We start from the raw sequence: 85865 nt of genomic DNA on the forward strand, positions 1-85865 counted from the left end.
AGTTTTCAAACAGCGGCGCATCAACAACGACAGATAAGCCCGCCGATCGCTCGGCGACAAGGCCTAACATGCTCATGAAGCGCAGTAGAGCGGCCCCGCCAGCGGCGGCGCCGTCTCGATGGCCGCGTTATAGGCCCCACCAACTCACCCTGTCAACGCCAAAACAAAACTTTTCCGACAGTTCCATGACAGCGCCGCATTTTTTCGCACGTCACCGCTGATGGCGCCAAAATAAAATCAATGATTGCAATATCTTGCGGAGTTATCCACCTCCCGGCACCCGCACCTGCACCGTTCCGAGGCGCGGGGCGCCGCCATCGGCGGCAGCGAAAGCGTTCGGCACACGCACCAACCTTGGCCCCCATCACGGACAGAGACTGGCCATTCCCGCGACACGCCCGAGGGGCTGCACTGCCGAACTGGACGCCGGACGCGGCGCTCTGCACAGTCCCAGGCCTGCCTCGTTCCGCTCGCGGCAGTCCAGGCCGCCGGCCGGTAACATGCCAGGGCGCTGTCGAGACGGGATCACGAGCGGGTTCACACTGTGCCGGAGAATACTATGCCTGAGATCATCGTGGTCGGCGCCGGAGTCCTCGGAACCTCCGTCGCCTATCGCCTCGCGCGCGCGGGCGCGCGCGTTACCGTGCTTGAGGCCACGCGGGTCGGCGGCGGCACGTCCGGCATCAGCTTCGCCTGGACCAACTCCTGCAACAAGGAGCCCCGCAGCTATCACGACCTGAACGTCGCCGGCATGAAGGCGCACGCGGCATTGGAGGAGGAGTTTGGCGCAACACCCTGGTGGCATGGCGGCGGTCGCGTCGAGTGGAAGGCGGAAGCCGAGCGCGACGCTCAGCGCGCCAAGGTCTCGCGCCTGCAGGGCTGGAGCTACGCGGCCGAATGGATCGACCGCAAGCAGTTGCTCGAACTCGAGCCGGATATCGATCCTGCCGCGATCGGTGACGCACCCATCGCCTGGTATCCGAACGATGGCTGGCTCGACCCGGTCGTCTACGCCCACGCCATGATGAGGGCGGCATGCCGGCTTGGTGTGAAGCTGAAGACGCAAACCCGGGTGAATGCCCTCCTCGTCGAAGGTGGCAAGGTCAAGGGCGTGCGCTGCGAAACCGGCGAGACTTTCCATGCAGACCTGGTGGTGAACTGCACCGGCCGCTGGTCCAATGACACGATCGGCGCCTCTGCCCCCAATGTCCCGCTGGAACCCACGGTCGGCTTCCTGGTCTTTACTCCGCCCGTGCCGGCCTCGATCCAGCGCGTGGTCTCCTCGCCGCTTTGCGATTTCCGGCCGGATGGCGCGGGAAGGCTGATGGTGCACTGGGGCGCGGCCGACGCGCAGGTGACGCCCGAGGTCAGCGAGCATCCCGGCATGGCGCAGGCTGCGCTCGTGATCGAGCGGTTGACCAGGATCCTTCCCGGCATTGCACCGGTCAAGCCCGAGGCCACCCGCGTCACCCAGCGCCCCATCCCCAAGGACGGTCTTTCGGCCATCGGACCCGTGCCCGGCCTCGACGGCTATTACCTGATGGTCACGCATAGCGGCGCGACGCTCTCGCCGGCGCTCGGGGCCATGGCCGCAGACGAGATCCTCCAGGGCATCGAACGGGAGGAACTCGCCGATTTCCGCCCCGCGCGCTTCTTCACATAGAATAGGAATCCGCGTCGGCACCTGGAAAGTCGTTCAGCCGAGTGCTTGCCGCGCCACATGATGGGAGGGCAAGCCGTGACGGAGACTCACGACCTTCAGCGCTTCATCGCGGCCCAGGAACCGATCTTCGAAACCGCGCTTGCCGAACTGCGAGCAGGCCGGAAGCGAACCCACTGGATGTGGTTCATTTTTCCGCAGCTGCGCGGCCTCGGCATTTCGCCGACAGCGGAACGCTACGGCCTGGCCTCGCTGGCGGAAGCGCATGCCTATCTCGCCCATCCCATCCTCGGCCCCCGCCTCGTCGCGTGCACCGCCGCCATCCTGGAGATCGAGGGCCACTCGGCCCATGCCATCTTCGGCTCGCCCGATGACATGAAGCTCCGCTCCTGCATGACCCTCTTTGCGCTGGCCGCGGGCAGCGGCGACAACATCTTCCGGCAGGGCCTGCAGCACTTTTTCGGCGGCAGCCCGGATCCGCGTACGCTCGACCTGATCGGCAGCACGTCCGGTGGAGCTGGCGCGTAGTTCGCAAACCGCGAGATCGCTCACTGCGCCCATCGAACCAGACTTAAGCGTATGGCCCCAAACGCAAAAAGCGCCGGGAAACCCGGCGCTTGCGGCAGTCTTGGTTGGGAAGAATGTCTGGAGCGGGCGAAGGGATTCGAACCCTCGACCCCAACCTTGGCAAGGTTGTGCTCTACCCCTGAGCTACACCCGCATCCGGACAGTGGCGCGCCAGCGGCGCGTGGCGGGCTTATTGCCCAAAGCGCCGAGAAGCGCAAGCGCCTGTTGCAAAGATTTTCGCCGAGGCCCTGACTTTCACCCTGTCGGAGCCATCGCGACGCGCTTGCGGTAATGCCGCCCGGCGCGCTAGGCAACGCCAAGAACTCTTTGTTTCCGACGAGTTACGATGACCGCACCGCTGACACCCGACGAGCTTTGCTCCCATCTGACCACGCAGAGCATTCCTTTCCACAGGCTCGATCACGAGGCGGTCTTTACCGTCGCCGAATCGAAGTCCCTGCGCGGCACAATCGATGGGCACCACACCAAGAACCTGTTTCTGAAGGACAAGAAGGGTCGGCTCTTCCTGGTCTCGGCTCTGGAGAGCACACGAATCGACCTGAAGCGGCTGCATCAGGCGCTCGGAGCCAGCGGCCGGCTTTCCTTCGGCTCGGCTGAGCTGCTGGAGGAGAAACTTGGCGTAACACCAGGCTCCGTCACCGCCTTTGCCGTGATCAATGATCGCGCCGGCGATGTGACGATGGTGCTCGACGCCAATCTGATGAGCGGCGAGGCGATGAATTTCCACCCACTGATCAACACCGCGACGCTACGCATCGCACGCGACGACATGCTGGGCTTCCTGCGCAGCACCGGACATGAGCCGCTGATCGTCGATTTGCCCGCTCCGGTCGATGGACAGAACGACTGAACCTCCCCATCTATGTGGCGCGCGGCCCGTGGTCATGCGCCCGTTTTCGTATGCCCGACCGAGATCGGCCAGTGTGGCCGCGGTCGACCCTGTTGACGAGATGAAGGAAGACCCATGCTGCTCAACAGCGATGCGGCCGAGCAACCCGGCCTGATCAAGGATACGACGACACAGGGCTTCCGGCAGGATGTCGTGGCCGAATCGATGAACCAGCCGGTTCTGGTCGATTTCTGGGCACCGTGGTGCGGCCCCTGCAAGCAGCTGACCCCGGTCATCGAGAAGGTGATCAAGGCTGCCGGAGGCAAGGTCAAGCTCGTCAAGATAAACATCGACGAGCACCCGCAGATTCCGGGCCAGCTCGGCATCCAGTCGATCCCGGCCGTCATCGCCTTCCAGCGCGGCCAGCCGATCGACGGCTTCATGGGCGCCCTGCCGGAAAGCCAGATCAAGGCCTTCATCGAGAAGCTCGTCGGGCCGATGGGCCCGGGCGCGACCGAGGAGCTGGTCGCCGCCGCGCAGGAAGCGCTCGAGGCCGGCGACGCGGCAGGCGCAAGCGAGCTCTACGCCAATGTGCTGGCGCTCGAGCCGGAGAATGTTGCAGCGCTCGCCGGACTCGCGCGCCTGCATCTCGATATGGGCGATATCGACGGCGCCAAGGGCATCCTGGCCGCGGTACCGGAAGCGAAGGCGTCCGATCCGGCGCTGGCCGCCGTGCGTGCCGCGATCGAGCTTGCGGAACAGGCCGCCTCGCTCGGCGACACAGCCGAACTCGAAGCGAAGGTCGCGGCCAACCCCGGGGATCATCAGGCCCGCTTCGATCTCGCGCTGGCGCTGAACGCCCATGACAAGCGCGAAGAAGCCGTCGACCAGCTGGTTGCCATCATCAAGGCAGACCGGACGTGGAACGACGACGGCGCACGCAAGCAGCTGCTGCAGTTCTTCGAGGCCTGGGGTCACATGGACGACGCCAGCGTTGCAGGCCGCCGCAAGCTCTCGACGCTGCTGTTTTCATAAGGTGCCGCGCGATGGAAGGGAGCGACACGCCCATGGGCATGAACGCCGTCTATAACGGAGCCCAGGACTGCCCGCGGGTGATCCCGGTCTTCCCGCTGGCCGGTGCGCTCCTCCTGCCGCGCGGGCAGATGCCCCTCAACATCTTCGAGCCGCGCTATATCGCCATGATCGACGATGCGCTGCGTGAGCACCGCACCATCGGCATGATCCAGCCCGAGCCGGAGAGCGGCCGCCCGTCCGCCACGCCCGGTCTGCTGCAGGTCGGCTGCCTCGGCCGGATCACGCAGTTCGCCGAGACCGGCGATGACCGCTATATCCTGACGCTCACTGGCATCGCGCGCTTCCGCATTGTCGAGGAACTCTCGGTGACGACAGCCTATCGCCAGTGCCGGGTCAGCTATGACGATTTCGCCATCGATTTCATCGCCCGGGCGGGCGAGGACGAGGTCGACCGCAACAGCCTGCTCAGGGCGCTCCGGTCCTTCGCCAAGGCCAATGACCTGAAGATCGACTGGAAGGGCATCAACGAAGCGCCGAACGAGGCGCTGGTCAACGCGCTCTCGATGATGTGCCCCTTCGGCCCGCGCGAGAAACAGGCACTGCTCGAGGCCTCCAGCCTGAAGAACCGCGCCGATGTGCTGGTCGCGATCACCGAGATCGAGCTGGCGCGCGGCGGCAGCGACCCAGAGACAACCCTGCAGTGAACCTTTCCCACGCGCCTGCGGCGGCGATCGCGCCCGTCACTTATCCGCCGCGCCGGGCCGTCACGGCCTGGCTGTTCTTCGACTGGGCGGCACAGCCGTTCTTCACGCTGGTCACCACCTTCGTCTTCGCGCCCTTCTTCGCCTCCGCCCTCGCGGCGGACGCGGCACAGGGACAGGCGCTCTGGGGCTATGCGACGGGTTTCGCGGGTCTCTGCATCGCCCTGCTCTCTCCCCTGCTCGGCGGCATCGCTGACCGCACTGGCCCGCGCAAACCCTGGATCGCGGCCTTCGGCGCGCTGCTCGTCGTCGGCTCGGCCCTGCTCTGGTTCGCAAGGCCCGGCTCGCCCGCCGCCGTTCCGATTGCGCTAGCCGGCTTCATCATCGCCACGATCGGCGCGGAATTCGCCACCATCTTCAATAATGCGATGATGACACGACTCGTGCCGCCGGAGCGGCTCGGCTGGCTCTCCGGCACGGGCTGGGCCATCGGCTATCTCGGCGGGCTGATCTCGCTTGCGATCACCTTGGCGCTGCTCGCCGCTGATCCGCTCACCGGCAAGACGCTGGCTGGCCTCGTGCCGATCCTTGGCCTCGACGCGGCAGCGCGCGAGGGTGACCGCGCCTCGGGGCCGCTCACCGCGCTCTGGTTCGTCATCTTCGTCACGCCGATGTTCCTGCTGACACCGGACTCCCCGGGAACCGGCATGCGCCTCAGGGAAGCGGCGCAGGGCGGCCTCTCGCGGCTGAAGGCGACCATCGCCGAACTGCCACGCCTGCCCTCGCTCGGGCGCTTCCTGCTCGCCAACATGATCTATCAGGACGGGCTCGTGGCGCTCTTCGCCTTCGGCGGCATCTACGCGGCCGGCGTCTTCGGCTGGCAGACGATCGAACTCGGCATCTTCGGGATCCTGCTCACCATCACCGGCACGCTCGGCGCCTGGTTCGGCGGCAAGCTCGATGACCGCATCGGTGGCAAGCCGGTGGTACTGGGCGCCATCGCCTGCCTGCTCTTCGCCTGCCTCGGCATCCTCTCGCTCGGGCCGGACCGCATCTTCTTCGTGCTGCCGGCCACGCCTCCGGCGGCAGGTGATGGGCTGTTCGCCTCGATGCCCGAGCGGATCTATCTCGGTCTTGGCCTGCTGATCGGCCTTGTCGCCGGCCCGCTCCAGGCCTCCTCGCGCAGCCTGATGGCCCGTCTCGCTCCGGCGGGCCGGCATGGCGAGTTTTTCGGCCTCTTCGCGCTATCGGGCAAGGTGACCTCGTTCATGGGCCCGACCTTCGTGGCGCTGGCGACCACCATCTTCGCCAGCCAGCAGGCCGGGCTGGCGGTGCTGATTGCGTTCTTCCTGACGGGCGGAGCGCTGCTCGCGGGCGTCAATGTGAAACAAGGACTGGCGAAATAGAGCGCGGGGGCGCCTCTGCCGCCGCACTTCACCGTCCAACGGCCAGCACCTCTCCCCTTCTCGTTACAAGAGGGCGATGCCGCGCCCTCGTCGCTTATGGCAACGCCTTCAGATAGCGAACCGGCCGGCCCGGCGCCGCAGCCTGCGCCGCATGCACGATCGCGTTCGCGTCGATGCCGAAGTGCCGATAAAGGTCGGCAACGGTGCCGGTCTGACCGAAATGCTCGACGCCAAGCGCCTTCTGCTTGTGGCCGTGCACGCTGCCGAGCCAGGCCAGAGTCGCGGGATGACCGTCAAGCACCGAGACGATACCGCAATCGCGTGAAAGTTCGCCGAGCAGCCGCTCGATATGACTGGTCGCGCCATGATTGCCGCGCTGTCGCGCCCGCTCGGCCGCCTGCCAGCCGGCATTGAGCCGATCGGCCGAGGTGATGGCGAGCAGCCCGACATCGCGCCGGTCTTCACCGAGCAAGCCCACAGCCTCGATCGCCTCCGGCGCAACCGCCCCGGTATAGGCGATGACGACAGAGGCGTTCGGGCCGGGCTTCCTGAGCCAATAGGCGCCATCGATGATGTCGCGCTCGAGATCGGGCGTCATCATCCGCTTCGGCTGCTCGACCTGCCGTGTCGAGAGCCTGAGATAGACCGAGCCACCGGTCTCGTCGCGCAACCAGGTGCGCTCGTCGGGATCGCCCTCGCCATCCTTCTGCAGGTATTCGAAGGACCAGCGCATCATGACGGCGAGCTCGTCGACGAAGGCCGGCTCGAAGGCGCAGAGCCCGTCCTGGCTCATGCCGATCAGCGGCGTCGCGATCGACTGATGCGCGCCGCCCTCGGGCGCCAGTGTCGCACCTGACGGCGTCGCGACCACCATGAAGCGCGCATCCTGGTAACAGGCATAGTTCAGCGCATCGAGCCCGCGCGAGATGAAGGGATCATAGAGCGTGCCGATCGGGATCAGCCGTTCGCCGAAGATCGAATGCGACAGGCCGAGCGCCGAGAGATTGATGAAGAGATTCATCTCGGCGATGCCGAGTTCGATATGCTGGCCCTTCGGCGAGAATTCCCATTTCTGCATCGAGGGAATGCGCTCGTCCTTGAAGGTATCGGCCATCGAGGCGCGGGCGAAAAGGCCGCGCCGGTTCACCCATGGCCCGAGATTGGTCGAGACGGTGACGTCCGGCGCGGTGGTGACGATGCGGTCGGCCAGCGGCCCGCCGAGCTTCGCCAGCTCGTCGAGCACCTTGCCGAAGCCCATTTGCGTCGACATCGTCGCCTGGATGCCGGCCTCGAGTTTCGCAGGCACAGGCAGCGACGGCGCCGAGAAGCGACGGCGCCCCTCGGAAAAGAACGGCACCGTGTCGAGATAGCTGCGGAGCGCGGCTTCGGGCAGCGACAGCCCCTCGAACAGGTCCCATTCATGGCCGGGGCGGACCGTGTTGGCTCGTTTGAAGCCTTCCATCTGCTCCTTGGTCATCAACCCGGCATGATTGTCCTTGTGCCCGGCAAGCGGCAGGCCAAATCCCTTGACGGTATAGGCGAGGAAACAGACCGGCCGGTCGTGATCGATGCCCTCGAAGGCTTCGAGCAGCGAAGGCAGATCATGCCCGCCGAGATTGCACATCAGCTTCGAGAGCTCGGCGTCGGAGCGGCTCTCGATCAGCGTCGAAACAGGCCCCTGATCGCCGAGATCATCCATCAGGCGCTTGCGCCAGGCCGCGCCGCCCTGGAAGGTCAGAGCCGAATAGAGCTGGTTCGGGCAGGAATCGATCCAGGCCTTCAGCCGCTCGCCCCCCTTCTCCTTGAACGCGGCTTGCTGCAGCGAGCCGTATTTCAGCGTCACGACATCCCAGCCGAAATTGCGGAACATCGTCTCAAAACGGTCGTAGAGCCCCTCGCGGATCACGGCATCGAGCGACTGGCGGTTATAGTCGATCACCCACCAGGTGTTGCGGACGCCGTGCTTCCAGCCCTCCATCAGGGCCTCGAAAATATTGCCCTCGTCGAGCTCGGCATCGCCGATCAGCGAAACCATGCGCCCGTCCGGCCGGCTTGTGCCCCAGCCATGGGCCTTCACATAATCCTGGGTCAGCGAGGAGAAGAGCGTCTGCGCGACGCCGAGGCCGACCGAGCCGGTCGAGAAATCGACATCGTCGATATCCTTGGTGCGGGAGGGATAGCTCTGAGCACCCTTGTACCCGCGAAAATTCTCAAGCTTCTCGCGTGTCTGCAGGCCCATCAGGTAGTTGATGGCATGGAAGATCGGCGAGGCGTGTGGCTTCACCGCGACCCGGTCCTGCGGCTTCAGAGCCGCCATGTAGAGCGCCGTCATGATCGTCGCCAGGGACGCGGACGAAGCCTGATGCCCGCCCACCTTCATGCCGTCGCCGTTATCGCGCAGGTGGTTGGCGTTATGGATCGTCCAGGAGGCGAGCCAGAGAATCTTCTTCTCGAGTTCAGCGAGAATCGGCAGACGGGGATCGGTCATTTGGCTTCTCTCGATGCGGCCAAGCCATCATGCACGCTTCCGGCAGCGATTTTTGCCAAAGATCGCCGGCGAGGCTTTCCATCTTAGCGCTTTCCGCTAATCCTGCGAGCGAAAGCGAGACAAGATGCCAGACTACAAACTCGACGATATCGACCGGCGTATCGTCCAGGCCCTCCAGGCCGACGGACGCATGAGCAATCAGGACCTGGCCGAAAAAGTCGGGCTTTCGCCCTCACCCTGCGCAAGGCGGGTTCGCCTGCTGGAGGAGGCCGGCATCATCGAGGGTTATGTCGCGGTCGTGAACCAGGACAAGCTCGGCCTCCCGGTCTCCGTCTTCGCCTCGATCAAGCTGGAGCGCCAGCGCGAGGAGGAGCTCGACCGCTTCGCGGCGGCGGTGACACGCTGGCCGGAAGTGGCCGACTGCTACCTGATGACCGGCCCGCGCGACTATCTGCTCCGCATCATCGTCAGTGACCTCGCCGCTTACGAACGTTTCCTGAAGGACAAGCTGACCCGGCTCGACAATGTCGCCTCGATCGAATCGAGCTTCGCGCTCGGGCAGGTCAAGCGCTCGTTCTCGGTGCCGGTGGAGCTGGGGCGGGGATAGGCAGGCCAGCTACCAGCCACGCTGGCGCTTGATCATGTCCTTCTGGAAATTTCTCCAGGCGCAGACCCGGTGGACATATTCGCGGTCCCTTTCGGCTTCGCCAAAGGGCGCAACCTGCCAGTCCCAGCGTTCATCCGGCGGCGGGAGGGGAACGCCGCGCGCCAAGTCCAGCCGGTCCGTCACCGTGCCGTCGCGGTCGTGCTCGAGCATCTCGACATCGCTGATCAGGCAGATGCGCCCCGCGAAACGCTCAAGGTCCTGGAGATGCCAGGCGATGCAGTGCGCCGGCAGATCTTTGGGGAAGGCGGCTGCACGGTCCCCGTTCCCCTCGAGCCAGTCCTCGATCGGCCAGGCGAGCTGCGACATCAGGTTGGCCGAGATCACCAGATCGACCTCCGTGTCCGCACTGAGATCGGCCAGCGGGTCGCTGCGCCCTTGGCCCTCCCCCGCAAGCCAGCTCATGACGCCGGTCAGATCGCGCGTCACAAGCTCGACATTGCGGCGCAGGGCCATGCGCAGCCTGACCTGAGGCAGATGCACCGCATCGATCAGAACGACACGTTGAAAGCGTGCACAGAGCAGATCGAGCGGCACGTCCCGCACCAGTCCCGAGCCGAGCACGACCACGATGCGGTGGCGCTCGAGCTCGCCGACGATTTGCGTGACGAGCGCCTGACAGCGCTGGTGATGCGGCGCCCAGCTCTCGCGCTGGCGCAGCCCCCGTGCCCAGAGAGCTGTGCTTTCCCGCAACAGGCCGAGCTGCCGCGTCATCCGGCCGGCCGGGGTCGCAAGCGTCAGCAGGAACTCAGCCAGCATCAGGGCATGAGTCCGAAAAATGGGAAGCGAGTTTCGGACACAGTCATGCGCAGTCCCGGTGTCTTCAGGTCAGAGCGCCGCGCCCCGCAACCGGCCAGAGCGTCTCGACATGCGCATCCGGACCGTGCAGCCCGCGCACGCCGACATACCAGTCGTGCAGGTTCACCGTCGGGTCGCAATGACCGGGAATGAGCAGGATACGGTCGCCGCGATGCGGCAGGGCGATCGGGTCGCCGGTGAGCACGCCATGCTCGTCAGAGGGTTTGGTATAAATCACGCCGTCGCGCTGGAACGGCATGGGCATGCCGGAATCGACCGCCGCCGCCTTGTGCCCGGCATCGACAATGGCGCGGTCCGGCACGGGCTTGCTCATCACCCCGGCAAGGACGAAAAGCGCGTGTTCGAAGGCCCTGAAGGGGGTACCGTCCGCCTGTCGATTGCGGGCGTAATCTGCATCCATGAAGATGTAGGAGCCTGCCTGGATCTCGTTCCAGATGCCGGACTGGCTTTCGAGCTCATAGGTACCGGTGCCGGCGCCGCTGACATACTCGCAGTTGAGGCCTGCCTGGGCGAGACGCTCCACCGCATTGCGGGCAAGCAGCCCGGCGCGCTCGATCGCCTCGCTCCGCTCGTCGATCGAGCGCATATGCTGGGCAGAACCGTGATAGGCCTGAATGCCCGAGAAGCGCAGCGAATTGCTGCGCGCGACCGCCTCGGCGATCCGGACTGCTTCGCCGACTGCGACGCCGCAGCGGCGCCCGCCGATATCGAGTTCGACCATGACGTCGAGCATCACGTCGTGCCGCGCAGCCGCCTCCGCCGCCTCGCGCACGCCCTCGGGATGATCGACGCAAAGGCCGATTCGTGCGTTGCGCGCCAGCTTGGCGAGCCGGTCGAGTTTAGCCGGGCCGACGATCTCGTTGGTGACCAGAACATCGCCGACGCCGCCTGCGACAAGAATTTCGGCTTCGGAGACCTTCTGGCAGCACTGGCCGACAGCGCCATGCGCGATCTGGAGCAGTGCGATGTCCGGGCTCTTATGCGTCTTGGCATGAGGGCGAAGACGTACGCCATGGGCCTGCGTATAGGCGGCCATGGCGACGAGATTCCGCTCGAAGGCGTCGAGATCGAGAACGAGCGCTGGCGTGTCGATCTCGGCGAAGCTCTGGCCGATCTGGGCCGGCGGGGGCGCGGGCATGGGTGTACGCTATCTCCTGAATCAGTTGCAGCACTGTGGCTATGGGACGCCAGCTTCGTGTCTGGAACAAGACCGGAGCACGAGGAGGCCCCCCGCCGCCATGCCAGTGGCATATCACGGTCGAGCATGTTAGGCCGCGCGCCATGAAGATCGGCCGCGTTACCGACGACACCTTTGCGCTCTTCGCCCGCGTCTGGCGCGAGCGTGTCAGCGCCTACCTGCCCCAGATGGCGATGATCCTGGCACTTGTGGTGGTGATCGCCGCAACGACCAGCTTCTACCCGCTGCTCATCAAGGCCGCTTTCGACGCCTTCGCCGACCCCTTGTCGGCGGAAGCGACGGGCTTCGTGCGCCGGATGGAGCGGCTCGTCTCGAAGTCGATCGGGATCGAGATCGGCGTGGTCAATGCCGTTGCCGTCGTGGTCGTCATCGTCACGGCGATCAAGGGCTTCTCGCTGCTCACGCAAACCGTCATGACCAACAGCGTGGTCAGCCGAATCGAAGCGGACATGCAGTCCGCGCTTTACGCGCATCTGATCGATGCCGACCTCGCACAGCTCCAGCGCGAGAATCCCGCCTCGCTGACCCAGCGCTTCACCACCGACTTCACCTATGTGAAGGAGGCATTGACCCGGATCATCAACATCGCGGTGCGCGATGTCATGACCTCCATCGCACTCGTCGGGGCCTTGCTCTGGATCGATTGGCAGATGACCCTTGTCGTCCTGCTGATCGCCCCGATCGTCGCGCGCCCGATCGGCCGGATCGGCAAGAAGCTGCGCCGCATGGCGATGTCGCAGCAGGAGCAGACGGGCATCATGGCAAGCCTCGTCACCGAGAGCCTGCAAGGTGCCCGCGTCGCCAAGACAGACTCGCTCGAGCCCTATCTCAAGGCGCGCGCCGCGCATGCCTTCGAGACGATCCGCAGCCTGAAGATGAAGGCCGCCAATGCCCGCGGCCGGCTCGACCCGCTGCTCGAGGTCGCCGGTGGTCTGGCGGTCGCCGGCGTTCTCGCGGCCATCGGCGTCAGGATCACCGCGGGCACCAGCACGATCGGCGATTTTACCGGCTATGTCTCGGCGCTGCTGCTCGCGGCACAGCCGATGCGTTCGCTCGGCAACCTCAACGCCATCCTGCAGGAGGCCGGCGCCTCGCTGAAACGCTACTACGCCCTGATCGACGAGAAGCCATTGGTCACCGAGCGCCCCGGTGCGCAGCCGCTCAAGGTCGGCGCCGGCGAGATCGCCTTCCGGCATGTGCGCTTCCGCTATCGCGATGATGCCCGCGCCCTGGAAGGCATCGATCTCGTCGCGCAGGGGGGCAAGATGACGGCGCTGGTCGGTCGCTCCGGCTCCGGCAAGTCGACGCTGCTCACCCTGGCGCCGCGCCTCTACGACCCGAGCGAAGGCCGTATCGAGATCGACGGGCAGGATCTGCGCGACGTCACGCTCGCCAGCCTGCGCGGCCAGATCGGCGTCGTCAGCCAGGATGTCATGCTCTTCGACGATACCGTGCGGGCCAACATCGCCTTTGGCCGGCCGGGAGCGACCGAGGCCGAGATCATGGCCGCCGCCAGGGATGCAGCGGCGCATGATTTCATCATGGCCATGCCCGATGGCTACGACACGCAGGTCGGCGAGCGCGGTTCGAAACTGTCAGGTGGCGAACGCCAGCGTGTCGCCATCGCGCGAGCCATCCTGAAGGATGCGCCGATCCTGCTGCTCGACGAGGCGACGAGCGCGCTCGACACCGAGTCCGAGCGGCTCGTCCAGCAGGCGTTGGCCCGGCTGATGAAGAACCGCACCACGCTGGTGATTGCGCATCGCCTCTCGACCGTGCGCGAGGCCGATCTCATCGTCGTGCTGGAGGAGGGCCGGATCGTCGAGACCGGCAGCCACGACGCGCTAATCGCGCATGACGGCACCTATGCCCGGCTGCACCGGCTGCAATTCACCGAGACCTGAAACGCGCCGATCTCAAGGCTCGCGGGCGAGCGCGTCCACGGCGGCCTGAAAGCCCTTGAACGAGAAGGGCAGCGCAACGGCGCGGTTGGCGCCATCCTGATAGCGAAGTTGGCCGGCTTCGCCATAGCCGCGCCAGCGCTTCAGCAGGTCATCGCTCACATTCACCTCGGCGAAGCAGCCGCCGGGAAGGCAGCGCTGGAAGTCGGCAAGCGTCCCCTCGTCCTTCTCTCCGAGCGCAAGGCGGATACCGGCCTTGGCGCCGAGGCTCACATTTGGCGGCACCTGCACCACCAGCTTGTAAGGCTCGTTGCGCACCGGCCGCCCGAGCGCGATCAGCGCCACCGGGCCGCGCTGCCCCTGCACCTCGAGTGTCTGCACGATCTCGCAGATCCGGGTACCGACGCCCTGCTGGCAGCGATGTGTCCAGTCGCCATAGGTCGCCGTCGTATTGTCCGGCTGCGAAACACCGCCAGGAGCGGCCGGAGCTTGTGCGCTCGCGGAGGGGCGCTGTGCCTGGGCAAGGGCTGCGCCGCTGAAGATCACGACGGAAACGAGCGCGAGAGGCCTAAGCTTGGAAATCACCTGACAAGTCCCCCTTTGACGGCAACCGCGAGTTAGACGGCGGCGCGTGTTTCCACGCAAGCCGTTTGCGGCTGCCTGGGAACGGTCGTCAACAACACCGTGGCAATTCACAGGTTATGGGCGCCAACCGGCCTCCAGCGCCGGCGCATCGGCCTTGGCCTCTTCCTGCCGTGCCTCCTCGACCACCGCGAACAGGGCACGCAAGGCATCGTCGACGCCCTGGCCAGACGCTGACGACAGCACGATCGGCATGCGCTTGGCGGCCCGCTTCAGCCGCGCGACCTGCTCCTTGAGCAGCTCGGGGCTCAGCGCGTCCACTTTCGAGAGCGCCACGATCTCAGGCTTCTCGGCCAGGCCCTCGCCATAGGCCTTGAGCTCCTCCCGAACGGTCTTGTAGGCCTTGCCGGCATGTTCGCTGGTGCCTTCGACCAGATGCAGCAACACCCGGCAGCGCTCGATATGGCCGAGAAAGCGATCGCCGAGCCCATGACCCTCATGCGCTCCCTCGATCAGGCCAGGAATATCGGCCAACACCATCTCGCGCCCGTCAACCCGTACGACGCCAAGGCCGGGATGCAGGGTGGTGAAGGGATAATCGGCGATCTTCGGCTTCGCAGCGGTGACGGTGGCGAGAAATGTCGACTTGCCTGCATTGGGGAGGCCCACAAGCCCGGCATCGGCAATCAACTTTAGGCGGAGCCAGACCCAGCGCTCCTCGCCCGGCAGGCCCGGATTGGCATGGCGCGGCGCCTGGTTGGTCGAGGTCTTGAAATAGGCGTTGCCGAAGCCGCCATTGCCGCCCTTGCACAGAACGAAACGCTGGCCGGGTTCGGTCAGGTCGGCGACCAGGGTCTCACCGTCCTCGTCGAAGACCTGCGTACCTGGCGGCACCTTGAGCACGATCGGCGGGCCATTGGCGCCATGCCGGTCCTTGCCCATGCCATGTTCGCCGATCTTGGCCTTGAAATGCTGCTGGAAGCGGAAGTCGATCAGCGTGTTGAGTCCCTGCACGCATTCGATCACGACATCGCCACCGCGTCCGCCGTCGCCGCCATTGGGGCCGCCGAACTCGATGAATTTTTCGCGCCGGAAGGAGACGCAGCCCGCGCCACCGTCACCGGCCTTCACATAGATCTTGGCTTGGTCGAGGAATTTCATTGCTTCTCAGTAGTGGGCCGCGGGCCGAAGGGCAATGCGGGCGCTCACGCGGCAAGCCGTGGCGCAGCCATTTCTTCGCGAAGCGCCTGTGCGAAGCGCCGGGCCGCGAGACTCGGGTTGGGTGCAACGATCAGACCGACCGAAAGCTCGAACAGCGGCGGCAGGCCCTCAGCCGCGCCAAGCCGCCGCAGGCTCGGCGGAACCGCACTTTCGGTGATCGCGGTGACGCAGAATCCGGCCTCGACGGCCGAGATCACGCCTGCCGTATGCGAGGAGGAGAAGACCAGCCGATGCGCCCGCCCTGCTCCGGTGAGCGCCGCCAGGACACGAGGGCGAGCCCGGCAGCCCTCCGAAAACAGGGCAAGCGGCAGAACCTCCTGCAATTCCGGGCGATGACCGCGCGCCGCGACCCAGACCAGCGGCTCGCGGCGCAGCGTTTCTCCCTTTGGCCGCACCGGATCCTGCGTGATCACGGCGATATCGAACTCACCAGCCGCAAGCGCGGGCTCGATCCGCTTCGAGAGATCGCAGCGCAGTTCCAGCTCGACGCGCGGATGCTCGGCCGCAAACCGTGCGATCAGCGGTCGCAGATAGGCGTCGACATAGTCGTCGGGCACACCGACCCGCAGGCGCCCCGTGGCTGCCTCGCCGCCCAGATCAGCCAGCGCTTCGCGCTCGACCGCGAGCAGGCGGCGGGCATGACCGATCAGCCGTTCGCCGGCATCGGTCGGCGTCACCCCACGGCGCGAGCGCTCAAGCAGCTTCTGGCCCAGCTGCGCCTCGAGATCCTGGATGCGGACAGAAACCGCCGATTGCGTGCGGCCAAGCCTGATGCTCGCTGCCGTGAAGCCGCCGGTCTCGGCGACCGTCACCAGCATATCCAGCGCCGCCAGATCGAAATGAGTCGCCATCGTTCCGCTCCATCGGAAATTCGAATGGAACGATGAGAATAATCCGTTTTTCCGATTGAAGGAAGCGCACTATATCGCCGGCACTGCCCGTTGCGGATGACTCAGATGACCACCCCGAGCCTTGCCCTGTCACGTCCGGCTGCACCCGGCCTCGCCATGTTCGTCGCCCTGATGACAGGCGCGACCTGCATCGGCTTTTCCGGCATCTTCGTGCGTTATGCCGATGTCGGCCCGGCCGCCGCCGGCTTCTGGCGCATGCTCTTTGCTCTGCCCGTGCTCGCAGCCTGGACCGCGTTCGAACAGCGCAAGACCACATCGGGTGCCACGCGCTCCCACGGATGGTGGCCAATCGCGCTGGCCGGGTTCGCCTTCGCCGTCGACGTGACGCTCTACAATGCCTCGCTTGGCTTCACGACGATCGCCAACGCCTCGCTGCTCGGCAATCTCTCGCCGGTCGTCGTTGTCCTGGCGGCCTGGCTCCTGCTCGGTGAGAAGCCGACCGGGCGCATCCTCGGCGCGTTGTTGCTGGCGATCGGCGGCGCGCTGATGCTGGTGCTGCCGAAATTCGCGTCCTCGACGGCCGCGGCCAGTCCGGGCAGCATTTTCGGCGACAGCCTGGCGGTCGGCGCAGCCTTCTCCTACGCCGTCTATATCATCGCCATTCGCCGGGCCCGGGATTTTGCCGATGCCGGCCGCATCGGCCTGATCTCCAGTGCACTCTGCGCCGTCTTCTGCATCGCGGTCGCAATCCTGCTTGGCGAAACCATCCTGCCGCAGAGCCTGCAGGGCTGGCTCGCGGTGATCGCGCTCGGCCTCGTCTCGCATGCGCTGGGCCAGGGACTGATCACGCTGGCGCTCGGCCAGTATGGCGCCAGCGCCGCCTCGCTGGTGATGGTCTGGCCGGCGCTGGTCAGTGTGCTCGCCGCCTGGGCGATCTTTGCCGAACAGCCCTCGCCCGCGCAGGCCTTTGGCGGCGTGGCGATTCTGGCAGCGGTTCTGCTGGTCCGGAAGGGCTGAGGTTCGTTACCTTTTCCCCGCCGCCCCTGAAGTGGCCTGAGATTGCTGCGCTCCTGCCGCTCAATCTCGGGGTGCCATCGACGGGACGACACCCCTCGAGTTCCAGCTTCCCGTCCGACCCCTATTCCGCCGCCAATCGCGGCGGCGGCAGCTTTCCGCTCATCGCCTTGGCGCTTGCTTCGCCGGGCGATTCCTCATCGCCCATCGGCTCCCAGGCCGATTCATCCTCAGGCTTGCTGAAGAAGCGGCCGAAGAGCCAGCTGAAGCCACGGCCGACATCGTCCATCACCGTGTAGAAGGACGGCACGAAGACGAGGCTGAGCACGGTCGAGACGATCAGGCCGCCGATCACCGCGATCGCCATCGGCGCGCGGAACTCGCCGCCATCGCCGACGCCATAGGCTGAGGGCAGCATGCCCGCCGCCATCGCGATCGTCGTCATCACGATCGGCCGGGCTCGCTTGCGCCCGGCTTCGAGCAGCGCCGTAATCCGGTCCTTGCCGCGGGCGACCTCCTCCACCGCGAAATCGACCAGCATGATCGCGTTCTTGGTGACGATGCCCATCAGCATCAGCAGGCCGATATAGACCGGCATCGAGACCGGGTTATTGGTCGCGAGCAGCGCGATCACCACGCCACCGAAGGAGAGCGGCAGCGAGAGCAGGATGGTCACCGGCTGGGCGACCGAGCCAAACAGCAGGATCAGCAGCGCGAAGACCAGCATCAGGCCGGTCGTCATCGCCGTGATGAAGCCCTGCACGACCTCGCCCTGGATCTCGGCATCGCCGGTGGCGGCGGTCGTGACACCCGCTGGCAACCCGACCTCCTTGACGATCTCGTGGAACTTCTCCTGCGCCGTGCCGAGCTCGAAACCGCGCTTCAGATCGGCACCGATCGCTGCCCGGCGGACCCGGTCATAGCGGTCGATTGAGCTTGGCCCCTCGCCGAAGCCGATATCGGCCACCGCCGTCAGCGGAATCGAGACGCCGTTCGTGTTGGTGACACGCAGCGCCGCAATGTTGCGCATATCGGTGCGGGCAGCCTCGTCGAGCTGGACGCGGATCGGCACCAGCCGGTCGCCGGCGTTGAATTTGGCGAGATTGGCACCCGCGTCGCCGATCGTCGCGATGCGCACCGCTTCCGAGATCGCCTCAGGCGTAACGCCAAGGTTCGCCGCCTGCTCGAGCTTGGGTGTGACGCGCAGTTCCGGCCGGCTGAGCGAGCCGGCAGTCGCGACATTGAGGTAGCCGTCGACCTGGCGCATGCGCGCCTCGATTCGGGCGACCGCCTCGTCGAGCGCATCGCCGTCCTTGGAGAGAATCGAGAACGCCATCTCGCGTTCGCCGCGCTCATTGACATACCAGGCCCGGGCGTCGGGGACGCTGGCGAGCTTCTCGGCGATGACGACCTTCAGATCCTTTTGCTTGATCGCACGCTCGCTCTTCGGCGTCAGCATGACCGTGACCGAAGCCCGCCGGACCTCGCGCTGTCCGGTCGGCGAAGCGCCACCGAGCACGAAGACATGCGTGACCTCGGGAATCGTCTTCAGCGCGTCGACGATCTGGTCGGTGGTGACGCGGGTTTCTTCCAGCGTTGCGCCGGGCGGCAACTCGACGCTGGCGACGACACGCGCGGTGTCCTCTTCCGGGAAGAAGCCCGTCGGCAGCAGGGCCGTCGCCTTGATCGAGCCGAACAGGAAGATGAAGCCGACCACCAGGGTCAGATAGGCCATGTTGAATGGCAGCTTGCGCCAGCGCCCCGTTCCATCGAAGCGCGGCAGCAGCGGCAGGCGGATGCGCGCGAGGGTGAGTCGCAGCAAGCCGACATAGCCGCGCATGAACGGGCCTGGCTTGTCATCCTCATGCTTCACCGGTCGCATCAGATAGGCCGCCATCATCGGCGTGATCAGCCGCGCCACCAGCAGCGAGAACAGCACCGCGATGGCAACCGTCAGGCCGAACTGGCGGAAATACTGCCCGGCGATACCGCCCATGAAGGAGACCGGCGCAAAGATCGCGACGATGGTCAGCGTGATCGCGATGACCGCGAGCCCGATTTCATCGGCCGCTTCCATCGCCGCGCGATAGGGCGATTTGCCCATCTTCATATGGCGCACGATGTTCTCGATCTCGACGATCGCGTCGTCGACCAGGATGCCGGTGACGAGCGTGATGCCGAGCAGGCTGACCAGATTGAGAGAGAAGCCCAGCATCTGCATCGCCCAGAAGGTGGGGATGGCCGAAAGCGGCAGGGCGATCGCGGTGATCAGCGTCGCGCGCCAGTTGCGCAGGAAGAGAAAGACGACGAGCACGGCCAGCGCCGCGCCCTCGAACAGCGTCTCCATCGCTGACTTGTAATTGCCGTGGGTATAGGCAACCGCGTCGTCGATCAGCTTCAGCTCGATCGACGGGTAGCGCTTGTTCAGCTCCTCGACGCGGGCCGCAACGACCTCCTTGACCGAAAGCTCGCTCGAGCCCTTGGAGCGGAACACGGCGAAGGTGACGACGGGTTGCTTGTCGAGCCGACTGAAGGAGCGCGGTTCGGAATTGGAATCCTCGACCCGGCCGAGTTCTTTCAGCCTCACTTCGCGGCCGCCGGTGAGCGAGATCTTGGTCTCGGCCAATTCGGCCACGGTGCGCGCGCCGGCCAGCGTGCGGATCGCCTGTTCCTGGCCGCCAACCTCGCCGCGCCCGCCGGCGAGGTCGACATTGGTCACCCGAATCTGCCGGTTGACTTCGCCAGCCGTCGTCCCGAGCGCCAGCAGGCGGTCGGGATCGAGGGAAATCCTGATCTCGCGATCGACACCACCGTAACGATCGACCCGGCCGACTCCCTTCAGCCCCTGCAGCTCGCGCGCAACGACATCGTCGACATGCCAGGAGAGCTGCTCGAGCGTCATGCCAGGCGACGATGCGCCATAGCTAAGGATCGACTGTCCTTCGACATCGATGCGCTGGACCACCGGCTCATCGATCGTGCGCGGCAGATCGGCCCTGACCTTGGCGATGGCGTCCTTGACGTCGTTGACCGCCCGGTCTGTGTTCACCTCCAGGCGGAACTCGATCAGGGTGAGCGACTGGCCGTCGGTCAGCGTCGACATCACATGCTTGACGCCGGTGATGTTGGCGACCGCATCCTCGATGCGCTTGCTGACCTGGCTTTCAAGCTCCGCCGGCGCTGCGCCGGCCTGGGTCACCGTGACCGAGACGAACGGCACATCGATATTCGGCATCCGCGTGACCGGCAGCGTCGAAAACGACATCAGGCCGAGTACGCAGAGCACCACGAAAAGCAGGATGGCCGGGACCGGTTTGCGGATCGACCAGGCAGAGAAATTGACGTTCATTCCGCCGACCCCGTCAATTCGTCGCGATCGGCGTAACGGCGTCGCCATCGCGCACGAAAGTGCCAGCGCGCGCGACCACGGTCTCACCTTCGGCGAGGCCGGAGGTGATCTCGATCCGGCCATTTCCGGTCAGTCCCAGCGTCACCTTCTTGGTGCTGACCTTGCCGTCCCTGACACTCTGCACCAGCGCTCCACTACGCGAATAGGTGATGGCGGAGAGCGGCAGGGTAATGCTCGTCTTGCGCCCGGTTTCGATTACGCCCCGCGCAAAGGAGCCAATCGCAACCGGCGGATTGTCCTTGAGCGCGATGCGCACGCGCCCGAGACGCGACGCCTTGTCGACCTCCGGTGCAATCAGCCTGATCTCGCCGACAAGCGGCTTCGCGGCGCCAGCCGGCGTGACGGCGACCCTCTGGCCGAGCCTGAGCGACGCAAGTTCGACCTCCGCGACATCGGCCTCGAGCTCGATTGCGCCATCCGCGATGATCCGGAAGAGCGGCTCGGTGGCGGCCAGGGGCGCCATGGCGCCGAGCTTGGCCCGGCGCTGGCTGACGATTCCGGCCGCGGGAGCCTTAATCTCGGTGCGCGCGATCTTCACGGCGATATCGCGCTCCTGCGCCTTGGCGAGTGCAAGATCGGCCGTCGCGATGGCAAGCGCATGCCGCGCCGAGTTGACCCGGGCGACCGTCGTCCGCGCCGCAGCGGAACGCAGGTCGAAGGTCTCGACGCTGGCATTGCCGGAATCGCGCAGGGCCTTGGTCCGCTCGAAAGCGTTCTCGGCCTGGACTCGATTGGCCTCCGCTTCGGTGACCTGCGCATTGGCCTGCGCGATCGCCGCTTCGGCGCGCGCGATCTGTGCCTCGTTCTGGGTGTGGAGAACATCAAGCGTCGTCCGCGAGAGACGCGCCAGCACCTGGCCCGCCGCCACGCTGTCCCCCTCCTCGGCCAGGATCTCGACGAGCGCGAAGCCATCGATCTCCGGCGAAACCAAAACCTCGTCGCGCGCGATCATCGAGCCGGAGACCACGACGCTCTGCACGATTTCCGCGGTCCTGGCGGGCGTGACCGTCACGGCCGGGCCATGGATCGGGCCGCTTGCCTGCGCGGCCGCGCTGGCCGGCGTCTGGGCCGAGGCCGAGACAGGCGGCAGCAGCGCCAGGGTAAGCAGGGACAGGGCAGCCAGGCGCGTCAGCGCGAGGGGAAGCGGCAACATGGGGATAACCTTCGAATCAGTCATGGCTGATTTATGTCTTGGGATTGCAGGCGCATTGCCTGAGCCAATCCTCGCATCGCGGTGAACAGCGTTTCGGCAGCAGCGTCGGTGTCGAAATTCGGATCCATGGCGCGCCGGCAGAAGAAGCCGTCGGCGAGCATCGACATCGCCTGGAGGAAGCGGACCTCGTCGAGATCGGCCGGCAGCTCGCCACCGTCCTTGGCCGCAGAGATGGCTGCCGCCAGACCTGCGATGACCGTGCCGTCGATATCGGCGCACATCGCCGCCATTTCCGGATTGCGTGCGGCTTCCGCCCAGATCTGCACCGCGATGATGGCCTTCTCGCGTGGCTCCTCGACGAGATGCCGCCGCCCGAGAGCCTCGAGCTGGTCGAGGAGATTGCCGGCGCGCGGATCGAGCGCCGAGAAGTCCGCGGCGATCGAGGCCCGATCGCGCTCGGCCATGCCGGCGATGATCGCGTCCTTGGAGGCGAAGTAGCGATAGAGATTGCCCGGGCTCATGCCGGCCTCGGCCGCGACGTCGTTCATCGTCGCGGCATGGAAGCCGGCGCGCGCGAAGACGCGCTCCGCCGCATCGAGGATGCGCGTATGGCGCTCCGTCAGGGCGCGGTCGGACGAGGCGTAGGCAAAGGGCGGTGGCAAATGAGAAATCCGCAATGAGAATGAACGTTCATTCTCATGACCTATCGTGAACCTGAAGTCAAGAAGCGCCCGCGCCCGCAAGAAGCGGCCGCGCCCGGCAGAATCTGGGCCCCGCCATGCAGAAATCTTCTGCGCGTCATGCGCTTCTGGCGCATGAATTGCTTTGCTCGGTCCCGCATGGAACCGCATTGTCAATGCATGGATGGACGTCGCGCCATTGGGCGCACCCTTGGCGCGTGAGCGACCCGAAGCCCGTGATGAACGATCAACCCTTTCGTCTCAGCGCTGCCCGCAAGCTCCGCTCCCCCGTCCCTCCCCGCCGGAACAAGCCGGCGCCGAAGCCGGTCCTGATCGTCCTGCACCAGGAGCATTCGACCTCCGGCCGGGTCGGCCGCCTTCTCGCGGCGCGAGGGCACGCGCTCGATATCCGCAAGCCGCGCTTCGGCGATCCGCTTCCGGAGACCATGCGCGATCATGCCGGCGCCGTGATCTTCGGCGGCCCGATGAGCGCCAACGACCCCGACGTTTTCGTCAAGGCCGAGATCGACTGGATCGGCACCTGTCTGAAGGAGCAGGCGCCCTTTCTCGGCATTTGCCTGGGCGCCCAGATGCTCACAAGGCATCTCGGCGGCTCCGTCTACACGCATCCTCAGGGCCGGGCCGAGATCGGCTATTACGACCTTGCGCTGACTGAAGCCGGCGATACGCATGCAAGTGAGGCCGGCTTCACCTGGCCATCGACCGTGTACCAATGGCACCGTGAAGGCTTCGACTGCCCAAACGGCGCCGAGTGCCTCGCAACCGGGGGCGATTTCCCGGTCCAGGCCATCCGCTCGGGCCCCAGGGCCTACGGCATCCAGTTTCATCCCGAAGTGACCCCGGCGATGATGTGCCGCTGGTCAGTGCGCGCGCATGAGCGCACCCTGATGCCCGGAGCCCAGCTGCGCCATCAGCATCTCGAAGGCTGGTATCGCTATGATCCCGCCGTCAGGGCCTGGCTCGACGGCTTCCTCGACCACTGGCTGTGCGTGCCGGCGGATGGAGAGACGTCCCTCGCATGACCCGTACCTCGCTTGTCCTCGGCGCTGGCATCGTCGGCGTTTCCTGTGCGCTCGCGCTGCAGAAGCGCGGCTTCATGGTCACCCTGATCGACCGGCGCGAGCCCGGCAGCGAGACTTCCTACGGCAATGCGGGCGTGGTCAGCCCGACCTCAGTCGTTCCGCTCAACAATCCCTCGCTCTGGAAAAGCCTGCCGAACTATCTCGGCAACCAGCACGCCGCCGTGCGCTATCGCTGGGGCCATCTGCTAGGGAATCCCGGTTGGGTCCTGCGCTTCCTCGCGGAAGCGCGCCCATCCCGTCTCGCGCCCCGCGTTGCGGCGCTCCAGGGCCTGACAGCTCAGGCCCTGACCTTGCACAAGGCGTGGATGGCGGAAGCCGGAATCAGCCACCGCCTGCGTGAAACCGGCACGCTGAAGCTCTGGCGCAGCGAGGCCGGTCAACAGGCTGCCCGCACCGAGCAGCAATGGCTCGAGGATCATGGCTTTCGCGCCGACTACCTCGACCGGCAGGCCCTTTCGGCAGTCGAGCCCGATCTCAACCCGATCTTTTCGGCGGGCCTGTGGTTGCGTGACAACGGCTCGGTCGACTGGCCGCAGGCCGTGGTCGCGGCCTATGCGGCACTCTTCGTGGCACGCGGCGGAACGATCATTCGCGCTGCTGCCTCAGGACTCTCCAGGACGCATCAGGGCTGGCGCGCCACAACCGATTCCGGCAGCTTCGATGCCGATCTCGCCGTGGTCGCGCTTGGCCCATGGAGCGCCGACCTGCTGCGCCCGCTCGGGCTGAGCGTCCCGCTCAATGTCGAGCGGGGGTATCATCGTCATTACAGGGCGAGCGACGGACGCAGCCTTTCGCGCCCGTTCTACGACGTCGAGTCCGCTTACTTCCTTGCTCCAATGGAGAAGGGCTACCGCCTGACCAGCGGCGTCGAGCTCGCTAACCGCGATGCACCTTCGAATTTCGCGCAGATCGACGCCGTCCTGCCACGAGCGAAGGAAGCCTTTGACCTGACCGAGGCGACCGAAGCCACGACCTGGCGCGGTGCCAGGCCAACGCTGCCCGATTCGCTGCCGATGATCGGGGAAGCGCCGCGAAACCCCGGACTCTGGCTCGCCTTCGGCAGCCAGCATATCGGCTTTGCAACCGGGCCAGTGACTGGGGAAATCCTGGCCGCGCTGATCTGCGGCGAGAGGCCGATCGCCGATCCGGAACCATTCGCGCCGGCGCGATATCTCTGATTCCGACGATCTGGTCGCGCGCTGAGGCGAGCGCGACATCGCCGTTGTGAGCCGGTTGGCGCAACAGGCGAGAGCCGAGGCGACTACCTTCAATGGCCCAGGAAGCGTAGGCCAGCGCAGGCCGTCACGTCAGACGGCCGCGCCGGTCGAATGGGCGGCGTTTCAGACCTGCCGCGCCACCATCATCTTCTTGATCTCGGCGATCGCCTTGGCCGGGTTCAGGCCCTTCGGGCAGGCATTGGCGCAGTTCATGATGGTGTGGCAGCGATAGAGCCGGAAGGGATCTTCCAGGTCATCAAGGCGCTCGCCGGTGGCCTCGTCGCGGGAATCGATCAGCCAGCGATAAGCCTGCAGCAGCACGGCCGGACCGAGATAGCGGTCGCCATTCCACCAGTAGCTCGGGCAGGACGTCGAGCAGCAGGCGCAGAGGATGCATTCATAGAGCCCGTCGAGCTTCTCGCGGTCCTCCTTGCCCTGTGCCCATTCCTTCTCCGGCGCCGGCGTCGTGGTCTTGAGCCAGGGCTCGATCGAGGCGTGCTGGGCGTAGAAGCGTGTGAGGTCCGGCACCAGGTCCTTGATCACCGGCATATGCGGCAGCGGATAGATCGCGACCTTGCCCTTCGCGCCGCACTCGTCGATGCCGGTGGTGCAGGCCAGGCCGTTCTTGCCATCCATGTTCATGGCGCAGGAACCGCAGATGCCCTCGCGGCAGGAGCGCCGGAAGGTCAGCGTCGGGTCGATCTTGTTCTTGATCCAGATCAGCGCGTCGAGGACCATCGGTCCGCAATCCTCGCGATCGACATAATAGGTGTCGGTGCGCGGATTCTCGCCGGTATCCGGGTTCCAGCGATAAACCTTGAACTCGGTCAGCTTCTTGGCGCCGGCCGGCTTCGGCCAGGCCTTGCCTTCGGTCAGTCGTGAGTTCGCGGGGAGATTGAATTCGGCCATCGGTCAGATCGTCCTCAATACACCCGCGCCTTGGGCTTGATGTACTCGATATCGTTCGAGAGCGTGTAGGTATGGACCGGGCGGTCGTCGAGCGTGACGGTCCGCTTCTCGTCGTCGATCCAGGACAGGGTGTGCTTCATCCAGTCCTTGTCGTCGCGCTCCGGATAGTCCTCACGGGCATGCGCGCCACGGCTTTCCGGACGATTCAGCGCCGAATCCATGGTGACGACGGCCTGGGTGATCAGGTTGTCGAACTCGAGTGTCTCGACCAGGTCCGAGTTCCAGATCAGCGAACGGTCGGTGGTCGCGATGTCGGAGGCCCCGGCCCAGACCTCGTGGATCAGCTTGTGGCCTTCCTGCAGCGTCTCGCCGGTGCGGTAGACGGCGCAGTTGTCCTGCATCGTCTTCTGCATGCGGTTGCGCAGCTCTGCCGTCGGCGTGCCGCCCGAGGCGTTGCGGAACTTGTCGAGGCGGGTCAACGCGAGATCGGCCGAGGACTTCGGCAGTTCGGGCTGCTTTTCGCCCGGCGTGACGATTTCGGCGCAGCGCAGGCCTGCGGCACGACCGAAGACGACGAGATCGATCAGCGAATTCGAGCCGAGGCGGTTGGCGCCATGCACCGAGACGCAAGCCGCCTCGCCGATCGCCATCAGGCCGGGCACCACGGTGTCCGGATTGCCGTCGACCTTGGTCAGCACCTCGCCATGATAGTTCGTCGGGATGCCACCCATGTTGTAGTGCACCGTCGGCAGGACCGGGATCGGCTCACGGGTGACATCGACGCCGGCGAAGATTTTTGCGCTCTCCGAGATGCCCGGCAGGCGCTCGTGCAGGATCTTCGGGTCGAGATGGTCGAGATGCAGGTAGATGTGGTCGCCGTTCTTGCCGACGCCGCGCCCACCACGGATCTCCATGGTCATCGAGCGCGAGACGACGTCGCGCGACGCCAGATCCTTGGCCGAGGGAGCGTAACGCTCCATGAAGCGCTCGCCCTCGGAATTGGTGAGATAACCGCCCTCGCCGCGGGCCCCCTCGGTGATGAGGCAGCCGGCGCCATAGATACCGGTCGGGTGGAACTGCACGAATTCCATGTCCTGCAGCGGCAGGCCGGCGCGCAGCACCATGCCGCCACCGTCACCGGTGCAGGTATGGGCCGAGGTCGCCGAGAAATAGGCGCGGCCATAGCCGCCGGTCGCCATGATCGCCATCTTCGAGCGGAAGCGATGCAGCGTGCCGTCATCGAGCTTGAGCGCGATCACGCCCCGGCACACGCCATCCTCGTCCATGATCAGGTCGATGGCGAAGTACTCGATGAAGAACTCTGTATTGTAGCGCAGCGCCTGGCCATAGAGCGTGTGCAGCATGGCATGGCCGGTGCGGTCGGCAGCGGCGCAGGTGCGCTGGGCCGGGGGACCGTTGCCGAAATCGGTGGTCATGCCGCCGAAGGGACGCTGATAGATCTTGCCGTCTTCGGTGCGCGAGAAGGGCACGCCCCAATGCTCGAGCTCATAGACCGCCGCCGGCGCGTTGCGCACCAGATACTCGATCGCATCCTGGTCGCCGAGCCAGTCCGACCCCTTGACGGTGTCGTACATGTGCCACTGCCAGGTGTCCTTGCCCATGTTGCCAAGCGAAGCGGCAACGCCGCCCTGCGCCGCGACAGTGTGCGAGCGGGTCGGGAACACCTTGGAGATGCAGGCAGTCCTCAGGCCCGCCTGCGAGCAGCCGACCGTCGCGCGCAAGCCCGCACCGCCGGCGCCGACGACCACGACGTCGAAGGTGTGATCGGTGATCGGGTAGGCCTGGCCGGTATAGGCCGGGACCGATTGGGCTCTGGTGATGGCCATCGGGTTCAGCCTCCGAAAGAGAGTTTCAGGATCGCGAAGACGCAAGCCGCGCCGATCGCGATCGCAAAGAAGGTGTTGGCCATCACAGCGAGGATCTTCAGCCCCTCGTGGTGGACGTAGTCCTCGATCACGACCTGCATGCCGAGGCGCATGTGGACCGCACCCGACAGGGTGAAGAGCAGCATCAGGATCGCGACCAGCGGATGCGACAGCGTCGCTACCGCAGCCGCATAGGGCTTGCCGAAGAGCGAGATCACAACGCCGAGGAAGATGATCGTCAGGAAGACGTTCGCCACGGCAGTGACGCGCTGCAGCCAGAAATGGCCAGTGCCGGACCTGGCCGAGCCGAGACCGCGGACGCGGCCGAGCGGGGTACGCATGGAAGAATTTGACGACATGGCGAAACTCCTCAGCGCATCGCGTAGGCGACGATCCAGAGCAGGATCGTCAGGCCAGCCGAGACGAAGACGCTGTACTTCGCCATGTTCGTGCGCGTCTCAAGGTCGTAGCCGTGCCCCAGATCCCAGACAAAATGGCGCAAGCCGCCAACCATGTGGTGCAGGAGCGCAAAGGAATAGCCGAACAGCACGAGGCGCCCCAGGAAGGAGCCGGCGATCGCCTGAGCCGTTTCATAAGCCGCCGGCCCCGAGGCGGCAGCGACGAGCCAGGCGGCGATAAGCACTGTGCCGGCATAGAGCGCCGAGCCGGTGGCACGATGCGCGATCGACATCGCCATGGTCCAGGACCAGCGGTAGATTTGCAGATGCGGCGAAAGCGGGCGCGCGATCGGTTTGGTTTCGGCCAAGGTGAACTCTCCGACTCTGCGGCCCGCCGGCGGGCCCGATCCATTTGGGAATGGTTCTAGAGTGATTGGCTCTCTATAGAAACCATTCCGGCGCTGCAATGCGAGGCAGCGAATCGCTGGTTACATAAATCTCAAACTGTAACTTTATGCTTACGCATCAGCGCGGCAGCAGCACCCAGTAATCCAGATCAAGGATGACGCCACCGGCATATTGATCGCCCAGCTTCAAGGGGTACTCGTTGCAGGGCAGGTTCTTGGTCGCGACGAGCCGCAGACGCAGGGCGCCGACATCGCTTCGGCCCGGCAACTCGGCCTTCTCCAGCACTTCGCTCCAGGCATAGACCGTGTCGCCCGCGAAAAGTGGCGCGACATGCCTCCCGCCGTTGATCGCAGCGATATGAAGGCAGTTGCCGAGGCCGTTGAACGAAAGGGCACGGGCCAGGCTGATGACATGGCCGCCATAGATCAGCCTTTTGCCGAAACGCGTCTCGCGCGCGCTGTAGGCGTCGAAATGTACTTTTGCGGTGTTCTGGTAGAGGCGGGTGGCGAGCTGATGCTCGGCCTCCTCCACCGTCATGCCGTCAACATGGTCGATGCTCTCGCCGACCGCATAATGGCCCCAGCGAAACGCCGAGCCTGCGAGCGCATCATCGTAAGCGGTGAGATCAAGCGCCGGGCAGCCCTCGCCGAGTTCTTCGGGAGCGACGGCCTTCGGCAATTCAGGCACCTGCTCGGCATGGGCCGGGGTTCCCGGCGCGCGTTTGCGCACCAGCACCCAGCGCGCATAGCTCAGCACGATTTCGCCATGCTGGTTGCGGCCGATCGAGCGGACATAGACGATACCGGCATCGCCCGCCGAGGTCTGCTTCAGGCCGATCACCTCCGAAGTGGTCGACAAGGTGTCGCCCGGATAGACCGGCCTGAGGAAGCGTCCATCCGCATAGCCAAGATTGGCAACGGCATTCAGCGAGACGTCCGGCACCGTCTTGCCGAAGACGATATGGAAGACCAGCAGATCATCGATCGGCGCCGCGGGATAACCGACCGCGCGTGCGAAGCTGTCCGAAGACTGCACGGCGAAGCGCGGCCCATAGAGCGCCGTATAGAGCGAGACATCGCCGCTGGTCACGGTACGTGGCGTCGCATGGACGATCGTCTCGCCCAGCCGGAAATCCTCGAAGAAGCGGCCGGGGCTGGTTTTGGAAGCAGTCAGCGTCGCGGTCTGGGACATCGGCGTCTCGCGTCTGGTCAGGCGGCCGGATTGTGCGCTGCCGTGAGAGCCTGCGTCCAGTCTCGCGCCGCTGCGACGATGGGGTAAGGCGCACGCCCGGAATGGTCGGACCAGAGCCGACCACCCTGCGAATGGACCTCGCGGCTCTCCGCTTCGCCGCGACAGGAAATGGCGCGAAGCCTACGCCACAATCGCCTGCAGCTTGGCGAGATCGACATTCGCGCCGCAGACCAGCACGCCGAGGCGCTCGCCCGCAGCAGGCTTGTAGGCTCCCGAGATCAGCGCGCCGAAGGCAGCCGCCCCACCGGGCTCCACGGCCAGGCGGAAATCGCGCCAGAGCCGCGCCTGCGCCTCGGTGATCGCGGCATCCGGCACCAGCGCAACGTGATCGACCGTGTCCTTGCAAGCGTCATAGACGAGCTGGCCGACATTTCGGGCGCCGAGCGAATCCGCTGCCACCGAAGCGACATCGACCGCCACCGGCCCCTTGGCCTCGAGCGCTGCCTGCAAGGCACGCGAGCCGGCGGGCTCGACGCCGACCACCTTGACCTTCGATCCCGCGAACCAGGAGGCGATTCCCGAGATCAGCCCGCCGCCGCCGACTGCGACAAGCACGGTATCGAGATCCGGCTCCTGCAGATCCCACTCGCGCCCGAGCGTGCCCTGGCCAGCAATGGTCTCGACCGCTGCGAAGGGGTGGATCTTGAGCGCCCCGGTTTCCGCGACGAACCGGTCGCAAGCAGCCTGCGCATCGTCATATTGCGCGCCACCGACCACGGCCTCAGCGCCGAAACGCCGGATCGCCTCGATTTTGGCCGCAGGCGAAATCTCCGGCACGAAGATCGTCGCCTTCACGCCGCGCTCGCGCGCCGCATAGGCCACCGCTGCGCCGTGGTTGCCGCCGGATGCCGCCGAAACCCCGGCAGCGGGCACCGGCAGGGACAGCAGGTTGTTGAAGGCCCCGCGCGTCTTGAAGGACCCAGCATGCTGCAGGCATTCGAGCTTGAGCGAGATGTCTCCCGCAGTTCCGAGCGCACCCTTGCCCAAGCGTATGACCGGCGTGACGCGAGCATGGCCAGCGATGCGCGCGGCAGCCGCCTCGATCATGGAACGGGACACCGGACGGTCGGACATGGCGCGATCCTGATAGGCTGGGCGATCCGGCGCGAAGGTCCAGATCGCGATGGGAAGCCCGTGGCTATCGCGTCCCGGCGGATCGGGGAAGGGCTTTCCACGCCCGCCCCGGATGTGCCTGGCGACGATCAGCGCCGCAAGAGCATCCAGCATATCGTCTGCCGCAGCCCCGCGCGGCGGCCATGCGTGAACGCTCTCGGCGGGCAAGCCTGCCGCAATCAGCAGCGCCCGTCGTTCGGCCATGCCCTCGGGATTGATCGCGCCCTTGACCTTCTTCGGGTTCAGAAGCGGAGCGCCGCGCATCGTCCGAAAGGCCAGTTCGGGATGGGTTTCATAGACGCGCTCGCGCCACACCGGCTGTTCCCGCAACAAGCCGTCGATCTGCCGAATTTTCGGGAACAGGAAGAAGCTCTGCTTCGAGACCTTGCGAGGCGGCTCGGAGGTCGCAACCGCCACGCCACAGGCCTCCAGATACTCTGCAGCCTGGACTGCCAAGCGCGACGGAATGGAGAACACAGAGGATTGCCGCTCGCCAAGCAGGCTGCGCACTGCCTGCTCGGGACCGCGTCCGGAGCCGACAATCCGATCAGGCAGGCCGATCGGCATATCGACCGCCACGAGATCAGGCGGCTCCGATCCCTCAAAGAGCTCGGAGAAATGCGAGATCACGCGCAACTGCGGACGCGCGAGCGCGGCGTCATCAAGGACGGCGACAACCCAGCCCGCCTTGCAGCCGTCGACACCGGCGATCCAGCCCATCCGTCCCCCTCTTCACCTTTCGATGAACTGTCGTTGCATTGCGGTCGCGTCTAGTGTGCATTGCAGCGAAATCCGATCAGCCGTCGTTAAGGAGTCTCCCATGACAGCGATCCGCCCACGCCGCAGCGTCCTCTATATGCCTGGTTCGAACGCGCGTGCGCTCGAAAAGGCTCGCGAGATTGCCGCCGACGCCCTGATTCTTGATCTGGAAGATGCCGTCGCCCCGGATTCCAAGGACATGGCGCGCGAGCAGGTCTGCGCCGCGGTGAAGGCCGGAGGTTATGGCCGGCGCGAACTGGTCATTCGCGTCAACGGCGTCGACACTCCCTGGTTCGAAGCGGATCTTGCCGCGGCAACCGAGGCCAAGCCCGATGCGATCCTGATCCCGAAAGTCTCGGCCCCTGAAACCCTGATCGAGATCGGCCACAAACTGACCGGCCTTTGGGCCGATCCAGCCATCCGGATCTGGGCGATGATCGAGACACCGCTCGCCGTCCTGGACGCCGCGCGCATTGCCGCGGCGGCGAAGGACCCCTCGACGCGGCTCGTCTGTTTCGTGATGGGCACGAACGATCTCGCCAAGGAAACCCGCGCCCGCTTCGTGCCTGGCCGTGCGCCGATGCTGCCTTGGCTGGTAACGGCCATCCTCGCCGCCCGTGCCCATGGCATCGACATCGTCGATGGCGTCTATAACGATCTCAAGAACGAGGATGGCTTTGCGGCCGAATGCGAGCAGGGCCGCGATCTCGGCTTCGATGGCAAGACGCTGATCCATCCTGCCCAGGTCGCTGCGGCCAATGCCACATTCGCACCGGACGATCATGAACTTGCCCGCGCCAAGGCGATCATCACCGCTTTCGAACAGCCGGAGAACGCCGACAAGGGCGCGATCCAGCTCGACGGCCGCATGGTCGAGCGGCTCCATGCCGAGATGGCCAGGCGCGTCGTGGCGCTGAGCGAGGCGATCGCAGCGTAACCCACGCGTGCCCGGCTTTGCGCCGGGGCCTGTCTTGATCCGGGTGACGGGACGCCATCATGGCCGGGACGGGCCCGGCCATGATGGAGAATACGGGCGTCTGGCCTCAGCCCTTGGCTTTCTTGGCCCGCTCCATCGCCTCGACGATGAGCTGCTTTGCCTTGGTGGCATCGCCCCAGCCGGTGAGCTTCACCCATTTGCCGGGCTCGAGATCCTTGTAGTGCTCGAAAAAGTGCTGGATCTGGTCGAGCGTGATCTTCGGCAGGTCGGTGTAGTTATGGACGTTCTCGTAGCGCTTGGTGAGCTTCGGCACCGGCACGGCGATGATCTTCTCGTCACCGCCGCCCTCGTCCTCCATCATCATCACGCCGATCGGGCGGACCGCGATATAGGAGCCTGGAATCAGGGGGCGCGTATTGGCGACCAGCACATCGCAGGGGTCGCCATCCTCGGACAGCGTATGCGGGATGAAACCGTAGTTCCCGGGATAACGCATCGGGGTGTAGAGGAAGCGATCGACGAAGAGCGTGCCGGCTTCCTTGTCCATCTCGTACTTGATCGGCTCTCCACCAATGGCCACCTCGATGACCACATTGACTTCGTCAGGCGGATTCTTGCCGATGGAGATGGCGTCTAGGCGCATGGGTGGTCTTACCTGTTGAGACAAAAAACTGGCGCGCCTTATGCGCGCTGTAGCGCAAAAGTCCAAGCCCGACCTTTAGGTCGACCGGGGTATCGGGGTTTGCGCAGGGCCGTGGCCACTGATATCGGGCTGCAGATGAACAAGGATGGAACTTTGTGGTGCTGAACCGGCTGCGCCCCGACGATCAGCGTTATGCGCGGCGAATGGCCCGCATCGCGCGCTGGGATCGGCCGATTTCCGGCCGGGCCGACCGGCTGCGCGCCTGGGCCAACATGCTGCTGGTCGATCATGGCATCTTCCGCTTGGCCTATCTTAATGCCCACAGGGTCACGCCGCGCCTCTGGCGCGCGGCCCAGCCTGCGCCCACCGACATCGCCTGGTTCGCGCGTCAGGGTGTCAAGACGATCGTCAACCTGCGCGGAGGCCGCGAGCACGGTGCCTGGCCGCTGCAGCGCGAAGCCTGCGAACGCCACGGCATCGCACTGGTCGAGTTCGTCCTGCGTTCGCGTGGCGCCCCTGATCGCGAGACGATCCTCGGCTCCAAGGCCTTCTTCGAAGGCCTGAAGGAACCGGCGCTGGTGCATTGCAAATCGGGCGCGGACCGGGCCGGGTTTTTCTCGGCGCTCTATTTGCTGGTGCATGAGAACCGTCCGCTCGACGAAGCCATGAAACAGCTTTCGTTGCGCTACGGACATTTCCGCTTCGCCAAGACCGGGATTCTCGACGCGTTCTTCGAAGCCTATGCCCGCGATGGCGAAGCCAAGGGCATCGCCTTCCTCGACTGGGTCGAGCGCAGCTACGATCCCGAGGCGCTCGAGAGAGACTTCAAAACCGGCTTTCTGTCGTCGCTGATCGCCGACCGGCTGATCCGGCGCGAATAAACCTGCTCAACGAGCAGCACGCGGCAATACCGGCGGAGTGCCCATCCGCGTCCAGGCAAACTGGATATGCGCCAGCATGCGCGCGAACGAAACGCACCCGATCGCGGTGAGCAGCGCCAGCGACAGCGTCCCGAACCACCACACCACCAGCACGGCGCCGGCAAGCGCAACCGCATTCGTCATCATTTGCCGACGCGGATGCAGCGACAATGAGCCGATCTCGTGCAGCGGTCCGACCAGTGTGCTGCAGCCATAGAACAGCGAGAGCAGCGCCATGATCTCGCCGACTCCTTCCCATTGCGTGCCCTCGAGCACGTAGTCGGCCCCGAGCGCGGCGATGGCGACTCCGGCGAAGAGCACGACGACAATCGCTACCATGCCCATGGTGATCCGGCGGGCCCAGCGCTGCCGGTCCGCTCCCTCGCGTTTGCGCAGATCATTCATCGCCAGCGGAGTAACCGCAGCGTTGAACAATTGCATCGGCATTTCCAGCAGGCGCATGGCGAGCGCGACATGCGCAGCCAAGAGAGCGTTCCCGGCGAAGGGCAATGCCAGCAGTGGCGCCACCATGAAACCGAAGGACAGCAGCGCCGAGGGCAGCAGGTAGGTCGGCGCCGTGCGCCAGCGTATCGCCGACTCGACCAGTTCTCCCTGTGACCAGCAACGCAGCCTCACAAAGCCGATCAGCGCCTTGCGACGGCGCCAGAACAAATAGCTCGCGGCCACCGCGTGGCCGAAGGCATCGGCGGCAAACAGCGCGAGCGCCGTCGGGCCGAGCGGCCAGATCAGCAGGATCATCATGGCCGGCTGAACGATCGCCTGAACGACATTGCTGTTGCCGATCGTCGCGAAATCACCTTCGGCGGTCGCCTCGGCGGTGATCAGCCTGATGGCCGCACGACTGGCCAGCGAAATCAGGAAGAGCGCACCAAAGCCGCGCAGCAGCCAGCCCGCGGACGCTGCGAGCAGGATTGCCGCAGTCATGCCGGCAAGGAAAACCGTCCCCACAGCGAGGGCCAGTCGAAACGCCCGGCCGAGACGCACCCTGTCATTGCTCTGAAAGAACACGGCCTCGAAGCGCAGCAGAACCGCGATCGAGACGAAATTGGCAAGCGCCGAGAAGATCGCGAAATCCGCGAAGACCTTGGGCGGACACAGGGCTGCCGCGAAGAGCAGGCCCCACACCGAAAGAATGCGCGCCTGGACGAAGCGCAGCGCCAGCATCAAGCCGTTGCGAAGACCTGTGCGCCTGACGGGAGAGCCATCGGCCGCGATCGCCTCGGCCGGAACGGGCGCCGAGGCGGCAGTGGCAAAGGCGCCCCTGTCCAGTGCGAGCTGCGCTGCCATATCCACGTCCCCGGTCGGGATGTCAGGCAGGGCGTCTTCGCTCGACCGGGGGCCGTGGCGCTCGCCTGCCGGAGCCCGCTCGCGATCAACCCCTTCGATCACGTCGCTTCACTCCGCAGACAGCACGCTGCGCCGGTATGGTTAACGTACGGTAAATTTGCAGCACTTTCGCTGGTCGCGCCGGGGAGGGTTCTCGCTACCACGCGGGTTGTGGCGGAAAAGTGGCAAAATCCGTCATTTATCAGCGTTCTAACTGAGCTCCATTGTCATCTGCGGACGTCCCGGTCAGTGTTTCCGCTGCAGGAGAGGCCGAGCCCATGACCCGTTCCCCCATCCACCTCGATTTCCTGAATGCGCTGGACGTCGAGGCACTTCGGTTGACCGACCCGGAGATCATCTCGGCGGTGGAGACCGGTCTGGCGGCCCAGGGCCGCGGGGAAACCGTGATCGAACCGCGCATGCACCTGATTCCAGGCGGCAGCAGCGGTCATTTCAACGTGCTGAGGGGCGCATTTCGTGCGCCGATCAACTTGGCAGGCGTCAAGGTCATCGGTGACTTCGTCGACAACTACAAGGAGGATCTGCCCTCGGAACTCGGCCTGCTCCTGTTGATGGACCCGTCCAATGGCGTGCCCAAAGCCATCATCGACGGGAGCCATCTCACCGATATGCGCACCGGCGCAGTCACCGCCATCGGCGCGAAATACCTCGCACGCAAAGGTGCCAAGGTGCTGGGGCATATCGGCGCACGCGGCACGGCCTACTGGAACGTACGTCTACTCGACTCCCTGTTCGACTTCGACGAGATCCGGGTGCATTCCCGCCGGCGGGAAAGCCGCGACGCATTCGGAGCACGGCTCTCAGCTGATCTCGGCAAGCCCGTCACGGTGACCGAGGACTGGCGTACCTGCGTCGAGGGCGCCGACATCGTCGTCGAGGCCTCGCGCCTCGACGCTCCCGAACCGCTGCTGAGGACGGACTGGATCAAGCCGGGCGCCTTCGTCGTGCCCTATGGCACGATGAGCGCCGTCGAGCTTTCGCTGACCGATATCATGAGCAAGCTCGTCGTCGACGACTGGGGCCAGTGCAGGTCGGGCCAGTTCGGCGCGCTGCGTGCCCATGTCGAGGCCGGCAGGCTCTCGGAGACGACCCTCCACGCCGAGATGGGTGAAATCGTCGCCGGGCTGAAACCCGGCCGCGAAAGCGACGACGAAACCATCCTGTTCTGGCATCGCGGGCTCTCGCTCTCCGACATCGCCCTCGGCCATTTCATGCTGGAGAAGGCCAAGGCCATGGGGCTCGGCCAGAGGCTGCGTTACGCGTGACGCAGCCTGCCTCCCCGCACCTGGTCGCCAATGCGCGGATGTATGCCGTCAACCCGGCGGTTCGTGCCGCCTGGGCCGATCTGTTCGCCTGGATCTCCAGCCGGTCGGGGGTGCCGCTGACCGTCGTCGACCATGCCGCGCCGGCTCCGTTGGAGGAACTCTGGCAACGCGGCGATCTCGGCCTCGCATTCATCTGCGGCTATCCCTTCGCGAGCGGCCGTTTTCCCGTGCAGCCGATCGCGGCTCCGATCCCGGCCTCGGCGCTGGCTGGCGGGCGGCCCTTCTATGCGACGCATCTCATCACCCGCGCCGAAAGCCCGATCGCCACGCTCGCCGGGAGCTTCGGCCAGCGCCTTGGCTGGACGGTCGAGCACTCCCAGTCCGGCTTCAACGCCTTGCGCAGCCACCTGCTCCCGCATTGGACGGCCGGGCCATTGTATCGACAAAGCATCGGTCCGCTCCTGACGCCGCGCCGGGTCATTGCCGCGCTCTTGAATGACGAAATCGATATTGGCCCGCTCGATTCGTATTTTCACGACCTGTTGCGCGCGTATGAGCCTGAAACGGCAGCAAGACTGCGGATCATCGAGACCACGCTCCCAAGGCCGATGCCGCTCCTGGTCGCCTCGGACACGATCGATGCGGTGCAGCTCTCGAACCTTCGAGATGCGCTGCTCGACGCCGCAGCCTTGTCCGAGGCGGAGCCTTTGCTGGCTCGCCTGCAGCTCTCCGGTTTCGCCGCCATTGAATGCGGCGTCTATGACGTGCTGCTCGAGGATGCGCGCAGGGCGGAGGCCGCCGGGTATGATCGGCCAGGCTAGGAACCCGCCGGGTGCCCGGCACTGCGCGCCCGGATCGCCGCAAGCGTGATCCGCCCCAGCGGCTTGCTGTCGCCATCGACGATAGTTGCCCCATCCCGACCTTCGGTCAGAAGCGCCGAGAGCACATTGCGCAGATTGGCCGATGCCGGCAGCCGCAGATCGGAATCCTGTGGCGCCCCATCCTCGACCGCATCCCCAGCGCTGATCAGCGAGAGCCGCCGCAACGCGGCATCGGCACCGACAAAATCGGCAACGAACGCGTCGGCCGGGGCCGCCAGCAAACGGTCGGGCGTGTCATACTGCACCAGGCAGCCGTCCTTCATGATGGCGACGACATCGCCCATGCGGATCGCTTCATCGATATCATGGGTGACGAAGATCACCGTCTTCTTCAGCCGGCGCAGGATCGCGACGAATTCCTCCTGCAGGCGTCCTCGCACCACGGGGTCGACCGCCCCGAACGGCTCGTCCATCAACATGACCGGCGGATCGGCAGCCAAGGCGCGCGCCACCCCGACACGCTGGCGCTGTCCGCCGGAGAGATGGCGTGGGTAGCGCGCCAGGAACTGCGCAGGTTCCAACCCGACCAGGGCCAGCATCTCCTCCGAGCGCGACTTGATCTTCTCGGCCGGCCAGCCAAGCAGTTTTGGCACGGTCGCAACATTTTCGGCGATGGTCATGTGCGGGAACAGGCCGACCTGCTGAATGACATAGCCGATGCGGCGGCGAAGCAGCACCGGATCGGCCTGGGTCACATCCTCACCCTCGACGATGATCCGGCCGGAGCTCGGTTCGATCAGCCGGTTCACCATCCGCATTGTCGTGGTCTTGCCGCAGCCGGAGGGGCCGATCAGCACGCAGGTCCGGCCTTCGGGCACCGAGAGATCGAGGCTGTCGACGGCGGGGCGCGCGATGCCCGGGAAGAGCTTGCTGACATTCTCGAGACGGATCATCGGGCCCCCATTCGCGCGGAACGCGTCATGGCCCGCTCGACGCTCGCAAAACCAATCTCGACCAACAGCGCGAGCAGCGCGACCGCGACCGCTCCGGCAATCAGCTGCGGAAAATTGAAATTCGCCATGCCGGCGGTGATCAGCTCGCCGAGCCCCCCGCCGCCGATGAAGGCCGCGAGGGTCGCCGCCGAAACAACCTGCACGGCAGCCGTGCGGATGCCGGCAAAAATCACCGGCAGCGCCAGCGGGATCTCGATCCGCTTCATCACTTGCGCATCTGAGAGTCCTTGCCCGCGCGCAGCCTCGACGATGTCGCGGTCGACCTCGCTCAAGCCCGTATAGGTGTTGAGCAGCAGAGCCGGCAGGCCATAGAGCGTCAGCGCCACCATTGACGGCAGGAAGCCGGTGCCGAGCAGGGGCAGCATGATGACGAGCAAGGCCAGGCTCGGCACGGTGCGCAGGACGTTGACGATCGCAATCGCCGAATTGGCGAGGCTGCGATGACGCGTCAGCGCAAGCCCGAGTGGCAGCGCGATCAATACCACCGCGAGCAGTGCGACGCCCGAAAGCCAGAGATGGTTCTGGACTGCTGTCCAGAAGATGCGGGGATTGGCGGAGATCCAGTCGAGCATCAGGCGCCCTCCGCCTGGGCCGCCCGCAGGCCGAGCTCGAGCCGGCGCAAGATCTCGTCGCAGGTGATGGCGAGGAGCGAGGTCATGATCGCGCCGACCACGACCTTCTCGCCGAAATCCTGCGTGATGCCCTGGAAGATGATGTCGCCGAGGCCGCCGGCATTGATGAAGGCCGCCACGGTCGCAACCGAGACCATCGTGACGACCGTGATGCGGATGCCGGCGATGATCACCGGCATCGCCAGCGGGAGTTCAATGGCAAAGAGCCGGCGCCAACGGCCATAGCCCATGCCGTCGGCAGCATCCAGAATGTCGGGCGCGATCTCGCGCAGGCCCGTTGCCGTATTCCGGATGATGATCAGCAGGGCATACATCACGAGTGCCACGATCGCCGGACCGAAGCCCAGCCCGAGGACGGGAATCAGCAATGCGAAGATCGCCAGCGCCGGTACCGTGTAGAGCGCGCCGGAAATCAGCAGCACGACGAGGTAGAAGGTCGGCCGCCGCGCCGAGACGATGCCGAGCGGCAGGCCGATGACGAGCGAAATCGCGAGACCGATGCCGACGAGCTGGATATGCTCCCAGAGCGCGATCAGCAGGCGGTCATAATTCTCCAGCGTCCAGGTCATGCCGGCAGGTCCGCAAGCGCAGCGGCAAGCTCTCCTGCCGCCAACCGTTCGGCAAGGGCCTCGAACTCGCGCCCCATCGGCCGGTCATCGTCGAGGCGGGCGACATGGGCTCGGACGAAGCGATGCGCGAGAGTGGTGCCGGCGCCGAGCCTGATGCCTTCGCGCTGGTCGGTGGCCTCGGCGGCCACGACCAGCTCGATCGCAGCAAGTCGCGACAGGTGCTCGGCAATCATGGCCGTCTTTGCGACGATGCGCGGCGTCATCGGCGCGTAGTCCTCGACACCATCGGCAACCGGCATGGTCATCGGGCCGAGCGGCACGGCGAGATGGCGGATCTCGGCTTCCAGGGCTGCAGCCGTCTTCTGCGTGGTCGCAAAACCGGCATGCGTGCCGCCATGGCGGGTCAGGAAGCGCGGCAGCTCACTGGCCGCAGGCGACATCAGCTTGGTGACGCGGAACGCCGAGATCGTCGCGGTATGGGCGGCCGCCAGTCCGAGCCCTTCGAGCGCGAGTGCAAGCGCCGTCGTGTCGAAATTGACGGTCGAACGCAGGATATCTTCGGTGATGAGCACCGCCGGGCTGTCGCCAGCCCCGTTCAGCTCGACTTCGACCAGCGCCCGCGCCGTCTCTAGCGCGGCGAATGCGGCTCCGTTCACGGGCGCCAGGCAGCGAAAGGAGAGCGGGTCCTGCACGCGCCTGGCAGCGCCCTCGCCAAGGAGATCGCTCCCGGCCAGGAGTTCGCGCAACTTCGCTGCGCCGGCGACATGGCTCGGCACCGGCCGGAGGGCGACCAGATTGCTCGCGATGGGCGAAAGATTGGCGCGGTAAGCCTCCAGCGAGAGTGCGCCTGCCACTGTCAGTGCTTCCAGCGCCCTTGCCATGGCGCGAAGCGCGAGCGCAGCCAGGCCGGCGCTCTCGGCATTGGCATTGAGCAATGCGAGCCCATCCTTCGGCCCAAAGGCCGGAAGCGCGATGCCGGCCAGGCGCATGGCCTCGGGACCGGTTCGAATCTGCCCGTCGAATTCAGCCTCGCCCTCTCCTGTCAGCGGCAGAAAAAGCTGGGCGAGCGAACTGAGATCAGCCTCCCCCAGCGAACCGATGCGTCGGACGACAGGGTGAACACCGGAATTGAGCATCGCAGCGAGCGTCCCGACAAGGCAAGGCGAGATGCCGGAGGCGCCCTGAGCAAGACCGGCAAGCCGCGCGAGCAGCATGGCCCGCACCTCGGCCCGCGACAGGCAACGCCCGACGCCGACGGCCCGCGCCCGAACGGCCCGCAGCTGGAAGGCGGCGATCTGATCCGCCGCCAGCCGCGTGTCGACAGCAGCTCCAAGGCCCGTCGTCAAACCGTAGACAGCCTCGCCGCGTTCAAGGCTGCGCTCCACCGCCGCGCGTGCCCCGCTCAGCCGCTCCAGCAGCGCGGGAGCAAGCATGATCCGCGCAGCACCATGCGCGACAGCATGGACCTCGTCGATCGAAAGCGGCCCCGCACCGATGACGACGGCGGGGACCGCCCTTTGCGCCAGCACCATCCGCGGGCCGCCCGCCTTAGCGGACAAGACCCTTGGCTTTCAGGAAGGCGGCGGCGACGGTACGCGGCTCCTTCTTGTCAACCTCGACCTGTCGGTTCAGCTCCTGCATCGTCGCATTGTCGAGCACCGCCCCAACCTTTTCGAGGATCTCGACGACCTTGGCGTTGCCAGCGATCTCCTGACGCACGACCGGGGCGAGGAAATAGGGTGGGAACAGTGACTTGTCGTCGTCCAGCGCCACGAATTTCTCCGCCGCGATCTGCCAGTCGGTGGAGAAGCCATTGGCGATGTCGACCTGCTTCTGGTTCAGCGCCTCGTAGCGCAGCCGTAGCGCAGCGAACTGCTTGAACTCGGCAAACTCGGCGCCATAGACCTCCTTGAGGCCCTTGATGCCATCACGACGATCGACGAACTCGGTGCCCGCGCCGAGCCGAAGCTTGGACGAGACTTTGCCGAGATCGGTCAGGGTCTTGAGGTTGTATTCCTTCGCCGTCTCGGGGCGCACCACGATGGCATAGCCGTTATTGATGCCGGACGGCTTCAGCCAGGTCAGGTTGAATTCCTTCTCGTAGAAGGCCTTGACCATGCCGCGCACCTTCTCCGGGTCGGTTTCGGTCACGCCCTGCACCTTCATCACGGCGTTGAGGCCGGTCCCGGTATATTCCGGATAGAGGTCGATCGCGCCGCTCTTCAGGGCCTCATGCGCCACCAGCGTGCCGCCGAGATTGATCTTGCGCTCGACCTTGAAGCCCGCGCCCTCCAGGGCCGCGGCATAGAGCTCGGCAACGATGAACTGCTCGGTGAAATTCTTGGAACCGATCTTGATCGTCTGGGCCGCTGCCGCCGACAGCCCCACCAGGATCATGGCGGCAACAGTACAGACGGTCTTCGCGAAGCGCGTGCTGATGAGTTTCATGGCCGCCTCCTGTGATGGCTCAAGGGGTTAGCTAACGAGGGATCGAACAGCGATGCAAGTTTCGGGCGCGCAAAGGAAAAAATGCCTTCGCGATTCCGTTCCGGAGAATGAACGCTCCGCGCAAACGCTCAACTGAGCGGATTTCGCTCGCCGGCATGGATCGCGGCGGGCAAGCGATTCTCGATGGGCGACAAAGGGCAGACCCAGGCCTCCGAATAGGCGCAGGACGGATAATAGGCGAAATTGAAGTCGAGGATCATTCGCCCCTCAGACGTCGCGCCGAGATCGGCGCTCTTGATCGTGTCGAGCAGGTAGCGGCCGCCGGCAAAGGTCTCCTCGCCATTGCTCGCATCGCCGAAGGGCAGGAAGGTCCCGCCGCCATAGCCCTCGATCCAGTAGAGCGTCAGTTCGCGACCGAGCGCGCCCTCCATCCCGTCGGTCAGCGCGTAAGGCCTGAGCATCATGGCGCCGTCCTTTCCGGCTTCGATCTGGATGGTCTCGCGCCCGACTGCTGGCTGGAGCCCGACCTCGAAGCGCAATTCCGGATCGTAGGGGAAATAGCGGATGCCACTGAAGCGCTGTCGTCGGGCGGCCGCAAGCGGCGACTGGCGATGCTCGCGAAACAGCCGGTCGCGCACATCGCGCCACTGCGCCCAGCCCACTTCCGCTGGCATCGCCCGGACCGCCGCGTAGAGATCCGCCACCTGCCGACGCCAATCCTGGAGCGAGGCCGTGTTCTCGAGCACCGCGCTCGCAGACAGGCGAGCTCCTGGCCTGGTGGATGCGGCCCCGGCAATGATCTGGTTCTTCATGGAGTGCAGCCTTCGGTTCGACTGAACGGGATCGCCTCGGCGCGAGAACCGCCGCCGCCGGTCAACGCACCGGCGACGCAGGCGTTCCCACATCGCGCATTGTGCCGATCATGCTGTCAGGCCGTGTCAGCGTTCCCAGCGATGCCGGCGAAAATCGTCGCGCCGCGGCACAAAGCCAAGACCAATGAAGAACGCCGCCGTCACGAGATCGCGACGACGGCGTTGAAGCGGTGGATCAGAGCCCGACCTGTCAGGAGAATTGCGCCTTCAGGCCTTCGAAAAACGCAACCTGCTCGGCAATCAACTCGCGCTTCTCATCGCGCCGCACGAAGACCTTGAACATCGCTTCGCCGGCAGCATTGAAGAACTGGACCGAGCAGGAGCGGCGGCCATGGAATTGCCGGTCGACCAGATAGATCGCCGTGCAGTTGCCAGCCTTGATATGTCCGCCGATCGGGCTGTCGCCGTGGATGTTGTAGTAGCCATGGCCGAAGGAGCCGACGGGCAGCGCGCCTTCGCATTCCAGCACGATATCGGCGGTGTGGACGATGAAGAGCACATCGCCCCAGGTCGAGAGCGCCCGCCACAGCGCCTCGAAGCGCTCGGCAGCAATGAAATGGCGCTGATCGGCTGGCGCTGCCTCCAGCACCGCGAGTGTCGGCACGCCGACCTCGCGGGCGATGGCCTCGATCACGCCATCGGGCTTGGCTGCCAGCGCCTGCCTGACGCGCTCCATCGGGTCTGCCGGTGACGGGTCCTGGACCGCCGCGGCGCTCGCCTGCGAGATCGACATGCCGTCCTCCCTCACTCTGCCGCCTGGCGGGGCAAATGCGGATTGGCCTCGCTTAGCACCGTCTCGAAGCCCTCGAATTCGGGATGTCCGAGATACATCGGCGTGGCCCGGGGCTGGCCGGCATTGCGATGCGATTCACGGAACTGGTCAGACTTCGTCCAGGCGGTGAAATCGTCCTTCGACGTCCAGGTCGTATGCGAGGAATAGAGGGTGTGATCCTCCTTCTCCGGCCCCTTGAGCAAATGGAAGGCGATGAAGCCCTTCATCTCGTCGAGGCGGGTCTTGCGCGAGGACCAGACCGTCTCAAAGGCAGCCTCCTCTCCCTTGACGACCTTGAAGCGATTCATGGCGATGAACATGGGCGTTATCCTCGGTTGGCTGGCTGATGGCTGGCTTGGTTGAACGGAAAGCGGGCAATGCCGTGCGGCATGGCGGTCCTCATGTGCCGAAGCGCGTCGAGAAACCGACCTTGCCGACAAAGCCCGGGCTGTTGTCGCCGTCGCGGTAGCGGCGATAGCGAACGTCGCCAACATTCTCGAGCGAGAGATAGGCGCGGGCATCCGGCGTGATCTTGTAGTCGGCGTAGAGATCGACCAGCGCATAGGCCTTGCTCGCAAGCACCTGCGATCCAGGCGGCAGGCGCTTTTGATCGTCAACCAGCGTCAGCCGGGCGCCGACCGTCAGCTTCTCCTCGAAGAAGCGCAAACCGCCGTTGAGGACCAGCTTGTCTGGATAGATCGACTGCAGCGGCTGGTTCAGCGTCCTGTTGTCGCCACGCGTGGTCGAGCCGGCAAGGGTCATGAACCAGCGTTTCGCGTCGTAGCCGAGTTCGGCCTCGAAGCCCGTGATGCGCGCCTTGGCGACGTTCTGGTATGTGAAGAAGGCATCGTTGCAGGCGCCCGGAATCGGCGCGCCGCACGGTGCGCCGGGATCGACGAAGATGCCGTCGATATAGTTCTTCACGTCGTTCTTGTAGACGGCGAGCTTGCCGCGGAAGCGGTCGCCCTCGCTCAGGATGTTATCGTATTTCAGGTTGACGCCGGCCTCGAGCGTCTTGCCGACTTCCGGCTTCAGGTTCGGGTTCGGCCGGAAGATGAAGCTGGCCGGAGCCGGATGCGGCCCATCGACCAGCGTCTCGGTCACCGACGGCGCGCGATAGCCCTCGGCATAGGTGCCGTAGACCTGCAGGCCCTGCAGTGGTGTGACGCCGAGCGTCAGCTTGGGCGAGATGCGGTTGCCGTCCGAAGAGGTCCGACCGCCGCTGAGCTCATAGGCGTCGTAGCGCAGCGCGCCGATCAGGTCGAAGATCGAGTATTTCACGTGGCTCTGCACGAAGCCGCCATAGACGCTGCGCTTGCCCGACGGCGTCGTCTCGTCGCCATTGCTGACGGGATCGCTGGTCCTGACGCGATCCTCGAACCAGTCCGCACCATAGGTCAGGTTCAGCGCCGCCGCGCCGAGATCGAACTTCGAGGTGTTGTAGATGTCGAACCCGGTCGTCTCGACCTTGAAATAGCGCTTCGCGCCAAGAGCCGCGCCCGCACCCGAGATCTGGGTCTGGTCCGTGTCTGTCGACGTTGAATAGGCGCTGACGTTCAGGTTCAGCCACGGGATGTCGGGTCGCGAGAAACTGTAGCGCGCCGTGTAGTTCTGCGTCGTGACCTCGTTGTCGCGACGCGGCGCCGTCGGCGTGCCGACCCCGTTGGAGAAGTCGTAGCGCTGGTACTGGCCGCCGAGCTTGAGCTCCTGGCCTTCGCCGGGCGTGATCACGATCTTGCCGAGACCTGAAACCAGGTCCTGCCCGCTATCGGCGATCCTCGTGCCGCCACCATCGCGATAGGGATTGAGCGAGCGGAAGGAAAGCCCGACCAGGCCCGCGACGACATCATTCGGTCGGAAGGCGCCGATGGCATTGCCGAAGGCACCGGTCTGGCGAGCGAACACGCCGGTGCCGCCGATCTCGATCGCTGCGCGCTCGCCCGGCCTGAGGATGTCCTTGGGATCGACCGTCTCGAAAGACACGACGCCACCGATCGCGCCCGAGCCGTAGATGTTGGCAACCGGGCCGCGCGTCACGTCGATGACGCGCACAAAGGCCGGATCGAGGAAGAAGGCGCCATTGGCATTATGGCCGGAACGCTGGAAATTCTGCCGCGCGCCATCGATCGTCACCGCGACGCGGCCGAAATCCTGCAGACCACGAATGTTGATCGCAGTCGCCGGATCGTTCGGGTTTTCCTGCGACGACACGCTGGGCATCTGGTTGAGGAGGGTGCCGAGCCTTTGCGGCTGCTGCGAACGGATCTCGTTGCGCGTCATCACCGAGACCGAGGCGAGCGCATCGATCGCGCGCTCTTCCTGCTTGCTCGCCGTCACGGTGATCTCGTCCAGCGCGATCGGCGCCCCGGCGGAGGCCGGGGCCGGCTGGGATTGAGCATGAGCGCCAAGCGACCACAGCGCGATGGCAGCCACGGAAACGGAAGCGCGCAACAGCGCGGCGTGAGAATTCATGCGTCCAGCCCCGAACCTGAAGATTTGCAGCGACTGGCTGGCTGGACGCGGGCTGCGTGTGGCTGGCTGGCGCGGGCGGTCGCACCGTCCCGGCGCGCCGCTCTTGACCCTATGTAGTAAAGCTGAATATCACCGTCAACAACGCTTAAGCTTTATCCTTTCTTAGAATAATTAAAAACTGACAACTGCTTTAGATCACCTTCAGATGACGAGATGTCGCGCACTCTTGGGTAGACGAGATCGATTCCGATCCCATCTTCCATCGAGGTGCAACCCGGGAAGCGGAGAGACAACCATGCCAAGCCCCCTGGCGCCTGCGAGGCCGCTCGGCGCACGGCCACATCGACGCGAGCTGAGTGCCGCGATCGGACTGACCTTTCTGGCCGCCGCCGGCCTCTTTGCGCCATCCATGCTCCCCGGCGCGGCCCAGGCACAGACACCGGATCGCATCGTCGCCGTCGGCGGCGTGATCACCGAGGTGCTCTATGCTCTCGGCCTGCAGGACCGGATCGTCGGTGTCGACACCACCAGCCAGTTCCCGCCCGAGGCCCTGCGCGACAAAGCCAGCGTCGGCTATGTCCGCGCGCTTTCGGCCGAAGGCGTGCTCTCCCTCAAGCCCTCGCTGGTCATTGCCCTCGAGGGCGCAGGCCCTCCCGGGGCGGTCTCGCTGCTCAACGAAGCCGGGCTGCGCCTCGCCAGCATCCCGGAAGACAATTCGCCGGATGGCGTCGTCACCAAGATCCAGGCGATTGGCGCGGTCGCAGGTGCGGCTGAACCTGCTGCGCGTCTTGCCCAGCAGACGAAGACACGTTTCGACGAACTTCAGACACTGCGCTCCGGCCTTCCGGCCAAGAAGCGCGTGCTCTTCGTCCTGTCGCTCCAGAACGGGCGCGTGCTGGTCGGCGGCCGCAACAGTTCGGCCGATGCGATCATCCAGATGGCCGGCGGCGTCAACGCCGCGACCGCCGTGGAGGGCTTCAAGCCGCTCAATGACGAGGCCATCATCGCGGCGGCACCCGACGTGATCCTGATGATGCGCAACAGCAGCAGTCATAATGCATCGCCGGAAGAGGTGTTCGGCATGCCGACCTTCTCGCAGACACCGGCCGCGGCAAAAATGGCGCTCATCACGATGGATGCCCTCTACCTGCTCGGCTTCGGCCCGCGCACGCCGGCAGCAGCCCGCGACCTGATGGCAGCGCTCTATCCCGAAGCCGCGATCCCGCCGCTCAAGAACGCCGCCGCGCCATGACGCTCGCGGTCCGCCCTGCCGGCGCGATGACCACGACCGCGCTCGCGAGCTTCGCAGCCGGACAAAGGCGGCAGGCCGCCCTGGTCATTGCCGGCCTTGTCCTGCTCTGCTGCCTGCTGATGCTCGTGGCCGTCGGGCAAGGCGCCTTCTCGATTCCGCCTGGCCGGGTCGCCGAGATCCTCTGGGCAAGGCTGACTGGCGAGACCGCCCTGCTGGACGGGCGCGACGCGCTCGTCGTCCTCAATATCCGCTTGCCGCGCGTGCTGCTCGGGGCGCTTGTCGGTGCCGCACTCGCGATTTCCGGAGCCCTGATGCAGGGGCTCTTCCGCAATCCGCTCGCCGATCCCGGCCTCGTCGGCGTCTCGGCAGGCTCGGGCCTGGCAGCAGCTGCGACGATCGTCCTTGGTGACCGGCTCCTCGCCGGCCTGACGATGAAGCTGCCCTTTGCAGCGCTCCCCTTCGGCGCCTTCTGCGGCGGCCTGATCTCGACACTGACCCTTTATCTCATTGCCACCCGCCAAGGCCGCACCTCGGTCGCGACCATGCTGCTCGCCGGTGTCGCGCTCGGTGCGCTTGCCGGTGCGCTCACCGGCGTCCTCGCCTTCATTTCGGATGATCGACAGCTGCGCGACCTGACCTTCTGGTCGCTGGGCAGCCTTGGCGGCGCGAGCTGGACCAAGCTCGTGGTCATCGCGCCCATCGTCCTGCCGCTTCTGCTGGCCGTGCCGCTGCTGGCGCGCGGGTTGAACGCCTTGATGCTCGGAGAGGCGGAAGCCTACCATCTCGGCATTCCGGTCCAGCGCATCAAGGCGCTGGCGATCCTGCTGGTGGCCCTGGCCGTCGGCGCCAGCGTCGCCTCGGCCGGCGTGATTGGCTTCGTCGGCATCGTCGTGCCGCATCTGATCCGCCTCGCCCTCGGCCCCGACCACCGGCTGCTGCTGCCGCTCTCGGCGCTGGGCGGGGCAACGCTGCTGGTCGCCGCCGACATCGTCGCACGCATGATTGTCGCTCCGGCCGAGTTGCCGATCGGCATCGTCACTGCGGCACTCGGCGCGCCCTTCTTCCTGTGGCTCCTGCTGCGTCGCGCGGATGGTCTCGATGTCTGAGCCAATCAATGGCGAGCCGATCCTGTCGGGCCGGTCACTGAGCTTCATGGCCAGCGGACGGGCGCTGGTCAGCGAGGCTTCGCTCGATCTCAAACCCGGCAAGACCACGATCCTGATCGGCCCCAATGGCGCCGGCAAATCGACCCTGCTCAAGTTGGTCACCGGCGAGCTGAAGCCCGCCAGCGGCGAGGTCCTGCTCGACGGTGAGCGTCTCTCTGCCATCCCGTCCTGGCGCCTGGCCTGCCAGCGTGCCGTGATGGCGCAGCACACGCGGCTCGCCTTTCCCTTCAGCGTCTTTGAGGTCGCGCGCCTCGGCGTGGACGGTGTCGGCCGCGCCTTGTCGCGTCAGCGCCGCGAAGCCCTCGTCGGCGAATGCCTGGCCTCGGCCGGCGTCGCAGAGCTCGCTGCACGCCGCTATCAGACCTTGTCCGGCGGCGAGCAGCAGCGCGTGCAGTTCGCCCGTGTGCTCTGCCAGCTCGAGGCCGGCCGCAGCGTCGCGACACGGCAGACACTCTTCCTCGACGAGCCGATCGCCAGTCTCGATCTCTGCCATCAGCTCGCCCTGCTCGACATGGCACGTGCGATTGCGGCCCGCGGTGTGGCCGTGTTGATCGTGCTCCACGATATCAATCTCGCCGTGACTTATGCGGACCACCTCGTCGTGATGGACCGCGGTCGCATCGTCGCCCAGGGAGCACCCGCGGCGACGCTGGATGACGCCTTGCTGCGCAATGTCTTCAAGGTCGATCTCAGCTTCAGCCGCGCGCCCGCCGCCGGCCTGCCCTTCCTCCTGCCCCAGCAGCATCGCCCCAGCACAGCCACCGCTTGATCCCCCGGAGCAGTTATTTTAAACTTGAAATAACTGCTCCGAACCGGGGTCCGCGATCATGGCCGCTTCACCACGCAGGTTGTCCTACGGAAGCTATCTGCAGGTCGACGATCTGCTGGCCTGCCAGACCCTGGAGAGCGTGAAGGCCGGCACTCCGGCCCATGACGAGATGCTCTTCATCATCGTCCATCAGGCCTATGAGCTCTGGTTCAAGCAGATCCTGCATGAGCTCGACCGCATCCAGCTCGATTTCTCGGCGAGCCCCGTCGCCGACGAGAACCTTGGTCGCATCGTCGCGGGTCTCGGCCGCATTCATGAGATCCTGAAGCTTCTGGTCGGCCAGCTCGACGTGCTGGAGACGATGACGCCCGCCGGCTTCCTCGAATTCCGCGACCTGCTGACCCCGGCCTCGGGCTTCCAGTCCGTGCAGTTCCGGCTGATCGAGAGCCGTCTCGGTCTCGCCGATACGCTCCGCCTCCGGATCGACGATCAGAGCATGCGCGAACGCCTGGCGCCCGAGGACCGCGCCAGGCTCGACGCCGAGCATAGCCCGTCCCTGCTGTCCCAGCTTGACGCCTGGCTCGCGCGCACGCCCTTCGTCGCACTTGGCGACTACAATTTCCGCGAAAGCTATCGTGCCGCAGTGATCGCGGCGCTGCAGCGCGATGTGCGCAGCATCGGCACCGACCCATCCTTGCCGGAAGCGCAGCGTCAGGCCGACGCCGCCGCGATCGAGAAGGCGCTCGCCCGCTTCCAGGCCCTGTTCGAGCCGGACGCCGCCGGCACGACCTGGCACATGTCGGCGCGCGCGATCGAAGCGGCCCTGTTCATCGCGCTCTATCGCGACATGCCGGTGCTGCAGCTGCCCTTCCGGCTCCTGCAAAACCTGATGGACATCGACGAAAGCCTGACGCTCTGGCGCCTGCGTCATGCGCTGATGGTCGAGCGCATGATCGGCGTCCGGCCCGGCACCGGCGGCTCCTCGGGCTCGGGCTATTTGCGTGCCACGGCCGAGAAGCACCGCATCTTCATCGACCTCTTCCACCTTTCCAGCTACCTGCTCGCGGCCCGGGACCTGCCGGACCTGCCCGAAGAGGTGCGCCGGCGCATGGGTTTCAGCTACGGAGCGGCCTGATGCGCGGCGACTGGACAGCTCATTTCAGCCGTTTCCGCAGCGCGGCACCGGAGCGGATCAACCTCGCGGCGCATAGTCATCACGACTGGCCCGATGTCAGTTTCGCGGCGCAGGAGCTGGCCTGGACCGATGCCGCCCACCTCGCAGGCCACAAATGGAGCCTCGTCTTCGGCGAGCTGATTCCGGCGGTTCAGGCCGGCATCGCGCGGGAGCTCCGGCTTCCCGATCCGTCGAGCATCGCCTTTGCCCCGAACACCCACGAATTCCTGCGTCGCCTGCTCTCCTGCCTGCCAACCGACCGCACCCCTCGCATACTGACGACGAGCGCCGAATTCCACACGGCACGGCGGCAGCTCGCGCGTCTGGCAGAAGAGGGGCTGATCCAGCTCGACGAAATCGCCGCCGAGCCCTTCGCAACCTTTCACGAACGTCTCCGGACGGCGATCATCGCCGGTGGCCACGACCTGATCTATGTCAGCCAGGTCCTGTTCAATTCGGGCGCGACCTCCGGCGATCTCGCAGCACTCGCCGGCGCGGTGCCGTCCGAGGCAACCCTGGTCGCGATCGACGGCTATCACGGCTACCTCGCCCTGCCGACCGATCTTTCGGCGATTGCGGACCGCGTCTTCTACATCGCCGGCGGCTATAAATACGCGATGGCCGGCGAGGGCTGCTGCTTCATGCACTGCCCGCCAGGGTATGGCCCGCGGCCGCGCGACACCGGCTGGTTTGCAGCCTTCGGCGCGCTCGCGGCCCCGCCCGGCAGCAGTATCGGCTATTCCGCCGATGGCGGCCGTTTCCTCGGCGCGACCTTCGATCCCTGCGGGCTCTATCGCATGCGAGCCGTGCTGGCATGGCTGCAAGCCAATGGCCTCGATGCGCGTCATGTCCACGAGCACGCCATCTGCCTGATGCGGCAATTCCTCTCGGGCCTCGATGCGCTGACAATTCCCTGGCTATCCCCGGCGCAACTGATCACGCCTTTTGGCCCCCCCTCAGCACATGGCAATTTCCTCGCCTTCCACACCGAAGGAGCCGGAGCGCTGGAGGCCGCACTGGCGAAGCACGGCATCGCCACGGACCATCGCGGCGACGTGCTGCGTTTTGGCTTTGGCCTGGCGCTGTCGGAAGGAGATGTGGCCGAGGCTCTTGGTCGGATGAAGGCTCTGAACGCCTGATCGAGATCATCGGAATGATCGATTTTACGCTGGATTCATCGTGAATCCAGGCTTCACCATATCGCTCAACCGCCGATTCACGGTCGCAGCGCCACATCTCCCGCAGAATCCGAAGCGGGAGATGAACCGTGACCAGACGCCTCGCCCCCATCGACTTGCTGCTTGCAGGCGCGATATCCCTGCTGGCCCTTGCCTTCGCCGGCCGCCCCGCGCTCGCCCGCGAGCTCATCCAGTTCCAGGACCAGCGCTACCATCCCGGCACGATCGTGATCCGCACCGGCCAGCGCAGCCTCTATTTCGTCACGGCCCCCGGCGAGGCGATCCGCTACCAGATCGCCGTCGGCAAGGCCGGCAAGCAATGGCGTGGCGTCAAATTTGTCGAGGAGCTCGCCGTCGAACCGGCCTGGAGCCCCCCGGCCGAGGTCAAGCGCGCCCAGCCGAACCTGCCCAACGTCATCGCCGGCGGCTCGCCGCGCAATCCGATGGGCGCCCGCGTCATCGGTCTCGGGCCGGGCGGAGAATACGCCATACACGGCACCAACGCGCCGGGCACGATCGGAACCGCAGCCTCCTTTGGCTGCTTCCGGATGCATAACCCCGACGTGATCGATCTCTATGCCCGCGTCCGCATGGGCACACCCGTCGTGGTCCTGCCCTGAAGCATCGGCCCGAAAAGTGGATTGCGGTTTTCGGGACAAAGCCGATGCAAACACAAAAGGTTAGATCATCGGACCGGATACGATATCCGGTCCGATGATCTAGAGGGCGACCGGCGACAACAGTGGCTTTCCAGCGAAGAAGGCCGCGAGATTGCTGATGAGCAACTCCTGCTGGGCATGCTGCGCCGTTAGCGCGTTGGCGCCGATATGGGGCGTCAGCACCGCATTCTCGCAGGCCCGCAACCGCTCTGAGACATGCGGCTCGTTCTCGTAGACATCGAGCGCCGCGCCCGCGATCACGCCCGTCTCGAGCGCGTCACAGAGCGCCGACTCATTCACGGCGATGCCGCGCGAGATATTGACGAGATGCCCTTGCGGGCCGAGCGCCTTCAGCACCTCCGCGTTGATCGCGTAGCGGTTTTCGGCACTGGCACGGACGGCAACGACCAGCAGGTCCGCCCAGTGGGCCAGCCCAAGCAGGCTGTCGTGATAGAGATAGGGCAGGTCAGGGCGCCGCGAACGATTATGGTAGCCGATCGTCATGTCGAAGGCCGCAGCGCGGCTGGCGATGCGGGCACCGATGGCGCCAAGTCCGTAAATGCCCAGCTTGCGATCGGCCAGGCCTGGCACATGCGCCATCCGCTCGACCGCATTCCCCTGCCACCGTCCGGCACGCAGGAACCGGTCCCCGCCATTGATCTGCCGCGCGCTGGCCAGGAGCAGGCCCATCGCAAACTCTGCCACGCTTGTCGCATTGCTGTCGGCGGCATTGCTGAGCAGGATGCCTCGCTCCTTGGCGCGCACCCGGTCGACCCCTTCGAAACCCGTGCCGTAACAGGCGATCAACCGCAGCTTTGGCAGGGCATCGATCAATGCCGCATCCGTCCTGTGGCTTCCGATGGTCAGGAGGGCCTGAACCTCCTCGGACCCTGCTGGCAAGGCATCCGGAGCTGAGCGCGCCATCGGGCCAAGCACGGTGTAGCTTTCGTTCAGACGCGCGACGAGCCGATCTGGCAAGCGCGGCACCATCAGGATGGTCGGCTTCATCTGGAATCGGGCTCCATCGCGGTGTTGCATCGCAACATCCAAAGGCAGCTCGCTCAACCCGTTTCGGAGCGGGGACCGCCATCTCGCCGACGCAATGCAACCGCTCTGGTCACCTCGCCGAAAAAGGCAACATCGCCTAGCGTAACCTCTCGCCTGCGACAAAGAAGCACGTTAACGTTTGCGTGCACGACTTCAATCGCGCTCGGGCCTGAAGCACCGAGCCCAACAGGGGCTATCGATGGATCATCTCGCCGACGTCAAGAAACACGCCAGGAAGGCCGTCAACGAAGCTGCCTTTGCCGGCATGGCCAAATCCTATGCGCTCGTCATGGGCAAGCCTGACACCCGCTTCGTCGCCTGCGCGGACGCGGCCGAACTGGAGCGTGTCCGCGAGAACTTCCTGAAGAAGAAGCTCGGCCTCAAGAGCGCCGATCTCGACGCAACCATCAAGGCGATCTGCGAGCACATGAAGGACGACAAGACCAAGTCGCGCCTGACCTTCTATTACCTGCTCGCCGAACATTACGGGAAGCTCGATCTCTTCGTGAAGAAGTAAGACGCGCCCTGCGCGCATGCCCGGGCTCGACCCGGGCATCCCTGGATCACAATGTCATTCCGGGACGAGATGGTCGGCTCCAGGCCGACCACGGCGGCTGCTTGCCCGCCTTCGCAGGCTCAGCGATAGAGGTCCACGCGCGTCAGCGGCAGACCGGATGGCCCTTTGCGCCGCTTCGAGACCAGCGTCTGGTTGATCAGCGCGCCGCCGCGCTCGAAGGCAAGCGAACAACCCGCGAGATAGAGCAGCCACATCCGCGTCCGCTCGGGACCGATCTCCGCCTCGGCCTCGGCCTTGTGTGCATTCAGCCGCTCGAACCATAGCCGCGTCGTGCGCTGGTAATGCTCGCGCCACCCCTCGACGTCATGCACCTCGAAGCCATGGCGCTCGAGATTGGCGATCGACATGCCGAGATGGTCGAGCTCACCGCCCGGGAAGATATAGCGCACCAGCGCCCGGTACTCGGCCGGCATCTTGTTGAAGGCGCGCTCGGTCTTCTTGGCCCGCCGCGAGATCGTATGGTGCAGGTAGAGGCCGCGAGGCTTGAGCAGCCGGTTCACCGCCTGGAAATAGGCCGGGTGATTGCGGATGCCGACATGCTCGAACATGCCGATCGAGGAGATCTTGTCGAAGACCCCCTCCATCTCAGTGAAATCCTTGAGATGCAGCATGACCTTGTCCTGAAGACCGAGCCGCCCGACCTTCTCGCGAGCCAGCGCGAGCTGCTCCTCCGCAAGCGTCACGCCATGCGCCTCGACGCCATAATGCTGCGCGGCATGGCAGATCAGCGCGCCCCAACCGCAGCCGATATCAAGCAGCTTCTCGCCGGGTTGCAGGCGCAGTTTGCGGCAGATCATGTCGAGCTTGTCGCGCTGCGCCCGCTCGAGATCGGCATGATCCTCGGTGAAATAGGCACAGGTGTAGACCATCTCCTCATCGAGGAAGAGCCGATAGAATGCGTTCGAGACGTCGTAGTGATAGGCGATGTTGGCCTTGTTGGTGGCGGGCGCGCCATCGCGGGCGACCTTGTCGCCCATCAGGTGCTCGACGGCCTGCGGCGCGGCACCGGGCGCGAACAGGAAACGCCGCACGACATCGAAAACCGCCGATTTCGGGATACCGCGCGCCAGCCGGCCGACCTTGCCCTCGGGGCGCGCCGCCGCGAGATCGAAGATCGTGCCGTTCACGATCGCGATCCGGTCGGTGACATGCAGGTTAAGCAGCGTGTCGAGCTTTGGCTTGCGGAGCAGCGCCGCGATGGCACCGGAGTCGCGGATCGCGATCGCAAGGCCGTCTTGGGGCCACGCGGAGGGGATGCGGCTCCCGTCCCACAGTGCGAAGCCGAGCTTCAATCCAAGTTTCTGATGCGCCTCGGTCAGAAGTCGCCGCAAGGCGGCGAGGCGTTTGGTGTCGCGATCCATGCGTGGCCGATCCGTCCCCGTCCCGACCTGTTTGACGGCAGGCGCGGAGCTTGGCAACCACCCCTCAGAAATCGCTCGCGATTCCCTTCACTTCCCAGTCGTCATAGCGCACCGGATCGAGACCGCCGCGGCCGTTGAGCTCCTTGTCGCGCTTTACCGCCGCCGCTTTGGCGTCGATCTCGGCGCGCCGCGCCTGGGCTTCGGCCAATGCGCGCTGCGCCGCCGGCGAAAGGCTCCTGGTCTGATCGGTCTCGCTCGTCGGGACCGCAGCTTGATCCTTGGCCGAGGCTTGGCCCTTGGCCAAGGCTTGATCCTTGGCAATGTCGTTTGGCATCGGCGCAGCGCTCTCTTGCGGGATCGGCATGGTCTTCACCACATAAGGCCGAATTCTGCATTCGGGGAGAGCGCATTCGCCATCCCGGACTGCGCAACCGACAAAGGGGACCCCGATGAACTACGTCCGCACCGGCATCCTGATGGCCGGCCTCACCGCGCTCTTCGCCGTGGTCGGCTATCTGCTCGGCGGCGCGGGCGGCATGCTGATCGCGCTCGGCATCGCCGCCGCGACCAATCTCTACAGCTACTGGAATTCGGATCGGCTCGCGCTCGCCTCCCACAATGCCCATGAGGTCGACGAGCGTAGCGCACCCGAACTCTATGGCATGGTGCGCGACCTTGCCGCGCGCGCCAATATGCCGATGCCGAGGGTCTACCTGATCGACGAGGAGCAGCCCAACGCCTTCGCCACCGGGCGGAACCCGCAGAACGCCGCTGTCGCCGCGACCACCGGCATCCTGCGCACGCTGAGCTATGACGAACTCGCCGGCGTGATGGCCCACGAGCTTGCCCACATCAAAAATCACGACACGCTGACGATGACCATCACCGCGACCATGGCCGGCGCAATCTCCTCACTCACCACCTTTGGCATGTTCTTCGGCTCGCGCGAGAACCGGCCAGGGTTGCTGATGCAGATCCTGATTTCGGTGCTCGCGCCGATGGCCGCGATGGTGATTCAGATGGCGATCTCGCGTTCGCGCGAATACGAGGCGGACAGGCTCGGCGGCGAGATCTGCGGCAATCCGGTCGCGCTCGCCGACGCGCTTGCCAAGATCGCCGGAGGCGTCGCGCATATTCCGAACGAGACGGCGGAGGCCAAGCCTGCTACGGCCCACATGTTCATCATCAATCCCCTGAGCGGACGCGGCATGGATTCTCTGTTTTCGACCCACCCCGACACCGGCAACCGCATCGCCGCCCTGATGGAGCAGGCGCGCGCCATGGGCATCGGCCGGGGTCGCAATGCCGGCGGTTTCACCAGCCCGGCCGCACAGAGCCCATGGAACGGCTCCCACAAGCCCGGACCGTGGGGCTGAGATGACCGAACAGGACAATTCGCGCCGGAAACCAGCGCCTGCTCCCGCGCGGCAGGCCGATGATGCACCGGGTCTGCCGGCGCGCCGCCTTGCGGCAAACCTGATCGACGAGGTGCTGCGGGCCGGCACCGCGCTCGACGAAACCTATGAACGCATGAGCCCGGCCTTCGGGCTCGATGCAGCCGACGCAGCCCTGGCGCGCGCCATCACCATCACCGCCTTCCGCCGGCTCGGCACGATCCAGCACGCCATCAATGCGCGGCTCGAACGCGGCAGCCCGAAGAATTCAGGCCCCTTCGAGCCGATTCTGGTCGCAGCCGCGGCCCAGATCCTCTTCCTCGACGTGCCGGATCACGCCGCAGTCGACCTCGCAATCCGCCATCTCCACGAGGATGCCCGTTCGGCCCGCTATGTCGCGCTGGGCAATGCGCTGCTGCGCCGGCTTGCCCGCGAGCGCGACGCGATCCTGAACGGAAGCGCCGCACCCTTTGCCGACACCCCACCCTGGCTCGCTGAGAGCTGGCGCAACGCCTATGGCGATGAAACGGCCGCCGCCATCGCTGCAAGCCATGCCGACGAGCCGCCGCTCGATCTGAGCGTGAAGGATGACGCGGCCGGCTGGGCCGAGAAACTCGGCGGCATCGTGCTGCCAACCGGATCGGTGCGTCTGCGCGAGCGCGCCCCGGTGCCGAGCCTGCCCGGCTTTGCGGAAGGCGAGTGGTGGGTGCAGGACGCGGCTGCGGCACTGCCGGCGCTGCTGCTGGCGCCCAGGCCGGGCGAACGCATCGCCGATCTTTGCGCCGCCCCGGGCGGCAAGACGGCACAGCTCGCTGCAGCCGGAGCCTCCGTGACCGCAGTCGATCGTTCAGCGCCGCGGCTGCGCCGCCTGCGCGCCAATCTGGAACGGCTCGGGCTCACGGCCGAGATCCTGGCGGCCGATGCCGCAACCTGGCAGGCCGAGCCTTTCGACGCGGTGCTGCTCGATGCCCCCTGCAGCGCCACGGGCACGATTCGCCGCCATCCCGATGTCGCCTGGACGAAGACACCCGAGGATCGCGACAAGCTGGCCGTACTCCAGGCCCGGTTGCTCGACGCCGCCGCACGCCTGACGCGGCCCGGCGGTCGCCTGGTCTACTGCACCTGTTCGCTCGAACCGGAAGAAGGCGAACACCAGATCGACGCCTTCCTCGCCGCGAACCCGGGCTTTGCGCGTGTGCCGATCAAGCCCGAGGAAATCGGCGGGCTCCCCGACGCGATCAACGCCGCCGGCGACCTTCGCACGCTGCCGCACCAGCTGCGCGGCGAAACCCCGCGGCTCTCCGGATGGACAGGATTTTACGCAAGCCGTCTGATCAGGCTATGACGAAGCTGGGATTCGCAGGGCGCGACCACGTCCTCCGGGACGATTCGCACCGGGACGGGGTGAGCGGGGGCATTGAACGGCTGGACTGAGCGTAGGGGGCTTGCCCAGGCGGCGATCGGTCGGGCTGCGCGGCGTACGCGTGGCCAGCTCGTCGGCGCCGCACGGAAGCTCTGGCCTTTCGGCCATGTCCAGGCGACTCGGCTGCTCTTCGCCCCGCATGATTTGCGCACGGCCGATCCGACCACGGCCGGCGACATTTATTCCGGGTACTATGCCTTCGCCGGGCGCACGCTGAGAACCCATGGCGAATCGCCCTTCGACTGCCTACCGCCGAGCGAGGGCTGGTCCGAGGCGCTGTACGGCTTCTCATGGCTGCGGCATATGCGCGCCGCCGATACCGCGATCGCCCGCGCCAATGCGCGCGCGCTGGTCGATGAGTTCATCACCAGGCGGCACGACCGCAGTGAGATCGCCAGGCAGCCGGCGGTCGCCGCGCGCCGTCTGATTTCCTTCCTGTCGCATTCGCCACTCCTGCTCGAGGGCGCAGACCACGCGTTCTACGAGCGCTTCATCCGCCATGTCGCGGGGCTGACGGAACGGCTGACGCTGGCGCTTTCCGGCGCGGTCGATGGCGTGGCGCGGCTGCAATGCCTGATCGCCGTGACCTTCGCCGCGATCAGCCTCGACGGCCAGGAGCGACGGCTGAGGCGCGCCGAGGCGGCCCTTTCCGATGAGCTCGACGTCCAGATCCTGCCCGATGGCGGTCATCTCAGCCGCAATCCCCGGCTGATCATCGAACTGCTGCTCGATCTCCTGCCCCTGCGCGAGACATTCGTCGCGCGCGGACTCGAGCCGCCGCGCAGCGTGCTCATGGCGATCGAGCGGATGATGCCGCATCTGCGGCTGTTCAGGCATGGCGACGGCTCGCTCGCCCTCTTCAACGGCATGGGCATTACCCCGCCCGATCTGATGGCGACGCTCGCGGCCTATGACGATGCCCGTGCCCGCCCCATCGAACATGCCGCCTATTCCGGCTACGACCGGCTCGGCGCCGGCCGCAGCACCGTGGTGGTCGATGCCGGCGCACCGCCGCGAGGCGCCAACTCGGTCGAAGCCCATGCGGGCTGCCTGTCCTTCGAGTTCTCCAGCGGCAGCCAGCGCATCATCGTCAATTGCGGCGCCAGCCGTTTCGGACCGCCCGAGCTCCGGCTGGCCGCGCGCAGCACCGCAGCCCATTCCACGGTGATCCTGGCGGAGCGTTCCAGTGCCTCCTTCGGCCTTGTGCTCGGCGAGCACCGCATCGTCGCCGGCCCGTCCGACGTGCGGGTCGCGCGGCAGGACAGCGAGACAGGTCATGAATGGGTCGCGAGCCATGACGGCTATCGCCGCAATCTCGGCGCGCTGCACACCCGCCGGTTGCTGCTCAGCCGCGACGGCGCGACGCTGACCGGTGAAGACGAGATTGCCCTGCCCACGGAAACGGAAGCACTGCCGGCCGTGGCGCGCTTCCACCTGCACCCCGGTATCCGTCCGAGCCTGATCCGCGAGGGCGAAGGCGCCCTGCTCGCGCTGCCCTCGGGCGAGGTCTGGGAGTTTGAGGCCTCCGGCCTGGTGGTCACGATCGAGGAAAGCATCTTCCTTGCCGCGGCCGACGGAAAGCGGCGAACCGAACAGCTGGCGATCAGCTTCGACGCTGCCGAGACGCCGCAGGTCACCTGGCGCTTGACCCGCGTTGGCACGGCGCCGCGAGCAACGCGGCCGCATGAACGGGGCGGACCCGAGGCACAACTGCCGCTTTGACGGCGGGACAGGGCTTCGGGCACCGCACTTTGCATCCGGGGCCCGGCATGATAGGGCCCCGCCAAGCCGCCTTCATTGCACTGCACACCGGATTGTCCCGATGCCGACTGAGCTTCGCCGCGTCGAACGCGCTCTTCTTTCCGTCTCCGACAAGACGGGGCTGATCGAATTCGCGCGCGCCCTTCACCGCCTCGGCATCGCGCTGATCTCGACGGGGGGCACCGCCAAGGCAATCGCCGAGGCCGGCCTGCCTGTCACCGATGTCTCCGATCTCACCGGCTTCCCGGAAATGATGGACGGTCGCGTCAAGACGCTGCACCCCAAGGTGCATGGCGGCCTTCTCGCCGTCCGCTCGCATCCGGAGCATCAGGCCTCGATGCTCGGCCATGGTATCGCGCCGATCGACCTGCTCGTCGTCAATCTCTATCCGTTCGAGGCGACCGTCGCCGCCGGCCGCTCCTATGACGACTGCATCGAGAACATCGATATCGGCGGGCCGGCGATGATCCGGGCCGCCGCCAAGAACCATACCGACGTTGCCGTCGTGGTGGACGCAGCGGACTACGCCGCCGTGCTCGGAGAACTCGAGAGCCAGAAGGGCGCGACCACGCTGACGCTGCGCCGCAAGCTCGCCCAGAAGGCCTATGCCCGCACCGCCGCCTACGACTCGGCGATCTCGAACTGGTTCGCCAACGAACTCGCCGAGACGTCTCCTGTCTACCGCGCCCTTGGCGGCAGCCTCGCCGAGACACTGCGCTATGGCGAGAACCCGCATCAATGGGCTGCGTTCTACCGCACTCCCGAGCAACGTCCCGGGGTCGCGACCGCCCGCCAGGTCCAGGGCAAGCAGCTATCCTACAACAACATCAACGACACTGACGCCGCCTTCGAATGCGTCGCCGAGTTCGACCCTGCCGCCTCGGCCGCCTGCGTCATCGTCAAGCACGCCAATCCCTGCGGCGTCGCCAGCGGCAGCTCGCTGCTCGAGGCCTATGAGAAGGCGCTGGCCTGCGACCCGGTTTCGGCCTTCGGCGGCATCGTCGCGCTCAACCGCAAGCTCGATGCCCAGGCCGCGAGGAAGATCGTCGAGGTCTTCACCGAAGTGATCATCGCGCCCGAGGCGGATGACGAGGCGATCGCGATGATCGCCGCCAAGAAGAACCTGCGGCTGCTGCTGACCGGCGGCCTGCCCGATCCGCGCGGCGGCGGGCTGGCGCTGCGCACCGTTTCCGGCGGCTTCCTCGCTCAGGCTCGTGACAATGCCGTCGTTGACGACATGGAGCTCAGAGTCGTGACCAAGCGCGCGCCGAGCGAGGCCGAGCTCGCCGATCTTCGCTTCGCCTTCCGCGTTGCCAAGCACGTCAAGTCGAACGCCATCGTCTATGTGAGGGGGCAGGCGACCGTAGGCATCGGCGCGGGCCAGATGAGCCGTGTCGATTCCTCGCGCATCGCCGCCTGGAAGGCGAGCGAGGCCGCAAAGGCAGCTGGCGTTGCCGAGAGCCTGGCCAAGGGCTCAGTCGTGGCCTCCGACGCCTTCTTCCCCTTTGCCGACGGCCTCCTCGCCGCGGCCGAGGCTGGGGCCACGGCAGTGATCCAGCCCGGCGGCTCGATGCGCGACGACGAGGTGATCAAGGCGGCCGACGAGGCCGGCCTCGCCATGGTCTTCACCGGCCATCGCCACTTCCGCCACTGAGGCGCGGGCGGCCGGCAGGGCCGCTCTCGACCATGGGCGCGGCTTGGCCCTATTCTGCCGGCGTCGCGAGCGAGGCCGGCATGACGCAGACCCATCAGCGGCGCACGCCCCTGCGGACGCGCGTAGCTCACGAACACGCCAAGGTCAGCTTCGTCGAGCTGTTCTTCGACCTCGTCTTCGTCTTTGCGATCACGCAGATCTCGCACGCCTTGCTGGAGCATTTCTCGCTGCTTGGGCTCGCGCAGGCCGCCTTGCTGCTCGGCGCAGTCTGGTGGGCCTGGGTCTGCACGAGCTGGGTGACCAACTGGCTCGACCCCGACTCGACGCCGGTACGCCTGATGCTGTTCGTGCTGATGTTCGTCGGCCTGGTGCTCACGACCTCGCTGCCGGGCGCATTCGAGGGTCTCGGCCTGATCTTCGCCTGCGCCTATGTCGCGATGCAGCTCGGCCGCAGCGTCTTCACGCTGATCAGCCTGAGGGGCCGCAGCCCCGCCAATTACCGGAACTTCCAACGCATATGCCTCTGGTTCGCGCTGTCCGGCGTGTTCTGGATCATCGGCGGATTGGCCGATGGCAGTCTCCGCTTCGGGTTCTGGGCGCTCGCACTTGCGCTTGAATATGGCTCGCCCTGGATCGGTTTCAGGGTGCCGGGCCTCGGCCGTTCCAGTACCGCCGAATGGGATATCGAAGGCGCGCATCTTGCCGAACGATGCGCGCTTTTCATCATCATCGCGCTCGGTGAATCCGTGCTCGTGACAGGCGCCACCGCATCGAAGCTGGCAGCGACGCTGCCCAACTCGCTTGCCTTCGGCAATGCCTTTCTCAGCTCCGTCGCGATGTGGTGGCTGTATTTTCATGTCGGCGCCGAGCGCGGCAGCCAGCGCATCTCCACGGCTGACGATCCGGGCTCGCTGGCCCGCAGCGCCTATACCCTTATCCCGCTGCCTCTTGTCGCCGGGATCATCCTGGTCGCCGTCGGTGACGAGTTCGTGCTGGCGCACCCGACCGGCCATACCGAGCTCAAGGTGGCGATCGCCGTCATCGCGGGGCCGATCTTCTACGTGATCGGAAATCTGCTCTTCAAGAAGGTCACGGCAGGGTGGTATCCGCTGTCGCACCTCGTCGGACTCGGGCTGCTTGCACTCTGGGCTCCGACGGCCGCGATCCTGCCGCCGCTCGCGCTGAGTATCGGTGCAACGCTCATCCTGGTCCTGGTCGCGGCCTGGGAAACCCTCTCGCTTCGGCCGAAGGAGGCCTGACGCATGCATACGATGAAGATGCTCTCAGCCGGCTTTGCGCTGCTCGGCCTCCTGCTGTTCCTGGCGCCGCGGCTGAACCGCAGCAGCGCACACCCCATCGCCTATGCGGTCAAACTGTTCATCCCGCTCTGGCTCGCGGTCTCGCTGATCAATCTCGTCGTCGGCGTAACCCGCGCCGGCTACACGGTTCTCGAGGAGGCTCCGATCCTGCTCATCGTCTTCGGCATCCCGATGGCGATCGCGCTGCTGCTACGCTGGTTTTTTGGAAAGGCCTCGGCATGAGTCTCGAATCGGTTCGCTCGTTCTTCGCGGAGCATGCGCCGGACATTGCCATCATCGAGACTGCAGCGAGCAGCGCGACGGTCTCGCTGGCCGCAGCGGCTCATGGCGTCGAACCGGCGCAGATCGCCAAGACGCTCTCGCTCCGGATCGGCGAGCGGGTCGTGCTTGTCGTCGCGCGCGGCGATGCACGGCTGGACAACCGCAAGGCCAAGGCCGCCTTTGGCGGCAAGCCACGCATGCTCGATGCCGGCGAGGTCACCGAGATCACCGGCCATCCGGTTGGAGGCGTCTGCCCATTCGGACTTGTCTCCCCGCTGCCGATCTATTGCGACATTACGCTGAAGGCCTTCGACGAAGTGGTGCCGGCCGCTGGATCCACGCAGAGCGCGCTCCGCATCAGCCCGCAACGCATGGTCGAGCTGACCAAGGCCGAATGGGTCGATGTCTGCCAGGAGCCGGCCTGACGGGCCTTAGCCCTTGCCGCCGACCCGCTCGATCAAGGCCATTGCGGCAGCCGGATTGCGGATCTTGTCGCCGCTGATGACATACAGAAAGACATCGCGCCCGCCCTGCCCTCCCGCGGACGTCGCGACCGTGTCGAGATCCTTTGGCACCTCGCCTGCCGCCCAAAGGCGGGCGCGCTCGGCCCAGGCGTCGAGATCTCGGGCCGAATAGCCGTTCGGTTCGGCCTCCTGCGTGCCCATGATGCGGCTATAGACGAAGGGCGCCGTCGCATCGGCAATCTGCGTGTATTTGGAATCCGCTGCGGTGACGACCGCAACGCCGTATTCGCGCAGCAGCGCGACGAAGTCCGGCGAGCGAAAACTGTCATGGCGAACCTCGACGGCGTGGCGGATCGCGCGGCCATCGACGGATTTCGGCAGCAGCTTCAGGAAAGCCTCGAAATCCGCCGGGTCGAAGGCCTTGGTCGGCATGAACTGCCAGTTGATCGGGCCGAGCTTCTCCTTGAGCTCAAGCACGCCGCCCGTGATGAATTTCTCGATCGAGGGGCCCGCTTCCGCAAGCACGCGGCGGTTGGTGATGTAGCGTGACCCCTTCAACGAGAAGACGAAGCCGTCCGGCGTCTCCTCGCGCCATTTGGCGAAGCTCTCCGGCTTCTGCGAGCCGTAATAGGTGCCGTTGATCTCGATGGAGGTCAGCTTGCTGCTGGCATATTCGAGCTCGCGCTTCTGGGAGAGACCGTCCGGGTAGAAGCTGCCGCGCCAGGGCTCGAAAACCCAGCCTCCGATGCCGATCCTGATGGCGCCTTTTGCTGCTGCGGACATGACGGCTCCTCGTTCAAGCTGGCTGGCGGCATTCTTGTCGCAAACAGGCATTCAGACCACCCGATTTCGGACAGGACTTAACCCTGCATCGCGTTATCGTGGGCACACTGCTTGTCAGCGCCTGTCAGCAGCGGCCAGTTTCCGCCTCAACCGTCGCGCAATCGTCGATGCAGGCCAGCAGCGTCAAGGGTACCCAGGTTCAGCACGGGCAGGAGATCGTTCTCCGCTCTGAAATCCCGCGCGCAGACTGCATTGAACAGCGCGATGCCGGCCTGATGCAGCGGCACCGCCACGCCCGTGACCGCGCCGAGCAGTTCGAGCGGGACGAGCCCGAAAGGTACGTCCTCGGTGATGAAGCGGGTATCGAGCGTCTTCGGCCCCATCAGCTCCGGACGCATCGCATAGACCGCGGCAGCCATCTCGCCGACCGGGCCGGGCGCGACGCCGAAGGACAGGGCGTAATGATCCTGCACACTGCGCACCGAGAGTCCGAAGGCGGCCGCAAGCGTGAGCCGCTCCTCGTCCATCGCATCGATGATGCGGCCGACGCCCTGCGTCGTGCTCCCGTAATTCGGCCAATCCTCGCCCTTTTCCGCGCGGGTCAGGTTGCACAGCATGCTCGCCATATGCCCAGGCGGGTTGAGGTTGCTCAGCATGATGGCGAGCAGGTCCTCGCGCGGCTCGAAACGATCGCCGAACAATGCCTGGCAGACCAAGAGCCCTTCCGCTGCGAAGCGCCGCGGCAAGGTCGCGACATCGAGCCGGGCGCGGATGCCGGAGATGTTGACGCTGCGCGGCCCGGTCTTGCGCGCGGTCAGCGCAGTCGTCGCCCAGGCGGCAATCGGCAGCGCGATGCCGCGCTTCGCCAACAGGTCGTGCAAATGGAGGGCGGCAAAGGAGCTATGCGCGCTGATGACCACGCTCTGGCCCGCCTGCAGATGCTCCGAGAGCGTCTCCAGCACGTTTCGAAAGCCATTGGCCGGGACCGCCACGATGACGGTCTCGGCTCCAGCCACGGCTTCCGCGCAGCTCGCCGCGACCGCGATGGGCAGCGATGCGACGATCTTCCCGGTTACCGTCAGGTCCGCTCGCCCGGCGAAATCCGCGACCGCCGCCCCACTCGGTGACCACAACACCGGCTGATGCCCCTGCTGCGTCAGATAGGCGGCGTAGCCGCGGCCGATCCCGCCGGAACCGATGATGGCGACATGCATGTTCGACGGGCCCTTGCTGCGCGGACGGCTCAGTCGCGAACCGGTTCGCCGAGCGTATGCATCAGCCGGTTGGCCCAGCCGAAGATCGAGGCGGAGAGGATCAGGTCGAGGATCTCGAGCTTCGACAGCCCGAGATCGCGCAATGCGGCAATATCCGCCGGTGTCGCCTCGGAGGGCGTCTTCGAGAGCCTGACCGCGAAATCGAAGATCGCCTGCTGGTGTTCCTCGAGCTCGGCATCGACGCCGTCGGCGAAGATCGCTTCGATCACATCCGTCCGCTTCGTCAATTGATTGAAGCGCGAAGCATGCACCGCCGCGCAATAGACGCAGCGATTGACGATCGAGGCGCCGACCGCGCCAAGCTCCCGTTCGGCCGAGGACAACCCGCCCTTGCCATACATGATCGCGTTGAAGAGCGGCGAGCGCACCTTCAGCGATTCGGGATCATGCGCGAGCGTCAGGACATAGGCCGAGACCTTCTTGTTCGACGGTGTGATCTGCAGCGCATCGAGCTGCTCCGGCGTCGCGTCCTCGAGCGTGACCGGCGTGATATAGGGCGACCAGCGCGGCACCTCTGCCGTGAAATCGTGGACCGGGACGCTCACAGAACCTCCTCCAGCAGCCGCAGGCCGGCAATGACGCGGACCTGGTAATTGACGAAGGCAGCAAGCTCGGCGAGCCGGACGATGTCGGGCTCCGCGATGCCTGCCGCCTTGAGCGCCGCGATATCCGCCCGCGTTGCGTCCTTGACGGTCTTCGTCAGGATGTCGACATGACGCGTGATGGCGATCAGCCGCGCATCCGCGCCGAGCTGCTCGAGGGCTGCACCCGATGCGATCGCCGCCAGCACGGATGTCTCGCCGGCCTGGCCGAGCAGTTCCCGGTAGTGAGCGGCCAGCCCGGAATCTCCGTTCCATCGGGCCATTCTCACTGCCAGCGCGGCACGTTCGGCATGGCTCAGGCCGCCGGGCTCGCGCGGCAGCAGGACTGCGTCATGGCTGGCCTGGCTCATCTCCATGATTCCGGATCGCTCGGATACGGCGTCCGCAAACTGGGAGCCGGCCTTCAGCCCCGCCAGGCTCTCGATCAGATTCGTCCCGCTCAATCCCATCTCCCCTCGCTGCGACGAGCGATGTTTAGGGTCGGCGAGGGCCAAGGTCCACCCGCCGACCTATGCGGGTCGGATTGCCGGCTATATGACAGATTCATGATCCGACGCGCGGGACGTCTCTGCCTTGCCCTTGCGGCCTTCGCCTGGCTTGCCGCCGGCCCGGCAGAGGCTCGCCGCGTCCAGATCGTCACCTCGTTCCCGCCCTCCTTCTTCGAGCCCTTCCGGGCCGCCTTTCGCAATCGACACCCGGACATCACGGTCGAGGTCGTGCAGCGCAAGACCACCGCGGCCGTCGCGGACATTCGGACGCAACAGCGCCAGGAGACCGACCTGTTCTGGGCCTCGGCCCCCGACGCCTTCGAGTTGCTGAAACGGGCCAGGCTGCTGGCGCCGCTGCGGGCCCGCCCGACCGGCGCGCCCGAGACCATCGCGGGTTACCCCGTCAACGATCCAGATGGGCATTATCTCGGCTTTGCCGTCTCGGGCTACGGGCTGGTCTACAACCCATCCTATCTCGCGGTGCGCGGCCTGCCGGTGCCGCGCACCTGGGCCGACCTTGCCGCCCCCGCCTATGCCGGCCATATCGGCCTGACCTCGCCGGCCCGTTCCGGCACGACGCACCTGATGGTCGAAGCCCTCCTGCAATCGCTCGGCTGGGAGCGTGGCTGGGCGCTCTGGTCCGAGATCGGTGGCAATCTGGCCACCATCACGGCGCGCAGTTTTGGCGTGACGGCCGGTGTCGCGCGTGGCCGCTTCGGCATCGGCATCTCGATTGATTTCCTGGCGGAAACCGCTGGCGCGGAGGGCGAGACCAGCCGCTTCCTGCTGCCGGAGGAAACACTGTTCGCGCCCGCGAGCATCGCACGGCTGGCGACCTCTCCCAATCCGAAGGAAGCCGAACTCTTCATCGACTTCGTGCTCTCGCCCGAGGGCCAGAAACTGCTGCGCGAACCGCGGATCGGCCGGCTTGCGGTCTCACCGGCGGCCTATGGTCCCGACGAAGCGCCGCCGCATCTGTCGGACATGTCCGGCCTCTTCAACCGGACACGTTTCGATGCCGGGCTGTCAGCCGGTCGCTACGAACTGGTCAACATCATCTTCGACGAGTGGATCACCTTCCGTCGCGCGGAGCATGCGCGGCTCTGGCGCAGCCTGCAGGGGATGGAAACCGCGCTTCGTGCCTATCCCGACCAGCAGGCGGCCCGCCTGCTGACTGAAACACGCAGGGCCCTGATACGCCCGCCCGTCCCCGCCTCGGAACTCGGCCAGCCCGAACGCTTTCGCGATCTTGTGCGTGTACCCCGTGGACTGGCCGTTCCCGAGGCGCAGTCGCGTATCGAAGCCGAGATCCGCAGCGCGATCGCGGCCCAGGCCGCGGACGCCGCCGTCAGGTTGCGGCAGGTTGCCGAACGGCTCGCCGCCGCAGGGTGGAGCAGCGCGGATGACGGGCTGGCCGGAGGGCTGCCATGAGGCGCCTGTGGCGAGGCCGCCGTTTCGGCATCGGTGAGCGCCTGATCGCCGCCTTCCTCGGCGTCGGTCTGTTCGCTGTCGGCGCCGGCATCGTCGGCGTCATCTCCTATGAGCGTCTGAGCACGGAACTGGCGGCCATCGCCCGCGATCATCTGCCGGGCCTTGCTTCATCGGCGAGGCTTGCCGAAGCCAGCGCGCGCGTCATCGCCAGCATGCCCGAGCTCGCCAATGCCGAGCGGCGCGACAGCTATGAGCGCAGCCGGCGGCTTGTCGGGGAACGGCTGGATGAGCTCGACCGGGTCCTTGCCGAGCGGGCCGAGGGAGGGCTCGCCTCGCCCGCCCTGGCCGCGGTAGCGACCGAGATCCGCAGCAATCTCAAAGCCATCGACGCTGTCTCGGAGCGGCGCTTTCCGCTTGGCGAGCGCAATCGCGCCATCGGCGAGGAACTGCGCTGGCTCCAGGCCGATCTCCTCGACGAAATCGAGCCGCTCACCGACGATGCCCGCTTCAATATCGAGACCGCGCTCGGCCAAGCCGGAACCGAAGCATCAAGCGCGTCCAAGCCAAATGCCATTCGCGAGGAGACCCGCAAGAGCGCGGCGTTGATGACGCTGAATGCCCAGGCGAACCTGATCGTCGGCCTCTACGGGCGGCTCGGCGTGGTCCGCACCCGCGAGGATATGGAGCAGACCGGCCATGTCATTGGCGAGGCGGTCGACCAGCTCGAAATCGAAGCCAGGGCACTGAACGGCTGGCCCGATACGATAACCGTCAGGCAGATCGCCCAGCGATTGATCGGACTTGCCGATGCCGGCACCGGACTGCTCGCCATCAAGCGTTCCGAGCTGGCGGCCCAGGCCGACGCTCAACGCCTGATCACGGAAAGCCGGCGGCTGGTCAGCGAGCTCGGCACCCTGGTCTCCCAGGAGGTTCAGAGAACGGAAGCAACCGCGAAGGCCGCCGCCGAGCGTTCCGCCGCAGCGATCAGGCTCGGCCGCAACCTGCTCCTGGCGATCGCCGCCGCCTCACTGATCGGAGCCCTCCTGATCGGCTGGTTCTATGTCCGGCGCCATCTCGTCGCGCGGCTCCGCGTGCTCACCGAAGCCGCAACCAGCATCGCCAGCGGGCAATCCTCGGCTGTTCTGCCCCACGCCGGCAATGACGAGCTCGGCGATCTAGCCCGGGCGCTCGCCGTCTTCCGGCAGACCCGCGACGACCTGATCCAGGCAGCCAAGCTCGCCGCACTCGGCCAGATGGCAGCCGGCCTCAGCCACGAACTCAACCAGCCGCTGGCAGCCATTCGCTCCCATGCCCATAACGGCGTGCTGCTGCTGGAGCGCGAGCGACCAGACGAAGCTCGGCATGCCATCATGCGCATCCAGGCGCTGACAACCCGCGCCGCCGAATTGATCGCCCATCTCCGGCGTTTCGCCCGCAAGCCGGGCGTCACGCTCTCTCCCGTCGAGGTCGGCGATGTGGTCGAGACGGCGCTGTCGCTCTTCGGTCCGCGCCTCGATGCGGGACAGGTGACGCTGAAGCAGGACATGCCAGGCGAAAGGCTCTATGTCCGTGCCGAGGAAATCCGGTTGGAGCAGGTCCTGGTCAATCTCGTCGCCAATGCCCTCGATGCCATCGCAGGCCGGCCCGATCCGACGCTCGCGATCGGCGCATCCCACCATGGCAAGACGGTCGAGATCTGGGTCGAGGATAACGGGCCCGGCATCGACCGCGCGCATCTCGAGCGAATCTTCGACCCGTTCTTCACGACCAAGCCGGTCGGTTCGGGGCTCGGCCTCGGCCTCTCGCTCTCCTACAACATCATCAAGGATCTCGGCGGAACGCTCGCCGTCGCCAGTTCCGGTCCGGCCGGCACACGCTTTCTGATTAGGCTCGAAGCCCTGCCGAACCGTGCAATGGCTGCCATGGAAATTGACGCATGAATGCGCCGAGAATTGTTCTCGTCGATGACGACGCCGAGGTTCTCGAAGCCTGCCGGCTGACCTTGGAGCTCGAAGGCTTCGAGGTCGCGGCAAAGCGCTCGGCCGACGCAGCGCTGCCCTTGCTGACCCGCGACAGCCCGGTCGTTCTGGTCAGCGATGTCCGGATGCCCGGCCGCGACGGCTTTGGCCTGCTTGCGGCGGTCCGGGCGATTGATCCCGAAATTCCGGTCGTACTCGTCACCGGCCATGCCGAAATCCCCATGGCGGTGAAGGCGATCCGCGACGGCGCCTGGGATTTCGTCGAGAAGCCGGCCGATCCCGTGCTGCTCGCCGAGACCGTGCGCCGGGCGAGCGATTATCGCCGGCTGATCATCGAGAACCGGTTGCTGCGTGCCGGAGCCACACCCGAGGACCCATGGGTCGCACGGCTTGTCGGCGTCTCGCCGGCGATCGTCCGTTTGCGGCAGCGGCTCACCCTCATGGCCGATGCCGATACCGACGTGCTGCTGTTCGGCGAAACGGGGACTGGCAAGGAGGTCGCGGCCCGCGCGCTACACGATCTCGGCAAGCGCCGCAGCGGTCGCTTCGTCGCAGTGAACTGCGGGGCCATTCCCGAAACGATGATCGAGAGCGAGCTTTTCGGCCATGAGGCAGGCGCCTTCACGGGCGCGCGCGAACGGCGCATCGGCAAGATCGAGCATGCCAGCGGAGGCACCCTCTTCCTCGACGAGATCGAGTCGATGCCGATGGCCGCGCAGGTCCGGTTGCTGCGCGCCCTCCAGGAGCGCCGCATCGAACGCCTCGGCTCAAACCGCGAGATCGCGGTCGATATTCGCATCGTCGCGGCGACAAAGGCGGACCTCGCGGCATTGGCCAAGGCCGGCGGATTTCGCGAGGACCTGGTCTATCGCCTCAATGTCGTGACGCTTCGCCTGCCGCCCTTGCGCGATCGGCGCGAGGACATTCCGCTGCTGTTCCAGCATTTTCTCGGGCTCGCCGCCGCCCGCATCGGACGTTCCGCCCCGCCGCTCGGCCGCGATCTGCTGCAGCGTCTGTCACGTCAGGATTGGCCCGGCAATGTCCGCGAACTGCGCAACGCCGCCGAACGCAGCCTGCTCGGGATGGACGAGGATTTCGATGATGCCGAGACAGCCACCGGACCAACGAGCACTGAACGGACGCTGGAAGAACAGATCGCGCTCGCCGAAGCCGAGGTGATCGGTGCAGCGCTGAAACGCCATGGCGGGCGAATCGGCGTCACAGCGGCCGCCCTCGGCATCACCCGCAAGACCCTTTACCTCAAGATGCGCCGCTACGAATTGAGTGGCGCAGCAAGGCTCCCCGACTGACGCCGCGATGTTACCGTCCTGACCCATCCAGGCCATGCGGCGGTTACCGCAACGACCCGCAGGGAACGCGAACTGGGCGCTGAATCCGAGGTTTCCTCAACAAAATCAACACGACGCCGGTTGGCATCGTCGTTGCTGACAGATGTGCATCGGCCTCGACGCCGGGTGAGCAGAAACTGTCTTGGAGGAAATCATGGTCAATCGCAGGGTCGCACTCGCGGCCGCCCTCGGCCTGTCGCTCAGCACGTCATTCGCAACCATCGTCCTCGCCCAGGCTCCGGCCGGCAAGGTCACCGTCGTCACCTCCTTCTCCAAGGACGTGACAGACCCGATCAAGAAGGCCTTCGAGAAGGCCGTTCCGGGCGTCACGCTCGAGGTTCAGAACCGCAACACCAATGCCGGTGTGAAATATGTCGAGGAGACCAAGGCCAACAACCAGGTCGATCTGTTCTGGGCATCGGCTCCTGACGCCTTCGAAGTCCTGAAGGGCAAGAAGCTGCTGACGCCCTACAAGCCCAAGGCGACCGGCATCCCCGAGAAGATCGGCTCCTACCCGATCAATGATCCGCAGGGCTTCTATGTCGGCTTCGCGGCATCGGGCTACGGCATCATGTGGAATGATCGCTACGCCAAGGCCAACAAACTGCCGGAGCCGAAGGACTGGCAGGATCTCGCCAAGCTGGCCTTCTACGACCATGTCTCGATCGCCTCGCCGGCCCGCTCCGGCACGACGCACCTGACCGTCGAGACCATCCTTCAGGGCGAAGGCTGGGAGAAGGGCTGGCGCACGATCAAGGAGATGTCGGGCAATTTCCGCTCGATCACGGAGCGTTCCTTCGGTGTGCCCGAGGCGGTGAACTCCGGACAGGTCGGCGTCGGCATCGTCATCGACTTCTTCGCCTTCTCGGCCCAGGCTTCCGGCTTCCCGGTCAAGTTCGTCTATCCGACCGTGACCACCGTCGTGCCTGCCAATGTCGGCATCATCGCGAACCCGCCGAACAAGGCGGCGGCCGAGGCCTTTGTCGAGTTCCTGCTCTCGCCGGCCGGCCAGGAGGTCCTGCTCGATCCCGGCATCCGCCGCCTGCCGGTCAACCCGGCCGTCTATGCCAAGGCCGGCGCCGACTACCCCAACCCCTTCACCGATCCGCGCTTCCAGAAGATGATCGGCTTCGACGTCGACAAGTCCGAAGCCCGGACCGCTGTCGTCGACACCCTGTTCGACCAGCTGATCTCCTTCCAGCTCGATGCGCTGAAGGGCGTCACCAAGTCGCTGCACGAAGTCGACGCCACGCTGGCGAAGAAGCCCAACGCCCAGGCCAAGGCTGCGGCCGATGAGGCGCGCAACCTGATCGCGGCCATGCCGGTCACGGAAGCGCAGGCTGCGAGCGCGGAACTCCGCGGCGCCTTCACCGGCGGCAAGGAGAAGGGCGCGAGGCAGGCGGAGCTCGAAAGCCAGTGGGCCAATGCTGCCCGCGAGAACTACGCCAAGGCCAAGACCAAGGCCGAGGAAGCCCTCAAGCTCACGCGCTGAGCCGTCGCCGCTGCCGTCACCCCGGCCACAGCGGAGCGAGAAGCCGGGCTCCATGCCGACCTCTCAGCGGAGGCTCGAGCATGGATCCCGGGTCTCCCTGCGGTCGCCTGGGATGATGGTGCTGGCTTCATCGATCGAGCCGCTTTCGGGAACTCCCCATGACCGCCGTCCCCGCGCTCTCGCGCCCCAAACGCATGTCGGCGACGCCTGGCCAGATCGCGCTCGCGCTGGCCATTGCAGCCTTCCTGCTGTTCTTCCTCGTGCTGCCGGTGGCAACGGTGATCTATGTCGCCTTCACCGAGAAGGGCACGAACAGCTTCACGCTGATCAATTTCTACGACTTCTTCCGCACCGAGCTGTTCATCCGCTCGTTCTGGAACTCGGTCTATGTCTCGGCCATGTCGGTGGTCTGGGCGTCGGTCTTCGCGCTGCCGCTGGCCTATCTGACGACGCGCTTCGTCTTCCGCGGCGCCGCGATCGTCCAGACACTCGGCTTCCTGCCCTTGATCATGCCGCCCTTCGTCGGAGCGGTCGCGATGCAGCTCTTCTTCGGCCGCAACGGCTCGATCAACCTGCTGCTGGATGACTGGTTCGGCTTCAAGATCGGCTTCATGGAAGGGCTGAACGGCGTCATCTTCGTCCAGTCGGTCCATTATTTCCCGTTCATCCTGATCAATCTCTCGGCGGCGCTGCGCAATATCGACCGGGCCATGGAAGAGGCCGCGCAGAATCTCGGCTCCTCCGGCTTCCGCCTCTTCCGCCGCATCGTCTTCCCGCTCGCCATGCCGGGCTATCTCGCCGGCGCCTCGCTGGTCTTCGTCAAGGTTTTCGATGATCTGGCGACGCCGCTCCTGCTCAACGTCAAGGACATGCTGGCGCCGCAGGCCTATTTGCGCGTGACCTCGATCGGGATTGCCGACCCGATGGGCTACGTCATCTCGGTCGTACTGATCATCGCCTCCGTCGTTGCCATGTGGCTGTCGGCGCTGGCGCTGAAGGGCCGCGACTACGCCACGACCCAACGCGGCGGGGGCGGGCTCGCCAAGCGCGTGATGACGCCGACGGAGGCCATCTTCGGCTATGGCGTCGTCATCCTGATCCTGGCGCTGGTCCTGGCGCCGCATCTGGGACTGCTGCTGCTCTCCTTTGCGACGATCTGGTCCTACTCACCGCTGCCGGACGCCTTCACCGTGGCTCATTACGCCCGCGTTTTCGGTGAGAGTTCCGTCTACATCAAGAACACGCTGATCTATGCCAGCCTCGCGGGCGGGATCGATATCGTGCTCGGTGTCGCCATTGCCTATCTCGTACTGCGCACGAAGCTGGTCGGCCGCGAATGGCTCGACTGGACAGCATCAGCGGCGCTGGCGATCCCGGGCGTCGTGCTGGGCATCGGCTATCTCCGGACCTTCTACGGCATCACCCTTCCGGACGGCACACCGCTCGCCTCGCTCTGGATCACCATCGTGCTGGCGCTCGCGATCCGGCGCCTGCCCTATGCGCTGCGCGCCTGCCACGCGGCCCTGCAGCAGATCTCGGTCTCGCTCGAGGAGGCGGCGGAGAATCTCGGCGCCACCAAATCCCGGACAGTGCGCCGCGTCCTCGTCCCGCTGATGGCGGGTGGCATTCTCGCCGGCTTCGTCACCAGCTTCTCGACCGCGGCGGTCGAGCTCTCGGCCACGCTGATGCTGGTGCAGTCCAACTCCGACGCGCCGCTGGCCTATGGGCTCTATGTCTTCATGCAGTCCGCCGCGGGACGCGGGCCTGGTGCGGCACTCGGCGTCGTCGCGGTCATCCTCGTCGCGGCCTGCACCTTCCTCTCCCATCTCATCATCGAACGCAGCCAGAAGGCCAAGGGAATGGGCCACTGATCATGAACGCCATCGCACCGCTCGCTACCAAAGCCGTCGCCGTCGATATCGAGGGCATCAATCTCTCCTACGGCACCAACCACGTGCTGAAGAACGTCAACCTCGCGATCCGTCCCGGGGAATTCTTCGCCTTTCTCGGGCCGTCGGGCTGCGGCAAGACCACGCTGCTCCGGCTCATCGCCGGCTTCAACCAGGCCGATACCGGCCAGGTCCGGATCGGCGGCCAGGACATTTCCACCCTGCCGCCCTGGAAGCGCGATGTCGGCATGGTCTTCCAGTCCTATGCGCTCTGGCCGCATATGACGGTCCGCAAGAACGTCGCCTTCGGTCTCGAGGAGCGCGGAGTCGCCCGCGCCGAGATCGAGCGGCGCGTCGGGGTCGCCCTCGATCTGGTCGGGCTCGGCCATCTCGGCGACAGGCGCCCGTCCCAGCTCTCCGGCGGCCAGCAGCAGCGCGTCGCAGTCGCGCGCACTGTCGCGGTCGAACCGAAAGTCTTGCTGCTCGATGAGCCGCTTTCCAATCTCGACGCCAAGCTGCGTGTGCAGGTGCGCCGCGAGCTGCGTGACCTGCAGCAGCGCCTCGGCCTGACGACGATCTTTGTCACCCATGACCAGGAGGAGGCCAACACGATCTGCGACCGCATCGCGGTGATGAACGAGGGCATCGTCCAGCAGGTTGGCACACCGATGGAACTCTACGAGCGTCCAGCCAATCTCTTCGTCGCGAATTTCCTTGGTACGGCCAATATCCTCGAAGGCAAGGTCATCGGCAGCGGCACCGAACGCGCCTTCGAGGTCAAGGGCGGCGCGAAGCTGCCGATCCCGGGCGATGTTGCCGTCCCCACCGGCGCCAAGCTGGTCTTTCGTCCCCAGCACGCGACTCTCGGCGCGGCCGGCGCCGCGCATGCCGGGCAAGTCGCCTTACCGGGCAAGATTGCGCATCGCGAGTTCCTGGGTTCAAGCATGCGCTACGGCGTCACGATCGGCGAAACCGAGGTCTCGGTCGACTTGCCGTTCCAGTCGGGTGGTGACCTGCATGAGGTCGCGGCCCCGGTCAGCCTGTCGCTATCACCCAGAACGGCACTCTGGCTGGAACGCTAAAGCATCGGCCCGAAAAGCGGTTTGCGGCTTTCGGGAAAGCCAGTAGGCCGGATCATCGGGCGGGATGCGATATCCGGTCCGATGATCCAGGTCCGGCGGAAACCATGACCAATGCACGGCGCCGGGCAAGGCCATGACGAATATCCATTTGCCAGCACGGTGCCGCGCCACTCAGAGTTGGTGCATCCTGTGATGTCGTGACGGCTATTCGCCTGCGCACGACATCGCTCACCGAGCTTGCGCAAGAGACCTTCGCCATGAGCCCGCCTGCCACCGCCCGCATCGACATCGAACGCTTCTGGACGACAATCGAACGATCGGGCGAGATCGGCACCGGCCGGCCGGGCGGCCTCTCCCGGCTCGCCCTGTCGGACGCCGACAAGCAGGTCCGCGACGAGTTCGTGGGGTGGTGCCGGCAGGCAGGCCTGAGCGTCCGCATCGACGGAATCGGCAATATCTTCGCCCGGCGCCAGGGAAGCGACGACACGCTGCCTCCCGTCGTGATGGGAAGCCATCTCGACACGCAGGTGAATGGCGGCCGCTTCGACGGCATCGCCGGCGTGCTCGGCGCACTTGAGGTCTGCCGCACGCTCGATGCGCTTGGCCACCGCACGCGTCGCCCGCTGGAGATCGTGAACTGGACCAATGAGGAGGGCGGCCGCTTCTCCCCGCCCATGGTCGGCTCCGGCTGCTTCACCGGCACCTACACGCTGGACTGGGCCCGCGGCCGCACCGACGATGACGGTGTCGCCCTCGGCCAGGAGCTGCAGCGCATCGGCTATCTCGGCGAGATGGAGCCAAGCCCGCACACCTTCGACGCCTATTTCGAGTTCCATATAGAACAGGGTCCGATCCTCGACCGCGACGGCATGCAGGTCGGCGTCGTCACCGGCGGCTACCCCAGCTGTGGCATGCTCGTCGAGTTCCGCGGCGAGACCGCCCATACCGGCCCCTGGCCGATGGAACGTCGCAAGAATGCGCTGGTAGCCGGCGCGCGCCTGCTCACTGCGGTCGACGATATCGGCTGGGACTACGCCGGCACAGGCGGCAAGGCGACGGGTTCGCGGCTCGTCGCCTGGCCGAACAAGCCCGGCATCCTGTCGGACTGGGCGCAGGCCGTTTGCGACGTCCGCCATCCCGACGCCGAGACCACCCTGGTCATGGCCGAGCGTGTGCGCCGCGCCATTGGCGAGGCGGCTGCACGCGGCGGCTGCACAGCCGAAATCCTCGACACCTGGAACTGGGGCGGACGGATATTCTCGGGCGAGCTGATCGAGGGTATCCGCGCCGTCTCGCTCGGGCTCGGCTACCGGACGCAGGACATCCTGAGCCAGGCCGGGCACGACGCCTATTTCGTCGCCCGTCATGCCTCGGCGGCGATGATCTTCGCGCCGTGCAAAAACGGCATCACCCACAACAACCTGGAACTCTGCACGCGCGAGGACCTGGAGCCCGGACTGAACGTCCTGTTCCGATCCGTGGTCGCGCGCGCCGATCGCTAGAGCATCGGACCGAAAAGTGGAATCCGGTCTTCGGAAAAATCCGATGCTCAAACAAAAAGATAGATCGCCCATCTTGCGTCCAAACGGACGCACGGCGATCTAGGGGCTCCGTCGCCCCGAGGCATCTTGATGCCTAGGACGGGTGGCTGAAGCGGGCGACCCGCGCATCCTTCATCAGGTTGCAAAAGTCAGGCCCGCTGACACGCACCAGCGTCCTGTGGTCGCCACCCTCGAAATAGACGTCCCTGGCGTCGTGAAGGCTTTCATCGAGGATCACCGGCACGTCATAGGCCGATCCGATCGGCGGGACCGCGCCCAGGTCGCAATCGGCGAACAGCGAACTCACCTCATCCTCCGAGGCGAGCCCGAGTCTTTGGTGAATCACATCCTGCAAAGTGGAGAGTTCGATCCGGTGTGTGCTCGGAACCACTGCCAGGACATACCCGGTCTCATGGTGAACCACCACGGATTTAGCCAGTCTGCTGCCTGGGACATGCGCGGCCTGCGCCGACTGGCTGCTGGTCGCGGTACGGTGATGCGCGACGGTGTCGTAGGCGATGCCCTCGCCGTCGATATAGGCTTGGAGTTTCTTTGCGATTGTCATCGGAGGCGCCCCTTTGTTGCCTGGCGACGCGTCAGGACAACATCCTCCTCTCCTCAGCCGCGAAGTCAACGGCGAATGGGCAGCCAAGGTTGAGCGCGCAGGCTGCGCCCATGCGAACCCTCTGGGCCTTTGATGTGCGACTGGGGATCCGGGTTCCGGGGCCGGACTTTCCGATCGTCCCGGAACCGCTTGATCTTCTGTCCGCAGGCGGACTCAGTTCAGGCTTGAGCGCTTCATAAAGGCGCCGCCCTTCATGATCAGCGGCATGTGCCGCCCCTGACGGGTCAGCAACGCCAGGTCCTTCAGTGGATCGCCGTCGACAACGATCAGGTCGGCATGGGCGCCTGGCGCGACCGTGCCGATCTTGCCTTCGAGCCCGAGCAGCTTTGCCGCGACATGGGTGGCTGCACCGATTACCTCATGCGCCGGCAGGGCACGGCCGCGAATGACGAACTCCTCGGACTGGTGGCGATGCATCTCGCCGAGCAGATCGCTGCCATAGGCCATGGCCAGGCCAGCCTTCTTCATGATGGCGAGCGAGTCCATGCCGGCGACGCGGACATTCTCGACCTTCGCGACTGAATCCGGCGGGAAGCCGAGCTTGGCGCCTTCGCTGGCGAGCTTGTCATAGGTCACCAGGGTCGGCACGGCGACGGCGCCCTTCGATGCGGCAAGCTTGGCTGTTTCCGCCTTGATCAGGTTGCAATGTTCGAGCGAGTGGACGCCTGCCTCGACGCAGCGGCGGATCGCCTCATCGGTATAGACATGGGCCGAGACATAAGTGCCGGCCATCCGGGCTTCCTCGACGATCGCTTCGATCTCGCTCACGGAGTAGCCGAGGAAATGGATCGGATCGGTCGGAGAGGCGCAGCCGCCATTGGCCATGATCTTGATGAAATCGGCTCCGCCCTTGAGCTCCTCGCGGGCAGCACGGCGCACCTGATCGAGACCGTCGCAGATGCGGCCGAGCGCGCCGAGCCGATGGCGGGTCGTCACCGCCTCGCGATCGTCATAGCGGCCGCGGAAATCGGCATGGCCGCCGGTCTGGCTCAGCGCCTTGCCGGAGATGACGAGGCGCGGTGTCGGAAAATGCCCTTCCTCGGTCGCGACCTTCAGCCCGAAATCGGCACCGCCGACGTCACGCACCGTGGTGAAGCCGCGCAGCAGCATCTCGCGCATGATCACCAGCGAGCGCACCATCACGAGGGAATCCGGCAGCGCCGCATTGCGTCCGAGATCGGCGACGCCGGCGATGACATGCACATGCGCGTCGATCAGCCCGGGCATCAAGCTACGGCCCGCCAGATCGATCACCTTCGCCTTGCCGGCGGAAACCGTCTTGCCGACCTCGCGGATCGTCCCGCCCTCGACCAGGACTGAGACGGGCGCACCGCGCTCCGGCGCGGTACCGTCGACGATGCGGGCATTGGTGAAGAGGGTGGAAGCCACGGCGTTTCTCCAGTCGGATGGGTGCGGTCAGGCGGCGCGCGCGGCTGCGCGAGCGGCGAGGAATGCGGGAACCAGCAGGGGCGCGAGCCGCTCGACGGGCGCCACATGCTCCTCCCGATAGAAGCCTTCCGGTGCGAGCAGATTGATCGTGCCGACGACCTTGCCGTCATAGAGCGCCGGAACATTGATGACCGAGCCGAGGCCCATGCTCTCGATCAGCTCGTGATCGAAGAAGGCCCAGCGAATTCCGGCCTTGTCGCGCCCGAGATAGGGCTTGCGCCCTTTCAGCACATGGTCGCCCCAGAGCGTTGGCCCCATCGTCTTGCGGCCCGAGACGGGATATTCGGTCGGGCGGTTCGAATAGATCCGCGCGACCTCCTCGCCATCGACATAGAGCAGGGTGAAGAGCTCATGCCCGACGAGCCGCTTCGTCGCAGCCTCGAAGGCCTTGAACAGCGTGTCCGGCTGGCCGGGCTCTGCGAGCAGGCGCGACAGGGCGGCAAGATCGTCGGACATCGTGAGCTCCGGGCTTCAAGCTTTGGAAGGGATGGGTTTGGGCGCCCGTGGAATGCGTTCGGGCAGGAGCCCCTGCGGGCGCAGGTGCAGGACGAGGATCAGCGCGAGCCCGACCAGGATCTCGCGCAGGGCCGCGACCTGGACCGGCTGCAGACCCGGCACCCATTCGGTGGCAAAGCGCGTCGCCTCAAGGAAGATCACGACGAGATAGGCGCCCACAACCGCGCCGCTCGGACGACCGACGCCGCCGGCCGTCACGGCCAGGAAGATGTAGATCGTGATCAGCGGCTGGAAATGGTCAGGCGAAACATAGGACTGGAAATGCGCATAGAGCGCGCCGGCCAGCGCCGCGATGGCGGCAGAGAGCGCGAAGGCCTGGAGCTTGAAACGCAGCACTGTCTTGCCGGCGAAGGCCGCGAGCTGCTGATCCTCACGGATCGCCTTCATCGCCCGGCCGTAGGGCGAGCCGTCGAGCCGGCGCAGCAGCAGCCAGATGCCGGCCACGATCAGCGTGACCAGGCCGAGATAGAACAGGTTGAAGCCCATGAGGCCGAGCTCGGCCTTGAGAGGCGCCTTGATCCCGGAAATGCCGTCGGATCCCTTGGTGAGCCAGCGCTCGTTCAATGCGACGAGCCGTATCACCTCGGCAAAGCCGAGCGTGACGATGGCGAGATAGTCGTCGCGCAGGCGCAAGGTCGCGAAAGTGACCACAAGCCCGACCACGGCGCCGACCGCAAGCGCCGCGGTCCAGCCGAACAGCACCGGCGCCCCTGCCCCGGTCGCCAGCGCAGAGGCATAGGCTCCGACCGCGAAGAAACCGGCGAGCCCGAGATTGACCAGACCGACACCGCCCCAGATCAGGTTCAGGCTGAGCGCGAGCAGCGCGTAGATGCCGCAAAGGGTCAGGGTGAAGATGACATAGGACAACATCAGACTGCCCTCTCGCCCAGGATGCCACGTGGGCGGAAGGTCAGCATGATCAGGATCGCGATGAAGCCGACGGCCGTGCGATAGGTTGCGGGCACGGCGATCAGCGCCAGTTCCTCGGCGATGCCGAGCGCGAGCGCGCCGACCACGGCGCCAGGGATCGAGCCGAGCCCGCCGAGCACCGCTGCGGCGAAGACGGACAGCAACACGCGATAGCCGGTGAGTGGGTCGATCGACGTATCGAGGCCGATCAGTACGCCACCGACGCCGGTGAGCCCCGCGCCCAGGAAGACCGTGACGATCGCGATCCGGGCCGGATCGATGCCCTTCAGCCTGGCGAGATCGGGATTGTCGGCGACGGCGCGCATGGCCTTGCCGAAGCGCGTATAGCGCAGGAAGGCAAACATCGCGGCCATGATCACGACCGCAAGCGCGAGGCTCTGCAACTGCTGCGGGCCAATCCGCAGCTCGCCGAAACGCATGTCGCGCATCAGCGGGAGATCGTAGCCGCGCATGTCGTTGCCGAAGAAGAACCGCACGATGTTCTCGAGCACGAGATTGAGCGCGATCGAGGCGATGGCGACGATGAGCGCCCCGTTTCCGCGCAGGCGGCTGAGCGCGCTCTCCTCCGCGATCACGCCGACGGCTCCGGCGATTGCAAACGCAATCACGAGAGCCGGAATGATCGGCAGTCCCAGCACCGCATTCGCCCACCACGCGGCAAAGGCACCAATGGTGGCATAGGACGCGATGGCGAAGTTGGGATAGCGCAGCACGGCGAAGATGGCCGAGAAGCCGACGGCCGGGACGGCAATCAGCGCCCCGGTCATCAGCCCATTGATGAGCGCCTGCAGGAAAGGGGTCACGCGCGGTCTTTCGGGATCAGGCGATCTTGGCGAGGACGATCTTCCCGCCCTGGACCTGCTCGTAGCGGAACTTCGAGTCGCTGATGTCGCCGGTCTCGGTGAAATCGCACGGCCCGCTGGCGCCGTCATAGTCGACAGGCTGCTTGGCTGCGATCGCCTTCAGACCGTCAACGGCATTGTCGATCTTGGCACCACCCGGCGCCTGGCTGACCTTGCGGATCGAGTCCTTGATCGCCGTACCGGAGGCATCGCCGGCAAGCGCGATCGCCATCAGAATCAGGTTGATCTGGTCATAGATCTGCGTGGTGTAGGGATCGGGCGAAGGCACGCCGATCAGCTTGACCAGGCGCTCATAGGCCTTCGAGCCTTCCGCCGACGAGGGCGAGATGGTGTAGGTCTTGTCGACGACATCGGCTGGAACGCTGTCGACCAGCTTCTGGTTCACCGAATAGCCGAAGGCGACCTTGAGGCCGCCGAAGCCGGCGCGGAACAGGTCCTTCAGCATCACGGCGGTGTCGGGCGTATAGCCGCCAAACACGACCGCGTCGGGCTTGAAGCGGAGCACCTCGTCGATCTCGGTGCGGTAGGCCGGCTTCTTGTCGTCATAGATCAGGGATGCCGTCTCGCCGCCACCCTTCTTCACCGCCTCGGTGATATTGTCGAACTGGCTCTTGGCGAAGGGCGTCTGCGGCGACAGGAAGAAGACGCGCTTGGCCTTCTCGGCGATGACGAACTCTCCGAATTTGCGGCCCTGCAGCGTGGTGGTGGGCTGCGTGCGGATCAGATAGCCCTGATGCGGCAACTGCGTGATCGAATCCGCGCCGGAGACGGTCGCGAGGAAGGTCTTCGATTCCCAGCAAAGCGGTGCGACCGCCGTCGTGACCGAGGAGGCCCAGGTGCCAAGAATGGCCGAGACCTTGTCGACGTCGATCAGCTTGCGCGCCGCACGGACGCCGGCTTCCGGATTGGTCTGGTCGTCCTCCGAGATCAGCTCGATCTTGCGCCCGAGCACGCCACCTGCCGCATTCACCTCATCGATGACGGCCTTGACCGCCTTGACCATCACCGGGCCATAGGGGCCGCCCGAACCGGTCAACGGCGTCAGGGTGCCAATCCTGATCGGCGCACCCTGGGCGAGCGCGAGCTTCGGTAGCGCACCGATGCCGGCAAGCGCGGCGGCGCCCGCCAGAAGCGTCCGGCGGTTCGTCATGAAATCGGCCATGGTGATCCCCTTGTCTTGTGTTTCTTGAACTGCGTCGGCGTCGGCTTCAGCCGCCCAGGAAGAGGCGGCGGATATCGGGGTCGGCGGCGAGGGCAGGCCCCGCCCCCTCCCGGCTGTTGCGGCCGGAAACGAGCACATAGCCTCGCGTCGAGATTTCGAGTGCCTCGAGCGCATGCTGTTCGACCATCAGGATCGGCAGGCCGCCCCTGTTCAGGGCGACGATCGCCTCGAACAGTTCATCGGCCGCCTTGGGCGAGAGCCCGGCTGTCGGCTCATCGAGCAGCAGCAGGCTCGGCGCATTCATCAGCCCCATCGCCATCGCCAGGATCTGGCGCTGTCCACCCGACAGCGTCCGCGCCAACGCACGCCGCTTCTCGGCCAACATCGGATAGCGCTGATACATCTCCTCGCTGCGTGTCCTGACCCCGCCTGGATCCTGGAAGCCGCTGATCTCCAGATTCTCGGCGACCGTCATCGCACCAAAGACATTGCGTTCCTGCGGGACGAAGCCGATGCCGGCCCGCGCCCGGCCAAGCGCGTTCGCAGCCGTGACGTCCGCGCCGTTCAGGCTGATCTGGCCCTTGCGTGCCGCAACCAGCCCCGCGATGGTCTTGAGCAAGGTCGATTTACCCGCTCCGTTCGGCCCGATGATCGAAACGATCTCGCTGGGCGCGACCGTGAGCGACGTGCCCTTGAGAATTTCTTCGGCGGCGCCATAGCCGGCGACAACACCTTCGACCGAGAGCAGGGCGGTGCCCCGCGCAACGCTCAATGCCGCCTCCCGAGATAGGCTTCCTGCACCCGGATATCGGAGGCAACCTCCTCGAACGAGCCCTGGGTCAGGGTCTTGCCCTCGGCCATCACGACGACCGGTTGGCAGAGGCGCTTGATCAGCGCCATGTCATGCTCGATCAGGCAAATCGTCAGGCCTTCGCGGTTGAGCCCGACGAGATGTTCGGCGATTTCGTCGGCCAGGCTCGGATTGACGCCGGCCATCGGCTCGTCGAGCAGCAGGATCTTGGGCCTGGCCATCAGGGCCCGCCCGATCTCGACCAGTTTCTTCTGGCCGCCGGACAGAGCCGTGACCGGATTATCCAGCACGTGGTCGAGCTTCAGCCGACGGGCAATCTCGAAGGCGCGCCCGGCCAGTTCGGCTTCGCGGCGGCGTGCGGCGGCGGAGCCGAACAACCCCGCGAGCAGATTTTCGCCGGGCTGATCCGCGCCATAGAGCATCAGATGCTGGAAGACGCTGAGCTTGGGAAATCCCCGCGCCAGCTGAAAGGTCCGCACCAGGCCCGCGGCAACGAGTTCTTCCGGAGGCAGACCCGTGGCATCCTTCGACCCCAGCGCGACGCTGCCACCCTTGGGGCGGTAAAGGCCCGAAACGGAATTGAACAAGGTCGACTTGCCGGCGCCATTTGGACCGATCAAGCCGGTAAAGCTTCCGGCCGGCACGGCGAGATCGACGCCGCGAAGCACATGCACGCCGTAGAAGTCGAGCTTCAGGTCGGTGACCGTGAGGAGCGGCGTCATGTAACCTGTGCCCCTGCAACGGCCTGCCGCGAAAGCGGGGACTGGGTCGGAAAGTGCTGGCGGACCTGGAGCTTCCAGAAGTCCAGCATCTCGGCGAAGTAGGCGGGGTCCTTCCGCAGCACGGTCTGGGCGATCATGCCGCGCACGAGGCACATGGTGGCGTTCATCACGACGCGGGTATGGTCCGGATCGACCTTGGTGCGGGCCGCAAGTGCAGTCCAGACCGCGTCCAGGCCAGCATGGAATTCGCGCACCACGGGTACGAGATCAGCCCGGAACTCGTCATTGTGACGTGCCTCCGGCAGGAACTCCATGGTCACATAGAACAGCCGGTCCGACATCATTTGCCAGATGTAGTCGACGATCTCGTCGCTGGAGCCGCCCCGCTCGGCAAACGCTTCGGCGAAACGATGCAGGTTTCGCGATGAACGCCCGAGCAGATCGGCGACAGACGCCGTGATGATCGCCTCGCGCCCGGCAAAGTGATGAGTGAGTGCGCCCCGCGACACGCCGGCAGCCCGGGCAATTTCGGGTGTGGTCGTGCGAGCGAGCCCGCGGTCATGCATCAAGTCGATCGTCGCATGCATCAGCCGCGCCGAGGTTTCCGCGCTGCGTTCCTTCTGCGATCGCCTCCGGCCGGTTACGGTCAAGCCGCGCTCCTCCACTCTGAGCCGGGCGCGAGCCTGTGACCGCATTTACAAACAGTCAAGACTGTTTCTACGGGAGTCAGGTTGCCTGCATTGCAGCGAAGCGGCATGACAACCTGAGGACCTGGTCGGAGGTACGGCCAGCCTGTCCGCGGATCCTGCAGGGAGCCATGGCATGTCGTTCAGCTGGGATGAGGCCGTCGCTTATGCGCTGACACTTCCGGACACGGAGATTTCGACGAGCTACGGTATGCCTGCGATCAAGGTGAACGGCCGCACCTTTCTGTCGCCTGGGCACGAGGCCGGTTCGTTCTGCATCTCGATCGATCGCGACACAGTCGCGATGCTGATGGAGTTTGCGCCTGCCACATACTGGCAAACTGCGCATTATGTCGGGTGGCCGGCGGTCCTGGTCCGCGAGAATGGCCCGGATCCCGAGCATGTCCGCGCGTTGATCAATCGCGCGCGGGACTGGAACGCGGCGCGCCCGCGCTTGCGGGTGAAGCGGTAGCGGGTCATGGCGCGACGCCGGTGTGGTCCATTGGGGCCATGTCCAGGCCGATCGGCTGGATCATGGCGATCCCGCGCGTCGGGCCCGGCGCTCAGGCGCTTCTGGTTCTGGAACGGGCGCACCCCGCGTCCTGGGGAGGCGGGGTTTGAGATCGTCTTGGGAGGTTTGGTTGCGGGGGCCAGATTTGAACTGACGACCTTCAGGTTATGAGCCTGACGAGCTACCGGGCTGCTCCACCCCGCGGTAAGTGGGAACGCGGCGCCGAGGGGTGAGCCTCGGGCGCCG

At 65.8% G+C, this 85865-nt stretch carries 78 protein-coding genes, 2 tRNA genes and 1 pseudogene; 37 read left to right on the forward strand and 44 right to left on the reverse strand.

The genetic code is table 11. The annotated features are described in order from the left end of the window. Positions 1–559: 559 nt before the first annotated feature. Positions 560–1663 (forward strand): FAD-binding oxidoreductase, encoded by a 1104-nt coding sequence (locus FG93_RS29185; protein ID WP_043242070.1) that lies wholly within the window; start codon positions 560–562, stop codon positions 1661–1663. A gap of 75 nt (positions 1664–1738) precedes the next feature. Beyond that, positions 1739–2188: a DUF1810 domain-containing protein gene (locus FG93_RS29190; protein ID WP_200878182.1), complete on the forward strand. Its 450-nt coding sequence runs from the start codon at positions 1739–1741 to the stop codon at positions 2186–2188. 118 nt (positions 2189–2306) lie between these two features. On the opposite strand, the gene FG93_RS29195 is transcribed toward FG93_RS29190, so the two are convergent. Then, positions 2307–2381 (reverse strand) — tRNA-Gly (locus FG93_RS29195). Between the two features lie 192 nt (positions 2382–2573). Between FG93_RS29195 and FG93_RS29200 the strand changes: the two genes are divergently transcribed. The 4 genes from FG93_RS29200 (at position 2574) to FG93_RS29215 (ending at position 6219) form a co-directional block, all read left to right on the forward strand. Beyond that, positions 2574–3098: a prolyl-tRNA synthetase associated domain-containing protein gene (locus FG93_RS29200; RefSeq protein ID WP_043242072.1), complete on the forward strand. Its 525-nt coding sequence runs from the start codon at positions 2574–2576 to the stop codon at positions 3096–3098. 114 nt (positions 3099–3212) lie between these two features. Beyond that, positions 3213–4112 (forward strand): thioredoxin, encoded by a 900-nt coding sequence (gene trxA, locus FG93_RS29205; RefSeq protein ID WP_043242074.1) that lies wholly within the window; start codon positions 3213–3215, stop codon positions 4110–4112. A 32-nt stretch (positions 4113–4144) separates the two neighbouring features. Then, positions 4145–4816 (forward strand): LON peptidase substrate-binding domain-containing protein, encoded by a 672-nt coding sequence (locus FG93_RS29210; RefSeq protein ID WP_043242076.1) that lies wholly within the window; start codon positions 4145–4147, stop codon positions 4814–4816. Further along, positions 4813–6219 (forward strand): MFS transporter, encoded by a 1407-nt coding sequence (locus FG93_RS29215; RefSeq protein ID WP_043242078.1) that lies wholly within the window; start codon positions 4813–4815, stop codon positions 6217–6219. The genes FG93_RS29210 and FG93_RS29215 overlap by 4 nt, the downstream gene beginning before the upstream one ends. 94 nt (positions 6220–6313) lie before the next feature. On the opposite strand, the gene FG93_RS29220 is transcribed toward FG93_RS29215, so the two are convergent. After that, complete coding sequence (locus FG93_RS29220; RefSeq protein ID WP_043242080.1) at positions 6314–8707, reverse strand: hypothetical protein; 2394 nt, start codon at positions 8705–8707, stop codon at positions 6314–6316. A gap of 124 nt (positions 8708–8831) precedes the next feature. Here FG93_RS29220 and FG93_RS29225 point away from each other — a divergent pair, with 124 nt between their 5' ends. Further along, a complete protein-coding gene (locus tag FG93_RS29225) occupies positions 8832–9314 on the forward strand; it encodes an Lrp/AsnC family transcriptional regulator (protein ID WP_043242082.1) in 483 nt (160 codons plus the stop codon). Between the two features lie 9 nt (positions 9315–9323). On the opposite strand, the gene FG93_RS29230 is transcribed toward FG93_RS29225, so the two are convergent. After that, positions 9324–10130: a hypothetical protein gene (locus FG93_RS29230; RefSeq protein WP_052514357.1), complete on the reverse strand. Its 807-nt coding sequence runs from the start codon at positions 10128–10130 to the stop codon at positions 9324–9326. A gap of 64 nt (positions 10131–10194) precedes the next feature. Beyond that, on the reverse strand, positions 10195–11328 hold the full coding sequence (locus FG93_RS29235) for a DSD1 family PLP-dependent enzyme (RefSeq protein WP_043242084.1): 1134 nt from the start codon (positions 11326–11328) through the stop codon (positions 10195–10197). A 143-nt stretch (positions 11329–11471) separates the two neighbouring features. Between FG93_RS29235 and FG93_RS29240 the strand changes: the two genes are divergently transcribed. Next, positions 11472–13292: an ABC transporter ATP-binding protein gene (locus FG93_RS29240; protein WP_043242086.1), complete on the forward strand. Its 1821-nt coding sequence runs from the start codon at positions 11472–11474 to the stop codon at positions 13290–13292. Between the two features lie 12 nt (positions 13293–13304). Here the strand turns inward: FG93_RS29240 and FG93_RS29245 are convergent, their stop codons facing one another. The 3 genes from FG93_RS29245 to FG93_RS29255 form a co-directional block, all read right to left on the reverse strand. Continuing rightward, entirely contained in the window at positions 13305–13874 is a 570-nt protein-coding gene (locus tag FG93_RS29245) for an invasion-associated locus B family protein (protein WP_043242088.1), read from the reverse strand. A 114-nt stretch (positions 13875–13988) separates the two neighbouring features. Continuing rightward, positions 13989–15032 carry a GTPase ObgE gene (gene obgE / locus FG93_RS29250; RefSeq protein ID WP_043242090.1) on the reverse strand — a complete coding sequence of 348 codons (1044 nt, stop codon included), beginning with the start codon at positions 15030–15032 and terminating at the stop codon, positions 13989–13991. A 44-nt stretch (positions 15033–15076) separates the two neighbouring features. Beyond that, the gene (locus FG93_RS29255) at positions 15077–15943 is read right to left on the reverse strand and encodes a LysR family transcriptional regulator (RefSeq protein ID WP_043242091.1); all 867 of its coding nucleotides are present in this window, start codon (positions 15941–15943) and stop codon (positions 15077–15079) included. A gap of 105 nt (positions 15944–16048) precedes the next feature. On the opposite strand from FG93_RS29255, the gene FG93_RS29260 reads away from it, so the two are divergent. Beyond that, positions 16049–16960, forward strand: coding sequence for a DMT family transporter (locus tag FG93_RS29260; protein ID WP_161783910.1), 912 nt, complete (start codon positions 16049–16051; stop codon positions 16958–16960). A 121-nt stretch (positions 16961–17081) separates the two neighbouring features. Here the strand turns inward: FG93_RS29260 and FG93_RS29265 are convergent, their stop codons facing one another. The 3 genes from FG93_RS29265 to FG93_RS29275 are packed head-to-tail and all read right to left on the reverse strand — an operon-like array spanning position 17082 to position 22181. After that, positions 17082–20306 (reverse strand): efflux RND transporter permease subunit, encoded by a 3225-nt coding sequence (locus FG93_RS29265; protein WP_043242093.1) that lies wholly within the window; start codon positions 20304–20306, stop codon positions 17082–17084. A 13-nt stretch (positions 20307–20319) separates the two neighbouring features. Further along, a complete protein-coding gene (locus tag FG93_RS29270) occupies positions 20320–21519 on the reverse strand; it encodes an efflux RND transporter periplasmic adaptor subunit (protein WP_043242095.1) in 1200 nt (399 codons plus the stop codon). Positions 21520–21539: 20 nt separating this feature from the next. Then, the gene (locus tag FG93_RS29275) at positions 21540–22181 is read right to left on the reverse strand and encodes a TetR/AcrR family transcriptional regulator (RefSeq protein WP_052514361.1); all 642 of its coding nucleotides are present in this window, start codon (positions 22179–22181) and stop codon (positions 21540–21542) included. A gap of 257 nt (positions 22182–22438) precedes the next feature. Between FG93_RS29275 and FG93_RS29280 the strand changes: the two genes are divergently transcribed. Both FG93_RS29280 and FG93_RS29285 read left to right on the forward strand, forming a co-directional pair. Further along, positions 22439–23242: a glutamine amidotransferase gene (locus FG93_RS29280; protein ID WP_081882001.1), complete on the forward strand. Its 804-nt coding sequence runs from the start codon at positions 22439–22441 to the stop codon at positions 23240–23242. Beyond that, positions 23239–24480 (forward strand): FAD-binding oxidoreductase, encoded by a 1242-nt coding sequence (locus tag FG93_RS29285; RefSeq protein WP_043242097.1) that lies wholly within the window; start codon positions 23239–23241, stop codon positions 24478–24480. The genes FG93_RS29280 and FG93_RS29285 overlap by 4 nt, the downstream gene beginning before the upstream one ends. A 162-nt stretch (positions 24481–24642) precedes the next feature. Here the strand turns inward: FG93_RS29285 and FG93_RS29290 are convergent, their stop codons facing one another. The 6 genes from FG93_RS29290 to FG93_RS33985 form a co-directional block, all read right to left on the reverse strand. Next, positions 24643–25428 carry a succinate dehydrogenase iron-sulfur subunit gene (locus FG93_RS29290; RefSeq protein ID WP_043242099.1) on the reverse strand — a complete coding sequence of 262 codons (786 nt, stop codon included), beginning with the start codon at positions 25426–25428 and terminating at the stop codon, positions 24643–24645. A 14-nt stretch (positions 25429–25442) separates the two neighbouring features. Then, entirely contained in the window at positions 25443–27275 is a 1833-nt protein-coding gene (gene sdhA / locus FG93_RS29295; RefSeq protein ID WP_043242101.1) for a succinate dehydrogenase flavoprotein subunit, read from the reverse strand. 5 nt (positions 27276–27280) lie between these two features. After that, a complete protein-coding gene (sdhD, locus tag FG93_RS29300; protein ID WP_043242103.1) occupies positions 27281–27673 on the reverse strand; it encodes a succinate dehydrogenase, hydrophobic membrane anchor protein in 393 nt (130 codons plus the stop codon). 11 nt (positions 27674–27684) lie between these two features. Beyond that, positions 27685–28080: a succinate dehydrogenase, cytochrome b556 subunit gene (gene sdhC, locus FG93_RS29305; protein WP_043242105.1), complete on the reverse strand. Its 396-nt coding sequence runs from the start codon at positions 28078–28080 to the stop codon at positions 27685–27687. Between the two features lie 157 nt (positions 28081–28237). Then, complete coding sequence (locus FG93_RS29310; protein ID WP_043242107.1) at positions 28238–29311, reverse strand: MaoC family dehydratase; 1074 nt, start codon at positions 29309–29311, stop codon at positions 28238–28240. Between the two features lie 180 nt (positions 29312–29491). Next, on the reverse strand, positions 29492–31204 hold the full coding sequence (locus FG93_RS33985) for a serine/threonine dehydratase (RefSeq protein WP_081881996.1): 1713 nt from the start codon (positions 31202–31204) through the stop codon (positions 29492–29494). A gap of 100 nt (positions 31205–31304) precedes the next feature. Between FG93_RS33985 and FG93_RS29320 the strand changes: the two genes are divergently transcribed. Further along, positions 31305–32180, forward strand: a complete 876-nt coding sequence (locus FG93_RS29320; protein ID WP_043242109.1) for a CoA ester lyase — start codon at positions 31305–31307, stop codon at positions 32178–32180. Between the two features lie 106 nt (positions 32181–32286). On the opposite strand, the gene ppa is transcribed toward FG93_RS29320, so the two are convergent. Next, positions 32287–32823, reverse strand: a complete 537-nt coding sequence (ppa, locus tag FG93_RS29325) for an inorganic diphosphatase (RefSeq protein WP_043242111.1) — start codon at positions 32821–32823, stop codon at positions 32287–32289. 158 nt (positions 32824–32981) lie between these two features. Between ppa and FG93_RS29330 the strand changes: the two genes are divergently transcribed. Further along, complete coding sequence (locus tag FG93_RS29330) at positions 32982–33704, forward strand: sulfur transferase domain-containing protein (protein ID WP_043242198.1); 723 nt, start codon at positions 32982–32984, stop codon at positions 33702–33704. A gap of 6 nt (positions 33705–33710) precedes the next feature. Here FG93_RS29330 and FG93_RS29335 read toward each other — a convergent pair whose 3' ends face one another. Beyond that, complete coding sequence (locus tag FG93_RS29335; RefSeq protein ID WP_152579697.1) at positions 33711–35153, reverse strand: lipopolysaccharide biosynthesis protein; 1443 nt, start codon at positions 35151–35153, stop codon at positions 33711–33713. A gap of 215 nt (positions 35154–35368) precedes the next feature. Here FG93_RS29335 and FG93_RS29340 point away from each other — a divergent pair, with 215 nt between their 5' ends. Both FG93_RS29340 and FG93_RS29345 read left to right on the forward strand, forming a co-directional pair. Continuing rightward, positions 35369–36376 (forward strand): ornithine cyclodeaminase family protein, encoded by a 1008-nt coding sequence (locus tag FG93_RS29340; RefSeq protein WP_043242115.1) that lies wholly within the window; start codon positions 35369–35371, stop codon positions 36374–36376. Further along, complete coding sequence (locus tag FG93_RS29345; RefSeq protein ID WP_081881998.1) at positions 36373–37197, forward strand: phosphate/phosphite/phosphonate ABC transporter substrate-binding protein; 825 nt, start codon at positions 36373–36375, stop codon at positions 37195–37197. The genes FG93_RS29340 and FG93_RS29345 overlap by 4 nt, the downstream gene beginning before the upstream one ends. Here FG93_RS29345 and FG93_RS29350 read toward each other — a convergent pair. The 9 genes from FG93_RS29350 to FG93_RS29390 all read right to left on the reverse strand — a co-directional run bounded on the left by FG93_RS29350 (position 37194) and on the right by FG93_RS29390 (position 45975). Beyond that, positions 37194–38150: an ABC transporter ATP-binding protein gene (locus tag FG93_RS29350; RefSeq protein WP_043242117.1), complete on the reverse strand. Its 957-nt coding sequence runs from the start codon at positions 38148–38150 to the stop codon at positions 37194–37196. The two genes, FG93_RS29345 and FG93_RS29350, sit on opposite strands and share 4 nt — an antisense overlap. After that, complete coding sequence (locus FG93_RS29355) at positions 38147–38782, reverse strand: ABC transporter permease (RefSeq protein WP_043242119.1); 636 nt, start codon at positions 38780–38782, stop codon at positions 38147–38149. Before FG93_RS29355 ends, FG93_RS29350 begins: the two co-directional genes overlap by 4 nt. Next, a complete protein-coding gene (locus FG93_RS29360; RefSeq protein WP_043242121.1) occupies positions 38782–39411 on the reverse strand; it encodes an ABC transporter permease in 630 nt (209 codons plus the stop codon). Before FG93_RS29360 ends, FG93_RS29355 begins: the two co-directional genes overlap by 1 nt. Then, complete coding sequence (gene hutH, locus FG93_RS29365; protein ID WP_200878183.1) at positions 39408–40970, reverse strand: histidine ammonia-lyase; 1563 nt, start codon at positions 40968–40970, stop codon at positions 39408–39410. Before hutH ends, FG93_RS29360 begins: the two co-directional genes overlap by 4 nt. Next, on the reverse strand, positions 40960–41808 hold the full coding sequence (locus FG93_RS29370) for a glycine betaine ABC transporter substrate-binding protein (RefSeq protein WP_052514367.1): 849 nt from the start codon (positions 41806–41808) through the stop codon (positions 40960–40962). The genes hutH and FG93_RS29370 overlap by 11 nt, the downstream gene beginning before the upstream one ends. 179 nt (positions 41809–41987) lie before the next feature. Beyond that, entirely contained in the window at positions 41988–42671 is a 684-nt protein-coding gene (locus tag FG93_RS29375) for a DUF1684 domain-containing protein (protein WP_081881999.1), read from the reverse strand. Between the two features lie 250 nt (positions 42672–42921). Beyond that, entirely contained in the window at positions 42922–43407 is a 486-nt protein-coding gene (gene hutX / locus FG93_RS29380; protein ID WP_043242205.1) for a heme utilization cystosolic carrier protein HutX, read from the reverse strand. 68 nt (positions 43408–43475) lie between these two features. Next, on the reverse strand, positions 43476–43823 hold the full coding sequence (locus FG93_RS29385; protein WP_043242126.1) for an antibiotic biosynthesis monooxygenase: 348 nt from the start codon (positions 43821–43823) through the stop codon (positions 43476–43478). A gap of 79 nt (positions 43824–43902) precedes the next feature. Beyond that, on the reverse strand, positions 43903–45975 hold the full coding sequence (locus tag FG93_RS29390; protein WP_043242128.1) for a TonB-dependent hemoglobin/transferrin/lactoferrin family receptor: 2073 nt from the start codon (positions 45973–45975) through the stop codon (positions 43903–43905). 295 nt (positions 45976–46270) lie between these two features. Between FG93_RS29390 and FG93_RS29395 the strand changes: the two genes are divergently transcribed. The 6 genes from FG93_RS29395 (at position 46271) to FG93_RS29420 (ending at position 52134) form a co-directional block, all read left to right on the forward strand. Further along, complete coding sequence (locus FG93_RS29395) at positions 46271–47227, forward strand: hemin ABC transporter substrate-binding protein (RefSeq protein ID WP_081882000.1); 957 nt, start codon at positions 46271–46273, stop codon at positions 47225–47227. Between the two features lie 119 nt (positions 47228–47346). Then, positions 47347–48333: an iron ABC transporter permease gene (locus tag FG93_RS29400; RefSeq protein WP_244448775.1), complete on the forward strand. Its 987-nt coding sequence runs from the start codon at positions 47347–47349 to the stop codon at positions 48331–48333. Continuing rightward, positions 48326–49162, forward strand: coding sequence for a heme ABC transporter ATP-binding protein (locus tag FG93_RS29405; RefSeq protein ID WP_043242209.1), 837 nt, complete (start codon positions 48326–48328; stop codon positions 49160–49162). Before FG93_RS29400 ends, FG93_RS29405 begins: the two co-directional genes overlap by 8 nt. 58 nt (positions 49163–49220) lie before the next feature. Continuing rightward, the gene (locus tag FG93_RS29410; protein ID WP_043242133.1) at positions 49221–50297 is read left to right on the forward strand and encodes a tryptophan 2,3-dioxygenase family protein; all 1077 of its coding nucleotides are present in this window, start codon (positions 49221–49223) and stop codon (positions 50295–50297) included. Further along, the gene (locus FG93_RS29415; protein ID WP_043242135.1) at positions 50297–51475 is read left to right on the forward strand and encodes an aminotransferase class V-fold PLP-dependent enzyme; all 1179 of its coding nucleotides are present in this window, start codon (positions 50297–50299) and stop codon (positions 51473–51475) included. Before FG93_RS29410 ends, FG93_RS29415 begins: the two co-directional genes overlap by 1 nt. A gap of 128 nt (positions 51476–51603) precedes the next feature. Continuing rightward, positions 51604–52134: a L,D-transpeptidase gene (locus FG93_RS29420; RefSeq protein WP_043242137.1), complete on the forward strand. Its 531-nt coding sequence runs from the start codon at positions 51604–51606 to the stop codon at positions 52132–52134. A 99-nt stretch (positions 52135–52233) separates the two neighbouring features. On the opposite strand, the gene FG93_RS29425 is transcribed toward FG93_RS29420, so the two are convergent. Further along, complete coding sequence (locus tag FG93_RS29425) at positions 52234–53181, reverse strand: 2-hydroxyacid dehydrogenase (RefSeq protein ID WP_043242139.1); 948 nt, start codon at positions 53179–53181, stop codon at positions 52234–52236. A gap of 238 nt (positions 53182–53419) precedes the next feature. Between FG93_RS29425 and FG93_RS29430 the strand changes: the two genes are divergently transcribed. Continuing rightward, the gene (locus FG93_RS29430; RefSeq protein WP_043242140.1) at positions 53420–53737 is read left to right on the forward strand and encodes a DUF2853 family protein; all 318 of its coding nucleotides are present in this window, start codon (positions 53420–53422) and stop codon (positions 53735–53737) included. Between the two features lie 119 nt (positions 53738–53856). Here FG93_RS29430 and FG93_RS29435 read toward each other — a convergent pair whose 3' ends face one another. Further along, positions 53857–55158 carry a class I SAM-dependent methyltransferase gene (locus FG93_RS29435; RefSeq protein WP_043242148.1) on the reverse strand — a complete coding sequence of 434 codons (1302 nt, stop codon included), beginning with the start codon at positions 55156–55158 and terminating at the stop codon, positions 53857–53859. A 64-nt stretch (positions 55159–55222) separates the two neighbouring features. Continuing rightward, positions 55223–55396: pseudogene (locus FG93_RS33990) on the reverse strand (DUF1674 domain-containing protein); the annotation flags it as partial. A gap of 211 nt (positions 55397–55607) precedes the next feature. Between FG93_RS33990 and htpX the strand changes: the two are divergent. The 7 genes from htpX (at position 55608) to FG93_RS29475 (ending at position 63395) form a co-directional block, all read left to right on the forward strand. Further along, the gene (htpX, locus tag FG93_RS29445; protein WP_043242149.1) at positions 55608–56534 is read left to right on the forward strand and encodes a zinc metalloprotease HtpX; all 927 of its coding nucleotides are present in this window, start codon (positions 55608–55610) and stop codon (positions 56532–56534) included. Between the two features lies 1 nt (position 56535). Then, the gene (locus FG93_RS29450; protein ID WP_052514364.1) at positions 56536–57897 is read left to right on the forward strand and encodes an RsmB/NOP family class I SAM-dependent RNA methyltransferase; all 1362 of its coding nucleotides are present in this window, start codon (positions 56536–56538) and stop codon (positions 57895–57897) included. A gap of 72 nt (positions 57898–57969) precedes the next feature. Further along, complete coding sequence (locus FG93_RS29455) at positions 57970–59697, forward strand: heparinase II/III family protein (protein ID WP_043242150.1); 1728 nt, start codon at positions 57970–57972, stop codon at positions 59695–59697. A gap of 100 nt (positions 59698–59797) precedes the next feature. After that, the gene (gene purH, locus FG93_RS29460) at positions 59798–61390 is read left to right on the forward strand and encodes a bifunctional phosphoribosylaminoimidazolecarboxamide formyltransferase/IMP cyclohydrolase (RefSeq protein WP_043242151.1); all 1593 of its coding nucleotides are present in this window, start codon (positions 59798–59800) and stop codon (positions 61388–61390) included. A gap of 80 nt (positions 61391–61470) precedes the next feature. Further along, positions 61471–62649, forward strand: a complete 1179-nt coding sequence (locus FG93_RS29465; protein WP_043242213.1) for a low temperature requirement protein A — start codon at positions 61471–61473, stop codon at positions 62647–62649. Between the two features lie 3 nt (positions 62650–62652). Further along, positions 62653–62931 carry a hypothetical protein gene (locus FG93_RS29470; RefSeq protein ID WP_043242153.1) on the forward strand — a complete coding sequence of 93 codons (279 nt, stop codon included), beginning with the start codon at positions 62653–62655 and terminating at the stop codon, positions 62929–62931. Continuing rightward, complete coding sequence (locus tag FG93_RS29475; RefSeq protein WP_043242155.1) at positions 62928–63395, forward strand: YbaK/EbsC family protein; 468 nt, start codon at positions 62928–62930, stop codon at positions 63393–63395. The genes FG93_RS29470 and FG93_RS29475 overlap by 4 nt, the downstream gene beginning before the upstream one ends. Positions 63396–63401: 6 nt before the next feature. Here the strand turns inward: FG93_RS29475 and FG93_RS29480 are convergent, their stop codons facing one another. From FG93_RS29480 to FG93_RS29495, 4 genes are all read right to left on the reverse strand, one after another. Then, positions 63402–64217 carry a DUF72 domain-containing protein gene (locus tag FG93_RS29480; RefSeq protein ID WP_043242214.1) on the reverse strand — a complete coding sequence of 272 codons (816 nt, stop codon included), beginning with the start codon at positions 64215–64217 and terminating at the stop codon, positions 63402–63404. A gap of 146 nt (positions 64218–64363) precedes the next feature. After that, positions 64364–65431, reverse strand: a complete 1068-nt coding sequence (locus FG93_RS29485) for an NAD/NADP-dependent octopine/nopaline dehydrogenase family protein (RefSeq protein ID WP_043242157.1) — start codon at positions 65429–65431, stop codon at positions 64364–64366. A gap of 29 nt (positions 65432–65460) precedes the next feature. Continuing rightward, positions 65461–66036 carry a peroxidase-related enzyme gene (locus FG93_RS29490; RefSeq protein WP_043242159.1) on the reverse strand — a complete coding sequence of 192 codons (576 nt, stop codon included), beginning with the start codon at positions 66034–66036 and terminating at the stop codon, positions 65461–65463. Further along, a complete protein-coding gene (locus tag FG93_RS29495; RefSeq protein WP_244448771.1) occupies positions 66033–66536 on the reverse strand; it encodes a CMD domain-containing protein in 504 nt (167 codons plus the stop codon). Before FG93_RS29495 ends, FG93_RS29490 begins: the two co-directional genes overlap by 4 nt. Before the next feature lie 102 nt (positions 66537–66638). Here FG93_RS29495 and FG93_RS29500 point away from each other — a divergent pair, with 102 nt between their 5' ends. The 7 genes from FG93_RS29500 (at position 66639) to FG93_RS29530 (ending at position 77305) form a co-directional block, all read left to right on the forward strand. Then, positions 66639–68012, forward strand: a complete 1374-nt coding sequence (locus FG93_RS29500) for an ABC transporter substrate-binding protein (RefSeq protein ID WP_043242161.1) — start codon at positions 66639–66641, stop codon at positions 68010–68012. Next, positions 68009–69952 carry an ATP-binding protein gene (locus tag FG93_RS29505; RefSeq protein ID WP_043242162.1) on the forward strand — a complete coding sequence of 648 codons (1944 nt, stop codon included), beginning with the start codon at positions 68009–68011 and terminating at the stop codon, positions 69950–69952. Before FG93_RS29500 ends, FG93_RS29505 begins: the two co-directional genes overlap by 4 nt. Further along, complete coding sequence (locus FG93_RS29510; protein ID WP_043242163.1) at positions 69949–71301, forward strand: sigma-54 dependent transcriptional regulator; 1353 nt, start codon at positions 69949–69951, stop codon at positions 71299–71301. Before FG93_RS29505 ends, FG93_RS29510 begins: the two co-directional genes overlap by 4 nt. Positions 71302–71494: 193 nt before the next feature. Next, positions 71495–72832, forward strand: a complete 1338-nt coding sequence (locus FG93_RS29515; protein WP_043242216.1) for an ABC transporter substrate-binding protein — start codon at positions 71495–71497, stop codon at positions 72830–72832. A gap of 158 nt (positions 72833–72990) precedes the next feature. Next, entirely contained in the window at positions 72991–74703 is a 1713-nt protein-coding gene (locus tag FG93_RS29520) for an iron ABC transporter permease (RefSeq protein WP_043242165.1), read from the forward strand. Positions 74704–74705: 2 nt separating this feature from the next. Next, positions 74706–75803 (forward strand): ABC transporter ATP-binding protein, encoded by a 1098-nt coding sequence (locus tag FG93_RS29525; RefSeq protein WP_043242167.1) that lies wholly within the window; start codon positions 74706–74708, stop codon positions 75801–75803. Between the two features lie 257 nt (positions 75804–76060). Beyond that, the gene (locus tag FG93_RS29530) at positions 76061–77305 is read left to right on the forward strand and encodes a Zn-dependent hydrolase (protein WP_043242217.1); all 1245 of its coding nucleotides are present in this window, start codon (positions 76061–76063) and stop codon (positions 77303–77305) included. A 133-nt stretch (positions 77306–77438) separates the two neighbouring features. Here FG93_RS29530 and FG93_RS29535 read toward each other — a convergent pair whose 3' ends face one another. From FG93_RS29535 to FG93_RS29575, 9 genes are all read right to left on the reverse strand, one after another. Further along, positions 77439–77909, reverse strand: coding sequence for an aminoacyl-tRNA deacylase (locus tag FG93_RS29535; RefSeq protein ID WP_043242168.1), 471 nt, complete (start codon positions 77907–77909; stop codon positions 77439–77441). A 213-nt stretch (positions 77910–78122) separates the two neighbouring features. Beyond that, entirely contained in the window at positions 78123–79358 is a 1236-nt protein-coding gene (locus tag FG93_RS29540) for an amidohydrolase family protein (protein ID WP_043242170.1), read from the reverse strand. A 27-nt stretch (positions 79359–79385) separates the two neighbouring features. Then, positions 79386–79874, reverse strand: a complete 489-nt coding sequence (locus tag FG93_RS29545; RefSeq protein WP_043242174.1) for a GAF domain-containing protein — start codon at positions 79872–79874, stop codon at positions 79386–79388. A gap of 15 nt (positions 79875–79889) precedes the next feature. Beyond that, positions 79890–80804 carry a branched-chain amino acid ABC transporter permease gene (locus FG93_RS29550; RefSeq protein WP_043242175.1) on the reverse strand — a complete coding sequence of 305 codons (915 nt, stop codon included), beginning with the start codon at positions 80802–80804 and terminating at the stop codon, positions 79890–79892. Further along, positions 80804–81667 carry a branched-chain amino acid ABC transporter permease gene (locus tag FG93_RS29555; RefSeq protein WP_043242178.1) on the reverse strand — a complete coding sequence of 288 codons (864 nt, stop codon included), beginning with the start codon at positions 81665–81667 and terminating at the stop codon, positions 80804–80806. Before FG93_RS29555 ends, FG93_RS29550 begins: the two co-directional genes overlap by 1 nt. Positions 81668–81683: 16 nt before the next feature. Then, entirely contained in the window at positions 81684–82889 is a 1206-nt protein-coding gene (locus FG93_RS29560) for an ABC transporter substrate-binding protein (protein ID WP_043242180.1), read from the reverse strand. 46 nt (positions 82890–82935) lie between these two features. Then, complete coding sequence (locus FG93_RS29565) at positions 82936–83661, reverse strand: ABC transporter ATP-binding protein (RefSeq protein ID WP_244448772.1); 726 nt, start codon at positions 83659–83661, stop codon at positions 82936–82938. Next, positions 83658–84422, reverse strand: coding sequence for an ABC transporter ATP-binding protein (locus FG93_RS29570; RefSeq protein WP_043242184.1), 765 nt, complete (start codon positions 84420–84422; stop codon positions 83658–83660). Before FG93_RS29570 ends, FG93_RS29565 begins: the two co-directional genes overlap by 4 nt. Then, on the reverse strand, positions 84419–85072 hold the full coding sequence (locus tag FG93_RS29575; RefSeq protein WP_244448773.1) for a TetR/AcrR family transcriptional regulator: 654 nt from the start codon (positions 85070–85072) through the stop codon (positions 84419–84421). Before FG93_RS29575 ends, FG93_RS29570 begins: the two co-directional genes overlap by 4 nt. A 172-nt stretch (positions 85073–85244) precedes the next feature. On the opposite strand from FG93_RS29575, the gene FG93_RS29580 reads away from it, so the two are divergent. Beyond that, positions 85245–85580, forward strand: coding sequence for an MmcQ/YjbR family DNA-binding protein (locus FG93_RS29580; protein WP_043242186.1), 336 nt, complete (start codon positions 85245–85247; stop codon positions 85578–85580). A gap of 166 nt (positions 85581–85746) precedes the next feature. Here the strand turns inward: FG93_RS29580 and FG93_RS29585 are convergent. Next, positions 85747–85823, reverse strand: a tRNA-Met gene (locus tag FG93_RS29585). Between the last annotated feature and the right edge of the window lie 42 nt (positions 85824–85865).

Source organism: Allobosea sp. LC85 (assembly GCF_000735605.1).
Taxonomy (GTDB): Bacteria; Pseudomonadota; Alphaproteobacteria; order Rhizobiales; family Beijerinckiaceae; genus Allobosea.

Bases quoted from the DNA above. Each gene is read 5' to 3' on its own strand.
- FG93_RS29185 (WP_043242070.1), top strand. From the start codon at position 560: ATGCCTGAGATCATCGTGGTCGGCGCCGGAGTCCTCGGAACCTCCGTC.
- FG93_RS29200 (WP_043242072.1), top strand. From the start codon at position 2,574: ATGACCGCACCGCTGACACCCGACGAGCTTTGCTCCCATCTGACCACG.
- trxA (WP_043242074.1), top strand. From the start codon at position 3,213: ATGCTGCTCAACAGCGATGCGGCCGAGCAACCCGGCCTGATCAAGGAT.
- FG93_RS29210 (WP_043242076.1), top strand. From the start codon at position 4,145: ATGGGCATGAACGCCGTCTATAACGGAGCCCAGGACTGCCCGCGGGTG.
- FG93_RS29220 (WP_043242080.1), bottom strand. From the start codon at position 8,707: ATGACCGATCCCCGTCTGCCGATTCTCGCTGAACTCGAGAAGAAGATT.
- FG93_RS29225 (WP_043242082.1), top strand. From the start codon at position 8,832: ATGCCAGACTACAAACTCGACGATATCGACCGGCGTATCGTCCAGGCC.
- FG93_RS29230 (WP_052514357.1), bottom strand. From the start codon at position 10,130: ATGCTGGCTGAGTTCCTGCTGACGCTTGCGACCCCGGCCGGCCGGATG.
- FG93_RS29235 (WP_043242084.1), bottom strand. From the start codon at position 11,328: ATGCCCGCGCCCCCGCCGGCCCAGATCGGCCAGAGCTTCGCCGAGATC.
- FG93_RS29240 (WP_043242086.1), top strand. From the start codon at position 11,472: ATGAAGATCGGCCGCGTTACCGACGACACCTTTGCGCTCTTCGCCCGC.
- obgE (WP_043242090.1), bottom strand. From the start codon at position 15,032: ATGAAATTCCTCGACCAAGCCAAGATCTATGTGAAGGCCGGTGACGGT.
- FG93_RS29255 (WP_043242091.1), bottom strand. From the start codon at position 15,943: ATGGCGACTCATTTCGATCTGGCGGCGCTGGATATGCTGGTGACGGTC.
- FG93_RS29260 (WP_161783910.1), top strand. From the start codon at position 16,049: ATGACCACCCCGAGCCTTGCCCTGTCACGTCCGGCTGCACCCGGCCTC.
- FG93_RS29265 (WP_043242093.1), bottom strand. From the start codon at position 20,306: ATGAACGTCAATTTCTCTGCCTGGTCGATCCGCAAACCGGTCCCGGCC.
- FG93_RS29270 (WP_043242095.1), bottom strand. From the start codon at position 21,519: ATGTTGCCGCTTCCCCTCGCGCTGACGCGCCTGGCTGCCCTGTCCCTG.
- FG93_RS29280 (WP_081882001.1), top strand. From the start codon at position 22,439: ATGAACGATCAACCCTTTCGTCTCAGCGCTGCCCGCAAGCTCCGCTCC.
- FG93_RS29285 (WP_043242097.1), top strand. From the start codon at position 23,239: ATGACCCGTACCTCGCTTGTCCTCGGCGCTGGCATCGTCGGCGTTTCC.
- FG93_RS29290 (WP_043242099.1), bottom strand. From the start codon at position 25,428: ATGGCCGAATTCAATCTCCCCGCGAACTCACGACTGACCGAAGGCAAG.
- sdhA (WP_043242101.1), bottom strand. From the start codon at position 27,275: ATGGCCATCACCAGAGCCCAATCGGTCCCGGCCTATACCGGCCAGGCC.
- sdhD (WP_043242103.1), bottom strand. From the start codon at position 27,673: ATGTCGTCAAATTCTTCCATGCGTACCCCGCTCGGCCGCGTCCGCGGT.
- FG93_RS29310 (WP_043242107.1), bottom strand. From the start codon at position 29,311: ATGTCCCAGACCGCGACGCTGACTGCTTCCAAAACCAGCCCCGGCCGC.
- FG93_RS33985 (WP_081881996.1), bottom strand. From the start codon at position 31,204: ATGGGCTGGATCGCCGGTGTCGACGGCTGCAAGGCGGGCTGGGTTGTC.
- FG93_RS29320 (WP_043242109.1), top strand. From the start codon at position 31,305: ATGACAGCGATCCGCCCACGCCGCAGCGTCCTCTATATGCCTGGTTCG.
- ppa (WP_043242111.1), bottom strand. From the start codon at position 32,823: ATGCGCCTAGACGCCATCTCCATCGGCAAGAATCCGCCTGACGAAGTC.
- FG93_RS29340 (WP_043242115.1), top strand. From the start codon at position 35,369: ATGACCCGTTCCCCCATCCACCTCGATTTCCTGAATGCGCTGGACGTC.
- FG93_RS29350 (WP_043242117.1), bottom strand. From the start codon at position 38,150: ATGATCCGTCTCGAGAATGTCAGCAAGCTCTTCCCGGGCATCGCGCGC.
- FG93_RS29355 (WP_043242119.1), bottom strand. From the start codon at position 38,782: ATGCTCGACTGGATCTCCGCCAATCCCCGCATCTTCTGGACAGCAGTC.
- FG93_RS29360 (WP_043242121.1), bottom strand. From the start codon at position 39,411: ATGACCTGGACGCTGGAGAATTATGACCGCCTGCTGATCGCGCTCTGG.
- FG93_RS29370 (WP_052514367.1), bottom strand. From the start codon at position 41,808: ATGATCCTGGTGGGGCTGTCGGCGGCAGCGGCCCAGACGATCAAGATC.
- FG93_RS29375 (WP_081881999.1), bottom strand. From the start codon at position 42,671: ATGAAGAACCAGATCATTGCCGGGGCCGCATCCACCAGGCCAGGAGCT.
- hutX (WP_043242205.1), bottom strand. From the start codon at position 43,407: ATGGAGCGCGTCAGGCAGGCGCTGGCAGCCAAGCCCGATGGCGTGATC.
- FG93_RS29385 (WP_043242126.1), bottom strand. From the start codon at position 43,823: ATGTTCATCGCCATGAATCGCTTCAAGGTCGTCAAGGGAGAGGAGGCT.
- FG93_RS29390 (WP_043242128.1), bottom strand. From the start codon at position 45,975: ATGAATTCTCACGCCGCGCTGTTGCGCGCTTCCGTTTCCGTGGCTGCC.
- FG93_RS29395 (WP_081882000.1), top strand. From the start codon at position 46,271: ATGCCAAGCCCCCTGGCGCCTGCGAGGCCGCTCGGCGCACGGCCACAT.
- FG93_RS29400 (WP_244448775.1), top strand. From the start codon at position 47,347: ATGCTCGTGGCCGTCGGGCAAGGCGCCTTCTCGATTCCGCCTGGCCGG.
- FG93_RS29405 (WP_043242209.1), top strand. From the start codon at position 48,326: ATGTCTGAGCCAATCAATGGCGAGCCGATCCTGTCGGGCCGGTCACTG.
- FG93_RS29410 (WP_043242133.1), top strand. From the start codon at position 49,221: ATGGCCGCTTCACCACGCAGGTTGTCCTACGGAAGCTATCTGCAGGTC.
- FG93_RS29415 (WP_043242135.1), top strand. From the start codon at position 50,297: ATGCGCGGCGACTGGACAGCTCATTTCAGCCGTTTCCGCAGCGCGGCA.
- FG93_RS29425 (WP_043242139.1), bottom strand. From the start codon at position 53,181: ATGAAGCCGACCATCCTGATGGTGCCGCGCTTGCCAGATCGGCTCGTC.
- FG93_RS29430 (WP_043242140.1), top strand. From the start codon at position 53,420: ATGGATCATCTCGCCGACGTCAAGAAACACGCCAGGAAGGCCGTCAAC.
- FG93_RS29435 (WP_043242148.1), bottom strand. From the start codon at position 55,158: ATGGATCGCGACACCAAACGCCTCGCCGCCTTGCGGCGACTTCTGACC.
- htpX (WP_043242149.1), top strand. From the start codon at position 55,608: ATGAACTACGTCCGCACCGGCATCCTGATGGCCGGCCTCACCGCGCTC.
- FG93_RS29450 (WP_052514364.1), top strand. From the start codon at position 56,536: ATGACCGAACAGGACAATTCGCGCCGGAAACCAGCGCCTGCTCCCGCG.
- purH (WP_043242151.1), top strand. From the start codon at position 59,798: ATGCCGACTGAGCTTCGCCGCGTCGAACGCGCTCTTCTTTCCGTCTCC.
- FG93_RS29465 (WP_043242213.1), top strand. From the start codon at position 61,471: ATGACGCAGACCCATCAGCGGCGCACGCCCCTGCGGACGCGCGTAGCT.
- FG93_RS29470 (WP_043242153.1), top strand. From the start codon at position 62,653: ATGCATACGATGAAGATGCTCTCAGCCGGCTTTGCGCTGCTCGGCCTC.
- FG93_RS29475 (WP_043242155.1), top strand. From the start codon at position 62,928: ATGAGTCTCGAATCGGTTCGCTCGTTCTTCGCGGAGCATGCGCCGGAC.
- FG93_RS29480 (WP_043242214.1), bottom strand. From the start codon at position 64,217: ATGTCCGCAGCAGCAAAAGGCGCCATCAGGATCGGCATCGGAGGCTGG.
- FG93_RS29485 (WP_043242157.1), bottom strand. From the start codon at position 65,431: ATGCATGTCGCCATCATCGGTTCCGGCGGGATCGGCCGCGGCTACGCC.
- FG93_RS29500 (WP_043242161.1), top strand. From the start codon at position 66,639: ATGATCCGACGCGCGGGACGTCTCTGCCTTGCCCTTGCGGCCTTCGCC.
- FG93_RS29505 (WP_043242162.1), top strand. From the start codon at position 68,009: ATGAGGCGCCTGTGGCGAGGCCGCCGTTTCGGCATCGGTGAGCGCCTG.
- FG93_RS29510 (WP_043242163.1), top strand. From the start codon at position 69,949: ATGAATGCGCCGAGAATTGTTCTCGTCGATGACGACGCCGAGGTTCTC.
- FG93_RS29515 (WP_043242216.1), top strand. From the start codon at position 71,495: ATGGTCAATCGCAGGGTCGCACTCGCGGCCGCCCTCGGCCTGTCGCTC.
- FG93_RS29520 (WP_043242165.1), top strand. From the start codon at position 72,991: ATGACCGCCGTCCCCGCGCTCTCGCGCCCCAAACGCATGTCGGCGACG.
- FG93_RS29525 (WP_043242167.1), top strand. From the start codon at position 74,706: ATGAACGCCATCGCACCGCTCGCTACCAAAGCCGTCGCCGTCGATATC.
- FG93_RS29530 (WP_043242217.1), top strand. From the start codon at position 76,061: ATGAGCCCGCCTGCCACCGCCCGCATCGACATCGAACGCTTCTGGACG.
- FG93_RS29535 (WP_043242168.1), bottom strand. From the start codon at position 77,909: ATGACAATCGCAAAGAAACTCCAAGCCTATATCGACGGCGAGGGCATC.
- FG93_RS29545 (WP_043242174.1), bottom strand. From the start codon at position 79,874: ATGTCCGACGATCTTGCCGCCCTGTCGCGCCTGCTCGCAGAGCCCGGC.
- FG93_RS29550 (WP_043242175.1), bottom strand. From the start codon at position 80,804: ATGTTGTCCTATGTCATCTTCACCCTGACCCTTTGCGGCATCTACGCG.
- FG93_RS29560 (WP_043242180.1), bottom strand. From the start codon at position 82,889: ATGGCCGATTTCATGACGAACCGCCGGACGCTTCTGGCGGGCGCCGCC.
- FG93_RS29570 (WP_043242184.1), bottom strand. From the start codon at position 84,422: ATGACGCCGCTCCTCACGGTCACCGACCTGAAGCTCGACTTCTACGGC.
- FG93_RS29580 (WP_043242186.1), top strand. From the start codon at position 85,245: ATGTCGTTCAGCTGGGATGAGGCCGTCGCTTATGCGCTGACACTTCCG.